The following is a 113,103-nucleotide window of genomic DNA, read 5'->3' on the forward strand; positions in this document are numbered from 1 at the left end:
TTAAAGGACTCCTGAGAAAATCGCCGAGCATGTGACGGCTCATTGGGGCCGTACAACCACGTTAGCGATACTCGAATGCCGCGCGAGAATGCCGGGGGTCTGATTGCGGCCCGCCTCGACGGGGGCGAGCCGCGGGGTTCAGCCGATCACCCGGAGAGCGGTGAGGCAGGCTGCCGCAGCCTCCCGGCCTTTGTTGTGCTCGTCATCGCGGCTGCGAAGGATCGCCTGCTCTTCGTCATAAGTGGTGAGGATGCCAAATGTCAGCGGCACCCCGGTCGCGAGGCTGGCCGTCATCAGGCCCATGCTCGCTGCATTGCTGATATATTCAAAATGGGCGGTGTCGCCTTTGATCACAGCGCCAAGACAGATCACGCCGTCATAGCCGTCACGCTGCGCCAGTTTCTGTGCGATCAGCGGAATCTCGAAGGCGCCGGGGGCTTCGATCACGGTGGCGGGGGCGTGTCCCGCCGCACGCAGGCAGCTTTGTGCGCCAGTCACCAGCCCCTCTGTGATCTCTGCATTGAACCGGCTTACGACGATGGCGAGGCGCGGTGCGTGCTCCATGGATTCTTGCATGGCTCAGGCCTCCGCACGGTTGCGATAGTCGACGATCTCGCGAATGGTCAGCGTCTCGAGGCCGTGCCTCTCCGCAAATTCTGCCAGATCGGCGCGACGGGCCATCTGCCCGTCATCGCGCATGATTTCACAGATAGCCGCACCAGGGGGCAGGCCCGCCAGCCGGACGAGATCAGAGGCCCCTTCGGTATGGCCATTGCGCGCCAGCACTCCGCCTTCTGCGGCGCGCAGTGGAAAGACATGACCGGGCGAGACGATCTGGTCCGGTTCCACCGTGGCCGAAGCCGCAAGCCGCATCGTATAGCTGCGATCCTGCGCCGAGATGCCGGTGGTGATACCGTCTCTCGCTTCGATCGAGACGGTGAAGGCGGTGGAGCGCCTCGCACGGTTTTGCGCGACCATCGGCTGCAGCCCGAGATGGTCCACCTGTGCACCCTCCAGCACCAGGCAGATCAGCCCGCGCCCATGGGTGGCCATGAAATTCACCGCCTCAGTGTCGGCGAATTGTGCCGCTATCACCAGATCGCCCTCGTTTTCGCGGTCTTCATCGTCGATCAGGACGATCATGCGTCCGGCCTGTAAGGCCGCGATTGCATTGTGCAGCGCGGCGTCGGTCGCCGGGGGCAACACCTGACGCGGGGCCGCCTCGATGTGTAGATGATGTGACATATCAATGATCCGTTTGCTCTTGAGAACGAGACAAACTCAAGGTCGCAGCACATCAACCTGACCCCCGCCAAGGACAGGCGGGTGGTGCGGCAATGCGATGCGTTCTCTCTCATCCGGACTATACCGTCGGCTCCGGAGTTGCACCGGATCTGCTGACCCCACCGTTAACGGCGGGCGCTCGCGGGCTTATGCGTGACCTTGCATTTACCGCCGGTGGGGAATTGCACCCCGCCCTGAGAACGTCTGCCCGGCAGACATTGCCGGACCCTTATAGTTTATTCCGACGAGGCCGCTATTTCAACAAAATCACCTGCGGCACCTTGGCACGGGGCGCTGATATTTCATGAAAACAAAGAAAAATCAGCTCAATACCACCGCCTCTGCCCGACAGTCGGTGAAGGCTGACAACAGATCCCTGAGACCCGCTTCGTCTTTGGTCAGGCAGGCCGCTGTCGCCAGCGCATCGGCCAGCGCGGCCGTCGGGGCTGAGATGGTGACACTGGCGAAAGGTGAGGCCACGGGCGCCCCGGTCCGGGGATCGAGGATATGGCCATCCTGCCCGGCGGCATCAAAGGCTGTGCCAAGCGGCGCCGAGGTCGCCAGCGCGCGCGCGGCCAGCGGGATCGTGTCATTGCGTCCGGGCGCCCGGATCGGCCAGGCGCTGCCATCAGGGCGCGAGCCAACCGCCCGGTGCTCGCCGGTATCAATCAGGATATGCGTCAGCCCCTCGGCCTCAAGCAGCATCGCCACCCGGTCGGCGACATAGCCCTGACCGATGCCGTTCAGTGTGATTGCCATGCCCCTGGACATGCTGATCCGTTCGGGCGACAGCTCTACCCGCTCCATGCCGGACAGCGCCAAAGCCGCGCGCCGCTCAAGGAGGCTGGGACAACGCCCTGCGACTGCCGTCTCGGCCCAGAGCGCCCATAAGGGTTGCAGCGTCACGTCGAACAACCCGCCGGTGGCATGGTGAACCGCATGGGCCCGGGCGAGGCAGTCGAGCAACTCGAAGGGCGGCGCCTCCAGCAGCGCCTCGCGGTTTAGACGCGAAAGCGCGCTGCCCTCGCGGTAAAGGCTGAGGATATTTTCCAGCCGTTCGATCTCGGCCAGACAGCGGGCGGTGATTGCTTCGGCATCGGGGTGGTCCAGCCGGATCGAGGCGCGGGCACCGAGCGCCTGGCCGGTCCAGTGCTGTGTGGGTCGTGCCACGAGCGCAGCGGGCAGGCTGGCGGCAACAGCGGAAATCGCGATGAAACGGCGGCGGGTCAGAGACATGGCGGTGCCTTCAATGTTCGTGGATGGCGCGGAGGCGGTCGGCGAAATCGTCTTCATCGCCACTCTGGTCGTGGGCTGTGCCGGTCGACATCTCGACCGGAGCAAGCACGGCCTCTTCCGGGATGGCGTCGAAGGTCATGACCTCGCCTCCTTCGGCTTTGGCAAAGGCCAGGGCCTCGTCGCGACTGGCGAAGGGCACGGCTTCCGGCGCGCCCATGCCGCCTTCGCGCGCCGATCCCAGCACGTAGAAGGCGGTCGCGGCGGGGATCCAGTTGCCTGTCCCCGGCACCTCCCAGCTGGCGCCCGGCGCACCCATGTCGTTGACGTAGATCGCCAGAATCGGCAGGCTTTGCTCGGGCATCCGTTGATAGGCCAGCGCATCGCGCACCTGGCTGAAGTAAAGCGGCACGCCGGGCAGGCCCTCAAGATGGATCTGCGCCTTGGGGCCTGGATGTTCCAGGAGGTTCATCTGGCAGAAATGGCCGAGCGTCTCTGCGGTCATCTCGACCGGGGTCAGGTCCTGTGCGGCCTCTTCCTTGCAGGCGCTGAGGGTGAGCGACAAGGCCAGCATGAGGGCGAGGCGGGTCATGGCGAGACCTTTCTGAAAGCGGCAATGGAAAGGAGGAGGGCGGCAATCGGCCAGAGCACCAGCGAGAGCGCCGAATGCCAGAGCGGGATCGAGGCCGCAGCCCCGCCCATGCCACCCGCCGCGCCGACCGAGGCCGAGGCTGCCAGGTTGAAGAGGCGGAATGCATCGGCGGGATTCGCGAGCAGCAGCGCCGGCAGTGCATCGGTGGCAAAACCCCCGCCTGCGCCCGAGACGACCAGCGCCAGCAGCCCGAGATCATAGAGCACCACGAGCGACAGCCAGAGCCCGATTGCGAGCCCCGCAGCACCCGACGGGCGGCGTGACAGCGACGACAGCACATAGCCCAGGCCGAGGAAGGTTGCGCCCAGCAACACCGAGGTCCAGATCAGCCGGATCAGCGAAGGCAGGCCCTGCGCGGCGCCCGGATCGCTCCAGAACGCAGCAAGGGCGGCAGCCCCATAACCGAGGCTGACCGCAATCCCAAGGATCACCACATGCGCCAGCAATTTGCCCGCAAGGATGCTGCCGCGTGATACCGGATAGGTCAGCAGCAAAGGCAGCGTGCCGCGCTCGACCTCGCCCGCGACCGCGTCGAAACTCATCAAAAGCGCCAGAAGTGGCACCAGATAGACCGCCAGCGAGGTCAGCGAGACCACGGTGACCGAGAGCCGGTCGATGCCCACATCGCCGGTGGGGGCCGCCCCGGCGGCGGTCAGAACCAGCGCGAAAAGCACCATCAGCCCGGTTGCAATCGCGACCCAGCGGTTGCGAAGCGCGATGCGAAACTCGATCCCGGCGGTGGAGAGGATGCGCCTCATTGACCGGTCCTCCGGCTGAAATGGGAATAGATATCTTCAAGGCTCGGGGGGGTGACGTCGAGATCGGCGATCCTCGGGCCAAAGCCGGTGATACGGGTCAGAAGGGCCAGCTTTTCGGTCTGGCGGCAGCTGATCTGGATCTGCCCGGAGGGCAGCAGATGCGCGCCGGACAGCGATTCCAGCAGGCTGCTTGTGTAGCCCTCGGCAGGGGTCAGGGTAAAGCTGACCGGCAGCTCCGCCTGCTGCCGCAGGGAGGGGAGGGTGCCCGCCGCCTCGATCCGGCCTTTGGCGAGGATCAGGATCTGGTCGGTGCGCGCCTCGACCTCGGTCAGCACATGGGAGGAAAGGAGGATCGACGCACCCTCCGCTGCCAGCCCGTCCAGCAACGCATAGAAATCACGGCGCGAGACCGGATCAAGGCCCGAGGTTGGCTCGTCCAGGACCAGAAGGCGCGGGTGCCCGATCAGAGTCTGCGCAAGGCCTACGCGCTGGCGCATCCCCTTGGAATACGTGCCGATCCGGCGCTTTGCCGCATCTTTCAGCCCGACGCGGGCAAGCAGATCCAGCGCCAGCGAGGGGCTCTCGCCGCGCAGATGCAGGTAGTGACGGGTCTGTTCCTCGCCGGTGAGCGCCGGGTGGAAGGCGGCGTTTTCCGGCAGATAGGCCACCTGCGCCCGTGAAAGGGCCGATCCGGGCGCGGTGCCGCAAACCGTGACCTCGCCCTCGGATGCCGGAATCAGGCCGAGGATGATCTTCATCATCGTCGATTTGCCGGCACCATTATGGCCCAGCAGGGCCACGCGCTGGCCGGGGGCCACGCTCAGCGAGACATCCGAGAGCGCCTCGACCGGGCCGAACCGTTTAGTGAGATGTGAGATCGTCAGGGTCGAGGTCATCATAATTTCCAGTGGTCCAGCGGCCTGCGGCAGCCTCCTCCATCGCGGCGATTTCAGGGAGGACGGGGATGGTCAGCGGCTGCATCAGGGGCGCGCTGTCGGTGACGCCACCGGGCATGGTGGCGGGAAAGCTCGACTGGCTCCAGCGGATCAGCTGTACCGCGGGCGAGCCGGTCAGAAGGGCGGCGGAAGGCGTGGACCACAGGATATGGTCCATCAGATCATTGGGGCGGTAGCTGGCATCGGCGATGCCGTCACCGTTCAGATCATAGGCGGGATGGTCGGACCAGAAATTGCCGCGCCCCTCATGGCTCCATTCCATGAAACGGGTGCCGACATATTTCACCTGGTTCTGATTGCCAATGAAAGCGTTTCCGGTCAGCACGTTACGTTCAGACCCGGCAGTGAAATGAATGCCGATGCCGCAGCCTTGAAAGCGGTTCGACCAGATCAGGTTCTTGTGGGCGTTATAGATAAACAGGCATTTTTTGGTGCCGCCCCGGATCAGGTTGCCGGTGACATCGGCATTGTTGGCGTAGTTCAGCATCAGCCCGTGTTCACGGTCGCCAAGGCTGAGATTGTTGAGGATTTTTGAGCGATCCGAGAACATGATGGCAAAGCCGAGATGGTTGCCGATCGAGATATTGCCGGAAACCTCGGTCCTTTGCGTATACATGAAATGCACTGCGAAACGCAGGTCACGCATGATGTTGTTGCGGTAGATGCTGCTGGCGCTGGCGTTGGAAAAGATGCCATCCCGGCCATAGCGGATCTCGTTGCCCTCCAGCAGTGTGCCGGGGCTGTTCCAGACATAGATGCCGTTGCCGCGTTCGTTCATGCGGTGGTTCTGGCGGCCGGTGATATGGTTGCCGATCACTTCGGCATCGCGCCCGCCATGCATGTCGATGCCGTGCATATTGTCGTAAAGCGTCAACCCGAGGATCTGCACCCGGTCGGCGCCTTTCAGGATCTTCACCCCGGCATCGAGGTCTTCATTCGCCGAACCGGAGCCGGTGACGGTGAAGCCTTTCAGCACCACATCAGCCGCCGAAATCGTGATCACCGTGCCCTGGCCGGTCCCATCCACCACCGCGCCACGCGGACCGGTGATCGTCAGCGTGCGGTCGATGGTGACGGGGCCAGGATAGGCCCCGTCGGTCAGGATCAGCACATCACCGGGGGCTGCACCCCCGATGGCGGCTGCCAGCCTGCCCGGCCCGGGCGCGACCTCGTGCTCTGCCGCGAGTGCGGGCAAAGCGAAAAGGGCGCTGAAGAGAAGGGCAAGCCAGCGCATCATGGTCAGCCCTTCTTCGGCTCGACGAACATCCGGCCGCGCATCTCCATATGGAGCGCGTGGCAGAACCACTGGCAATAATACCAGTAGACGCCCGGCATGGCCGCAACGAAGGTGACGGAGGCAGTTTGCTGCGGCCCCACCTCCATCGCCACGCCATGGTTGCCCATGGTGAAGCCGTGGGTCAGATCGTCGATCTCATCCATATTGGTGACGATCACCGTGACCTCATCGCCCTCCTGGACAGTGAACTCTTCCAGCGAGAAGGACGGCGCGACAGAGGACATATAGACCCGCACCTTGTTGCCGTCGCGGATCACGGTATCGCACCAGTCGTCAAGATCGATGCCATCGGCCTCGGCCTGTTTGCGGGTCTCGGCCCACATCGGGTCCTGGCGGTCCCAGACCGATTTGATCCCCGACATGATCGAGGGGTGGACGGCAATCGCGTCATGGGGTTCCGCGAAGGTCGGGCCGTCATGCACCAGCTTCATCTCATCGCCGGAGATGTCGATCAGCTGGTCATTCTCGGCTTTCAGCGGCCCCACATTGAGGAAACGGTCTTTCGAGAATTTGCACAGGCAGACCAGCCAGTCATTGGTGGCATCAAGCGTCTCACCCATCACGGTTTTCAGGTGACCGGGCTGATAATGCACATCCAGCTTGTGTTTGATCGGATTGACCTTTTCACCGGCATAGGCGCGGATGGCGTCTTCGATGTTCCACTTCACCACCTGGCTGTCGAGGAAGAGCGAGGTATAGGCATTGCCGCGCCCGTCAAAGGCGGTGTGCAGCGGGCCAAGACCCAGCTCCGGTTCTGCCACAACGGCGGAACGCGGCTCGGCATTTTCATAGAAGATCGCGTCGAATTTGGTGATATCCAGCACCGTGACCGTAGGCGACAGCTTACCCGCGACGCAGAGGTGCTTTTTATCAGGCGCCATATTGCAGCCATGCGGGTTATTGGCGATCGGGATATAGCGGGTGAATTGCGAATTGGCCTCTTTGCGGCCATCGACGACCTTCACGCCGTTGATTTCCTCGAACTGACCCGCCGCGATGGCTTTCTCGATCTCTTCGATATTGAAGATGACGACGTGATCCATCTCGGATTCGGTCATCTCGGCAAGGGTCATCCCCATTTCCGAGTTATACGAGGTCGAGAAGGCCCATTTGCCGGTGTAATCGGCATCGCAATTGTCGAGATTGCCCGAGACCTTGACCTGCCAGGCGACCTGCCATTCATCGGCATCGACAGCGGTGAAGATGTTCACATAGGTCGAGACATCCCGCATGGTCGAGCCATCATTGACCAGCGGCGCCTCGTCTTCGCCATTGCAGAACACATAGTTCGAGCGCGGCCATTTCTGCGGGCGCAGACCGTGGATCCCCTTGGCATTCGGGATCTCCAGGATGGCATCGGTCTTCATCACATCGCAGCGCACCCGGGCGACGCGGGTATTGGCCTTGTCATTCATAAAGAGAAAACGGCCGTCATATTTGCCTTCGGTGAAGGACATATGGACGTGGTGAAGATCGCCATTGTCATGGATCTTCTTGCCGTTGGCAGCGAGGTGTTTTTTGGTCTTCTCGCTCATGGTGCGCTGGTGGATATGCAGCGATTCATTGGTCTGGCCCCAGCCGGTGGCCGAACAGCGGTTGAAGACCGGCACCCGCATCAGCTCGCGCATCGACGGGATACCGAGGATGCGCAATTCGCCCGCCTGGCCCGAGGACCAGAAGCCGTAATAATCATCCAGCTGGCCCGGTGCGATGCTGCCATCCGCGCCCGCCGCCAGCGCCGCACCGGAGGTGGCAGCGGTCACCGCGCCAATACCGCCGAGGCCAAGCGCCAGCCGTCCCGGCAGCGATCCTGCCAGCGCCACAGAGCCTGCGGTCGCGCCAAAGAGCGAGCGGCGGCTGAGGCCTTTGGTGTCTTGCTTATCCATGATCGGGTTCCTTTCGATCAGACTTCAGAAGGGGTTGTGCGGGCGGCATTCGGGTGGCCGGCGGGCGGCCTCCCGAGTTTCGGCCCCAGATTGGGGGGCGAGCTTTCCGCGATTTTTTCCCGCCGTTTCAGTTTCTTGATGACGACAGGGCAGGTGGTTTCAGACTGGTAGAGCACCTGGCAATGAAGGCAGTTGATGCATTCATTCGGGTTGATCTCGCCAGTCGGGTGGATCGACTGCACCGGGCATTGCTTGGCGCAGGTCTGACAGGGGTTGCCGCATTCGTGGTAGCGCTTCAGCCAGTCGAACATCCTCAGCCGCGCCGGGATCGCCAGTGCTGCCCCCAGCGGGCAGAGATAGCGGCAGTAGAAACGCTCGACGAACAGCCCGGCGATCAGCAGCGCCGCCGCATAGGCCACGAAGGGCCAGGCGCGGACGAAGTTCAGGATGATCGCGGTCTTGAACGGCTCCACCTCGGCCAGATGTTCGGCCTGGTCGATGCTCATCAGCGACACCCCGAAGAGGCCGAGGAAGATCATGTATTTGATCGGCCAGAGGCGTTCATGCAGGCCCCAGGGCAGGGTCCATTGCGGGATGCGCAGCTTGCGCGCGATCTGGTTCGTCAGCTCCTGCAGCGCGCCAAAGGGGCAAAGCCAGCCGCAATAGGCGCCGCGCCCCCAGAACAGCAGCGAGGCGGCAACCGCAAACCACAGGATGAAGGTCAGCGGGCTGAGCAGAAACGCCTGCCAGCTGAAGCCGCTGACCAGGCTGCCAAACAGCGCCATCAGGTTCACGACGGACAGTTGCGCATTAGCATACCAGCCGAGGAAGAGCAGCGTGACGGTCAGGAAGCCCATGCGGAAGATGTAGAAGCGGCGCTCGTTGCGGACGGCGAAGCTCTGGAAGAAGAACACCCCCGTCAGAACCAGCAGCATCACACCCAGGACCGCGATTTCCAGCTTTGACGACAGCCAGATCCGTTTCCACAGGTCGGATTGCGCGCTCGCCTCGTCCTGATCGGCGATCTGGGCGACTTCGGGCGGGGGCGCAGGGGGCGCAAGGTTGCGCAGATATTGGGGCGGCAGCTGATAGCCCAGATCAAAGGTCTGGAACACCTTCTCGACCGGCCCGACTGCGCGCTGCACCAGCAGTTGGATGCGGAAGGGCTTCGTCGCATCAAAGCCCGAGGCAGCGGGGATGCGGAACAGGTCCATCTCGGCGAATTCCGGCGCGCCGTCCGCGGTGATCGCATTGATCCGCTTATGGTCACGGTCACGGAAGCGCACCGAAACATCGTCTTGGATCAGCACGATACGGTCAAAAATCCCGCCCCGCACATAGCCCGAACCCTTGAAGCTGTAGATCCCGCGCCCGACCACGGCGATGGCATGATCGCCCTCACCCAGCCAGTTTTTCAGGTTGGTCTCGGCGGCGTCCCCCAGCAGCGCCTCACCAATCGCGGGAACCGAGACCAGCGCGGTCTGCATCTCGATGAAAGTGGTGGCGGGGGCCTCGGTCATCGGACGTTCGGCTGCGCGCGGATCGGGGTTGGCGGCAAAGGCGGCGTTGATCTGGCCGACATCCAGCGACAGGCGGCGCAGGGTGCCGTCGCCCTCCATCACCGGCCAGTCAGCGGGCACCGGCGTATCGGGGTTGATCTCGAATTGCGGACCCTGCGCGGCGGCTTCCGGCGCAAGGCCGCCCAGCCCCAGCCCACGCGCCACTTTCAGGCCGGAGCGGATGATCGAATCGTCAATCACCATCACTGTGACAGTCGCGCCCGAGATGATCTCCACATCATGGCCGGTGCCGCCCGATTGCGCCTCGGCGACCAGATCGAGGCCGATATAGCCCTCGACCATGGTGCGGATTTTGGCCTCGGGAATGCCGATCAGCACGATCGGCTCGGAGTGCTTGACCAGCTTCAGCCCAGCGATTTTTGCGTCTTTGTCCAGCGCAACCAAGGTGTGGATCGGCTTGCCGGAATAGCCGGTGGTGCCCACAAAATCCGAGGTGACAAAGGCCCAGGCGATGGTCTCGCCGCCTTTCAGCACCGGCACCACCGCCAGGTCAGAGCGGGGCGGGCCGAAGGCGTCAGCGCCGGGGACCAGCTCGGCGGCGCTCTGCTCTGGCAGCAGTTTTTCAAGCACAGTCTGCGCGCGTGCCTGCCCTGTCAACAGCAGGAAACAGGCGATCAGCGCAAGGCAAAGGCGGGCTATCGGCAGGCGGGCGATCATGCGCTGGCTATCCGGTTGTGATGGGGGGGAGGTCCGCGCAAAGGCGGGGTCAGATAATCAGGACGCAGCGCGCCGAAGCTGTTGCGGGGCACAGCAGCGATGCGCTGCGCAGGCGTCAGCAAAGGCAGGCCAGCGATAAAGGCAGGCAGGACCGGTGCGGTGAACCCGCAGAGACCGCAATCCTGGCAGTCATGCGGCGCGGGATGCTCATTGCCCTCTGCATCAAGCCAGATGGTCACGGTCTGGTCATCATGGCAGATCTCGACCGCCATCAGCGGCCCGGCAAAGGGCATCGCAGCGTTTACCTGCGCAGACGCCATAAGGCCCATCACCACCAGAAGGGTGGTGGCTATGCGCAGGCAGAGAAGGGGCATCCGGAGGATCATGAGGCAGGGATAGGGGTCAGGCCGGGGCGCTTCTTTGCGCCAGGGCAAAGAAGCGGGACATTTCAGCGGGGGGCGTCCATCCCGGCGGTGCCCGCAAGGAAACCAGCCGCGAAAAGGGCGCCCGGCATCTGCTGGCGCAGGGTGTGCAGCAGTTCGCCGGGGGCGGTGTCGCCGTGAATTTCCTGATAGTAGGCGTTTATTATATCAGGGAAATTATTGATCTGCGGTGAGAGGCGCAGTGATGTTACACCGGCCTCGCGCAGCACCCCGATCTGGCTGGCGACAGTGGTATGGGCATGGCCCAGCGTCTGCACGCCGTTGATGGTCAGGAAGGCAGTGCCGTCCAGCGTCTGCACCTCGCGCCCGTCGGGATCGTCACCGCAGACAAACAGGCAGGCATCCTTGATCCGGTCATGCAGCCGCGCGTGATAGCAGCGCCCGGAGATCGCCAACGGCACGCGGCCATGTCCCCAGACCTCGATGGCGACCCCCGCCGCCTGACCCGCACGGGCGAGAGTCGCAACCGAGGCCAGTGGCAGCTCCGGCGGCAGGCAGATCCGAGTCGCCCCTTTTCGGGTCAGCCATTCCAGCGTGCCCTCATTATAGACATTCACCATCGGACCGACCTGGAAAGCCATGCCTTCCGGCAGGTGTTTCAGCGCGCCCAGATCGGCGATTTCAACCGGCAGGCCGGTCTCGAACAGGGCCTCGGTCTGTTTGCGCTCACGCTTCAGGGTGATCAGAGCCAGTGAGGACAGCGCTACCTCTTTGCCCGCCGCCAGCAGGGCCTCGACCGCGCCGGGGATCTCCTGCTGCCAGAAGGGCAGACGTTTCGAGCAGACCCATTCGCCGATCACCACCCGCCTCGCGGGGGTAAGGGCGAGGCGCTGATAGAAGTCGCGCACCTGTTCAGCGGTCCAGAAAAACGCGATGGGGCCGATGGTCAGGTCCATGCTCATCTCCAGGTCTTGGCATAGGCGCCGGTGGTGGCAGCCTGGCCTTCGGTGAGTTTCGCGAGCAGACCCGCAGGCATCGGCTGCCCGGCTTCGGCTGCCTCGACGGCGGCACGGAAAGCGCGCACCACCTGGGCCACATAGGCGCGGGATCGCTGCCGTCCCTCGATCTTCAGCGCGGTGACACCGGCCTTTTGCAGCTTGGGGATCAGCTCGGTCGCATCGAGGCTGACCGGATCCTCGAAGATATGGCCGGTCTGTGCGGGGCCGGTTTCCGTCGCAGGCGCGGTGAAACAGCCCTTGCAAAGCGTGGGATAGGGCAGGGCCGCGCCCTTCGGCGTGCGGTCGATCAAAAACCCGCCAAGCCGCGCCTCGCTGTGCCCTGCAACCGTCTCATAGGCGACATGGCTTGCGGGCGAGCAGACGCCGTTCATATTGGGCGAGAGTCCCGTGGCCCAGCTTGAGAGCGAACAGCGCCCCTCGGCCATGACGCACAACCCGCCAAAGACGAAAACCTCGGTCTCGATGTCGATTTCTTTGTTGATCGCGGTGATCTCATCGACGGTCAGCACGCGCGGCAGCACGACGCGGCGGATACCAAAGCTCTCGGCGTAAAAATTTATCGCGTCCGGATTGGCGGCGGCGGCCTGGACAGACAGATGCAACCGCAGGTCAGGATGGGTGTCGGCGGCATGGGCGATCAGGCCTGGATCGGCGAGGATCACCGCATGAACCCCCGCCTGATGCGCATCCGCCACCGCCCGGTGCCACAGCGCCTGCGCGCCCGCGCGGGGGAAGGTGTTGATCGCGACCAGCACCCTCGCACCCCGGGCGCGGGCATAGGCGACGCCCTCGGCCATCTCTTCGCGCGAGAAGTTCAGGCCGGGAAAATTGCGGGCATTGGTCTCATCGGCAAAGCCGCAATAGACGGTATGCGCGCCCGCATCGACCGCCGCCCGAAGCGCAGAGGGTGTGCCTGCGGGGCAGACGAGTTCCATCATCTCAGATCTCCTCACGCGAGAGGGCATAGCCGCTGGCGCGGGCCAGCCGGGCGGAAGTGCTGCGCAGCCAGCGGTCAAAGGGCGCCACGGTCGCGGTGGCGAGTTCCTCGGTCAGGTCCAGCTCGGCATCGTCCAGCGCATTGCGCAGCGCCAGAACGGCGGCGGTATCGCCGAAAATCTCCAGCGCGCCTGAGAAGAACAGCGCATCGCCATCCTCGCGCCCATGCAGCATGGCGAGGAAGGCCGCGATGCTGCCCGAGATCCCGGCATCATGCGGGGGCAGGTCGGCACGGCGGGCAAAGGCGGTGATGCGGCGCGGTTCCGGCTCCATCAGCAGGCGCACCGGCCCGTCGGTCACATCTATCAGGAAGCGCGCGCTCTGGCTCGGGCCAAGGCGGGTGAAGATTGCGGGATGGTGTAAAGCGATCCGGCGCAGAATTGCTGTCAGCGCCCGGCCAAGCGCGGGAGCGGCGAGCGGCGGCAAGGCGATACGCTGCAGAAGGCGCGGCAGGGGGGCGGCATGGGTCATGGCCCCGGGCTTCGCATGGAAAATCAGCGCGAGGCTTGACCATCGTCAAGACCGGTGCGGATTTTCCGGCGCATGGATCAGCTATGAACCAGGCCTTACCCATCACCCGCAGCCTGCCTGCCATCGCTGATTTGCGGGCCTTCCTCGCGCATTTTGAGGCGGCGGGCGATCTGGCGCGGGTGCGTGAAAAGGTTTCGATCCGCCATGAAATGACGGCGGTGCAGCTGGCCGCTTTGCGTCGTGGCGGGCCGGTGCTGCGGTTTGACTACCATGATGGCGGCGTCATTCCGGTTGTCTCGAACCTGTTCGGCACGCAAGCGCGGGTGGCGGCGGGCCTCGGGCTTTTGCCCGGCCAGGTGGCGGATTTCGGGGCGTTCCTTGCGCATCTGCGCAGCCCGGTGCCGCCTGGCGGCATCCGAGACGCGCTGGCGCAATGGCCGATGCTGCGCGCGGCGCTGTCAGCACGGCCAAAGATCCTGCGCCATGGCCCGGTGCTGGATGCCACGCTGCCCGATCTGACTGCGCTGCCGGTGCAGACGCCCTGGCCGGGGGATGCCGGGCCGCTGATCACCTGGCCTGTGGTGATGACCCGGCCCTTCGGGACGGAAGCCACTGACCTTGGACAATATAATCTCGGCGTCTACCGCTCCCAGGTGATCGGGCCCGACCGGCTGATCCTGCGCTGGCTTGCCCATCGTGGCGGGGCCGCGCATCACCGCACATGGGAGCGCGCCGGGCAGCCCATGCCGGTCGCCATCGCGCTTGGGGCCGATCCTGCGCTTTTGCTTTCAGCGGCGCTGCCGCTGCCCGAAACCGTCTCGGAGCTGGGATTTTCCGGTGTTCTCCGTGGTGCCAGAACCGATCTCGTTCCCTCGCGGTCGCTGCCCATGATGATCCCGGCCCGCTCTGAGATGGTGCTGGAGGGCTGGGTTCACCCGGGAGAGACCGCGCCCGAGGGGCCGTTTGGCGACCATACCGGCTATTACAATTCGGTCGAGGCCTTCCCGGTGATGCGGGTGACGCGGATCACCTGCCGCGAGACCCCGCTTTACCTTTCCACCGTCACTGGCCGCCCGCCGGATGAGCCATCCGTCATCGGCGAGGTGTTCAATGATCTGGCGCTGCCGCTGATCCGGGCGCAGATCCCTGAGGTACGGGATCTCTGGTTGCCGCCTGCCGCGTGCTCCTACCGCATGGCGGTGGTGAAGATCGACAAGCGTTACCCTGGCCAGGCGCGGCGGGTGATGATGGCGCTTTGGGGGATGCTGCCGCAGTTCAGCTACACGAAGCTGGTCGTGGTGGTGGATGGGGATCTGGACATCCGCAACTGGGATGACATCGCCTGGGCGCTGGCAACCCGGATGGACCCTGCTCGCGATGTGATGCTGATCGACCGCACGCCGATGGATTACCTCGACTTCGCCTCACCGCTGGAGGGGCTGGCGGGCAAGATCGGGATTGATGCGACCACCAAGATCGGGGTGGAGACTGCCCGCGAATGGGGCCAGGAAATGGCACTGGACCCGGCGCATGTGGCCCGGGCCGAGGCGATCCTTGCGGGGATCATGCCATGACGGGGGCGATGAGGGTTGTGCTGGGGGTTTCCGGCGCATCGGGCGCAGCGCTGGCGATGGATTGCGCGCGGGCCCTGATCCGCGCCGGGGTTGAGATTGATCTGGTCCTTTCCACCATGGCCGCGCGCACCTTGCTTGAGGAAATCGGGCCGGGGGCCGAAGCCGATCTGATGGCGCTCTCCACAAGGGTTCACCCGCTGCGCGACCTCGGCGCGGCGATTGCCTCGGGCTCTTACCCGGTTAAGGGCATGATCGTCGCGCCCTGTTCGATGCGCAGCCTCGCCGCGATCGCGCATGGCATGGACGACAACCTCCTGATCCGCGCGGCGGGGGTGCAGCTGAAAGAGCGGCGCCCTCTGATCCTTCTGACCCGTGAGGCGCCCCTGACTCTGGCGCATCTGAAGAACATGCAGGCCGCGACGGAAATGGGCGCGGTGATCCTGCCGCCGGTTCCTGCCTTTTACCTGCGCCCGGCCTCGCTGGCCGAAGTGACCGCTCAGATCGCCGCCCGCGCGGTCGACCTTTTACGCCTTGGCCCGCCGCTGGCGCAGGCCTGGACGCCTGACACCCCCTGAACCACACGGAGACAAACCATGAGCCTTGACCTTCTCGCCCCCGCAACCACCGTCCGCGACATCGCCGCGCAACTGCCCGGTGCCGCGCAGATCTTCCGCGATTCTGACATCAGCTTTTGCTGCGGCGGTGCGCTGACCCTGCCGCAGGCCGCTGAAAAGGCCGGGCTGGAGCTGGGCGGCCTGGTGGCGGACCTTCAGAACCTGATCACCCGCGCGGCGCAGGACGCGCCGCGTGAGACCCCGGATCTGATCGCCTATATCCTCAAACGCTATCATGAGACCCACCGTGAGGATCTGAACTTCCTCACCCAGCTTGCGAACCGGGTCGAGATGGTGCATGGCGACCATGAAGAGGCACCGCTCGGCCTGACCGAAACGCTGCTGGCGCTGCGCGACGATCTTGATGGCCATATGACCAAAGAGGAAACCGTGCTCTTCCCGGCCATGCTGAACGGGGCGGGCGCGATGCTCGCGGCCCCCATCGCGGTGATGCAGGAGGAACATGCCGCGACCAGCGATCTGTTGCGCAAGATTGAACATATCACCCATGGCCTGACCCTGCCCGAAGGCGCCTGCGGTTCCTGGACGGCGCTTTACACCGGGCTTCGGAAGCTTTGCGAGGAGGTGGTGGCCCATATCCATCTTGAGGAAACCGTGCTGTTCCCCCGCGCGCTGGCCGCCTGAGAACTCCGGTTTTCTTGACCGAAATCAATGGAAACGCCGCCCTTCTGAAGTAAGGGCGGCGGTGCAGCCCCCCTTTGGGCCGCCAAAACACCCCAGCCAGACGCCAGGTTTTCCCGACAACCAGCCCAGCCCCGGATGACGGGCGGGAAAGGAAAACCATGAGTATCAGATCCCTGCGTGGCAGCGCGGCCCTGCTTTTGTGCCTTGGCCTCACCGCAACCCCTGCTTTGGCCGAGGAAGAGCCGGTCAGTCTCGGAACCATCACCCTGACCGCGACCGGTCTGCCGGTAGAAGTGCTGAAAAGCCCGGCCTCGGTCAGCGTGATCGACGGCTCGGCGATCAGGAACACCGCGCCAGTCTCGGTGGCAAAGCTGATCAGCGATGTGCCGGGTCTGCAGGTCAGCGGCAACGGCATCGACCGCATCGCCATTCGCGGCGAAGGCGCGTCGCGCGTCGCGGTGCTGATCGACGGGCAGAAGCTGACCGATCATACCAATTACGGCCAGCCGCTGCTGATTGACCCCGGCTCGATCGAGCGGATCGAAGTGGTGCGCGGCTCTTCCTCGGTGATCTCGGGCAGCCAGGCGATTGGCGGCGTGGTCAATATCATCACGAAAAAGGGCGCAGCGAGGCCGTTTGAGCTGACGACCCAGGCAGGCTACATGTCGGCCACCGATGGCTATCGGCTTTCCGCCACCGCCTCGGGCACGGTTGAGGCAGGTGAAGGCGCGCTGGATTACCGGCTGACGCTGGGCCGGATGTCGCAGGATGATCGCAAATCGGCGGATGGCGTGGTCTCGCCCTCGGATACCTCGGACCGCACCGCCTCGGCACATCTGGGCTACCGGAGCGGCCAGCATTATTTCGGGCTGAAACTGCTCAGCTATGATCTTTCCGCCAATGTCTTTGCCGACAACCCCGATTTTCTTATCCAGATGCCCAAGCGTGACATGCGCCGGGTGGGGGTGTTTTATGAGGGTGAGAACCTCACCCCCTGGCTGCGCAAACTGAGCTTTGACGCCTATCGCCAGACGGTGGATCGCAGTTTCCGCAACGATATCACCATGTATCCCGCCGGCATCATGCATCTGCATGTGGAATCGACCTCGGAGGACGAGCAACTGACCTTCGGCGCCAATTTGCGGGCCGAGATGCAGTTCTCGGAAAACAGTCGCACCTATGTCGGGATCGAATTCACTGATGACAGCCTGACCACCGACAAATACTCCCGCACCACCGTGCGGTTTCGGGGCGCGCCTTTCCCGATCTCGGATGTGACAACGCTGCGCTACGATGAGGCGACGATCCGCACCACCTCGGTCTTTACCCAGCATGAGATCAGCCTGAATGACGCGCTGACTGCCACCTTCGGCGCGCGCTGGTATCATGTCGAGGCGAGCCATGATGTGGCAACCACCAATGGCGTGGCGCGCGCGGCGACCGGGAACCGCGACGATCAGGGGCTGGTCTCGGCAGGGCTGGTCTGGTATCCGGATGAGAGCCTGGCGCTGCGCGCGAATATCTCGCAGGGCTATATCTATCCGTCGCTCAGCCAGCTGTTCCTGAACACCACCGCAGGCGGCACAGCGATTGCGGGGAACCCCGACCTTGATCCGGAACGCGCCACGACATTCGAGATCGGTGCGCGTTACGATGCCGGGGGCGCGCTGATCGACGCGACTTTGTTCCACACCAGGGCGAAGGACTATATCGCCAGCGTCCAGACCGACCCGATGACACGGGCGCGGCAATATATGAACCTCGAAGAGGCGAAAAGCTGGGGGCTGGAGCTGCATGCCGAATATGCGCTGCCGGAGCTGGGCCTGACGCCCTATATCGCCGCCACCGCGCTGCGGCGTGAGATCACCTATGCCAACGGCTTCTCTACCCGCGATTCCGGGATGCCGGATCTGTCGGGCCGTGTCGGTCTGCGCAAGTCCTGGAGCCTGGGCGCGGCCGAGGGCGAATTCGACTTCTTCCTGCGTGCCGCCAGCGGCACGGTGATGCGCGGGGCGGACGGGCTGGTGGCTGCCCGCGATGCCAATGCGCTGAAAACCAATCGCAGCGCGGGGTTCGGCACACTGAACCTGCACACGACCGCCCAGTTCGACAACGGAATCGCGGTGGTGCTGGAGCTGAACAACCTGACCGACCGCAGCTATGAGGGATGGGATTACATGCCGGGCGAGGAACGCTCGGTGAACCTCTTCCTGACGAAAACCTTCTGAGGGCTGCCATGCTGATCGAGACACTTCTTGTGCTGACCCAAATCGGAGAGGGGGATCTGCGGGTGACGCTGTCGCCCGCCGCCGATGCGGTGGAATGCGAGGCAAACCGCGATGCGGTGGTGACGATCCTGACCGATGCCGGCCGACCGCCGCTGGTGGCGCTTTGCGGCCAGACCGGGCTGCGGCTGACGCCCTTCCTGCATGGCATCCGGCCCGAGGATGAGACCCATCGCTACCGGGTCAAGTTGCCCGAAAGCGGGGGATTTGTGGTGATGCCGCTGGCGGAAGGCGAGGGCTGCGCCCCCGGTACTGCGGCGGGGAGCGTCATCTATTGTGCCAGGTCTGCGCAATCGGTGGTGAAAGAGGATTGATCCTTCGCAGGGTCCGGGAACGCGGGAGGGAACTTTCCTTCCCGCGTTTTCTTTTGCCCCGGCCTGCCAAATTTGCGCCAGCGCAAAGAGGCGGCGGTCTGCATATTGTATGTATGGAAAGCCAAACGCCTACATATAGAATTCAACCGGGGGCAATATGCCAAACTCCACCCCAGATAACCGCAGTCCTTCAGAGACGAAGCGCAAAGAGGCAAGCTGGGTCGATGCGGTGGCCACGATCGATGAATATCTTGATCGGGCCGACTGGCGGGTGAATGCGAATGCCAATCAGGGCTATTCGCTGGGGGGGATGATCCTCAACAGCTCGGGCAAGATGGTCGCGAATTACTGGCTGTCGCAGGTCTATCCGGCGGCGGTGGGCGAGGCGCATCGCTCGGGCGATCTGCATATCCATGACCTCGACGTGCTCGCGGGCTACTGCGCCGGATGGTCCCTGCGTACGCTTTTGACCGAGGGGCTGAACGGGGTGCCCGGCAAGGTTGAGGCAGGGCCGCCAAAGCACCTCTCCAGCGCGGTCGGGCAGATCGTGAACTTCCTTGGCACGCTGCAAAACGAATGGGCGGGGGCGCAGGCGTTCAGCTCTTTCGACACCTATCTGGCGCCCTATGTGCGGATTGACGGCCTCGACTATGCCACCGTGCGCCAGTGCATCCAGGAGATGATCTACAACCTCAACGTGCCGTCGCGATGGGGCACGCAGACGCCCTTCACCAACCTGACCTTTGACTGGATCTGTCCCGAGGATCTGGCGGGCCAGACCCCGCTGATCGGCGGGGCAGAGGTGGATTTCACCTATGGCGAATTGCAGCCCGAAATGGACATGATTAACCGCGCCTATATGGAGGTGATGTCCGAGGGCGATGCGAAAGGCCGGGTCTTCACCTTCCCGATCCCGACCTACAACATCACAAAAGACTTCCCCTGGGAGAGCGAGAACGCCCGGCTTTTGTTCGAACTGACCGCGAAATACGGGCTGCCCTATTTCCAGAACTTCATCAATTCCGAGCTGGAGCCGCATATGGTCCGCTCGATGTGCTGCCGCTTGCAGCTGGATCTAAGCGAGCTCTTGAAACGCGGCAACGGGCTCTTTGGCAGTGCGGAACAGACCGGATCGCTGGGCGTGGTGACCATCAATTGCGCGCGCCTTGGTCATATCTATGCGGGCGATACCGATGGGTTATTCACGCGGCTTGATGAGCTGCTGGATCTGGGCCGTGACAGTCTGGAGATCAAACGCCAGGTGGTGCAGCGGCTGATCGACTCGGGTCTGCTGCCCTATACGAAACGCTATCTGGGCACGCTGAGGAACCATTTCTCGACGCTGGGCGTGAACGGGATCAATGAGATGATCCGCAATTTCACCGGCGATGCGCAGGATCTGACCACCCCTTGGGGCAACCGTTTCGCGCTGCGTCTGCTGGATCACATCCGCAAACGGATGACGGAATTCCAGGAGGCGACCGGCCATCTCTATAACCTGGAGGCCACGCCCGCCGAGGGCACCACCTACCGTTTCGCCCGTGAAGACCGCAAACGCTACCCCGGGATCCTGCAAGCCGGGAGCGAGGCCGAGCCTTATTACACCAATTCCAGCCAGCTGCCGGTCGGATTTACCGATGACCCGTTCGAGGCGCTGTCGCGCCAGGACAAGCTGCAATGCAAATATACCGGCGGCACCGTACTGCATCTCTACATGAACAGCCGGCTTTCCTCGGGCGATGCCTGCCGCAAGCTGGTGCAGCGCGCGCTGACGCATTTCCGGCTGCCCTATATCACCGTGACGCCGACCTTCTCGATCTGCCCTAAACACGGCTATCTGGCAGGCGAGCATGAGTTTTGCCCGAAATGCGATGCCGAGGCGCTGGCCGCCCGCGCTGCCTGAAACACCACCAGTCAGAAGGAAAATCTGATGTTTCACGACCGTTTGCTCACCGACCCCGCCCGCTTTGCCACGGAACGTCTGTCCGAAGAGCAGCGCCAGCGCTGCGAAGTCTGGACCCGCGTCATGGGCTATCACCGCCCTGTTTCCTCATTCAATACTGGCAAGAAAGGCGAATTCCACGAAAGGCTGCATTTCGAGGAAAGCCGTGCCGGGCTCTGACATCGGGACTGCTGCGAGCGGGGTTTGGGACAGGGGGCTGATCCGCATTGGCGGATTTGCTCCGGTCTCTTTCGCGGATTGGCCCGGCGAGATCTCGGCAGTGATCTTCTGCCAGGGCTGTCCATGGGATTGCGGTTATTGCCACAACCCGGATCTGATTCCGGCCAGAGCGCCCTCACGTTATGGCTGGGATCAGATCCTCGGCTTTCTGCGCCAAAGACGCGGTTTGCTGGATGGGGTGGTCTTTTCGGGCGGTGAGCCGCTTCTGCAAAAGCACCTTCCAGCCGCGATGGCTGCGGTCAAAGAGCTGGGATTTCGCCTGGGGTTGCATACCGGCGGCGCCTATCCGGCACGGTTCGGGCGTGTCCTGCCGCTGCTGGACTGGGTCGGCTTTGACATCAAGGCCGCGCCGCAGGATTACCCCGATCTGACCCATAGCCGCCGCAGTGGCGATGATGCGATGGAGAGTTTCAGGCTTTTGCGCCGAAGCGGGGTGCCCTTTGAAACCCGCACGACGCTGGACCCGTATTTCTTTACCCCGCCCCGCCTTTTTCGGCTGGAGCAGACCATTCGCGCGCTTGGACTGAATGACCACCGGATGCAGGACTATCGCGAGACCGGCACCCGTCCGCGCGCCGGTTGATCAGGAAATCTGCCGCTTCTCCAGCTTCCGCGCCAGCGTACGGCGATGCAGCCCGAGCCGCCGCGCGGTCTCGGTGATGTTGAAGCCGGTCTCGGCCAGCGTCTCATGGATACGCTCCCATTCAAGCGTCCGGATCGAGGTGGGGCGATGGCAAAGCGGCGTGGTGGTGACACCTTCGCCCATCTCGAACGCCCGTTCGATATCGTCGCTGTTGGCGGGTTTGGGCAGGTAATGGCAGGCGCCAAGTTTGATCGCCTCGACCGCCGTATTGATGCTGGCAAAGCCGGTCAGCACCACCACCCGCATATCCGCATCGTGCCGGTGCAGGTCGCGCACGCAATCAAGCCCGGAATGGCTTGGGCTGCCCGCCAGCTTCAGATCGACAATCGCGCGTGTCGGCTGCGCATCGGTCAGCGCAGAGGCCAGATCCTCATAGCGTGACAGATGCCGGACCGTATAACCGCGCCGCTCGAAGGACCGCTTCAGCGCGGTCGCCAGCGCGAGGTCATCCTCGATGATCAGCAGCTGTTCCATCGTCAGTCTCCGGTGATCGGGGGGAGGTCGAGGTGCATCACCGCCTCGGCCCCGCCATTGGATATGTTGCGCAGGGTCAGTGCGCCGCCAAAACGACGCGCCACATTCTGGCACAGAAAGAGGCCAAGCCCCGCACCCTCGCGCGGGCTGGTCGAATTCCAGGGGCGCCCCGGGGCTGCAAGGATTTCCGGCGCAAAGCCCGGCCCCCGGTCGGTGACCCGGAGCGTGATCTGATCGCCCTCAGCACCGATATGCAGCGCAACCGTGCCCGGGCCGGCGGTTTCGGCGTTTTCCAGCAGGTTGAAGAGAGCCTGGCGGAGCGAGTGATCCAGGATCGTCTCCTGCCCCGGCGCAAGGTCATTGCGGTAGTCCAGCGCGGTGCCGGGGTGATGACTGCGCCATTCCCGCACTACCTGGTCAAAGAACTGCGCCGGATCGCCACGCGCGGCCCCTTCGCTGCGCGCCGCACCAGAGGAGGCAAGGATCCCGGTGATGATATGCTTGCAGCGCTCCAACTGGGTGGAAACCTCGGCCAGTTCGTCCCCCAGATGCGGCGACTGCCGGATCGCAGGTTCCTGCGCCCAGTCACCCAGGATCACCGAGATCGTCGCCAGCGGCGAGCCCAGCTCATGCGCAGCGCCCGAGGCGAGAAGGCCGATATGCACGAGGTGGTCTTCCTCGGCACGCTGCATCCGCAGGGCGGTCAGGGCGGCGTCGCGCTCGCGCAGAGTGTCGCGGATCTGGGTGATTGCCTGGACCATCAGCCCCGCCGCCAGCAGGAAACAGATGAACATGCCCCAGAGATGCAGGTCGAGGAAATCGCTGCCGGTTCCGTGGCTGTGCGGCAGCTCCAGGGGCAGAAACACCCGGCTGAGGATCATCCAGGCGAGCGCACTGACGGCAGTCAGCAGCCAGGCGGCGATGGGGCCCACAAGCATCGCCCCAAGGATGATATGCAGCAGGAACAGAGAGATGAACGGGTTTGTCGTCCCCCCGGAGAGGCCCAGCTGCACCGCCAGTGCCAGCACATCCAGAGCCAAAAGCGCAAGGATGCCAGCATCGGTCACCGGGGTCTCACTCCGCGCGCGCCAGTGACAGGCGAGGTTCAGAAGGCATTGCGCCAGCAGGACCGCTGCCATCGGCAAAAGCGGCAGCTGCAGGTCAAAGCCGAAATGCAGGATGCTGATGGTCAGCGCCTGGCCCAGCACCGCAAGCCAGCGCAGCCGCACCAGCATCGCCAGTGTCTTGCGGGTCGCGCGGGTGCTGTGGAGATCAGTCATTCCTGGCCATTCGGGTCTGTGTCCTGCCCCTCACTGAGGGCATTTTCACACTGCTTCTTTGCGCCAGATCAGGCAAATTGTGAACCGGCAAAGAAAATACCCCCGACCACAGGGGGCGGGGGCAAGGTGTTTCCGGCGTCTGTTGCGGCGCGGCGGAACGACTGGCCGGGGAACCTGCTGGCCAGATCCTGGACGGGTCAGAACTTATAGCTGACCCCAAGGCTGACCGAGCGGCCCTGGCCATGCACCAGGGCCTCGGACCCATTGGCACCGCTGCGGAACTTGGCGCGGTCGACGCCGCCAAGCGGCAGCGCATAGTCACGGTCAAAGAGATTCTCGACGGCGAAATCCACCTGCACCGCGCCCGTCTGATAGCTGGAGCGCAGATTGACGAGGCCGTAGCCCGGGGTAGCAGCCTCCATCCGGTCATCGGCCACACGCGTCTTGCCCGAAGCCGCCTCCAGCTCGATCGCATTGGTCCAGTTGCCGGCGCGGTGGCCAAGGGCAATTTTCGCATTCAGCGGCATGATATTGTAGAGATTCTCGCCGGTGGTGCGGTCACGCCCGCGGGTGTAAGCGATCTGTCCGCTCAGGCTCCAGTCGCCATGCCACTCCCCAAGCGCCTTTGCACCCTCAAGGTTCAGGCTGAACATCTCGGCATCATGGTTGACGAAACGGTAGATCGCGCGCCGCCCCATCGAGGCCGTCCCGATCTGCTCGCCGGTGATGTAATCGTCAAAGCGGGAATATTGCGCGGAAGCCTTCAGGTGCCAGTCATCCTGGCCCGGATCATGCCATTCATAGCTGAGCGCGAGGGTATTGGCGGTTTCCGGCTTCAGATCCATATTGCCGACCCAGCCATGCAGATCGCCGAACCAGTTGGTCATCGAGGCCGCCATCGCCATCGAAGACCAGGTGTAGCGCTCATAAAGATTGGGCGAGCGGGTCTTGCGCGAGAAGCCGAATTCCAGCGCCTGACCGTCTGAGGGTGTAAAGCGCGCAGTCGCGGTCAGGTCGAGATTGTGGTCGCCGCGCTTGCGGTCGCGGGCGTTGAAGGCGTCGGCCTCGGCCTGGTACATCATCGAATAGCCGCGGACATCGCCGGCATCGGTGGTGACGCGCTCATAGCGCACCCCGAAAACCGTCTGCCACTGATCGTTCCACTGGGTCTCCAGTTCGGCAAAGACCGCAGCCCGGTCGCGCCTGCCATCATTGATGTTTAGATAGGTGTCCGGCCCCATCATCCCCACCATCATGCCGACCGGCGGCCACCAGTCATCCAGCCGGTAGCTGAGATACTCCGCGCCGAGACGCAGGCGGCTTTGCGCATCCAGATCTATCCCGGCATGCAGCGTCAGCCCCCGGTCACGGCCATCGGTCTCCATCGGCATGGTGCCGGATTTGTCGGCCAGCATATCCATCGAATGACGGACCTTGTTCTGGTAAAGCCGTGCCTCCATGTCGCCCCAGTCGAAGCTGCCCTTCCAGAAGGCATTCAGCGAGGTGCTGGAATTGTCCGTCATATCCATGGCCTGGTTCGGAAAGGCCTGGTAGGGGATGTTCTGCCAGCCATAGGCCAGCCCGACGGTATGATCGCCGAACCGCGCCGCCGCGCTGATCTTGTGGTTTCCCGCGCTGTATTCGGTGGATTTCACCTCGGCGCCACTGCCATCCGTGTAATTCCCGGCAGAACTGTGTGACCCGTCGTAAGACAGGCTGAACCGCTCTCCGCCGACCCGGAGCGCCGCCGCCGCACCGCGCACATCGCCGTTAGAGCGTCCGAAGGCCGAGAGCTGCCCCGAGAGTTTCGCCCCTTCGCCTGGTTCCGAAAACACCGGCTCTGGGCTGTTGACGCGGATGGTGCCCCCGATGCTGTCGCCACCCTCGGACACCGGGGTAAGGCCCGCGTAAAGCGCCAGATCCGCGATGGCGGTCGGCGCGATGTAGGACAAAGGCGGGTTCATGAAATTGCCGCAGGATGCCGTGATCTGCATCCCGTCTACCACCGTCTTCACCCGGTCCGAGGCAAAGCCATTCACCACGGGCAGCGCCGAAACCCCGCCCGCATTTTGCAGGGACACCCCGGTCATCCGGGTGAACAGCGTGGCACTGTCGCTGGTGGTGCTGACGACGCTCGCCAGCGGGGCCTCTCCGGCAGAGAGCGCCGCGCTGTTGCCGGGCAAATAGGCCTTCAGCAGGATCGTCCCCAGATGTTCGGCGTGATCCGCGTCGTCTGTACCCTGGCTTCGGGCTGGGCTGACCCCCATCACCACCAGGGCGACGATCGCGGTGGTGCCGAGCAGCAGCGGAAGGCGGCGGTGGGATGGGCGGAGAGGCTGGGACGGGCCGGGCACGGCGTATTCCTTCATGTCTGTGCCAGGGGCGGGCGAGACGCTGTCTCAGAGCTGACCCCCGGGCCTGATGGGCAAAATCCCCTGATGGGACTGCCTGGCGCCAAGGCTAGGACACACTCGCGGCGCGGCCCAACTGGACGAATTGTCCACCCCCCTCCTCCGGGCCAGGGGTCTGTCCGAACATCCGGTGGTTTCTTTGCGCTGGAACAAACTGGGCCACGCCCGGCTCTGCGATAGGAAAGGCGGGGTCACACCAGCCCCGAAGGGGGTATCCCTCACCCCCTTCCAGCCAGCGATCCCGCCAGCCGATCAAAACCCCCCGTGTCAGAGGCAGCTCTCTGGCCATGACAAGGATGATCGGATGTTTTCCTCTTCTGCGATCCCATTGCGCGTCAGCCTCGCGCTTCTGGCCGGCACATCGGCGCTGACCGCGCTGCCGGTTCTGGCGCAATCCGTTTCCCCCGGTGCGGTGATCGAGCTTGGCACCGTCTATCTTGAGGCCGACAATCCGGCGCGCGCGCGCCTTGCCGTGACACCCGGTGCGGTTGATCTGATCGCACTGCCAGAGACATCCGCCGCGCCGACGCTGGCCGATGCGCTTTCAGGCCAGCCCGGCATCATCGTGCAGGAGTTTTTCGGCGGCAATGATCAGCCGCGCATCCAGATCCGGGGCTCCGGCCAGCAGCAGAACCCGGCCGAGCGCGGGCTCCTGATCCTGAGCGACGGCATGCCGGTCAACCGCGCCGATGGTTCTTATGTTGTGGGCCTCGCCTCGCCCGGCACCGCCAATGGGATCGAGGTGTTCCGGGGTGCCAGCGCCAACCGTCTGGGGGCTGCGGTGCTGGGCGGCGCGCTGAACTTCACCTCCCCCTCGGGAGAGGAGGCGCCGGGCTTTGCGGGCGCCGTCAGCGCTGGCAGCTTCGGTCGCCGCGATGCGCGGTTGAGTTATGGGCTTGCGGGCGAAAACCACGCCGCCTGGGTCTTTGCCGAACACAGCGAGGCGGATGGCTTCCGCGACTATAACAGCTCTGAGCGCAACGCGGTGGGCGGCAATCTGACCTTCCGCAACGGTGCCGCCACGACGCGGCTTTTCTTCCGCCATACCGATCTGAAATTCGACGTCGCAGGCCCGCTGACCTGGGCCGCATTGCAAACCGACCCGACGCAAAACCACACCGGCCCGGTGGTGGTGGGCGGCGCTCCGACCAATCCCGGCCCGAATGTGCTGCGCGACCTGCCGCATCGTGAAACGAAACAGACGCTGCTTGGCGCGCGCACCACATGGGAGGCGGGCAACCAGATTTTCGATCTCGGCTTCAGCGCCTCAAAAACCGATGACAGCTTTGCCTTCCCGATCTCGGCGGGGTTCCGCGATACGGATGGCTATGACGCAACCCTGACCGCCCGCTACAGCCTGATGGGCGAGGGGGTGCTGCCTTTGTTCGAGGCCGGGCTGAACTGGTCGAAAGGCGCTTCTGATCGCTATTATGCCCATAATATCCGCGGCACACGTGGCGCGGCTTTCGGCAAGAACCGCCTGCGCGCGGAGACCGTCTCGCTTTACGCGGGTGGCAATATCGAGCTGGGGCAGTTCACTCTGTCACCCTCGGTCAGCTTCATCCATGCCAGCCGCGAAAATGCCGACCTCTGGGGCGCCGCGCCGCGCCCGACCGCAGGCTTCAGCCCGATGATTCCGGGCCAGCCGCTGCCGGGCGGTGCGATTTCGGTCGCCCCCACCGATTACGACCGCAGCTATTCCGGCTTTGCGCCCTCGCTCGCGCTGTCCTGGGCCCCGGCTGAGGATCAGTTCGCCTGGATCTCGCTGTCGCGCAGTTTTGAGCCGCCGACCCATGACGATCTTCTGGGCACTGTTGGTGGCACCCCGAATTCCGGCCCTGGCCGTCCCAACCCCGGCGCACCCTCGGCCGGGACCGCGATGTTCTCGACCCCTGATCTTGAGGCGCAAAGCGCCGTCACGCTTGAGATCGGCTGGCGCGGGCAGGCAGGCGCGATCCGCTGGGACGCGACCGCTTACCATGCAAGGCTGAAGAATGAGCTCCTGTCGCTGCGTGACACCTCCGGCGCGGCGCTCGCGGCGATGAACGCCGACCGCACCACGCATTCCGGGCTGGAACTCGGTCTCGGCACCGATCTGAGCGACAGCCTGAGCGCCCGTCTGGCCTGGACCTGGCAGGATTTCCGCTTCGACAATGACCCGGTGCGTGGCAACAACCGGCTGGCGGGCGCGCCCGAGCATGTGATCACGCTCGCGCTTGACTGGCAGGCGAGCGAGGCCTTCTCGCTGAACACCCGCATCCATTGGGTGCCTGGCAAGACCCCGGTCGACAATATGAACATGGTCTTCAACGGGTCATACGCGCTGGTCGATCTGGGCGCGGAATACCGCGTCAATGACCAGGCTGTGCTCTTCGCCGAGGTGAGCAATCTGTTCGATGAGACCTATGCCTCTTCGACCCTGGTTCTTGATCAGGCCTCGCCCCTACAGGCCGCGTTCATCCCTGGCACCGGACGAGCGGTCACCCTCGGCGCGAAGCTGAAATTCTGAAGCCACACACGGGTCCGGCATTGTCCGTGCCCCCCCTTTCCCGTCTGATCGAAGGTCAGGATCATGTCTCTCTCTCGCCGAACCCTTTTCACGCATGGCGCGGTGTTTCTGTCGGCCTTGGCTGCCCCCGGTATCCTGCGTGCGAAGCCCGCGCGGCTGGCGCTTTATGGACCGCCCGCCGGGCCGTCGATCACACTCGCCCATGCTGTGGCGGGCGACTTCCTGAAGGATCTGGCGGGTGAGGTCACGCTGACCACCTGGACCAATCCGGATGAGCTGCGCGCAGGCTTGACCTCGGGCGCGATGGATCTCTCGGTGGTGCCGGTTCAGGCCGCGGCCAATTTTTACAATCGCGGCCTGGGCCTCAGGCTGGTGAATGTGATGACCGACGGGTTGATGACGATCATGGCGCCGGAAGGCGTCAGCGGCATCGCCGCATTGAAAAGCAAGCGTCTGGCAGTGCCTTTCGTCAATGACACGCCCGATTTCATCCTGCGCGCGGTGCTGGCGCATCATGGGCTGGAGGATCAGGTGGAACAGGTGGCGGTCGGCAGCCCCATCGAGGCCGCGCAGCTCCTGCTGACAGGCCGCATCGACGCCGCGCTTTTGTCCGAACCCGCCTCAAGCGGGGTTGAGATCATGGGGGCGAAAGCGGGCAAGGCGTTTTCCCGCGCCGTGGATCTCCAGGCGGAATGGGGGGCGATCACCGGGCAGGGCGCGGTGATCCCGCAGGCCGGCCTTGCGGTGACAACGGCGTTCGCAGAGCGCAGCCCGGATCTCATCGCGCCCCTGCAGGCGGCGATGGAGCGCGCGGCAGCCTCGGTCAATGCCGCGCCGGAGGAGGCCGCGAAACATGCAGCAGCCGCGCTTTTGCTGCCCGCGCCGATCCTTGCCGCGTCAATCCCGCGCTCAAATCTCGTGGCGCGTCGCGCCAGTGAGGCACGGCCGCAGATCGAATCCATGCTGTCTTTGATGGCTGCGGCGGATGCGGCGATCATTGGCGGCAAACTGCCAGATGATGGATTCTATCTGATCTGAAACGATAAAACCGATGCTGAATGCCGTCACAGATCGCCTCTCCCGCCTTGGCCGTTTCCTCTGGTCGGCCTGGGCGGGGCTGGCGGGGCTCTGCCTGCTGGCAGCGCTCTGGCAGGCGGGGCATGAGACCTATGGCAGCTTCATCCTGCCCGCGCCGCTGGAGACAATGCAGGCTGCCCTCGACCTGATCCGGGACGGCGAGGCGCAGGAATTGCTGGCCCTGACCAGCCTGCGCGCCGCTCTGGGCTTCGCGCTGGCGGCTGTGATCGGCACGCTGGCCGGAGTGATCGCCGGCTATTCCCCCGCCATTTTGCGCATGGCGCGCCCGGTGCTGACGGTGGTGATCGGAGTGCCGCCGATTGCCTGGATCGTGCTGGCGATGATCTGGTTCGGGGCCTCGATGATGACGGTGGCGCTGACCATCGTGATCTCGGCCACGCCGGTCGTGTTCATGGGGGCGGTCGAGGGCGTTATCACCCGCGACCGTGGCCTTGATGCCATGGCCGAGGCCTTTGGTGCTGGCCCGATCCGCCGCTTTCTGCATATAGCCAGCCGCCAGATCGCCACGCATCTTCTGCCCGCGCTGGTGCTGGCGCTTGGCTCGGCTTTCAAGGTCGCGGTGATGGCCGAGCTGTTGTCGAATGCGGGCGGCGTCGGCGGCGCGCTGGCCCGGTCGCGCTCCATGCTGGATATTTCCGGCGCCATGGCCTGGGTTTTGCTGGCGGTGGCCGTGCTGGTCATCGCGGAATATGGCCTGCTGCGCCCGATCCAGGCCGAGCTGGAACGTGGTCGCGAAGCAGCCCGGCCCTGGGGGGTGAAGCGATGAACCTGCTGACGGTGCAAGGGCTGGGCCATTCTTATTTCGGCCGCAAAGTTCTGGATGGGATCGGTTTTTCGATAGGCACGGGCGAGGTGGTTTCGCTGGTCGGCCCCTCCGGGTCTGGCAAATCCACCATCGCCCATATCGCTGCCGGGCTGATCATGCCGCGCACGGGGCGCATCACGCGCGGCTACCGGCGTCATGCGATGGTCTTCCAGGAGCCGCGCCTTATGCCCTGGGCCACGGTTGCCGCCAATATTGCCTTCCCGCTGAAAATGGCCTGCCTGCCGCGCCGGGACCGCGCCGCGCAGGTGCTTGCTGCCGCGCTGGCCGCCGGGCTGGAACCCGAAGACCTGCCCAAATACCCGGTAGAGCTGTCCGGCGGCATGCGCCAGCGCTGCGCCATTGCGCGAGCCCTGGTGGCCGAGCCGGATTTCCTCTATTTCGACGAGCCCTTCACCGCGCTGGATGTCGCGCTTAAACGGCGGATGCAGGACCTGGTGATCGCCGCCTCGGCCCAGGCCCGGTTCAGCGCGCTTTTCATCACCCATGACCTGATGGAGGCCATCCGCATCAGCCACCGTATCCTGGTGCTGCACCCGACCGGACAGGGCATCGCGGGCGAGCGGATCCTCACCGGTGACCCGGCCACCCGCAGCGAAGCGTCGGTTTTCGCCAGCCGTGAAGCCTTCCTCACCGGTGACCCGCTCTTCGCCCATATCCATGATCTCGACGAAAGGCGGCGGCCATGACCCCGCGCACGGATCTGCCTTTGCACCGTATCCTCTCGGATGAGGGGTTTCGCATCTTTTTTCCGCTGGCGGCGCTGCATGCTGGCCTCTGGCCGATGATCTGGGTGCTGCTCTGGTCGTTCGATCTGCCTTTCGCGCGCGACTTGCCGCCCGGCATCTGGCATGGTTACGAGATGATCTTCGGGGCCTGGGGCGCGGCGCTGATCGGCTTTCTGACCACCGCCGCCCCGGAATGGAGCGACAGCAAGCGCTTGCGGGGCCGTATCTTGTGGTGGCTGGCCGCAAGCTGGGGCTTCGCGCGGATCGCGGGGCTGACTGGCGCGGATCTGCTGATCTGGCCTGCCGCGCTCGCCGATCTGATCTGGCTGGGGTTTCTGCCCTCATATCTGCTGGTGCTGTCGATCCGAATACGTACTGACCGGCTGTTGTCTTTCGCTGGCTGGGGTCTGGCGCTGGCGGGCCTCGGAATGTGGGCGCGGCTGCAAATGGCGATGGGTGATGTTGACGGGGCCATGCGCGCGCTGACGCTGGCTGGGCTGTTATTCGCCGGGCTTCTCGGCCTCGCGCTGGCGCGGATTACCGTGCCTGTGACCAATGAGGTGCTGGACCCCACGGGCCGCACCTCGCCTTTCCGCCCACATCCCGGGCGGCTGAACCTGGGTCCGGGTCTGGTTGCGCTGGCGGCTTTTTCCGATCTGGCGGGGGGGTCTGCTGCGGTAACCGGCTATCTCTGGATCGGGGCGGGGGCCGCCTTTATGGAACGCATGGCCGAGGGTTTCATCGGCAGGGCGGCGTTTCGGGCCGAGATCCTTGGCCTGATGGCAGCGGCAGGTTTCTCCGGCGCGGGAATGATCGCGCTCGGTGCCGCACGGCTGGGCGCATCCTGGCCGGAGGTGGCGGCGCTGCATCTCGTCGTGATGGGCGGCCTTGGCCTTGGAGTGCTGGCAGTTCTGGCAATTGCGGGGCGGTTCCATACCGGCCAGGGGCTGGGACTTTCGCGCCGCTCAAAGGCGGCATTCCTGCTGATATCGCTGGCCACGCTGTTGCGGGTCCTGCCCGAGATGGGCGTGATGCCCTGGCCGCCGGGGCCTTTGCACGGGATCGCGGCGCTGGCCTGGGCGGCCGGGTTCCTGTTCTGGCTCTGGGATTACTGGCCCGCGTTGCGCGATCCGGCCACGCTGGGGCAGTTGCACTGAACCCGCTCAGGCGGCCTCATCCAGCAGGTGCCGCACCCATTTCCCCGCCGCCCAGGCCGCGGGCACGCCAAGCGGCCCGGCCAGGGTCAGCGCCGTCACCGGCGCAAGCGCGGTGAAGCCGAAGGCCTGAAGCAGCAGCGCCAGCATGAAAAGATTGATCGCCACCGCTGCCGCCGCAAAGACGTAAAGCAGCGCCGCGAGTTTCCACACGCCCCACCCCGGCGCGGATCTTGTGGCGGTTTCCCCTGTCATCCTGGCCCCCTTCGCTCACGGCTTGCCGGTCTTTTGCCATGCACCAAACCCCGCATCCTTGACTTTGGTTAAGGAGAGACTCGCGCGGGAGGCGCAAGCCAGAGCCATCGCCAACAGCTCCGGGAGATCCTCGCCATGCGCGACGTCCTGACGAAGAGCATGGCCCGGAACATCTTTTATGGCGGGTCGCTGTTCTTCATCCTCATATTCATCGGCCTGTTCATTCATGGCCACTGGTACATCGTCAATGTCTCGACCGACCACGCGGGGATCACCGAATCCGTCGCGCGCGGCAAACATGTCTGGGAAAAAAAAGCCTGTGTGAACTGTCATTCGATCCTTGGGGAAGGCGCCTATTTCGCCCCCGAGGTCGGCAATGTCATGGCCCGCTGGGGCGTCGCAGACGATCCCGAAGCCGCGTTCGAGACCATGAAAGGCTGGATGGAAGCCCAGCCTTCGGGCGTCGAAGGCCGCCGCCAGATGCCGCAATTCAACCTCTCGGACGAAGACATCCGGGGGCTGACCGATTTCCTTCTGTGGACGGGCAGGATCAACACTCAGGGCTGGCCTCCGAATGATGCCGGTTAAGGAGCCAAGCAGATGAAGTACCAATCCCAAAAGATTGCGCTGGCCTATATCCTGGTCGCGCTGGCCCTTTTCGCCGTGCAGGTGACGATGGGCGTCGTGCTGGGCTATATCTATGTCCAGCCGAATTTCCTGGCCGAGGTGCTGCCCTTCTCGGTGGCGCGGATGCTGCACACCAATTCGCTGATCGTCTGGCTGCTGACCGGCTTCTTCGGTGCGGCCTACTTCCTGATCCCCGAAGAGGCCGAGCGCGAGATCCATTCCGTCAAAGCCGCATATATCCAGCTGGCCATTCTGGTCCTTGGCACGGCGGGCGTGGTCGTGACCTATCTCTTCAACCTCTTTGAGGGGAATTTCCTGCTGGGTCGTGAGGGGCGCGAGTTCCTCGAACAGCCCCGTTGGGTCAAGGCGGGCATCGTTGTCGCCGCGCTGATCTTCCTGTGGAATGTCACCATGACGGTCGCCAAAGGCCGCAAGACGGTGATCTCCTCGATCATGCTGATCGGCCTCTGGGGCCTGGCGCTTCTGTTCCTGTTTTCGTTCTATAACCCCGACAACCTCGCGCTCGACAAGCAATACTGGTGGAATGTCGTCCATCTCTGGGTCGAAGGCGTGTGGGAGCTGATCATGGCCTCCATCCTCGGCTTCCTGATGCTGAAGCTGACAGGCGTTGACCGTGAGGTCGTGGAGAAATGGCTCTATGTCATTGTGGCCACGGCGCTGTTCTCGGGTATCCTCGGCACCGGCCACCATTATTTCTGGATCGGGATGCCCGCCTACTGGCAATGGATCGGCTCGATCTTCTCCTCCTTCGAAGTGGTGCCCTTCTTCGCGATGATGGCCTTTGCCTTCGTGATGGTCTGGAAGGGCCGTCGCGATCACCCGAACAAGGCGGCACTGCTCTGGAGCCTCGGCTGCGCGGTTCTCGCCTTCTTCGGTGCCGGTGTCTGGGGTTTCCTGCACACGCTGCACGGGGTGAACTACTATACCCATGGCACCCAAGTGACGGCGGCGCACGGCCACCTTGCCTTCTACGGCGCCTATGTCTGCGTTAACCTTGCGCTCTTCACCTATGCGCTGCCGATCCTGAAACAGCGCGCCCCCTATAACCAGGTGCTGAACATGGTTGGCTTCTGGCTGATGTCGGCGGGGATGGTTTTCATGACCTTCGTGCTGACCTTCGCGGGCACCATCCAGACCCATCTGCAGCGCGTCATGGGCCAGTATTACATGGAGGTGCAGGACCAGATCGCGCTCTTCTACTGGATGCGGCTTGGCTCGGGCGTCGCGGTGGTGATCGGGGTCTATATCCTCCTCTACGCGCTGCTGGTGCCGCGCCGTCGCGAGATCATCGAACCCGGCCCCGTTATCAAACATGCTGCGGAGTGAACCCATGGACGGAACCTATGTGGGGGGGGCTCAGGCCCCCTTCTACCTGGCGCAGGGCGATGAATGCGATGTCTTCGCCGCCGCTTACGCCAACCGCCTGCCGCTTTTGCTGAAAGGCCCGACCGGCTGCGGTAAGACCCGGTTTGTTGCCCATATGGCGGCGCAACTGGGCAGGCCGCTCTACACGGTTGCCTGCCATGACGACCTCTCGGCAGCCGATCTGATCGGGCGCTATCTGCTCAAGGGTGGCGAGACGGTCTGGGTCGACGGCCCCCTGACCCGCGCCGTCCGCGAAGGTGCGATCTGCTATCTCGACGAAGTGGTCGAGGCGAGGAAAGACGTGGCGGTGGTCCTTCACCCTCTGACCGACGACCGCCGCATCCTGCCAATTGACCGTACGGGTGAGGAATTGCAGGCCGCTTCCGGCTTTATGCTGGTGGCAAGCTACAACCCCGGCTATCAGAACATCCTGAAAACGCTGAAGCCTTCGACAAGGCAGCGGTTCCTTTCGGTCGAATTCACCTTCCCGAAACCCGAGCACGAAATCCCTGTCGTGATGCGCGAAAGCGGCCTTGATGAGGGGCGCGTCTCGCTGCTGGTGCGGCTTGCGGGCAAGCTGCGCGGGTTGAAAGGCCAGGACCTGGAGGAAGGCGTCTCCACCCGCCTCGTGGTCTATGCCGCGACGCTGATCGCAGGCGGAATGGACCTCAACCGTGCCATCCGCGCCGCGATGATCGAGCCGCTGACCGATGACGCAGATACCCGCCGGGGCCTGATGGATCTGGTCGTGGCGGTGGCGGGCTGAGCCATGGCACATCTCGACATCACGCCCTGGGAACCTGAGGAAACCGTCGGCAAGATCTGGCACCGGCTGGCCGCCCCCATGGACCCGCCCGCCCGTTTCCCCGAGGCCGCAGTGCGGTTTGACGAGATGCGCGGTCGGATTGCGGTGTTGTTCCGGGGTCTCGGCGGCAACGTGGATGTCGAGATGAAGCCGGTGGCGGATGAAACGTCGCGCCACCGGATCTCATGGCGGCGCTGGCTGGCCTTTGATGCCGAGGCACTGCCCCGCGCCAGTTTCGACGGCGAGTCCCTGCGCCTGCCGAATGAGATCGCGGCCTTCCCTGACCGCGCCGATAATGAAGCTCTCTATCTCTGGCTGGCGGCAGCCTCGGCCCATGCGCCAGCGACCCTGCCGGAAACCGACCCGCTGCGCGCCGATCTGGCCAGGGTCCATGCGGGCGTTGCGATGACCCGCGCGACCCTGGCCGCAGCCCCGGGCTTGCGCAGCAGCCATGCCCGGCTTTGCGCGGCGCATCTGGCCTTGCGCCAGCGCCCCGGCCTGCGCGGCACCGAGTTGCATATCGAGACCCTGGTTCGCCATCTTCTGGGGGATCCCGCGGTTCCCGAACCCGATCTTTTGCACCATTACGCCGCCCCGCCCGCCCATTGGCAGGCGCCCAAAAACTACCGCCCCGCCCTTCCGGTGCCGCTCTGGCCTGATCTGCGGGCGCTCTCTCGCGGCAACCCGACCGAGATCGCCACCCTGCCGACCGAGGGCACCCCTGAGGAATCCGGCGACGGCACCGCCCGCAAGGCGCGCCGCATGAAGGCCGATCAGGTGGAGCGCAAAGACAGCCTGATCCTTTATAAATTCGAGGCCATGCTGACCTGGGCCGAGATGATGAACATCAATCGCCGTGTCGAGGACGACGATCTCGACACGGCGAAAAAGGCGGCGGAAGACCATGAGGAGGTAGTGCTTGGCCAACTCTCCAAGGCCCCGGCTACCAAGCTGAAACTGCATCTCGACCTCGCACCCGAAGATGTGGACCGCGAACGGATCGCCGGGGTCTCCACCTATCCCGAATGGGACGCGCGCAGCGCGGCCTATCTGCCAGATCACTGCCGCGTGCTCGCGGCAAAGACCGAAGCCGCGCCCGATTGGCAAGGCATCACGGACGAGGCCGCGCGCCGCCGCATCCGCGCGGTGAAACTCCAGTTCGAGGCGTTGCGCCCGGCGAAACTGATCCATCACGCGCAGCCCGATGGTGAGGATCTCGACCTTGACGCGGCCTTGCGCAGCTTCGCCGATCTGAGCGCGACCGGGCGCGGGTCTGACCGGATCTGGCAACAGTCGCGGCCCGAAAACCGCGATCTGGCGGTGTCGATCCTGATGGATGTCTCGCGTTCGACCGAAAGCGCCGTGACAGGTCGCGCGGTGATCGACATCGCGCGTGAGGCGCTGACGGCGCTGGCCTGGGGGCTCGACGCCTGCGGCGACCGTTTTGCGATCCAGGGGTTTTCATCCCTGAAACGCGACCTGGTCTGGATCCATGACTGCAAGTCCTTCGACGAGCCGATGGGGCAGGGGATCGAGGCCCGCATCCACGCTTTGCGCCCGGGCTTCTATACCCGCCTTGGCGCGGCGATCCGCCATGCCTCTCACGGTCTCACGAAAGAAGGCCGCTCCCGTCGGCTGATGATCGTGATCACCGACGGCAAGCCCAATGATCTCGACCATTACGAGGGGCGCCACGGTATCGAAGACAGCGCCATGGCCGTGCGTGAGGCGCGGCGCGCGGGACATGCGGTTTTCGGAATCACCATCGACCGCGACGCCCAGAGCTGGTTCCCGAGGATCTTTGGCCAGGGTGGTTTCCAAGTGATCCACGAACCCGACCGCTTGGTCACCGCGCTGCCCGAAATCTACCGCCAGTTGGTGCTGTGATGGCCGTGCGCTCTGAGATGACGGTCGATGACCTGCCGGGCGAGCTGATCCTGTGGATATTAATCGCGTCTGAACTGGCGGTGTTCATGGCCGGGATCTCGGTCATGGTGATCCTCGGTCTGATGGACCCTGCGGGGTTTGGGTCGGCGCAGGCACAGCTCGACGGGCGGATGGCGGCGCTGAACACGGTTGTGCTGGTGACTTCGGGCCTTTTTGCCGCGAGGGCAGAGCGGGCGGCGGCGCAGGGCCGGGTGCAGGCGGCGCGCAGGGGGCTTTTGCTGGCGGCCTTGGGTGGGGTGATCTTTCTGGTCGTGAAGGGGGTTGAGTATGCCCGCGACATTCAGGCCGGGATCAGCATCGACAGCCATCCGTTCTTTACCTTTTACTACCTTCTGAGCGGGTTTCACGCCGCGCATGTGATCGCCGGCGTCGCGGTTCTTTTGCTGGTGGCGATGCGCGCCCGGGCTGATGCCGTGCAGGCGGGCGCGATGTTCTGGCATATGGTCGATCTGGTCTGGGTGCTGATCCTGCCTGCGATCTGGCTGATCTGGTGAGTAGCATGGATGTTCTGACGAAAACCTGGGCCTTGCTGATCGCACTGACGCTGGCGACCGCCACGCTTGCCGGGATTGATGGCAAGCTGGCGGTGGCGGGGATTCTTATGCTGGCTTTCCTGAAGGCCCGGCTGATCCTTGGCCGTTTCCTGCATCTGAATGCGGCACCGGGCTGGCTGATGGGTTTCACACTGCCAATCGGGATCTGGCTTTTGCTGATCGGGGCGGGCTATGCGCTTGTCGTCAGATAGCGCGGCTCAGCGCACCCGACCCGTCATCATGCGCCAGCCCCTGCAACGCAGTGACCGAGGCAATCGCGGCGCTGGTCTGGTTCACCACCACGCCAAAGTCGCGCAGCCGGGCGAAGGCACGGCTGAGACTTTCGGGTTTCATCCCCAACCGCCCGGCAATCAGCGCCTTGTCGTAAGGCAGCGTGACGGTCGCGCTTTGGGCACCTTCTGGGCACAGTTCCAGCAGGAACTCCGCCACACGCTGCGCGCCGGAGCGCGCCTTAAGCTGCTCGATCTGCTCCACCAGCCCCTGCAGATGCAGGAAGGTCGCCGACAGAACCGAAATCGCAGTTTCGGGATGGGCGTGCAGCAGGTCAAGAAAGGCCTGGGCAGGAACCGCCAGCACCTCGGCCACCGTGGTGGCCTCGGCCGAGACCGGATAGGCGGCGCGGCGCAACGCGATCGGTTCGCCGAAACTCTGGCCCCTGGTCATCACGCCGACCACAGCCTCGGTGCCATTCGGCGCAATACGGTAGAGCTTCACCCAACCCTCGGTCACGATATGGATCGCATGCGCGGTATCGCCGTGATGAAACAACGCTTGCCCGCGCCGCAGCTTTTTGACATGCGCGCCGTCAAGCAGGCTTTGCGCAATCTCGGGCGGCAGGCTGGAAAACAGCCGCGACTGGCAGGCGATCCGGCGATGCAGCGGGGTCAAAGTCGGGCTCATGCGACAGGGCCTTTCAGGCAGGGAGACGGTGGATGGACTGGCTGAACTTTGCACTCGCACTGACGGTTTTCTTCGCGAGCCATGCGGTCCCGGCAATCCCGGCGGTAAAAGCCAGGGGAAAAGCGGCGCTCGGCCCGGCGGGCTATGCTGCGGTCTTTGGCACCCTGTCGCTGGTGGTCCTGATCTGGGTGATCATCGCGGCAGGCGAGGCCCCTTATGTAGAGGTCTGGCCGCAATACCCCTGGATGCGGTGGTCGGCGAATATCGTGATGCCGGTCGCGCTCCTGATTCTGACCCTCGCGGCCGGGCAGCCCAACCCGCTGAGTTTCGGGGGCCGCAAAGCCGGGTTTGACCCTGCGCGCCCTGGCATCGCGGGTTTTGCGCGCCATCCGCTTCTGTGGGCGCTGCTCCTGTGGTCGGCGGCGCATCTTCTGGTCAATGGCGATCTGGCGCATGTGATCCTTTTCGCGGCTTTCGCCATCTTCTGCCTTGCGGGGATGGGGATGCTCGACCGCCGCCGGATGCGGGAACTGGGCTCTGAGGAGTGGAGCCGCCTTGCCGCGCAGACATCAAACACTCCGCGAGCCTGGCGGCTGCGTTCTGCCATGAGCCTGCCGCGTCTTCTGGCCTTCACAGCAATATGGGCGGCAGTTCTTGCCGCCCATCCGCATGTCATCGGGGTGTCGCCGCTGCCCTGAACCCTGTCAGTGCAGAACTGTCACTGAACCTGAGCGATCTCTGCATCCATCCGCTCGCGTGCCTTTTTCGGCAGTTTGGCGGTTTTGGCGGCATCGAGATTGGTCGGAGCCTCGCCGACCTGGATCAGTGCAACCATCCCCATCGCGAAATGCGGCGTGCATTTGACGCCGTAAAGCCCGGCCTCGGTTACGGTCAGCGTATATTCCTCATTGATCTTGCTTTTGAACACCTCAACGCCCTCGGGCAGGATGTCCTTGATCGCTTCGACATTGTGGCTCTTGTCGGTCGGGATGAAGTGGATGGTATCGCCGGGTTCCGCCTTCACAAAGGCAGGCTCAAAAACCATGGTGCCCGCTTCACCCTTGTTCAGCATATGGACTTCGTGCTCGGCGGCAAAGCCTGCCCCTGCCAGCGCAAGAACGAAAGCGGGTGCGGCGAGAAGGGTGGCAAGTTTCATATCAGATCTCCGGTCATGCGGACCGGGGTTCCGATCCGTTGAGACCAGAACTAGGGGGATTCTGCCGCGCGCACTTTGCGATATCGCAAAGAGCAGGAAACATCTTTGCCGCGCCGCTTACTCTTCGGGATCAGCGATTTTCGCCAGCCCTTCGGCATCGGTAACGGTCAGCTTCTGGCGTCCGCCCTCGACCAGCCCGCGCCCCTCCCAGGCCGATAAAAGCCGCGAAACCGTATGCAGCGTGGTGCCGGTCATCTCGGCAATGTCCTGTCGGGTGATGGGAAAATCGATGCGGGTGCCTGCCTCTTCGATCCGGCCTGCCTTTTCGGCCAGCCGCAGGACTGCATGGGCCACACGCCGCTCAACCTCCTGGGTCGACATTTCGCGCAAGCGGGTATGGGCCTCGTCCAGACGCTGGCCGATGGTCTGCATTGCATTGATCGCAAGGCGGGGATTGTTCTCGACCACCGCGTCCCAGTCGGCCATCGGCCAGGATATCACCAGCGATTCCACCGCAGCCTTCGCGGTCCCGGGATAATCAGGCCGCGCCAGCGCACGGGCAAAGCCAAAGAGATCACCCGGATGCACCACCCGCACCATGACCTGCTGGCCGTCGGCCGTGACCTGGCTGACCTTCAGCCGCCCATGCAGGAGGAGGTAAAAGGCCACCGCTTCGCCGCCCTGCTCAAAGACGGTGTCGCCCTGCAAAATCCGCACCGGCGTCGCGCGCACCATCAGGCGTGCCAGCGCCGCCGACTCCATTTGCCGGAACAAGGGAAGATTTCGCACAAGAGAGATGTCGATCGCCACGCTTTGCGCTTTCACTCTGACCTTTCCCTTCGGTGCCGCAAAACGGGGCAGAAGCAAAGCATTGATATTCATCCTGGCCCAAATACTCCCGCCGGAGGAATCCCGGGCTGGGCCATAACCGGCTCAGTTGACCTCTCTCACCAAACGAAATCCCAGATTGGCCGGCGGCACGCCCACCGAGCAGCCGCCCGATTTAGGATCGCGGACAAAGTCGATGATTGCGGCGCGGTGCAGCCCTTCGGCGATGTAGATGCCGCAGCTTTCCGTCTCGCGCAGGATGTTGCCGCTTGCGTCGATATCGCCCCGGCGCAGGCAGGTCGAGGTCCATTCCCAGACTGCGCCACCGATATCATGCACGCCCAGCGAATTGACGTTCAGACTGCCGACAGGTCGTATCTCGCGGTCCAGAACGCGCGAGCGCGCCGATTCCACCTGATATTCCGCCAGCCAGCGCACGGCTGGGTTGGCGGGATCGCTTTCGACGTCAAGCGCATCATCGCGGAAGAGTTCCGCCGCCGCATGGGCCCATTCGATGTCCGAAGGCAACCGCCAGGTCTCGCCGGTCTGCTCAGAGAGCCAGGTGGCATAGGCCTGCGCATCAAACCAGTTCACCGCGGTGACCGGCAGATCAGGCCTGGCGGTGATCTGGCCAGGGGCCGCACACCCGCCTGACCCCACGCAATCCATCCAATCGCCATGGCTGACCGGGACGGCCATGATATCGACCGGAGCCGGGATCGAAACGACAACAAGCGGCGCATCCGCCGCGAGGCCATCCCTCTGCCAGTCGCCATCGATGCGATGTTCAAAGGGCGCTGGCTCCAGCCGCACCACCACTGGCGACAATGGCCTATCGGGCAAGTGTTCGCTGGCGGTACCGGGCAGCACAAGCTGCAATGTGCCTGCCAGAGCGGTCACGAGGCCCGAGAGGAATATGGTGCTGATTTGCATGGCAGAGCTCCCTCCAGAAAGCCCCGCTGCGCAATATCTGCGCAGCGGGTGGGGTCAGTTGCGGATCTGATCGGCCCGTGATCAGATTGGGCTGGGGGCCAGGACCTGCATCATCAGGTCGTCGTTCCAATCGCCCTCAACCACGATATGGGCGGCGGCGCCAAGCTCGAAAGCCTCGATCAGATTGTGGTTCACATAGGCGTAAACCCCGGGCTGCTCGAAAGTATAGACCATCAGGCCCGCAGTGCCGCCGGGGATGAACCAGGTCTCCAGACCACGCTCGGGCGGGTTGTTGAACTTGCCGGTCGCCCAGACATAATCGCCATGCCCGCCGATCAGGTGGGGCCGCGTGTCGCGGTTTGCCTGACCGTGGATGAAGGCGACTGTCTCGCCGACTTTCGCCGTCATCGCATGGTCGCCGGTCAGGGCACCCACCGCGCCGTTGAAGACCACATGGGTCGGGGTCAGCGTGCGCATGACGGCCAGCGTATCCTCATAGCTTTCGCCGGGGCTGTCATATTGCTTCCAGTTGCCGGCCTCGTCGCGCGGCACATAGAAGTCCTGCTCGCCGATGTAATAAACCTTGTCATATTTGACCGGCTCGCCGTCGCGGTCTTTCAGCCCGTCGCGCGGCAGCACCATGATCACGCCATTCATCCCCGAGACCACATGCCAGGCCACCATGCCCGGAGGGGCGCAGTGATAGACAAAGACGCCCGGTTTAGTGGCCTTCCAGCGCAGCACCGTCTTTTCGCCCGGGTTCACCTGGGTCAGTGCGCCGCCGCCAAGCGCCCCGGTCGAGCTGTGGAAGTCGATATTGTGCATCAGCTCATTGGTATCGGGGTTGAACAGCGTGAGTTCGACATAGTCGCCCTCATGCACCACCATCAGCGGGCCGGGCACCGTACCGTTGAAGGTCGAGGCCCAGTAGGTTGCGCCGCTGTCATCGAGGGTGATCTTCTTCTCGATGATGGTCATCTCGAATTCGACCACTTTCGGGCCGCCACTCGCCACCTGTTCATGCTCATGGACAAAAGGCGGATCGACCAGCTTCACCTTGACGCGCGGCAGGCTGGCGATATCGGCGTTCGCGGCCGGGGTCAGCACCTCTTTCGTCTCGGCAGCGGCTTGGCGGATCTGGGTCATCGCGCCTGCAATGGCGGCGCCTGCAAGGATGGTGCGGCGGCTTACGGGCAGGGTGGGCATGGCTGGTTCCTTTCGCTCATGTCACTGAATTGCTTCCGGTTCTGATCCGGTTGAGCCAATCATGCCCTGGTCTGACGCCCCCTTCGTTGAGCCGGATCAAATGCTTGGTGGTGAAATGGTTCGTTGCTTGCGGCAGCACAAAGAGCAGAGAGATTTCCGCTCTAGCTCTTGGGTAAATTGTCCTGCCCCCGAAAGTACCAGCCCATGAAAGACTCAAAACGCCCCCGTATTCCGCGCGGCCTGAAACAGGATGGAGCTGCTATCTGGTCATATGGTTTCCGGCCCTTCTTCCTCGGTGGCGCGGTCTGGGCGGTGCTGACCATGCTGCTCTGGATCCTTGCGCTCGCGCGGGGCCTGCCTTTGGGGGGCGATTTCGGCGCGCCGCTCTGGCACGCGCATGAGATGGTCTTCGGCTTTGCGCCTGCGGTGCTGGCGGGGTTCCTGCTGACCGCGATCCCGAACTGGACCGGCAGTCTGCCGGTCTCAGGCCGCCCGCTGATCGGGCTGGTGGCTTTGTGGCTTGGGGGGCGGATCGCGATGGCCGGCGCGGGTGTCACCGGCACGCTGCCTGCCTCATTGCTGGATGCGGCCTTCCTGCCGGTGTTTCTGGCCCTTTGCGCGCGCGAGATCATCCGGGGCCGCAAATGGAATGACCTGAAGGTGCTGGCCGGGGTCTTCGCCATCAGTCTTGGCAATCTGGGCTTTCACGTCGCGGTGCATCTGGGGGGCGATCCGCATCTGTGGCTGCGCGGAGCGGTGGCGGGCTATGTCGCGCTGGTTCTGATCATCGGTGGCCGCATCATCCCGAGCTTTACCCGCAACTGGCTGAATCAGCGGCGGGTGACGCTGTTGCCGGTGGCATATAACCGCTTTGACATGGGGGTGATTGTCTTTTCGGTCGGGGCACTGATGGCCTGGGTTTTCACGCCGGACGAGAGGCTGATCGCGGCTCCGGCGCTGATCGCGGCGGCGCTGAACATTGTGCGGCTCGCGCGCTGGAGCGGCGTGGCGGTCAGGGCGGAATGGCTGCTCATGGTGCTGCATCTCGCCTATGCTTTCGTGCCCCTTGGGCTGGCCTCTATAGCACTTGCCGCGCTCGGGGTGATCCAGCCGGTCTCGGCGCTGCATCTGCTGACGGTGGGGGTGATTGCCACGATGATGCTGGCGGTGATGACGCGGGCGACGCGGGGCCATACCGGCAGGCCGCTGGCAGCCACAGGCCTGACCATCGCCTCTTACCTGGGCCTTTTTGCGGCCGCACTGGCGCGACCATTGGCGGATCTGACCGGCTGGCCCGGCGTGATGGAGGCCTCGGGCGCGCTCTGGATCCTCGCCTTCAGCCTCTTCATCCTGGAATATGGCCCGATGCTGATCCGGGTCCGCAGGAAGCCACGCGGAGAGGCCTGATTGGCGCATGAGCAAAAAAGGGCAGCTTCTGCTGCCCTTTTGTTTCAGAATGCCAGAGGCTCCATCCGCTCCGGCGTCCAGGGCGGCTCCCAGCTTAGGCGGATTTCGGCGGCCTTGATCCCCGGCACCGCCAGCACCGCCGCTTCAACTCCCAAGCGCAGCATTTCGGTCAGAGGGCAGCCGCGCGTGGTGGTGGTCATCGTGACATGGGCAGAGGCTCCTGCGATGCGCGCCTCATAAATCATGCCCATCGCGATCAGATCGCGGCCGGTTTCGGGGTCGCAGACCCCGCGCAAAGCCTGTTCCAGCCCGGCGGCGATGTCAGTCATCCTTCGCTCCCGCCCGCACCATCAGCCGATAGCTCTGTCCGTCAGCCGCGTAATTCCCCGCCCATTCATGGCCGCGCTGCGCGAGTTCGGGAAACAGAAACATCGGCTCACGGTCGAGCAGCGCGAACAGGACCTGGCCGGGTTCGAGCGTGGTGACCTCCTCCAGAATGCGCACCATCGGCTCCGGCGGCTCCAGCCCGATCAGCTCCAGCACCAGCGCCGGGTCGGGCCAGAAACCGGCGCCCGGGGCCGAGCCGGGCGCCATGCCCAAATCGGCAGGTCCGCTGCCCTGCGGAGTGAAGGTCACTTCCCAGACGCCATCATCCCGCCGCCGGTCGGCACAGTCAAAGCCACGATTGGCCATGACATTGAACAAAGGCGCCGGCCGGAATGGCGCCAGCATCCTGAGCGCCTGGCCGGGCTGAAGCGCATCAATCGCCGCCATGATGGCGCCGAAAGGCTCTTCGCCCTGCGCAAGGATCGGGCGGACATCAAGCTCATAGGGAGGGGGCGTTGTCATATCTGGTTCTCTGCGGAGGGTGGGGATTTCAGGAAGGCGGGCAGAACAAGGGGCGGCAGGAGGCCCGGACGCTCGGGTGCGGGCAAATGCGAGAGGCTACGGATCGCCACCAGCTCGCACAGGATCTGCGTTGCGGCAATCAGCAGGCCGCAAAGCGCGAGACGAAAGCCCGCGTGAAAACCGGTTGCGAGCGAAAGCGTGCCGGTCCCGGCGGCGAGGCTCCAGATCGTCAGCGCGAGACCCGCGCGGCGCGGGTGGGTCAGGCTTTGCACGGTCGGAACCTTGCGCCGCCCGATCAGCGGCGCGAAAACCTGGATCCAGGTCAGAAAGGCGGTAATGCGGATCATCTGCGCAAGGGTCAGCGTCGACAGCCAGCCGACAAGCGCGGCGAAGACGGTGGCCCGGGCCAGCGCGCCTCCCTGCCAGACCGCCAAGGGCAAAAGAAGTACGGAAAGCGCGAGGAAGCCAAGCGCCATCCGGCTCCAGGACATGTTCAGCTCGGGGGTGGGGCGTCTGCGCGCGCGCCAGAGACGTCGGACATCATCGAGATAAATCCCACATCCCGCCAGCGAGATCCCGCAAACCCCGATCAGCAGGGGCGTCAGGCTGCCATCCAGCAGCAGCATCAGCAGCCCGGTCAGCATCAGCCCCGCCATCAGCGCCGCCAGTGCAAACACAGCGCGGCGCTGCCAGCTGGCCGCTTCGGGCGCCAGCAGGAACATGGCAAAGAGCTTGTAGCTGACCCCGATGGCGGCAAAGCTCAGAAAGCCGCCAATGCCGAACAGCATATGCAGGGGCAGTGCCTGGCTCAGATCGACGGCGAGGCGGCTGCCGGCAAGGGTCGAGACCATTGCGGCCCCGCTCAGCCACAGACCTGCTAGCCCCGCCAGCGCGACAAGCACCATCCTGACTTCTGGCAGGCGCAGGGTTTGCCGCGTGACCAGTGTGGCAAGGATCATCACCGCCAGCATCGCAAAGCTCAGGCCCAGGGCAACCGGCCCCAGCAGAAAGAGGGGCCGGGCGATCTCATACCCGTCAAGGCTGAGAAATCCGCCCGCCAGCGCCAGGGTGCCAAGCGATGAGGCAAGCAAAGCCGGGAGGGCAAGGCGCGAAAAGGCCAGCGGGCGCGCGGCCAGCACTGGCACGAATTGCACCAGCGCCCCCAGCATGACCTGCACCAGCCAGCCAAGCGCAAAGAGATGTACGATGGCAAGCGCCTCTGGCCGGTCAAAATCCTCAGGGCCGATACCCGCCGCCAGCGCCAGCACAAGCGCCAGCAAAAGGGCGATGATCGCGCTGCCGAACCAGCTCAGGGTCCAAGGTGAAAGCGATTTTCCCGGCATCCTCATCCCTCGGAAGGTATGCTGGTAACTTATAGTCTGGCACGCAACTTTCCTTGCGCTGGCTCAAACTGGGACAACCGCGCGCGCCTGATCCGTCTCCCGCCGACGAAAGATCTATTCGGGTGATCCTGCCGATCCCAGTTAAGACCGCTGCATCGACCAGGCCTGATGACTGTAAAATGCATGGATGCAGTTAATCCGGGTTGTGCCCGGTGATTGCTGTCGCCAAGCCGATTGTATAGCAGTCGGTGGGCCCCTGCTGGCCAGGCTCGCAGCACCGTCGCCCTCGTTTCCCAGGCGATAATGACTGGAATCCACTTTACAGTACGCGTTTGCGAATACATCCAGATGCACTTTGATCGCCAGCCCAGGGCAATCGCAGTCCGTTGGATAGGCCAACCCTGAGATTGTCTTACCCAGCCTGGTATTTTGCACGAATATTGCGTAGCAGTGGTGTGTCATCGGCCACCCGGCACTCTAATATTCCGCTTCTCGGGGGGTGATGCGAGTCGTTATCCGCAATTTTGACCGTTCAGCTACAATAAGACTTCGGCGCGCGCATCGTCGCGCGCGATCTGGATCGACGGACCGCAGAAATACAGATCCGCACCGCCATCATGAACAGATATAATTCCCTCGGCACCGCCGAGATCATAGCCCTTAGCTGAATATAGGACCGGATAGGTTAAGTTCGGCCGACAGGCGATTAGCGCACTTACGCCGCACGACAGATGCATGCTACCCTGGTGTGCCCGGTGGCGGCTCTCCAGCGGCTTGGCTTAGGAAGAAGGCCCGGAACTGAATAAGTATCCGATCAAGATGCACCTGCATTGCCCGCCTTGCCGCATCATGGTCCCCTGCCGCAATAGCTTCGCAGATGGCACGGTGTTCAAGGATTGATGTTTCGAGCGATTGCTGTGTAACTAGCTTGTTGCGCTCGGATGTCGGCATGAACGACTTGGGGAATAGCGAAATCTCGAAGACATCGAACATCTCTACGAAGGCGTGATTGTTGGTTGCCTTGCAAATGAGTTGATGGAACTGCCAATCGGCTGCCTCTACACCGCGATCCTCTTGGACTGCAAGGGCGAAGCCTTCTGCTGCACGCCAGAGCGCGGCCTCTTGGCTAAAGGAACGGCGAACTGCAGCCAAGCCGCATGCGTGCGTTTCGACAGCCACTCTCAACTCTAGGACATCCAAGGGGAAAGACTTGAACTGGAAGGCGGATTCCGCAGGATTTTGAGGTGTTTTAGCGCCGACAAATAGGCCCGCTCCGTGTCTGGCATCGATAAGGCCATCAGCACGCAGCGCCGCAACGGCCTCCCGGACGACGGTCCGGCTGACACCATACTCCAGCGCCATGTCCTTTTCGGTTGGCAGCCGGTCACCCACGTTGACACTGGGATCGGCGATGAACTGTCTGAGGGCCGCTTCGGTCTGAAACTTAAGTGTGCCCTTGCTCATGCTCAATCCACCGCTTGTTCTGCAATTTGTAGAACATCCCCGCAGACAAGGTCAAGGATATTACCCCATTTGTATGATGACAGGCCTAAGGTCAGACATCAATCGGCGCGCTAAGAGCTTGGATAATTAAAGAGGTGCTGTCCTATCCTGCCCACCCCGCGCATCACAGGCAGCATGCAGAAAACATCACCGGGAGTCTAGCGCATGAGGTGATCACTCGACCAGTCACCTCCCTGGCGAGATCATGTGATCAATCCGAAAAAAACGCCCGCGGTCGGGTCTGGACGCCCAAGCACTTCGCCACCGCAGGTCACCACTTAGCGCCAACATGGCACAATGGCGGGAGAGTTGCCTCCACTTAAGCGAGTTGATGACCGGCAAGCAGTTCGAGTGCCCGCACCAGCGCGGAATGATCCTCGTCCCGTTCCGCTGATCCAGCACAGGTCCCGAAGAGCTGCTGGCACAGCGCAGTCGCGGGCAGCGGCATACCGATGGATCTGCCGGCCGCCAATGCGAGGTCAAGATCCTTCTGATGCAATGAAATCCGGAAACCCGGGTCGAACCTGCGTACGATCATGCGCTCCCCATGCACCTCCAACACCCGTGAAGCAGCAAAACCGCCCATCAATGCCTCCCGCACCTTTGCCGGATCACATCCCGACTTGCTTGCGAATACCAGCGCTTCAGACACAGCCTGGATGTTCAATGCCACGATAATCTGGTTGGCGATTTTGCAGACCTGCCCGGCACCGTTATCCTCGCCCACGTGGGTGATGTTCCGTCCCATCAGGCTGAGCAGCGGTAAGGCTCGTTCGAAAGATCGGTTGGCTCCACCTGCCATGATGGTGAGGGATGCCGCTTTCGCACCAACCTCCCCACCGGAAACAGGCGCATCCAGGTAACTCAGACCAGCTGCCTTGACCCGGTCAGCGATCGCCTTGGTCGCCTGTGGGCTTATGGAGCTCATATCGATGATAAGCTGATCGGGCATCCCGGCATCCAGGACGCCTGCCTGGCCAAGGATCACCCTTTCGACGTCGGGCGTGTTTGGCAACATGGTGATTACCATGTCGCAAGACTTTGCGACATCGGCTGGACTGTCCAACACAATCAGCCCGCCATCGACCAGCGCTGCGGGTGGGGGCGACCGGTTGATGCTGGTGATGATTTCATGGCCGGCCTTCTGGAGGTGACTGGCCATGGGAGCGCCCATGATACCCAGACCGATAAAGCCAATTTTCATGGTAATGAGCCCTTTCTGGGTTCTGATGACGGGCGCTCTGATTTCGGACGGGCCCGATCAGGGGCGAGCGAAAATCCCGCCTTGAAGTCGGTTGACGATATCGTCGCGCTCAGGCGAAGGGTCGGCTGCCCGAATGTCCGAATACCAGGAATCCGCGGAATCCTTCGGACGATAGCCAAGATGTGCCGCCCATTGGTTGTTCCAAAAGCTGGCCGCGTTGTTCGAAGCTCCGTAGACAATGGTGTGCTTTACGCGCGGAACCGTCAGCGATCGCTCCACCAACTGCCACATATCGTCGAAGGAGAGCCAGGTGAGAAGATGGCGATGGGTGCTCGGTTTGGGCTCGCAGGAGCCGATGCGAACGGACACCGTCTCCAGGCCATATTTGTCCCAGTAAAGCTGAGCCAGGTTCTCCCCAAAGACCTTGGCTACACCGTAGTTTGAGTCGGGACGGGTAGGCGCTCGAGCGTCGATGACCTCAGTCTGTTCGTAGAACCCGATCGCATGGACCGAACTCGCAAACACAACACGCTTGACGCCTGCAAGCCGCGCCGCTTCATAAAGCCGCTGGAAGCCCAGGATATTGACCCGGTTGATGGATTCGAAATCTGCCTCTTTCGACAGCCCGCCGAAGTGGACGATTGCATCTACCCCTCGCACAAGCCCTGCGGCGACATCGGAGGCGCCCAGGTCCGCCTGAACCAATTCCTCATTAGCGGCCGGGTCCGTAATTTCGGAGATGTCGGTCGAGCGGAGCGTCTTGACCAAAGGCGCCAGACGCTTGCGAAGTTCTGTGCCGAGCAGGCCTGCAGCCCCGGTCAGGAGGATATTTTCATAGATCATGTAAACCTCATGTCTTGCGGAGGGGCGTGCTGGAGGGCACCCCCGTATTTGGATCAGGCGAGGAAGCGCTTCAGGCTGAAGGCGCTGAGGTCGATTTTGCTGGCGCCATCATGGATCACCTGCGCAACGCACTCACCGATGGCCATCGAATGTTTGAAGCCGTGCCCCGAGCAGGCAGAAACGACCATCACCCGGTCCATGGCGGGATGTTCATCAATGATGAACCCGTTGTCTGGAGTGTTGGTGTAGATGCAGGTGGCATTCTGAACCACATCCGGCTTCACGCCCGGCATGTTCGGCGCCACATGCCTGGCGTAGAACTCGTTGGATTCCCACATCTCGGCCTTCGGCGACATGTCATTGTGATCGAAATCAGGCGTATCGCGACTTGCGACGACCTTGAAGCCTTCTGCGGGATCGGTGACCGGGAACCCGGTGAAGTAATCTTCCAGCTTGTCCGTCACAAACCAGATGAAGACCGGCATGTTATCCGGGGCAAGCGGTGCGAAATCATCCGCATCAAACCAATGGATGGTCTGGCGGGTGACAGTGAGGAGTTCGGTGAACGGTGCTCCAAGAAGTTCGCGCGCCCATGCCCCCGCGGCGACGACCACGCGCTTGGCGTGGAGAGTGCCTTTAGAGGTTTCCACGATGACCGTCGCACCTTCCTGACGCAAGGCGGTGACCGTGGTGTCGGTCATCACTTCGGCCCCGGCAGCTCTCGCCCCTGCGATCTGAGCCTCGATCAGCGCCTCGGGCAGCATATACCCTGCATTGGGCTCCAGGTAGCCGCGGTCCGTGTCACGGATGGTGCTGAACTGCGGGTAGCGGACGCGAAGCTGATCCGCGTTCAGCACCTCATGCGCAATGCCGAAGCGCTCGGCCATGGCAATGCTGCTTTCCAGGAAGTCATCTGCGCCATGCAGCGGTGTCGCCCCATTCATCGGCGACCCAATCACGAGTGTCCCGGACTTCACTAGAAACTTTCGGCCAAACTCCTTTTCAAGATCTGTGAGAATCTGATGGGAGCGGACCGCCATCGGCACATAAGCGGGGCCTTCTCCAACCGCCTCTCGCGTGACCCTTGTGCCGCCATGGCTTGAGCCCTTATTATGCGGAGGCGCAAACCGATCAATGCCGATCACACGCTCCCCTCTTTTGGCCAACTGATACAGGCTCGCGGCGCCCATTGCGCCCAAACCGATGACGACGACGTCTATTTCAATGGCGGCGACTTGAGAGGTCATGGTGGGGCAGCTCACGAAAGTAAGGTTGATCGAGTGGCGCACTGGCGCCCGTGGAACACTGAGCAGAGACCGCATCTCGACGATACCGTCGGAACCCGGGAGCGGGGAAGCAATCATGAATCATCAAAGATACGATCTCTTGTGAGTGATCGTATCTTTAAAGCCGCCCTCGTCAAGCCTGATCTTCGCTCCACGGCGCGTTTCCTGTCTGCAACAGCCTGCGGTAGCGTGCCTGACTTCCACCAATGTGGGCCCGCATTGCGGCCGCCGCCGCCACGGCCGAGCCGCTTGCAATTGCTTCGCAAATCTCTAGGTGCTCATGGATTGAAGTCGCAAGATATTTGTTCATTATCAGATTATTAGGCTGCGCTTTCTGCAGCTTTCTGCGCGGCAAGATCGCCATCCCGACCCGATCAAAGAATTCAACAAAGGCTTCATTGTTCGAAGCTTCGGAAATGCTCCGATGGAAGGCCCAGTCGGCGAGGTCAGATGACTCCCCGGCGCGCAGGGCCCTCGCAAACTCTTCGGCCGACTGAAAAATACGCGCCTCCTGCGCCCAGGAGCGCCGCTCCGCAGCAAGGCTGGCCGCATAAATCTCAATCGACATTCGCAGCTCCAGCATGTCGATGAGTGGCGCGGTGAATGGCAGGCTGGGTGACTTCGCAATATCTTGATATTGCTCTTCTTTTTCAATGGAAAGGAACACGCCAACCCCATGTCGGACCTCCAGGATTCCATCGGCGCGCAAGCCCGCGATCGCCTCGCGGATCACGGTTCGGCTGACACCAAATTGCTCTGCGAGAACTTTTTCAGTGGGCAGCTTTTCGCCCGGCTCGAGCGCATCCACGTCGATCAACTGCAGCAGAGCCTGCTGAGCCTTCCGGGTGAGAGAGGTCTTCGATTCGGTAGCCAAACGGGGTCATCCTTTGTCTGCGCGATACTGCTTATACCGAAGAACCGCAGGAAAAGTAAGCTCAATGGGTGATTGGTCATAACTCAAAATGAAATATCTTGACTTAAGGTATGATCACTTGCATCGTAATTTCCGAAGATGCCGGCGACCGCTCAGTTGCCCGGCGCAGCGGATCAAAAATCGCCGGTCACAGGGCGGCGCAGAGCAAGGGATCACCAAGGGATATGGACAGCGGCAAGGTCAGGATCGGGGTCGATATCGGTGGCACGTTCACCGATGTGGCCATGGAGTATCAGGGAGCGATCGTCTCCACCAAGGTGCTCACCGACTACACGGCACCGGAAGCGGCAATCATCCGTGGCATCAATCAGGTCCTCGCCAAGGCTGGGATCGGCCTGGGTGAAGTCGACACTATCATTCATGGCACGACGCTGGCCACGAACGCATTGATCGAACGGCGCGGAGCGAAAACTGCGTTTATCACGACCGCCGGTTTCCGGGATGTGATCGAGATGCGGACCGAGAGCCGCTTCGAACTCTACGATCTCAATATCGTCATCCCGCCCGCGCTGATTGGCCGCCGTGACCGCTTCGTGGTCGAGGAGCGCATAAACGCCAAAGGTGATGTTCTGCTGGCTCTGGATCCGACCCAGCTCGAGCCACTGGCAGCTCAGATTGAGGCTGGCGGCTACGAGAGCATCGCTATCGGATTTATGCACTCCTATGTGAATGACGTGCATGAGCGCCAGGTAAGGGACTTCTTCGATGTTCGCCTGCCAGCTGTCATGATCTCGACCTCGGCGGAAGTCTCGCCTCAGATGCGGGAGTTCCAGCGTTTCAACACGGTTTGCGCGAACGCCTATGTAAAGCCGCTGATGGCCTCCTACCTCAACCGGCTGGTGGACCGCCTGCGCTCAGAGGGGGCGAAATGTCCCGTCTTCATGATCCATTCAGGCGGCGGCATTATCACGGTCGAGAGTGCGGCCGAGTTCCCGGTGCGTCTCCTTGAATCCGGTCCTGCCGGTGGTGCGATCTTCGCGGCCGATGTGGCCCGTCGACACGGAATCAATCAGGTTCTGTCCTATGACATGGGCGGCACCACCGCAAAAATCTGTCTGATCGAGAACGCGCTGCCCAAGACCGCAAAGACATTTGAGGTTGCCCGGACCACCCGGTTCAAGAAGGGAAGCGGGATGCCGATCTCGATCCCGGTGATCGAGATGGTTGAAATCGGGGCAGGGGGCGGATCGATCGCTTCCGTTGACAGCATGCGGCAGATCCGCGTCGGGCCACACAGTGCGGCCTCTGAGCCCGGCCCTGCGTGCTATGGTCTGGGAGGCGATAAGCCGACCGTGACCGATGCGGACCTGATCATGGGGCGCCTGGACCCTGATAACTTTGCTGGCGGCGCGATGAAACTCCACTCTGACCGCTCGACAGAAGCGCTACTGGCGGAAGTCGGCCGCAGCCTTGAGATGGACGACAAGACCACCGCCTTTGGTATCTGCGAGGTTGTCGACGAAAGCATGGCCAATGCCGCTCGCATGCACGCCGTCGAAAGCGGCAAGGAGTTGGCGGAATACAGCATGATCGCCTTCGGTGGCGCGGCTCCGCTGCATGCATCCCGACTGTGTGAGAAGCTTGCGATGCGCGATCTCTTGATCCCGCCGGGTGCCGGCGTAGGCTCCGCTATTGGCTTCCTCAAAGCGCCGGTCGCCTTTGAATCCGTGCGCAGCGCCTACGTCCGTTTTGGACGGTTCGATGCCGCCCGCGTCAACACGGTGCTTCAGGAGCTGCAGGATGAAGCGCGCCGCTTTGTTCTCGCCGCAGATCCCAATGCTACCATTGAAATGGAGTGCACCGCCTATGTCCGCTACGTGGGACAGGGCTGGGAAGTGCCGGTCACAGTGGCGATCCGCAGCTACACGGATGCTGATGGCGAAGCAATGCGCCAGGATTTCGAAGCGGCCTACGCCCAGTTCTTCGGGCGTCCGATTGATGGGCTCGACGGTGAGATCATCAGCTGGTCGCTCCGTGCCAGCGCACCGCAGGCATCTGCGGAATCCGTGACCCGGGTGGGCCGTCAGCGTGAAGCCGATGTGGCTGTGCGCCGTGACATCTTCGATCCGAAAGAGGGCCGTTATCTGCCCGCAGCAATTGTGGAGCGGGCCAGCCTGCAGCCCGGCGATTACGTCTCGGGGCCGGCTGCCATTGTCGAACGCGAAACCACAACCATCATCACGACCGCATATGAGGCGATCATGCAGGCTGACGGCTGCCTGCTGGTCACCCTGCGCGCCGCCTGAGGAACAAAGCCATGCAACAGAAGCACGATACCGTTTCGCAGATGCGGCTCCAGATCATGTGGAACCGACTGATTTCGATCGTCGAGGAGCAGGCGATCACTCTGGTCCGGACCGCGTTCAGCACCTCGGTGCGCGAGGCAAGTGACCTCTCTGCCGGCGTCTTCAACAAGGCAGGAGACATGGTTGCGCAAGCCGTCACCGGCACTCCGGGGCATGTGAATGCTATGGGTGAGGCGGTGGGCCACTTCATAAATGTCATCGGTCGGGAGAATATCCACCCGGGGGATGTCTATATCACCAACGATCCCTGGAAGGGCACAGGTCACCTTCATGACTTCACCGTGGTCAGCCCCGCGTTCCACAAGGAAGAGCTGGTCGGCTTCTTCGCCTGCACAGCGCATGTCGTCGACGTCGGCGGTCGCGGCTTTGGCCCGGATGCAAGCGAAGTCTACGAGGAGGGGATCTTCGTCCCGATCATGAAATTCGCGGACCGCGGCGTGGTGAATGCCATGCTGATCGACATCATGCGCAACAATGTGCGTGAATCGGATCAGGTCATCGGCGACCTCTATTCTTTGGCGGCCTGCAATGAGGTTGGCCAGCGGCGCCTTGTCGAAATGCTGGAAGAGTTCCAGTTGGCCGATATTGAAAACCTGTCGGAGTTCATCTTTGACAACTCCTATCGGGCGACAATCGAGCAGATCGCGAAACTGCCCAAAGGCGAATACACAAACACGATGCGCGTCGACGGCTATGGCGCGCCGGTGGATCTTGCCGTCAAACTCACTGTGAAGGATGAGGAGATCATCGCGGATTTCGCAGGAACGTCCGGCCCCAGCCCCTTGGGTATCAATGTTCCGCTGATCTACACCACCGCATACGCGGCATACGGGCTCAAGGTTTCCCTTGCGGCCGAAATACCGAACAACGCGGCTTCCCTGAAGCCTTTCAAAGTCGTTGCGCCGAAGGATTGCATCCTGAACGCTCAGCGTCCTGCGGCGGTTGCGGTGCGTCATGTCCTTGGCCATTTTGTTCCGGATACCATTCTGGGTGCGGTTCACAAGATGATGCCGGAGGTAGTGCCGGCAGAAGGCGCCGGTGCGCTCTGGAACATTCATCTCAGCGCGCGGCCGACCAATGGTCAGCAGGCAGACGGGATTGATCTGCACCGGTCCGAGATTCTGCTGTTCAACTCCGGCGGCAGCGGTGCGCGACCGGGTCTTGACGGGCTGAATGCGACGGCTTTCCCCAGCGGGGTTCACAGCATGTCGGTAGAGGCGACTGAGAATGTCGGCCCGATCGTGGTCTGGCGCAAGGAACTGCGCGAGGGCTCCGGCGGAGCGGGGCGGCAGCGGGGCGGCTTGGGTCAGGTGGTCGAGATTTCCACGGTCGAAGGGCATGAGTTCCACTTCAATGCCATGTTTGATAGGATCGACAATCCTGCGCGGGGCCGCGATGGCGGCGAGGACGGCCAGGCCGGCCGCGCCTATCTGGACGATGGCACTGCCCTGCAGGGTAAAGGACGCCAGTTCGTGCCCGAGGGGCGCCGGCTTGTCATCGAGTTGCCCGGTGGTGGCGGCTACGGCAAGCCCGAGGCCCGCACCGCCGAGGCCCATGCCAATGACCTTGCCGATCAGTATCTGAAGGCCTGAGCTATGACCGGCATCACCGACATCGCAACTGCGGATGGGCAATTCCGCCTTGAAATTGGTTTCCGTGGCGTGCCTCCGGGTGCAGAAGGACTGACCGCAGCGGACATCGCGCGCCAGGGCTGGACCCCGGCGGGCGGTAAGATGTCGCTGCCGCTCATCTCGGTCGATCTGGCCCAATATGAAAGAAACCGGCAGGCGCTGTTTGACACCTGTGTTCAATACGGCTGCCGGATCGCGCCCCATATCAAGACACCCATGTCTCCGGTTTTCGCAAAGGACATGATGGCTCATGGGGCATGGGGCATCTCCACCGCTGACCTACGGCAGGCCGGCGTCATGCTGGCTCATGGATTGCCACGGGTTCTGATCGCCAATCAGATCGGTGGAAAATCCGCCGTCCGCAGGCTTGCGGCCCTGGCCTCAGCACATCCCGAAGCCCGGATCGCGCTCTTTGTCGACAGCATCGACTTTGTCAATGATTTGGCTGGTGTCTGGGAGGGCGATGCAAGCCTTCCCGCCCTCGACTTGCTGATAGAGATTGGCATCGGGCGTGGTGGCGTGTCTACGACCTCTGCGGCGGATAGGTTGATAGCCTTCATCTCGGGCCTGGAAGACGATCGTATCCGACTGGTAGGCATCGCAGCCTATGAGGGAACGGCGAATGATCCGGACCCGACCGTCTTCGAGGCGAAGATGGATGATCTCTTCGCACGCACGGCCGACGCCTTGCGGCGTATGCGCGGGGCGGTGGGCGAAGGTCGGGAATTGATCGTTTCCGCAGGCGGATCCGGCCTATTCGACTACGTGATCGCCCGCCTTGTGCCGGTGGCACAAGGCGATGGGAACACAACCGTGCTTCTCCGGAGCGGCGCGGCCTATTTCAGCGACAATGGCAATATCCGTGACCGCCTGAAGGCCATGGCGGGACGTGATGTCCTGAATGCCGAGGCACGTGCCCGTATCGGGGCCGCATTTGAGCCTGCCCTGCGGCTTTGGGCCGAAGTCCTGACCGTGAATGGAGACGGCACTGCGATCTGTGGCCTTGGCCTGCGTGATGTTGCGCATGATCAGGGCCTGCCGGTGCCGCTTGCGGTCTGGCGAAACGGGGAATGCCTGGTCTCTTTGGAGGGCAACGCCAGGACCGTAAAGCTGAACGATCAGCATGCTTTCCTTGACGGTGGTGAGGCGCAGATCCGCACCGGTGATGTCATCGAGTTCGGCATTCGGCACCCCTGCACAACCCTGGACAAACACCAACTCATCTACGGGGTTGATCCCAGCCATCGGGTGGTCGCCGCGATCCGGACCTTCTTCGGCTGAGTAATGAATAAGGACAGCACAATGACCAAAACAGTCGCAGAACGTCTCCTTGAGAAGGGCATCAGCCTGCCGATCGTCGGCGTACCCACCGCCAATTATGTCCCGACCAAAGTAATTGGCTCGGTGATCTATGTTTCGGGCCAGATCCCACGACTGAATGGTGAGGTCAGGCACGTTGGCAAGGTTGGCGCAACGATCAGCCTCGAAGAGGCGCGCGATGCGGCGCGGATTTGCGCGCTGAGTGTGGTGGCTCAGCTCAAGCTGGCGCTGGACGGCGATCTGGAGCGCGTCCGGAATTGCATCCGTCTGCGGGGCTTCGTCAATGCGGTGCCGGATTATGATCGCCACGCGGAGGTGATCGACGCCGCTTCGGATATTTTTGTCGATGTGTTCGGCGAACGTGGGCGCCATGTCCGCACAGCGATGGGTGCCGGTTCCTTGCCGCGCAACGTCTCTGTGGAGATCGACGCGGAATTCGAGATCACGCCCTAAAAGCCGCAACACAAGAAAAAACAAGACAGGGAAGGCTGAAACAGCAATGGGATACCAGTTCGATTTCACGGTGATCTGGAAATCATGGCCTCTACTTTTGGAGGGTGCCCTGAACACGATGTATTACACCGTGGTTTCCATCCTCATCGCCATGGTGCTTGGCACGCTGGTCATGCTCGGCCGCAAGAGCAAGGTCGCGGTCATCCGGATACTGTCGCGGGTTTTCATCGAGTCTCTCCGCAACACGCCCTTCCTGGTGCAACTCTTCTTTGTTTACTTCGGGCTGCCATCACTCGGCATTAAACTCTCCATCGAGACGGCCGCGATTGCAGCCCTGTCGCTGAACACCGCCGCTTACATCGCCGAGGTGGTCCGTGGCGGGGTTGACGCTCTGCCCAAGGGGCAAATCGAGGCGGGTCGGGCCCTTGGCCTGAACGGCCGTCAGATCTTCTTCGATGTCGTTCTCAAACCTTCTTTGCGTGCGGTATATCCCGGTCTCTGCAGCCAGTTCATCCTGCTGCTTCTGATGACCAGCATCGTATCGTCGATCTCCGCGCCGGACCTGACCTATCAGGCGCTCTTCATCGAAAGCCGCTACTTCCGCAGCTTCGAAGCCTTCTTCACCGTCACCGCAATCTATCTGTTCCTGTCCGTCACGCTGTCTTCCCTACTGCGCGTCATCGGTCGGTTCTACTTTTCCTATCCCACCCGCTGAGGAGCCAGAGCATGATCAGGGAACTGAGCACCAACGATTTCTGGATCCTGGCACATGGGGTCAAGTGGACCCTCCTGTTGTCAATGATCGCCTTCATCGGCGGCGGACTTGTCGGGATGCTGATTGCACTCATGCGCACCGCAACTGCGCGTCTGCCGCGCGTCACTGCCTACCTTTACATCGAGCTGTTCCAGGGCACTCCAATGCTACTCCAGCTCTTCGTTGTCTACTATGGCCTCGCCCTGATGGGCCTGGATCTCAACGTCTGGATTGCGGCCTCAATTGGTCTGACCGCGCATGCGAGCGCCTTCCTCGGTGAGATCTGGCGGGGTGGCATCCAGGCGGTGCCGAAGGGGCAGGTCGAGGCGGCCCGCGCGCTTGGCATGGGTTACTGGTCACGCATGTATGACGTCGTGCTGCCCCAGGCCTTCAAAGTTTCGCTGCCCGCAACGGTGGGCTTCCTCGTCGGCCTTATCAAGGGCACCTCGCTCGTCTCGATCGTCGGCTTCGTCGAACTGACCCGTTCCGGCCAGATCATCTCGAACAACACCTTCCAGCCTCTGCTGGTCTTCGGGATCGTTGCCGCAATCTACTTCTGCATCTGCTTCCCGCTGTCCTGGCTGAGCGAAAAGCTCGAGGCGCGGATTGCCGCAGCAAGCTAACGCCTGGGCGTCCCGACGCGCCCTTGCGATCAAATAAGTCGACCCATCAACCAACGGAGAGAACCATGAAAACTCTGACCCGCCGTCTTTTCACCCTTGGCACCCTTGCCGGTGCATCCATGTTGGCCCTCGCAGCTGCCGCCCAGGCTGTCACGCTTGAGGAAATCAAGTCACGCGGAGTGATGAACATCGGCATCGTGACCGACCAGCCGCCCTTCAGCTTCATTGATGCTGCCGGGGCCAACAAGGGCTACGATATCGATCTGACCCAACTGATTGCGAAGGAGCTGGGCGTCGAGGTCAACTATGTTCAGGTGACCAGCGCCAACCGGATCTCGCAACTTCAGACCGGTCGCATCGACCTTCTGGCGATGCCGTTTGGGATCTTCCCGGATCGCGCCGAAGTGGTGCGCTATGTCGCGCCGCTCGCGCAGAACTTCGAAATCATCTACGGACCGAAAGACGTGGCACTTCTCGATGTGGCAGCTCTGACCGGCCACAGCGTCGGTGTCGAGCGCGGCAGCTCGATGGACACGAAGGTGACCGACAGCGCGCCCGAAGGAACCGTGGTTCAGCGGTATGATGATGCATCCTCGGCGGTGCAGTCCCTGCTTTCGGGTCAGGTTGAGTTCCTGGGGACGTTCAGCCACCAGTTCCTGGGCGTTGAGGCAGCGGCACCGGGTCGGTTTGATGCGAAGGTGACACTCGGCACATCCTATCTCGGTTATGTCGTTGCCAAGAACTCGGAAGAGCTCGCCGGCGACATCGCGGACGTGATCAAGGCAAAAATCGAAGACGGCACACTCGAAGGGCTCTACCAACAGCACTTCGGGACCGAATTCCCCTACAAGGAAATTCCGGCCGAACTCAATGGCGTCACCTTCGCCATCTCCGCTCAGTAACCCACTCGCCCCGGGGCGGATATCCCCGGGGCATCAATTCCGCATAGACCCCGCGGCCCGAGGAGATCCAAGGTGAGCAACAAGACAATTCGCATGACGGGCGTGAACAAGTGGTTCGGCCCCCTTCATGTTCTTCAGGACGTGAATCTTGAGGTTGCCGAAGGAGAACATATCGTTCTTTGCGGCCCTTCCGGTTCCGGAAAATCCACACTAATCCGCTGCATCAACCACCTGGAAGAGATCCAGAAGGGCAGCATCGTCGTGAACGGCACCGAATTGAACAGCAAGGGCACCAACGCCGATGAGATCCGTCGTGAGGTCGGCATGGTCTTCCAGCAGTTCAACCTTTTTCCGCACAAGACGGTGCTGGAGAACTGCATGCTCGCACCGCGCCGTGTGAAGGGCGTTTCGGAGGCAGAGGCCAGGGACACAGCAATGCGCTTCCTGGAGCGTGTTCGCATCGCCGAACAGGCTCATAAGTATCCGGCTCAGCTCTCGGGCGGCCAGCAGCAGCGCGTTGCCATTGCTCGGGCTCTGTGCATGGGTCCGAAGGTCATGCTGTTCGATGAGCCGACCTCGGCACTCGATCCGGAGATGGTCAAGGAAGTGCTTGATACCATGATCTCTCTTGCCGAGGAGAAGATCACAATGATCTGCGTGACCCACGAAATGGGCTTCGCCAAGGCGGTCGCACATCGTGTGATCTTCATGGATAAGGGGCAGATCGTTGAAAGCGCAAAGCCGACCGAGTTCTTCGGAAATCCGCAATACGAGCGGACCAAGGCATTTCTGGCGCAGATCCTGAATCACTGAAGATCCGAGCGGGTGAAAGCAGATGAGCCGGAAACTTCCATTTCCCGAGGTCTTGGCGCTTGTCACGACCAGGCTGGAGGCCGCAGGCATTCGTCGTGACCATGCCGTTGCAATGAGTGAGGTCATAGTCGCGGCGGAGGGTGATGAATGCCAATCGCACGGGTTCTACCGCATCGAGGGCTGCGTTGCGGCAGTTCAAAGTGGCAAGGTCCGGCCCCATGCGAATCCGAAGATCACCGGCCAGGACAGCGCCGTGGTGCGGGTGGATGCGGATCTTGGCTTTGCGCCCCTCGCTTTGCAGCTGGGGCGAGAGGCTCTGATTGAAACCACCCGCAAACATGGCATCGGGCTTCTGGCCATCCGCAACTGCTATCATTTCTCGGCCCTTTGGGCCGATATTGAGCCGGTGGTGGATGCTGGGCTTGTCGCCCTGGCCTTCACGCTCGGCCATCACTGCGTGGCATTGAGTGACGGTTTGCGACCAGCAATCGGAACCAACCCGATGGCCTTTGGTACGCCACTCGGACCCGGCGGCGGAAGCTTCATCTTCGACCAGTCGGTTAGCAGGGTCGCGCGTGGGGAAGTCGAGCTGCATCGCCTTAGCGACCGCGCTCTGCCTGATGGCTGGGCGATCGACTCTCAAGGCCAACCGACAAATGATCCTCAGGCGGCGCTTTCGGGTTCGCTTCAGGCCTTTGGGGGCCATAAGGGGGTGACTCTGGGGCTGATGATTGAGCTCCTTGCAGGCCCTCTTCTGGGAGACATGTCCAGTGCAGAGGCACTTGAGATCGATACCAGAGACGGCGGACCTTTACGTGGCGGATATCTGATGATCGCAATTAACCCGGAGGGCATGGTGCCCGGTGGCGGAAATCTTTCCGCCGCGGGTCGCTTCATTGCCGGTCTGACACGCGACAATCCGCAAAGCAGACTGCCCTCCGCGCGACGCAGGCGGGCCCGCATGCGTTCCATGAAAGAGGGTATACCTGTGCCAGACTACCTTCTGGCCTAACTGGCCTGGCGGACCGCCGCCACTGACGTGACTGCGATTTTTGAAATGTGGGGCAACCGGGGAAGCACGGGTATTGTCCGGCTTGTGGCATAAGTCTTACTAGGCCGGCATTCAGCAGTTGCAGCAAAATACTGGTGCGGGACGCATTTGCAGGACTCCCCGAACGGACCCTTTCTGTCGCCAAAAGGTATTTGGCGCGCCCCGGAATGCGGGGGCGCGCCGCAGGCAGGATCAGGCTTCGCCTTCGGGCAGCAGATCCAGCGGCAGGTTCTGGAAGCTGACCGGGCGCAGGAAGCGGCGGATCGACATGGTGCCGACCGAGGTCGCCCCGAAATTGGTCGAGGCCGGATAGGGCCCGCCATGCACCATGCTGTCCACGACTTCGACGCCGGTCGGGAAGCCGTTGACCAGCACGCGGCCTGCCTTGCGTTCCAGGACCGGCACCAGCTTGCGCGCAGTGTCGGTATCGGCCTGATCCATGTGGAGCGTCGCGGTCAGCTGACCCTCGAACCCTTTGGCCAGCCGGACCATATCCTCGGCCGAGGAGACGCGGACCACCAGACCCAGCGGGCCGAACACCTCTTCGGACAGGGCATGGTCTTCCAGGAACTGGTCGCCCGTGGTTTCATAGAGGTTCGGGTTGGCGACCCGGCCTTCGGAAACCGTCTCATGCACCGGTTTGACGGTGTTGCGGGTCTGGAAGCGGTGCTGCCCGTCGCGATAGGCCTTTGCAATGCCCTCGGTCAGCATCGGCTGTGCGCCGACCTTGGCCAGGCCTTCCTTGGTCGCCGCGATGAAGCGGTCAGCATCCGGGCCATTCACCACCACGGCAATGCCGGGATTGGTGCAGAACTGGCCCGCGCCCATGGTCAGCGATCCGGCCCAGCCGGCGCCAAGCGCCTCGGCCCGCGCCTTGGCGGCTTCGGGCAGCACGAACATCGGGTTGACCGAGCCCAGCTCGCCGAAGAAGGGGATCGGCTCGGGGCGCGCGGCGCACAGGTCGAACAATGCGCGGCCCCCGGCCAGCGAGCCGGTGAAGCCGACCGCCTTGATCAGCGGATGGGTGACAAGGCCGGTGCCGACATCACGGCGCCCGCCCTGGATCAGGCTGAACACGCCCGGATGCACGCCGCATTTCTGGATGGCGGCATGCACCGCCTCGGCGATGATCTCACCGGTGCCGGGATGGGCGGAATGGCCCTTCACCACCACCGGGCAACCAGCGGCCAATGCGGCGGCGGTGTCGCCGCCCGCGGTCGAGAAGGCCAGCGGGAAGTTCGAGGCACCAAAGACCGCAACCGGGCCGATCGGGCGCTGCACCAGCCGGATTTCCGGGCGCGGTGCGGGCTGGCGGTCGGGCAGGGCGGCGTCAAAGCGGCGATCCAGATAATCGCCCTGACGGATATGGTTGGCAAAGAGGCGCAGCTGGCCGGTGGTGCGGCCACGCTCGCCCTGCAGGCGGGCGGTGGGCAGGCCGGTTTCCGAGGCGCCGATCTCGGTGATCGCCTCGGCGCGGGCCTCGATCTCATCGGCGATGGTGTCAAGGAAGGTGGCGCGCTCTTCGCGCGAGGAATAGCCATAGGACCAGAAGGCGTCTTCGGCGGCCTCGGCGGCCTTGTTCACCAGATCGACCGTGCCGACCGAGAAGGAATGCACCGGGCCATGGGCGGGTGCATTGTTGAACTGCGCCTCGGTGCGGATCCATTCACCGGCGATAAGGTTTCTTCCGTGAGGATTAAAGGTCATGCCATGTCTTTCAGATGATGTTGTTGCTGATCCTAAGCAGTTACAGCTACTGGAGGTCCTGGGCACTCTTGTGCAGCCCCCATGCCGCAGAGATTCCTCTGTAGTATGATATGTATCTATTTGTATTATTACATCAAGGTGAATCCTCTCCAGTCCGCGTTGGTCCCCGTGTTTCCGAAGCCCTATACTTGATCAAATACGAGCGCCAATGCGGATGGTCTCATGGCCAGACCAGCAGCAGCGTTATGACAGCTAGTCGATATATAACATAATGTTACATACTATATTTGACGCCTGTAGCGCTCCGAACCTCGTCGAGATTCAGGCGCGGGAACTTCTTGTGTTCTCGAGATGTGATATTATCTAATCTGCATATTGATCATACAACTGGTTGACCCATGCGAAGATTCATGATGTGAGTTCGTCACAGCCCATCATAAGGAGGAATGCTGCCATGACCCCAAACGAGCTCAAGGCCAAACTCGGCTCCGGCCTGTTATCCTTCCCGGTGACCGCCTTCGACGCCGAGGGCGCATTTGCCGAAGAGCCCTACCGCGCCCATGTCGAATGGCTGGCAGGCTTTAACGCGCCGGTGCTGTTCTCGGCGGGTGGCACTGGCGAATTCTTCTCGCTGTCGCCGCAGGAGATCCCGGGCATCGTCAAGGCGGCCAAGGATGTGTCGGGCGAGACCGCCATCGTTTCGGGCTGCGGCTATGGCACCGAAATGGCGATCGAGATCGCGCAATCGGTGGAAAAGATCGGCGCCGACGGCATCCTGCTCTTGCCGCATTACCTGATCGACGCGCCGCAGGAAGGCCTTTTCCAGCACGTCAAGAAGATCTGCCAATCGGTCGATTTCGGCGTCATGGTCTATAACCGCGACAATGCCGTGCTGCAGGCCGATACACTGGCCCGTCTGTGCGATGCCTGCCCCAACCTGATCGGCTTCAAGGATGGCACCGGCGATATCGGTTTGGTGCGCCAGATCACCGCCAAGATGGGCGACCGGCTGATGTATCTGGGCGGCATGCCCACCGCCGAACTGTTCGCCGAGGCCTATTTGGGTGCCGGCTTCACCACCTATTCCAGCGCGGTGTTCAACTTCGTGCCGGGTCTGGCGAATGAATTCTACGCATCCTTGCGCGGCGGTGACCGGGCCAATTGCGAAAAGATCCTGAACGACTTCTTCTATCCGTTCATGGAAATCCGCAGTCGCGCCAAGGGCTATGCCGTCTCGGCCGTCAAGGCCGGTGTGCGCCTGCAAGGGTTCGATGCCGGTCCGGTGCGCTCGCCGCTGACGGACTTGACGGCGAAGGACGAGGCGGATCTCGCGGCACTCATAGCCCTCTGGAAGCGCTGAGATAACTCGAGGGCCGGGAGGACGCCTCCCGGCCACTCTATGCTTGCTCGCGATCCAGCCCTTACATGGCGACATGGGCCTTTGGGCTCCGCCGCATGAGTTTATATTGCCCCTGACATCAAGAGTTAGGCCCAGCTGCAAGAGGCTGGTGTGGTTACGTCATGGTGGCTGCATACGGCCGGCTGGACCTCGTTCAACCCGGACGGAATTGATCTGGCACCTGCGAAGTGACGCGCCTGGTCGCTATCGGCTTTAACTGGATCGTGAGGTCGGACTGGTCCCCGCCTCAGGGCGAGGAGCGGCTGCTCGCTCACAATGATCATATCTTTTATATCTATTCTTTTAGTGTTGCCTTCAGCGCGCGGAATTTTTCCTTGACTCGCGCATGCAGGCTGCCAATCATAAGATATGATCTATACTCAGAATCCGAAACCATAGGTCATACTAACACTGATCATTGGCGACCCTTGAAAGGGCGCATACGATGACAGCTAATGTTTGGGTGTGGCCGCATCCCAGACGAGTTCAACTGCTCGCTTCGCAAGAGTGGACACGGCAAAACGCAGCGTCTGACAGCTGCGAACAGAACGAAAATCAACATCAACAGGGAACCATGATGCTCAACATCATCAGAAAAATTTCTGCCAGTGTCCGCTCTGTCGGTTTGGCGACCAGCACGATCTCGGTGTTCGCAGCAATGATCGCCGGTTCGGCATCAGCAGTGACGCTGGAGGAAATTCAGGCGCGGGGCGTCATGAATATCGGAATCTACACCGATCAGCCGCCGTTCAGCTTCATTGACAGTGCCGGTGCCAATCAAGGTTACGACATTGACCTCACAGCGGCCCTGGCAGAGAGATTCGGTGTCCGGATTAATTATGTTTCCGTAACCAGCGCAAACCGGATCTCACAGTTGCAGACGGGGAAAGTGGACCTCCTGGCTATGCCCTTCGGCGTATTCCCGGATCGGGCCACCGCGGTCAAGTATATCGCGCCCTATGCATCCATCCTGGCGAACGTCTATGGCCCGGTCGATGATCCGCTGACCGAAATGAGTCAGTTGTCTGGCCGCTCGATTGCGCTGGAGCGCGGCAGTTCGATGGACACGGATGTTACGGAACTGGCCCCGCCTGACACGGTCCTCCTCCGTTTCGACGACGCCTCCGCCGCAGTGCAGGCCCTTCTTTCTGGCCAGGCCGAATTCTTCGGCTCGTTCAATCCGCAGTTTATGGGCGTCGAGGCCGCTGCCCCCGGCATATACGAGGCGAAGATTCAGGTGGATGTGTCCTACCTGAGCTACGTTGTGGCGCCGGACTCTGAGGAACTTGCCGTGACGATCGGTGAGAACATCAAGGGGCTGGTCGAAGATGGCACGATGGAAACGCTCTATCAGAAGTATTTCAAGACGGCCTTCCCGTTCCCGGTTCTTCCAAAGGAATTGAAGGGCGTGGCCTTCGCCGTGTCATCGGAATGATCTGAACAGTACTTCGATTCATCGACCTGCGTGGCGGCAAATCAACGCCGCCACGCCTTCCTGGCAACAACCCAGAATTCATGCCGGCACGAACATCTCCGCCCGGGCGGGATGCCCCCTTGCCAGAACAATGGAGTAGACCTTTGCTCGTCACCGGAAAAAGTGCCGTCTATCTGATGATTGCGGATCCTGTCCATCACACGAAGTCACCCGGGCTTTTCAATAGCCTGTTTGAGATGGAAGCGCTGGACGCCATTATGGTTCCTGTGAGCTTCCCGGTCGGGCAGTTTGATCGGGTTTGGGCCGGCTTCGAGGCGATGAGCAATTTGAAGGGGATGATCGTCAGCGTTCCGTTCAAGAAGCTCGTCTTCGACGCCTGCCAACATTCCAACGTGCGCGCAGCCAGGGTGAAGTCCGCAAATGCGGTCCTTCGCCAGCCGGATGGCTCCTTCCTGTGCGACAACTTTGACGGCGCGGGCTTTGTCCTGGGGATGCAGAGAACCGGGCATGAAATTCGTGGCAGAAAAGCCCTGCTGATTGGGGCCGGCGGCGCCGGATCGTCACTGGCCTACTGTCTCGCCGAAGAGGGCGCCAGTGAGCTGACGATCACTGATGTGGATACAGCCAAGGTGGAAGAGCTTGCAGCACTTGTTGAGGCCGCCTTCCCGGCCTGCAAGGTGCGTGCAGGACTGGCTGACCCAAGAGGTCACGAGCTCATCGTCAATGCAACGCCGATGGGCCTGCGGACTGACGATCCTACACCTCTCGACCTGGATCACCTCGACGCGTCGATGACGGTTGTCGATATCATTATGGAGCCACGGGAGACGCCGCTTCTCGAGCGGGCAATCGCTCTGGGCTGCAAGGTTCAATACGGCAAACACATGATGGAGTGTCAGATGGATCTGCTGGCCGAATTCCTTAATGTCCGGGAGGCCGGAGTATGACCGTGGCACAGGGGCGGCGCGTCGGCGTCGTGACGGGCGGCACAAGCGGTATCGGCTGGTCGGTTGCCGAACGACTGGCTCGCGAGGGCGTTTCGGTTGTAGTAACCGGCCGAGATGTCGCACGCGGGGAGGAGGTTGTAGACCTGATCCGGAGCCAGGGCGGCACTGCGGAGTTCGTCGCTTCTGAGGTGAGCGATATCTCATCGATGGATAACCTGGCCGCTGAAACTGTGACCCGGCTCGGGGTTCCAAGCATTCTGGTGAATGCGGCCGGCATTCTCCAGAGCGGCAAAAAAGTTCTGGACCAGGATGCCGGTGAGAATGCGCGCCTCTGGGATGTGAACTACAACGGCACTCTCTATGCCTGCCAGATATTCGGGCGCCTGATGCGCGACCAAGGTCGGGGCAGCATTGTCAACATCGGCTCGCTCGCCAGCCTCGCACCGCTTTCACTTCCGGCCTACACTCCAGGAAAGGCTGCAGTCTGGTCGCTGACGCAGATACTCGCAGCCGAGCTAGGACCTTACGGTGTCAGAGTGAATGCGGTGGCGCCGGGCTACACACTTTCAGATGGGCTGAAAGCCAAGATCGAGCAGGGTCTGCGGAACCCGGAAGAAATCAAGAAGACGACTGCCCTGGGCAAGTTCGTTCTGCCGGAAGATATTGCGGCTGCGATCTGGTTCCTGTCTTCAGATCAGTCCGCCTCAATCACGGGGACCATACTGCCTGTGGATGCAGGGTGGTTGGTGCATGCACCCTATGCCTCCTACCTGCGTGGGAATCCAGTCAAATAGCTCTGAGGCAAAAGGTACTGCTCATTGGAATTTGCGGTCAGAGTTCACTAGTGGCAGCAGAGGTTGAGGGCGGGTGAGCATTTCGGGGCGCAACACGGCATCAAGCTGCTCTTTCGGCATTAGCCCACGCTCAAGCACCAGTTCGTAGACGCCACGCCCGCTGTGATGCGCTTCAAGCGCAATCTCGGTGGCGTTTTGGTAGCCGATGTAGGGGTTGAGTGCGGTGACGATGCCGATCGATTGCTCCACCATCCCGCGCAACCTATCCCGGTTTGCCGTGATGCCTTTGACACAATGAACCTCAAGCGTTCGGCACGCCGCCGTTAAATGTGCAATGGAACCTGGGTCGTAGAGCAGAGGGACCGCTGCGTTGCGCTTGAATGACCGCTTTCCCGTGTTCGCTGCAGATGCCACGCTGCACTGCCGTCAGGCGGCTCTCCGCCCCTATGGGCGGTTTGATGCGCAGTTGGGTATGTTGTGCTGTCGGCAGTGCGTCAGCCTATGGAAATTCTTCACCAAGCAAGTTGCTTCGGGGGCATGGCATCCTGAACACTCGGCCGACGTATTCTGGTATCATGCTTTCTCAGCTAAGATGTCCGGAGGAATAAACGCTGTGACGGGCGGATAGTTAAAGACTGGCCCTGAAATCTCGACCAGACAGGTCTGCGCCGCGCAGCCCTGTGACAGCGGCGAGGCGGCGATATCGAGCGTCAGGACATTCGGATTGCCGTGCTTTTCAAGCCCGTCCTCTGCCCGCCCGTCATACCAGGCGCCGGTAGAAATCCGCGCCACGCCGGGCAGCAGGTCGTCCGTCGGAACGGCGGCGGCAAGGCAACGGCCACGCGCATTGAAGACCTCGACAATATCGCCCGCCGAGATCCCCCGCACCGCCGCATCGGCCGGGTTCAGATAGACCGGCTCGCGGCCGCTGATCTTGCCGCGCGCGGAATGCACGCTCGGGTCCAGCTGGCTGTGCAGCTTGCGCGCGGGCTGATCAGACAGCAGATGCAGCGGATAGCGCTGCGCCTTAGGCGCGCCCAGCCACTCCACCGGTTCGCGCCAGACCGGGTGCGGCGTGAAACCGGGCAGCGCGTAACCCTCGATCCGGTCGCTGCTGATCTCGAACCTGCCAGTCGGTGTGGTGAGGGGATGCGCCCCGGGATCCTCGCGGAACCGCGAGAACATGGTCTGGCTTTTGGCGGCAAATTCCAGATCAACGAGGCCCTCTTCCCAGAAGCTGTCGAAATCGGGCAAAGGCACCTCACGGGCAGCCCATTTCTCGCGGCAATCTTCCCACATATGGCGCAGCCATTGCATCTCGTCGCGCCCTTCGGTGAAGCGCTCGCCGATCGAGAGCCGCTCGGCCAGACCCGAGAAGATGTCATAATCGTCGCGCGCGCCCTCGAACCGATCCGTCACCTTGCGCATGGCGACGAAATAGCCCTCCTGCGTGGCATAGCCGATATCGTTGCGCTCCAGCGCGGTGGTCACGGGCAAGACCACATCGGCGAAGCGGGCAGTCGCCGTCCAGTAGGGTTCATGCACGACGATGCTGGCCGGTTTCTGCCAGGCGCGGATCAGGCGGTTCAGATCCTGATGATGGTGGAAGGGATTGCCGCCTGCCCAATAGATCATGTGGATATCGGGATAGGTCAGGTGCCGCCCGGAATGGGTAAACGGCGCTCCGGGGTTCAGCAGCATATCCGCGATGCGGGCGCAGGGGATATAGGCCTCGACCGGATTGCGGAACTGATCGAGCGAGGGACCGGACAGCCTGCGGTGACGCGACCCCATCGTGTTTGCAGGCCCATAGCCCACACCAAAGCCGCCGCCTGGCAAGCCGATCTGGCCCAGCATCGCCGCCAGCGTCACCAGCATCCAGAATGGCTGCTCGCCGTGATGCGCGCGTTGCAGCGACCATTGGATATTGAGCATGGTGCGGGTGCCAGCCATCTCACGCGCCAAAGCCGTGATGCGCTCCGCCGGAACACCGCAGATTGCGGCGGCCCAGTCCGGGCTTTTCGGCACCCCGTCGCTTTCGCCGATCAGATAGGAGGCGAAACGATCATATCCCACGGTGTAGCGATCAAGGAAGGCGCGGTCATGCAGCCCGTCGGCCTGAAGCTGCCAGGCCAGCCCCAGCATTAGCGCGGTGTCGGTATGGGGCGGGATCGCCAGCCATTCGACCTCGGTCCCGGTGTCGAGATTGTCGCGGCACGGGCCCACATTGACAAAGCGCGTGCCAGCGCGGCCCATTTCCTGCAATCCGACATGCACACGGTGCTTGCCGGCAAGGCCTGGTGAGGATTGCGAATTCTTGCGCGGCACACCGCCGAAGGTCACGAAAAGGCGGGTTTCTTCGGCCATCACATCCCAGGAGGTGTGATCCGCCATCAGATCCGCCATCGTGCCTGCGATCAGCGGCATGATCACATGCGCCGCGCCCAGCGAATAGCTCTCGGTATGGCGTACATACCCACCCGCCGCGTTCAGAAAACGGTGGATCTGACTTTGTGCATGGTTGAACCGCCCCGCCGAGGCCCAGCCGTAAGAGCCACCGAAAATCGCCTCATTGCCATGGGTCTTGCGCACCCGGTCCACCTCGGCGGCGACCAGATCCAGTGCCTTGTCCCAGCTGACCTCGACAAAGGGCTCGCGCCCGCGCAGATGCGGCGCGGCGCCCGGCCCGTGCTCCAGCCAGCTTTTGCGCACTGAAGGCTGGCGCACCCTGCATTTCAGCAGGCCTGGGTCTAGCTGATGCAGCCCGATTTCCGACGGGTCGGGGTCGCCCTTCAGCGGCTGGATCGCCGGATTTCCGGCGCTGTCCGGGCTGATCTCATAGATGCCCCAATGCGATGCGGTGTAGCGTGCCATGCGTTCCTCGGTGCCGGTCAGGCGATGTTGGTGTGACGATGGGCTTGGAGTTCAGTGATCCGTCAGGTCTTCGATGAAAAGCTCCGCGCAGATCAGCACGGGATTAAGGTTGCGCGCCGGGCGACCGCTCAGCAAACGCCCCTGTGCGTCAATCAGGATCATGGTCACATCGGCGCGCGGGGTGCCATTGGTGTTCGTGATCTGACCTTCCGTGATCAGAAGCTCGGTGGGGATTTCCTCTACCGCCGTGCCATCCTCGAAGACGACGCCCACCGTGCTGCCGATGCCACTGAGGATGCGGCCTTGTCGGATGCCATGGTGCAGGGCGATCCGCTCAATCGCGGTGAGAAAATCTTCATTCGGGCGGATATGCGCGGTGATGAAGCGACCCTGCTCTGCGGTGGAGCCGGTGGCGAAGGGTCTGAACAGGGTGAACCGGGTTTCCGGGTCAAATTCAGCCCGCATCACAGCCGCGCCGGTTCCGGTCAGTTCGGCCTCGAGCGGTTCGGCCAGGGTCGTGTCGAGCGGCAGGATATGGCCGCCGCACAACGCCCCCGCCGCATCCCGCCACAGGGCGTGGCAATGCAGAAACGGTCCACCATCGCGGAAACCAAAGGTTGCAGTGGCGAATTCCAGCGTGAAGCCTTCGGCGGGCGCATAGGTGTCGCTGTAATAGGCGACATGCTCGGGCGTGCGGGCATAAGTCGGCATCACATAGCGCACCGGATCCAGCCGTGCGCCGCTCAGGGTGATTGCACCCGCCTTGATGCCGAGTTCTGCCGCTGCCGCGCCGACTGCGGCCGCCAAGCTCTGGCCCGGGACCAGCAGGACTTTGGCCCGGATCAGCGACCCGGCATAGCTCTCGATCCGCGCGCCTCCAGACGGCCCTGCATGGGTCAGCCGCCGCGCCAGCGCCTCGGGCAACAGTCCCTCATCGCTCAGTTGCATTCTCATCTCCTCCCTGGTCAGTCCCCCCTCCTCCGGGCGACTGGCCGTTCCCGCTCAGCCTCGCATCGCAGAGGCCCCCATCGTGGCAAAGGCGGCTTCGAGCTTCCTCGCCTCGGCCTGCAAAAGTTTGACAATCTGCGGCTGGCGCGCCTCGCCCAGCCGGTTTTCCATCGCCCCGATCGACAAGGCGCCCAGCACCTCGCCCTGCATCCCGCGCACCGCCACGCTGATCGCCCATGCGGCGGAATGGAAAATCCCGCGATTGATCGCCCAGCCCCGTCGGCGCGTCTCGGCAATCAGATCCCGCAGGAGGGGTTCGGTCAGCATTGGATAATGGTCGCGGTAAATCTCAAGATTGCCGGCGATGATCGCATCGGTCTCGGCCGGGGGCAGAGCGGCCAGAATAGCGATGCCATGCGCCGCCACGCCCAGAGGATGCTGCTGACCCACGTTCAGCACATGCGAGCGGAAGGGATGCACCCCCTCGACCCGACGCAGGCAGATCGAATTCATCCCCTGGCGCAGCGAGAAGAAGGCGGTATCCTCGCTGCCTTCAGCCAGACGGCGCACCGCCGCATCGGCCATGGGATAGCGCCCGAACCGCTCTGCCGCGATCACCCCGAAGACATAGGCCGAGACCCCCAGGAAGTAGCGCCGCGAGCTTTCCTCCTGCTCGACCAGCCCCGCACGGATCAGCGCGACCAGCAGCCTGCGGGTCGTCGCCTGGTTGAGGCCGCTTTGCGTGACGATCTGCGCCAGACTGGCGCCCGCCCCCTGCGCTTCGGCCACAAGGCCCAGCACTTTCGTGGCGCGGTCAATCGCCTGACTTCCGGTGGATTCGGCAGGATTTTTCATGTCTTCCCCGAGGGATACGAACTATATACTCCACATTATGAAGTATAATAAAATATAACACCATGTTTTTCAATATTTATTTTTATAACTGGGTCATTGATGGAATATATTACTCCATGTTATGAATTTACACCGTCTATCGCCAGCAGATGCGGAGGGGCACCTGGCACGCAGCAAAAATGGACGGATCGCGACATCTCGCATTTTCCGCTGGGAGGAAATCATGCCTAAATCTAGCCGTCGCCAGTTTCTGGCGACCACCGGCGGCGTTATGCTTGCCGCTCCCTTCATCATGTCGGGCCGCGCCAATGCGGCGGAGTTCAACTACAAGTTCGCCCATAACTTCCCGCTGGGCCACCCGCTTGCCAATCGCGTTCAGGAAGGCTGCGACCGCATTGCCGAACAATCCGATGGCCGCGTCCAGATCGCCGTTTTCCCCAGCAACCAGCTTGGTTCGGACACCGATACGCTGAACCAGCTGCGCTCGGGCGCGGTGGAGTTCTTTACCCTGTCGGGCATCATCCTGTCGGCCCTTGTGCCGGTCGCGGCGATCAACGGGGTCGGCTTTGCCTTTGCCGATCACGACAAGGTCTGGGAGGCGATGGACGGCGAGGTTGGCGCCGCGGTCCGCAAGGCGATTGCCGATGCCCGCCTCTATGCGCTGCCGCGCATGTTCGACAATGGCTTCCGTCAGATCACCACCTCGACCAAAGCGATCGAGACGCCGGATGATCTGAAGGGCCTGAAAATCCGCGTGCCGGTCAGCCCGCTCTGGACCTCGATGTTCCAGGCCCTTGGCACCGCGCCCGCGAGCATCAACTGGAACGAGACCTATACCGCACTGCAGACCGGCGTCGTCGATGCACAGGAAAACCCGCTTTCGACCATCGATGTCGGCAAACTTTATGAAGTGCAAAGCCATTGCTCACTGACCAACCATATGTGGGACGGCTTCTGGCTCCTGTCGAATGCGCGGTCCTGGGGGGCGCTGCCCGAAGATCTGCAACAGATCGTCGAGACCAATTTCAGCCAGTCCGCCATGGATGAGCGCGCCGACCTTTCCGTGCTGAACGCCAATCTGCGCACCAGTCTTGAGGAACATGGCCTCGCCTTCAACCAGCCCGACCCGGCGCCCATCCGCGAGGTTCTGCGCAGTGCCGGATTCTACAACGAATGGCATGGCAAATTCGGCGATGAAGCCTGGGGTGCGCTGGAAAATGTCGTCGGCCAGCTGACCTGATCAGCAGCCGGCTATCACAGGCCTGATACCGGCTCAAAGGCCGGATGAGACCGGGCCGGGGCATGGCGCCCCGGGCCCACCTGTCCCTTTTTGACCGGGATACGGGGAGGAAAGAATGACTGCAACAGATCAGAATACCGCCGAAGTAATCGCCAGCATGAGCGAGGACATCCGGGCCGGATCACCCCTGATGCGACCCATCGAGATCGTCGCATCGCTGCTGCTTGTTACCGTTGTCGGGCTTTTGTTCGGCGGTGTGGTCTCGCGCTATGTCTTTGCCTATCCGGTGATCTGGATCGAAGAAGCGGCCTCGATCAGTTTTCTGTGGCTCGCGATGCTGGGATCAGCCATTGCGCTGGATCGCAATGAACATCTGCGCCTGACCATCATGCTGAAAAAGCTGACGCCCGTCTGGCGCGACCGGCTTGAGGCGACCTCGCTGGTCGCCGTTGCGGCCTTCCTGATCGCCCTGCTGCCCTCGGCCATCGAATACGCGATGGAGGAGTGGTATATCACCTCGGCTGCGCTGCATATTCCGAACACCTGGCGCGTTTCGGCGATTCCCTTCGGCTTCCTGCTGATGACGCTGCTGGTGCTGCAATATCTGCTGCGCAATCATCGGCTGGCCGATATCGGCTTTGGCATCGCCATTGTGGTTGGCATCGGGGCCGCGATGTGGCTGGCCAGCCCGGTCCTGATCTCGATGGGCGCGGGATCCTTGCTGATCTTCCTCTTGCTGCTGGTGCCGGCCTGCCTGCTCGGCGGGGTTCCGATTGCCTTTTGCTTCGGCCTTGGCACGCTGACCTATCTGCTCTTTGGCAGCCATGTGCCGGTCTATGTGATGATGGGCCGTATGGATGAGGGCATGTCCTCGATCATCCTTCTGTCGGTGCCGATCTTCGTGCTCTTGGGCTGCGTGCTGGATGCGACCGGGATGGGCAAGGCCATCGTCGACTTCCTCGGCTCGCTGATCGGCCATGTGAAAGCTGGCATGTCTTATGTGCTGCTGGGATCCTTGTTCATCGTCTCCGGCATTTCCGGCTCGAAGGTCTCGGATATGGCGACCGTCGCCCCGGCGCTGTTCCCGGAAATGAAGCGGCGCGGCAACAAACCGCCCGAGATGATCGCTCTGCTGGCCACCGGAGCCGCGATGGCCGATACCGTGCCGCCCTCAATCGTGCTGATCGTGCTGGGCTCGGTCGCCGGTGTCTCTATCGCGGGGCTGTTCACCAGCGGTATTGTGGTCGCCGCCGTGCTGCTGGCCGTGCTGATCGGTCTGGCCCGCTGGAAGGCCCGCCATGAGATCACCGGCAGCTTCCGCCGCGCGCCTTTTGCGATGATGATGAAGCTTCTGGTGATCGCCGCCCCGGCGCTGGTGCTGCCGTTCCTGATCCGCTCCTCCGTGGCCAGCGGCATCGCCACCGCGACCGAGGTTTCGACCATCGCCGTCCTCTATGCCATGGCCATCGGCATGGTGCTTTATGGTGGCATCAGCTGGAAGAAGTTCTGCGATATGCTGCTGGAAACGGCGGCACTGACCGGGGCGATCCTGATGATCCTTGGCACCGCGCTGGCGATGGCCTGGGTGATCACGCAGGCCGGTGTGGCGCAGTCGCTGGCACAGATGATGCAGTCGCTGCCCGGTGGCTGGATCGGGTTCATGCTGGTCACTATCGTGATCTTCCTGATCCTCGGCTGTGTGCTGGAAGGTCTGCCCGCCATCGTGCTCATGGCGCCGCTGATGTTCCCCATCGCCCGCAGCCTTGGTATCCATGACATCCATTATGCGATGGTGGTCGTGGTCGCGATGAATATCGGCCTGATGGCGCCGCCCATCGGGGTCGGCTTCTACCTCGCCTGCAAGATCGGTGACGTGCCGCCGGATGAGGCCTTCCGCGCAATCTGGCCCTATATTTTCGCGCTGATCGGCGGGCTTCTGGTGATCGCGGCGGTTCCGGCCATTTCCATCGGGTTCCTGTGATGAGCGCAGATTTCCCCCAGGCAGGTACGCGCTTCACCGGCAAACATGTCCTCGTCTTCGGGGCCGGTGCCTCGGGTGAGGGCTGGAGCAACGGCAAGGCCGCCGCCTTCGCCTATGGCCGCGAAGGCGCGCAGGTGGTCTGCATCGACCTGTCATCTGAGGCCGCCGAAGCCACCGCCACTGCCATCCGCGAGGCCGGCGGCGAGGCGTTGGCCCTGACAGCCGATGTGACCGACAGCGCTTCGGTCAAAGCGGCGGTTGACCAGGCGGTCGCGGCTTACGGCCCGCCCGCAGTCCTGCATAATAATGTCGGCGTCACCCATATGGGTGGCCCGGTCGAGCTGAGCGAAAATGACTTCGAGGCCTCGGTCGCGCTGAATCTTGGCTCGGTCTATCGCACCAGCAAAGCGGTGATCCCGCATTTCGTGACCGCAGGGCGCGGGGTGATCATCAACATCTCGTCGCTGGCGGCGATCCGGTGGTCGGGTTACCCCTATTTTGCCTATTACGCCACCAAAGCGGCGGTCAATCAGGCCACCGTGGCGCTGGCGATGCAATATGCCCGCCAGGGCATCCGCGCCAATTGCGTGCTGCCCGGTGCCATCGACACGCCGCTGATCTACCGCCAGATCGCCGGGCAATATGCCTCGGTCGAAGAGATGCAGGCCGCCCGCGCCCGCATGGTGCCGCTTGGCCGCATGGGCACCGCCTGGGACATTGCCGAGGCCGCGCTCTTTCTGGCCTCGGATCAGGCGCAATTCATCACCGGGGTCTGCCTGCCCGTCGATGGCGGACAGAGCTGCGCCATGCAGCCCCTGCGCTGACGGCAGCCCCCCTTTCCATTCCGCCCCTCACCTTAGGCGGGCACAGACGATCTGAAGAGGAACCGATGTCACAAAGCAAAAGACTGCACAATTCCGATCTGGCCGAGCGCGCCTACCGCGTGCGCCGCAACGCGCTGATCATGGCCGAGGTGCAGGGCCAGGGCTATATCGCACAGGCTCTTGGCGTCTCGGATGTGCTCGCCGTCACCTATCTGCACGCCATGACCCACCGCCCCGAACAGCCCGAATGGGAAGATCGCGACCGCTTTCTCCTCTCGGTCGGCCATTACGGCATCGCACATTACGCCATTCTGACCGAAGCCGGCTACCTGCCAGAAGAAGAACTGGTGACTTACGGCATGGATGACAGCCGCCTGCCGATGTCGGGCATGTATCATTACACCCCCGGCGCCGAGATGTCGGGCGGATCGATCGGCCTTGGTCTGCCGATGGCGGTGGGCATGGGGCTTGGCCTCAAGCGCAAGGAAAACCCGGCTTTCGTCTATGCCTTCATGGGCGATGGCGAGCTGGCCGAGGGCCCGACCTGGGAAGCGGCGATTTCCGCCGCGCATTACAAGCTCGACAACATCATCGCGATTGTCGATTTCAACCGCATCCAGGCCGATGGCCCCTCGATGTCGGTCATGTCGACCGAGCCGCTGATCGAGAAATTCCAGGCCTTCGGCTTCCATGTCCAGCGGGTGAACGGCAATGACCTGACGGCGCTGGTCGAGGCCTTCGATACCGCGCGCAACCATACCGGCGCGCAGCCGCGCATCATCATCTGCGACACCAAACTGGGCAGCGGGGTCGATTTCCTCGAAAACCGCGAGAAAAGCCACTTCGTCCGGATGGATGGCGATGAATGGAAACGTGCCCATGCGGCGCTGGATGCCTGGAGGGCAGCATGAACGTCCCGACCAACAAAGCCCCGGTTGCCGCCGCAACCATCATGTCCTCTTCGGTGGATGAGGGCTATCCGACCCGCATGGCCCCCTTCGGTCACAAGCTGGTGGAACTGGCCCGCCATCGCCCCGAGATTCTGGGCATGAGCGCGGATCTGGCGAAATATACCGATATCCATATCTTCGCCCAGGCCTATCCCGACCGCTTTTACCAGATGGGCATGTCGGAGCAGCTGATGGCGACCGCAGCGGGCGGGCTGGCGAAAGAGGGCTTCATCCCCTTCGCCACCACCTATGCGACCTTCGCCGCCCGTCGTTGCTATGACTTCATCAGCCAGGGCGTGGCCGAACAGGATGCCAACGTCAAATTCATCGGCGGCCTGCCGGGTCTGACCACGGGCTATGGCCCCAGCCACCAGGCGACCGATGACCTCGCGATCTTCCGCGCCATGCCGAACCTGACGGTGATCGACCCCTGCGACGCGGTGGATGTCGAACAGATGACCGAGGCCGTTGCCGATCACAAAGGCCCGGTCTATATGCGCATCCTGCGCGGCGCGGTGCCGGTGGTGCTGGACGAATACAATTACCGCTTCCAGATCGGCAAAGCGGCGCTGTTGCGCGGCGGGCGCGATGTGCTGGTGATCTCGACCGGGTTCATGACGATGCGGGCGCTGGACGCGGCCAAGGATCTGCAAAAGGACAGCGTCGATGTGGCGGTGCTGCATGTGCCGACGCTGAAACCGCTGGACGAGGTCGCGATCATCCGCGAGGCGCAGCGCCCGGGCCGTCTGGTCGTGGTGGCCGAAAACCATTCCGAGATCGGTGGTCTGGGTGAGGCGGTTGCGGGCTGCCTGATGCGCGCGGGTGTGCATCCCGCAGGTTTCCGCCAGATCGCGCTGCCCGATGCCTTCCTTGACGCGGGCAGCCTGCCGGTCCTGCAGGATCGCTACGGCATCTCGCGCCGCGTGATGGGTGACAGCATCCGGCGCTGGCTCTGATGCGGATCCGCTTTCCCGCTTGCCTTGCGAAGCCCCCGGCTGCGAAGGCTTGTCGGGGAAGAGGAGGCTGAACCATGTCCGCACAGATCATCGGCTGGGCGCATACGCGCTTTGGCAAAAGCGAGGCCCCCGACACCACCGCCCTGATGGCGGAGGTGATCGGACCGGCTTTGCACCATGCCGGGATCGGCGCAGAGGATGTCGACGGCATCTTCTGCGGTGTGTGGAACAACGGCTTCCAGGCGCAGGATTTTCAGGCGGCGCTGGTCGGCATGGCTTACCCTGCGCTGGCGCAGGTGCCTGCGGTGCGGCTGGAAAACGCCTGCGCTACGGGATCGGCGGCGCTGTTCGCCGCGCTCGACTTCATCGCGGCCGGGCGCGGGCGTATTGCGCTTGTTCTGGGTGCCGAAAAGATGACAGCCATCTCCGGCACCCGCGCCGGGGATATCCTGCTCGCTGCGTCCTGGATGCGGGAAGAGGCTGGCCCTGCCGGGTTTGCGGGCGTGTTTTCCCGGATCACACAAGAGTATTTCCACCGCAACGGCGATCACAGCAGCGAGATGGCAATGATCGCCGCCAAGAACCACCACAACGCGATGGCCAACCCCCTGGCGCATCTGCACAAAGATCCCGGCATCGCGTTCTGCGACACGGTGTCGGACCTGAACCCGCTGGTCGCCGCGCCCCTGCGCCGCAGCGACTGCGCGCCGCTCTCGGACGGGGCGGCGGCGCTGGTGATCGCAGACGCCAGGACCGCCGCCACCATGCAGCGCGCCATCGGTTTTCGCGCCCGTGTCCAGGCCAATGACGTTCTGGCTTTGTCGCAGCGTGATCCCATTGCCTTTGACGGCCCGCGCTGCGCCTGGGCTGAGGCGCTGAAAACCTCCGGGCTGACGGCAGTCACTGACCTCGATCTGGTCGAGACCCATGACTGTTTCACCATCGCCGAGATGATCCAATACGAGGCGATGGGCCTGACCCCGCCCGGCCAGGGCTGGACCGCGATCCGCGAAGGCCGGGTGCTGATGGGGGCCGAACTGCCGATCAATCCCTCGGGCGGGCTGAAGGCGCGCGGCCATCCGATCGGGGCCACCGGGATTTCGATGCAGGTGATGGCGGCGCAGCAACTCATGGGCGAGGCGGGCGGCATGCAGGTGCCAGGCGCCGCCCTGGCCGGGGTGATGAACATGGGGGGCGCCGCCGTCGCCAGCTATGTCTCGGTGCTGGAGCGCGTGAAATGAGCGTGACCCTCGCCAGCGAAAGGGTGATGAACCTTGCCGAATTCCTCAGCCAGACAAGCCGCCGTGACCCGGGCGGCCTGGCGCTGGCCTGGGGCGATCTTCGCCTGACATGGGCCGCCCTCGACGCGCGTGTCTCGGCGCTGGCGCTGCATCTGGCGCGCGATCACGGGGTGCAGCCCGGCGACCGCCTGCTGGTGCAATCCCCGAACTGCAACCAGCTTTTCGAGCTGATGTTCGCCTGTTTTCGCCTCGGCGCGGTCTATGTTCCGGTGAACTTCCGCCTGATGCCGCAGGATGTGGCAAAGCTTGCGCAAAGCTCGGGCGCGGTGGGCTTTGTCCATCACAGCGATTTCGCAGACCATGCCGCCGCCTGCCGCGAGGCTTCTGCGGCCCTGCGGTTCTGCTCTGACATCAGGAACCTCGAAGCCGGGATCGCGCAGCACCAGCATCAGCCCTGCCGCAATGCGCCGGTGCTGCGCGACACGCCATGCTGGCTCTTTTATACCTCGGGCACCACCGGACTGCCCAAAGGGGCGATCCTGACCCATGGCCAGATGGCCTTTGTGATCAACAACCATCTTTGCGATCTGATGCCGGGCCTTCGGCATGGAGAGACCGCGCTGGTGGTCGCCCCCCTCAGCCACGGGGCGGGGGTACATCATCTGGCGATGGTGGCGCGGGGCGTGACCTCGGTACTGTCTGACAGCCCGCGCTTTGATGCGGCAGAGATCTGGCGGCTGATCGAAGACTGGCGTGTCGTCACCATGTTCACCGTGCCGACCATCCTGAAGATGATTGTCGAGGCCGACCCCGACCGCGCCTTTGACAGCAGCACGCTGCGTTTCGTGATCTATGCCGGCGCGCCCATGTACCGCGCCGACCAGATCCGCGCGCTCAACCGCCTGGGGCCGGTGCTGGTGCAGTATTACGGCCTCGGCGAAGTCACCGGCGCGATCACCGTGCTGCCGCCGCATCTCCATTCCACCGGCCCCGATTTCCGCATCGGCACCTGCGGCCTGCCCCGCACCGGCATGCTGATCGAGGTGCAGGATGCCTCGGGCCAGGCGCTGCCACCGGGTGAGACCGGCGAGATCTGCGTGATCGGCCCGGCGGTGGTCGCGGGCTATCACGACAACCCCGCCGCCACCGACGCAGCCTTCCGGGACGGATGGTTCCGCACCGGCGACCTGGGTCATATGGATGCCGAGGGCTATCTTTACCTGACAGACCGCGCCTCAGATATGTTCATTTCGGGCGGCTCCAACATCTATCCGCGCGAGATCGAGGAAAAGATCCTCGCCCTGGATCATGTCGCGGAATGCGCGGTTCTGGGCGTCCCGGATGCGCGATGGGGCGAGGCGGGCTTTGCCATCGTGGTACTGCGCCCCGGCGTGGCACCGGATGAGGCGGGCTTACGCTCCGCCCTCGCCGCCAGCCTCGCCAGTTACAAACTCCCCCGCCATATCCGGTTCTTCGAGGCTTTGCCCAAGACCGGCTATGGCAAGATTTCCAAAAAAGACCTGCGGCAGGAGCTGCGGCGACGCGGGTTCCTGCCCGAAGATCAGTGAAAGGAATGCCCATGCAGGGAAAAGTTGTCATCGTGACCGGGGGCGCATCCGGCATTGGGCGCGCCGTGGTGGACCGCCTTTGCGCCGAGGGCGCGGTGGCTGCCGTCTTTGACCTGCCCGGCGCAGCGATGGACGCATTGGCCGCCGAAGGCCTGAGTGGGGTCGAGATCTTCCCCCTCGACATCACGGATGAGGTCGCGGTCACAGCGGCAGCGGCTGATCTGCGGCAGCGTCACGGCGCCGTCGATGGCGTCGTGAATTCTGCCGGGATCGCGACCGTCTGCCCCGCGATGGAAGTCGACACTCAGACCTTCCGCCGTATCCTCGATGTCAATGTGATCGGCTGTTTCATCGTCACCCGCGCGGCTGTGGCGCAGATGGAGGGCGAGGGGGCAGTGGTCAATATCGCCTCGGTTTCTGGTATTCGCGGCAATCAAGGGCGGATGGCCTATGGTGCCTCGAAAGGCGCGGTGATCATGATGGGCAATTCTCTCTCGGTCGAACTGGCCCCACTGGGGGTTCGTGTCAACACGGTTGCACCGGGGCCGGTCGATACGCCGATGGTCGTCGCACATCACTCGCAGGAGATGCGGGAAGGCTGGCTCAATGCGCTGTCGATAAAGCGCTACGCTTTGCCCGAAGAGATCGCCGAGGCGACGCTCTTCCTGCTTGATGGCCGCAAGTCCGGCTTCGTCACCGGACATACGCTTGCTGTCGACGGGGGGTTCTTGTCGCGTGGAACAGTTAATCCATAAGGGTTCCCTACGGACTGTCTGAAACAAATCGGATATTCACTGATTGGCACCACTGCGGCGGCGCCGCCTCAAGAAGGCGTATGGAGGTATGCCAGGTTACGCGCTGCAGATCGTACTTAAGCGAACTTTTAAGGCGGTGATCTCGCCGCAGTCCCTCAGAACTGTTTGATCCCACGGTTTGATGGTGCGATCCTTTCTTTGGAAGGGAAGGAGCTCTATGGGACAAGTTCGTCACGGCAGCGCCACGACCATGCACGCTGTCAGAGCAGCAATACAGCGATCGCAGGCTTCGCTCTCGGAACTGAGCCGGTCGCTGGGGGGTCAGTCCCAAGGCCGTTGCGAACTGGCGCAAGCGCGCGAGGGTCGAGGATATGAAGACTCTTCGACCGTGAGGGGCTCGACCTCGACAGATCGACCCTGGCCGACTGTGTCGGCAAGTCCACTGCTTTTCTTGAACCCCTCGCTGACGCCATCGGCCGCCATGGCCTGTCGGCCGAGGCGATCTTCGCCGACGACACGCCCGTGAGCATGCTTGCCCCCAGCACCGGCAAGACCCAGACGGCACGGCTCTGGACCTACGCCCGCGACGAACGACCGTGGGGCGGGCAGGCTCCACCGACCGCAAGGGACAGCACCGCAAGGATCATTTCGCCCGATACCGTGGCTGGATGCACCTCGACTGTTATGCCGGGTTCGAGGATCTCTATCGGAGCGGAGCGATCCGCGAGGTCGCCTGCATGGCCCACGTCAGGCGCAAGTTCGTCGACATCCGCCGATTCCAAGGCTCCGCCATCGCGGAAGAGGCTATCGGTCGGATCGTCCAACTCTATGCCGTCGAGAAGGATGCCAGAGGGTCACCACCGGATGTTATCGCCGCACTTCCCAAGTCCCATGCAGCGCCCGTCTTCGAAGATCTCGAGCGATGGCTGGCGATGCAACTCACCATGATCTCGGGCAAATCCCCTCTCGCGGCTGCCATCCGTTTCGGACCAGCATCTAGATCAGGCCGGCCGTTTCATGCTGGTCGTGAACTAGGGCGTGTTAACACTACCTTGTGACTGGCATTTGTGTTATCTATTTGAAATGAATGATATAAGCGAAGCGCAATACGATTTGATCCGGCCTTATCTGCCTGTGCAGCGCGGGAATGTGCGGATCAGCAACCTGACGATGATCTATGCAGTGCTCTATATCGCCGAGAACGGCTGCAAGTGGCGGGCTTTGCCTCCCCGGTTCGGAAACTGGCACACGATCTACACCCGCCTGCGCCGTTGGGCGGAGGCGGGCGTGCTTGACCGGCTGTTCGCGGCTTTGCAGGAACATCGGCTGATCCGGATCCGGGTCGAATGCCTCGGCCTTGACAGCACCTCCGTCAAAGTTCACCCGGACGGGACCGGGGCGCCCAAAAAAAGGGGCCGCAAGCCATCGGAAAATCTCGCGGAGGATGGAATACCAAGGTTCATCTGGTTGCCGCGGATGCTCGAACAGCCCTGACATTCAGCCTTTCCGGCGGTCAGGCGCATGATGCACCGGAGGGGCGGGCCTTGCTTCAGCGCTGGAAAAGACCATTCTCCGGCGTGCCTATGCTTATGGATCGCGCCTATGAGGGCGAAGAGACCCGCCAGCTTGTTCTTGACCTGGGCTTCGAGCCTGTCGTGCCGCCAAAAACGAACCGCAAGGCGCCGTGGGACTATGACCGCGACCTCTACAAGCGCCGCAACGAGGTGGAGCGGCTGTTTCGAAGGCTCAAGGGGTTTCGCCGCATTTTCTCACGCTTCGAGAAGCTCGACATCATGTTCAGGGCCTTCCTGAACTTCGTCCTCATCGTCGATATGCTCAAGTGTTAACACGCCCTAGCGGAAAAATGGAGCGATGCCGATACTGGTGGGCTAGCGGAGCGCTCTAATCCGTAGCAATCGGAGTTCGTCTGACAAACACCTCAAGGGCATTTTGCCACAGATCGTTAAGTTATGCTTATGCTTAGACTGAGGTTATTTCACTATTTTGAAATGATCCTGTTTGCTAACCTTACGGCAATGGAAACTAGAGGGCGCCCAACGTTGGTGTCACTACAAAAAAAATGAAAGGGAGATGATGCGTAATTTTCACAAGGTCGCACTGACGGCTGTTGCCGTACTTACTTCCACTCCTGCTTTTGCTGGCGTGCTTGACGATGTGCTTGCCCGGGGCATCCTGAACTGCGGGACCGACAACACGGCACCTGGTTTTGGCTACCTGAATACCACAACGGGCGCGATGGAGGGTCTCGATGTCGATTTCTGCCGCGCTGTGGCAGCGGCGGTTCTGGGCGACGCCACCAAGGTCAACTATGTCACTGTGACCGACAAGAGCCGCTTCACAGCGGTCCAATCCGGACAGGTGGACGTGGTCTTCGCCCATACCACACTAAAACCAGCCCGTGAATCTGCTATCACGGTCGACTTCTTGCCCATCATGTTCTGGGATGGCACCGGCGTGATGGTGAAGACTGCTTCCGGCGTCGAGAGCATTGACGATCTGAATGGTGCCAACCTTTGTACGACGCAGGGTTCCGCAACTGAGACGACTATCGCCAATATCATCACGGCAAACGGGTGGAAGAACCAGGTTCTGACCTATGAAAATCTGGAGAAGCTCTTCGGCGCGCTGACCAGCGGGAGATGCGACGCGATGTTCACCGACAAGTCGGCACTTGCAGCATGGCGAGGTAATTCCGCTGTGCCTGAGGATCTGACAATCCTGCCGGAAATCGTCGAAAAATCTCCCTTCGCCGGCTTTGTTGCCGCCAATGATAGTCGTTGGCGCAATGCCCTGCGCTGGATCTCATATGGCGTTGTTCAAGCCGAAGAATGGGGAATAAACTCAACCAATACCGAAGAGAAGAAAGCCGCTGCGGAACCCGCAATTCGCAAGTTTCTTGGTGTCGAAGGAACAACCGGAGCGGACCTCGGCATCCCGGCCGACTTCATGGCGCAAGTGATCACTCAGGTCGGCAATTATGGTGAGATTTACGAGCGCAATCTGGGGCCTGACACCATCGTCGCCATTGATCGCAAGGGGACATTGAACGCGCTTTGGACCGACGGCGGCGCAATTATCTCTCCGCTCTGGGACTGAGCCAATGCTGGGGTGCGGGCAAGGACCCGCACCCCAAATCTCTGTCAGCGCATCATAGCGCCATTGGTAGTGGAAGTTCCCCCCCCCTTTTTGACTTCAGTTTGTGAGGCGCGAATGACCGTATTCACACCCTATCGCCTGCGCCGCTTACGGCGGAGCGCGACCCAGATTGCCGTGATCGGCATCGCAGTAGGCTTGCTTGCCGTGGTTGGTCTGACGGTGCGAAACGGTTTTGCGGCACGTGGCGTCGACTTCAGCTTCGCGTTCCTGCTGGCCCCTGCCGGGTTTGAAATCTCGGAAGGCAAGACCCTGACCGCCGATGGTTTCGCGTCCTTCGCCTCGGCGATGACCAACACTCAAGCTCTTGTCGCAGGGCTGAGCAACACGATAAAGGTGGCAATCACGGCGATTGCGCTTTCGACCGTTATCGGCGTGATGCTGGGCGTCAGTCGCCTGTCGACCAACTGGCTTATCCGAAAGCTTGCCTTCGGAGCGATCGAGTTCCTGCGCAATACGCCGCTTCTGATCCAGTTGACCTTCTGGTATGTGGCAGTTGTGCTGAAACTGCCGGGCATTCGCGAGGCACAACAGTTCTGGGGGGCGGTGATCAGCCAGCAGGGGATATGGCTGCCCAGGCCCATGCTGTCCGACGGGCCAGGACTTTGGATCGCATTCCTCGCAGTCCTGATCGGGTTGGCTGCATTGTTTCCCGCTTTTCGGGCGTGGCGGGCATGGGCGGGGGGCATGGCGGTGGTGCTCTTCATGGTGGCCATTCTGGTCGGGTTCCGTATCTTCTTTGACTACCCTGAGGTCGGACGGTTTCGCGCGGAGGGCGGCTTTGCCATCAGCCCCGAGTTTACGGCCCTTCTCATTGCCATGACGGTGAACAGCGCGGCCTACATCGGCGAGATTGTCCGTGGCGCAATCGAGGCACTGCCCCGCGGCCAGTGGGAAGCGGCCGAGGCCATCGGGCTTTCCCGCCGTCATGTACTGGGGGATGTTGTGCTGCCGCAGGTGCTACGGGTAGTGATGCCGTCATTCGGAAATCAGTACATCAGCCTGACCAAGAACACATCTCTGGGAATCGCTATCGGCTTCCCAGACCTCTTCAACGTTTACGGCACTGTTTCCAACCAGACCGGGCGCAGCCTTGAGGGCGTCATTCTGGCTATGGGAATTTACCTTGTCCTGAGTTGGATCATCAGCCTCGCCGTCAACCTGGTAAACCGCCGACTGAAAATCCCAGGAGTGCGCTAATGACGAACTTTCGCAATCTACCGCGCTGGCTGCACGTCAACTTGTTCGCCAAGCCATTCGATACCGTGCTGACGCTGATCGTAGTGCCGCTTCTTTGCTGGGCTGTCGCCAGCCTGCTCCACTGGGTGATTGTCGTTGCCGACTGGTCTGTAGTGATTGGAAGCCTCAAGGTATTGATGACCGGCCTTTTTCCGGCTGAGAAAATGTGGCTGGTCTGGATCGCCGCTTCGCTGATCGCGGGTTTGATTGGCTTAGCGAGTTCGGTGACCATGCCCTTCGGGCGAGCAGCGGCGTTTTGTGGTATGCTGGCAGTGGCTGCAACTCTTGTGGCGGCGGCATGGACGCCCTCGGTCGCGCCGCAGGCAGCGCTGGTGATCGCGACCGTTTTCTGCGTTTGGGCCATTGGTCATCGCAGCGAGACTTTGCGAGACAATCTAACCGGGATTGCCTTTGGTGTGCTTATTACGGTGCTTTTGGTTCTGTCGCCTGCCGGGCCTTCGACATGGGGCGGCCTGCTCCTCTCGGTGGTGCTGACGCTGACGGCGGCTCTTCTGACAATTCCGCTGGGGGTCTTCCTGGCCTTTGGCCGGCAAAGCAAGGTTGCCAGTCTCAGCGCTCTTTGCACCGGCTACATCGAAGTGATGCGATCCGTTCCCCTGATCCTTGTGGTATACTGCATCTGGATCGCTTTCCCCCTGGCGCTGCCACAGTTTCCAGTGCCCGATGTCGTACGCGGCCTGATCGGGTTTACACTGTTCTACTCTGCCTATGCGGCCGAGTTCATCCGCACGGGCCTGCAGGCCGTGGCAAGGGGCCAGACCGAAGCTGCACAATCGCTGGGCCTGTCGGACACCGATATCAAACGCATCGTCATCCTGCCGCAGGCCCTCCGCGTTGCTGTGCCTGGGCTGGTGGGGAATATCCTAGATATCTTCAACTACGCGCCGCTGGTTTTCATCATCGGACTGACCGACTTTCTGCGAGCGGGACAGATGATCCTCGCCAACCCAGAGAACAGTGGCCGCACGTATGAAATCTACGTCTTCCTCTTCTTCGTTTATTTCGTAGTGGGAAGCGTCATCACTTTCCAGGCCAGACGGCTTGAACAGAAACTCAGCAAAGGCGCGCGCAAATGACGGGATCACAGGGCGACAACATTGTTCAAATCACGGGCCTCAACAAATACTACGGCAGTTTTCACGTTCTGAAGGATGTTGATCTCACGGTAGCCCGTGGGGAGGTTCTTGTCATCGTCGGGGCGTCCGGCTCGGGGAAATCGACACTGATCCGATGTGTCAACGGGCTGGAAGAATATCAGTCCGGTGCGCTCGAAGTGGATGGCTTTCTGATGCCGCGCGCGGAAGATCGCGAGTTCGGAGAAGTGAAAGGCTTGCGCGAAATCCGCAAAGGCGTGGGAATGGTGTTCCAGCAATTCAACCTGTTTCCCCATCTGACTGTCCTGCAGAACATCACGCTTGGGCCAATGCGGGTGCGCGGAAAATCCCGTGCTGAGGCCGATATCCAAGCGATGCAACTGCTTGACCGGGTCGGGCTGAAGGATCAGGCACAAAAATACCCGGGTGCGCTTTCCGGTGGTCAGCAGCAGCGTGTTGCGATCGCGCGGTCGCTCGCGATGGAGCCGCATCTGATGCTGTTTGACGAGCCAACTTCAGCCCTTGACCCGGAGATGGTTGGTGAGGTGCTGGACGTCATGCGAGAGCTTGCCAAGGAGGGCATGACCATGATGATCGTCACACATGAGATGGGCTTTGCCCGGGAAGTCAGCGATCGCGTGATCTACGTCGATCAGGGCAGTATCACAGAAAGCGGCACGCCTGAGCAGTTCTTCGACAATCCACAGAATGAACGCACCCGCACTTTCCTGGCACGTGTGCTCAGGCACTAGCTTAGCTCCGAGCCTGCCTCGAAATCTCATTGATGAAGGCCTGAATTGCGGGGCTGCGCTCTTCACTCTTGCGAAACGCCACAGAAATGTGGCGACGAATTTCCGGGTGCAGACGACAGACCCACACATCCTCCAGATCGTGGCTGGCCCGCAGGCCGGGCAGGAACGCAATCGCGCATCCCTCACGGATCATTGCGACGGAAACCTCGAACCCTTTGCTTCGGGCGATGATGTTGGGCGTGAAGCCGGCCCTTTGGCATAGCTCGATCAACAGGCGGGTATAGGCAATGGATGCAGTGTCATTGATCCAGTCTTCCTCACGGAGTTCTTCCAGCGTGACCGAGGCCCGGCCCGCCATCGGATGATCCTGAGCGACCATGACATTGAAGACATCTTCAATAAGTGGAAGTACTGCGATGGTCGGTTCGAGAAGGCCAGGAGGCACATTCAGATCATCGATCAGCGCCACATCGGTTTGCCAGCTGCGCAGCGCCGTCAGTGCTTCCTCGGGCTCCATCTCGTCGAACTGAACGGCCAGCCGCCCGTGAGACTGGCGCAACGCGTGGATTGTACGCGGCATCAGTGCCGCAGCTACAGATGGAAATGCGGCGACACGCAACTCACCAGCCACAACCATTTTCAGCTCTGCGATGTCCGTCCGCGCTGACTCCAGTTCCGCGAAAATCCGGTTGGCACGCTCCACAAGTTGTCGACCAGCGATGGTAAGTTCCACGCCACGACCGCGACGCTCGATCAGTTCAATACCTGCCTCCTGTTCCAGAAGGGAAACCTGTTGCGACACGGCAGAGGGTGAGACGCAGAGCGCCTCTGCCACCGCCGCCATCGTCTTGCGAACCGAGAGTTCCCTTAGTGCGCGAAGCCGTCCAAGGTCCAATCAAGCCTCCAATAGATCAGTTCTGCTAATCTGTTACGGAAGAACTATTAACTTTTTATGCATCTATGAAAAGCGTAATCTTGGCTGAAGGACGCAAAAGGGTGCTGATCATGACAACCTCCTACTTCAACGCGCATCTTGCTGAACGCGACGCGCTGATCTTCGCTGCGCTTGACGGCGAAAAGAAGCGCCAGCAGAGCCAGATTGAACTCATCGCATCGGAAAATACCGTCAGCCAGGCAACGCTTGACGCACTGGGTTCTGTGATCACCAACAAATCCGTGGAAGGCTACCCAGGCCGACGCTTCCATGGCGGCGCAGATTTTGCTGACGTGGTCGAACAGGCAGTAATTGATCGGGCAAAAGAATTGTTCGGCGTGGCGTTCGTGAATGCTCAGCCACATTCGGGCACTCAAGCCAACCAGGCAGTGTTTTTTGCAGTGCTCAAACCCGGCGATACGGTCCTGAGCCTCGACCTGGCGGCTGGCGGCCACTTGAGCCACGGTGCAAAGCCGAACCAGTCCGGGCGCTGGTTCAACATTGTTCCCTACGGCGTTGATCGCGAGAGCGGGCGGATCAACTATGACAATGTTGAGCAATTGGCCCTGGAGCACCAGCCCAAGCTTCTGATCGCGGGCGGCTCTTCCTATCCGCGTGCAATCGATTTTGCACGGATGCGGCAAATTGCCGATAAGGTGGGAGCGATCTTCCTTGTGGATATGGCACATTTTGCGGGGTTGGTCGCAGCCGGAGTGCATACTTCGCCGGTCGGGCATGCGGATATCGTTACCTGCACCACGACCAAAACCTTGCGCGGAGCACGTGGCGGCTTGATCCTGACCAACCGCGAGGACCTCTACAAAAAAATTCAGTCAGCCGTTTTCCCGGGCGTGCAGGGCTCCGCACATCTCGCTACCATCGCTGGTAAAGCGGTTTGCTTGGGGGAGGCGCTGACGGATGAATTCAAGACCTATGGCGCCAATGTCAAGCTTAACGCGCAACTCCTGGCCGAGGTGCTGCAACGCCGTGGCGTTGGAATCGTCAGCGGGGGCACCGACAGCCATCTGGTTCTGGTCGATGTCTCTTCAAAAGGTCTGACGGGTCAGCAGGCACAGGATATCTTGGGCGCGGTCAACATCACGTCCAACAAAAACCCGATACCCTTTGACAGCGCTAAGCCGTCCGAGTGGAAAGGCCTGCGACTCGGCTCCTCTGCCGGTACCACCCGAGGCTTCGGCAAAGGCGAATTCGAGATCATTGGCAATCTGATTGCGGATCTTTTCGAAGCAGCCACCGGGACTGAAGAGGAACGGAAGGGAGTCGAAGATCGCGCGCGCAAGACTGTCGCAGATCTTTGTGCGACGTTCCCGATTTACGCCTGATCTGGAGTATCGAGCGGGCGAGGTGCCCGCTCGAATCCCCCGCGGAGGAGCCATGCCTGTCTTTCTTCCCGATAATCCTGCCAAGGATGACCTGTTGGCTGGTATCCCAACATTGTGGCTCAATCCGCACTTGAAACACAATGACATTGCTGACCCGGGACAGCGGCATCGGTCATCTCAGGTTGCTGACGCCGAAGCTAATTGGCGCCGCCTGGCGCCATTGCTGCAGCTTCTCTTTCCTGAGCTGGAAAGCACGGGTGGGTTGATTCAGTCGGCGTTGATCGAGGCTGAAAAGCTGCGTGATGCGCTTGGCTACCGTGGCCCCGACTATGGCCGGATCTTTGTCAAGGCCGATAACGACCTGCCGGTGGCTGGTTCAATCAAGGCACGCGGCGGGGTCTTTGAAGTCTTCATGTTCGCCGAGCAGTTGGCCCGGGAGAAGGGCATTCTGACACCGGAGGACAGCATCACGGCGCTGGCCCAGGAAGAGGCGCGAACTCTGTTCGGGCATTACACCATCGCCGTTGGGAGTACGGGAAATCTTGGCCTCAGCGTTGGTATTGCCGCCCGGTCGCTGGGGTTCAAGGCGGTTGTACATATGTCGGCTGACGCCAAGCAGTGGAAGGTGGACCGGTTGACCCGACTTGGCGTCAAGGTTGTGCGTCACAAGGCCGACTATACCACTGCGGTCGAGCAGGCGCGCAGCGACGCCGAGGCCGACCCATCAATCTATTTCGTCGATGACGAATGCTCTGAGCTTCTGTTCTTCGGGTACAGCGCTGCAGCGAAGGAACTCGCCGGGCAATTGGCTGCAGCCGGGGTGACTGTTGATGCAGACCACCCTCTGTTTGTGTACCTGCCCTGCGGGATCGGGGGTGCCCCGGGTGGCGTAACCTATGGGCTGAAGGCGATTTTCGGCGACAATGTGCATTGCTTTTTTGTCGAGCCGGTTCAGTCGCCCTGCGCAATGGTTCATATGATGAGCGACTCGGACGAGCTGGTTTCTGTCTATGATGCAGGCCTGACCAATCGCACAGAGGCAGACGGAATGGCGGTTGCGCGCATGTCCGCCTTTGTTGCCGAAGCGATGAGGCCGATCCTGGCTGGTATCTTTACTGTCGCGGACGACGACCTGTTTCGTTGGCTTTGGCAGGCGCAAGACAGTCAAGGCATTCGATTGGAGCCTTCGGCCACCGCCAGTTTCGCCGGGCCAGGCTTTATCGTTGCCGGTGACCAGGGTCGGACCTTTCTGGCCGAGCAGGGGCTGGCAGCCAGGGTCGCGCAGGCTGCGCATGTGCTCTGGACCACCGGCGGAGCTTTCGTGCCACAGGATCAATATGCCAGGTTTCTGGAACGTGGCGCCGCAATTGCGGAAGCCTCGGCCAGAAACCCGGTGTCTGCTAATGGCGAGTGATTGAAAGCGCGTCTCGCGCCCCGTTCCCGGTGACTGCAATTTCAACGCTGCGAGTACATGAACAGGAGATCTACAATGCAAAAGGCATTCGAGGCCGCATTGATTGACGGTAAGTCTCTTGCCGCCAGCCTAGTTGAACGGATTGCTGGCGATGTGGCTGTGATCAAGGCAGAAACCGGGCAGACGCCAGGCTTGGCCGTGGTTCTGGTTGGCGAAGACCCGGCGAGCGCGGTCTATGTCAAATCCAAGCATCGCCAGACAGAGGCGGCTGGCATGCGATCCTTTGTTCATCGCTTGCCGGTCGATACCACACAGGACGCGCTTATGTCGCTCCTTGACCAGCTGAACGCCGATCCGGCGGTAAATGGTATTCTGGTGCAACTGCCGCTTCCTCCACATCTGGAGGCGGCTGAGGTGATCAATGCCATCAATCCCGCCAAGGATGTGGACGGTTTCCACATCTCGAACGCCGGACTTCTGGCGACGGGGCAAGAGGCGCTGGTGCCCTGTACGCCGCTTGGCTGCACGATGCTGCTCAAGGACCGACTAAGCGATCTGTCAGGACTGAATGCGCTGGTGATCGGCAAGTCGAACATCGTCGGAAAGCCGATGGCCCAATTGCTGATGGCGGAAAACTGCACTGTGACAGTGGCTCATTCTCGCACCCGCAACCTACCCGAACTATGCCGCACTGCTGATATTCTTGTGGTCGCTGTAGGCCGCCCGGAAATGGTGCGGGGCGACTGGATCAAGCCCGGTGCCACTGTGATCGACGTCGGCATCAACCGGGTCGAGGGAAAGGGCAAGCCCCGTATCGTCGGCGATGTGGCCTTTGCCGAAGCGGGCCACGCCGCTGCCATAACCCCGGTGCCGGGTGGGGTAGGTCCGATGACCATCGCCTGCCTTCTGGCCAACACTGTCACTGCCTTTCGCCGCCAAAATAAACCAAACACAACCAGGTTCGCTGCCGAATAGGATTTCTTTGCCATGAATCGTTCATCCAACCGCTTTGCTCTCCGCGTGACCTGCTCAGCAATACTCGGTGTCACCGCCGACATCGCATCTTTTCTGGCCTTGAACGGATGCAACATTCAAGACAGCGCCCAGTTTGAAGATGACAGCGCAGGCCTGTATTTCAGCCGCATCAGCTTCCGTTCCGAGGAGGGCCGGACATTAGAGGAGCTTCGTGAGAGTTTTCAGCCGTTGGTCGAAAAATTCAGCATGGATCACGAATTTTTTGACGAGGGGCAGAAGCGCAAAGTCATACTGATGGTGTCGCGCTTCGGGCACTGCCTGAATGATCTTCTCTACCGCTGGCGCATTGGCGCACTGCCTATCGATATCGTCGGAGTGATCTCCAACCACACCGACTACCAGAAAGTTGTCGTTAATCACGACATTCCCTTCCATTGCATCAAGGTCACCAAAGAGAACAAGCCACAGGCCGAGGCCGAGCAGATGCGGATCGTACGCGAAGCCGGCGCCGAACTTGTTGTTCTCGCGCGCTATATGCAGGTGCTTTCGGATGAAATGTGCCGTGAAATGTCCGGGCGGATCATCAACATCCACCATTCCTTTCTGCCCAGCTTCAAGGGTGCCAATCCATATAAGCAGGCTTATGAGCGCGGTGTGAAGATAATTGGCGCCACTTCACACTATGTGACCGCTGACCTCGACGAGGGCCCAATTATTGAGCAAGATACCACTGCCGTGAGCCACGCTCAATCGCCGGAGGATTACGTCAGTTTGGGTCGCGACGTGGAAAGCCAGGTTCTGGCACGCGCAATCCACGCCCATGTGCATGGCCGCGTCTTCATCAACGGAAACAAGACCATCGTCTTTCCTCCTTCTCCTGGGTCGTATGTGTCCGAGAGGATGGGTTGAGCCATGCTTTCCATCACGGAAATCAGAACGACTGCAGTCCAGGCTCTAAGAAAGGGCGGCCTGTCTTTGGCGCATGCAGAAACGCAATTGGATTTGCTGCTGGATGCCGAGATGCGCGGCGTCCCTTCGCATGGGCTGCTCCGCCTGCCCCGCGTGATCGAGCGCGTGGCGAATGGGGCTACCGATCCGGAGGCGCGCGGCGCGCAAACGTGGCGCGGTCATGCGCTTCTGGACGTGGACGGTCAGCATGGGCTTGGCCCGGTCGTGGCGCTGTCGGCGCTGGAGACCGCGAAGGAGCGTGTCGCCGAAACCGGGTCCTGCGTCGTGGCGATCCGCAATTGTGACCATCTGGGGATGCTGGCCTACTATGCCGAAAGGCTTGCGCGCGAGGGCAAGGTCCTTCTGGGGCTGACCGTTTCAGAGGCGCTGGTTCACCCTTATGGCGGGCGCCATGCGATGATTGGGACCAACCCGATCACCATCGGTGTCCCGGCCGAACCATTGCCCTTCGTCTTCGATATGGCGACCAGCCTGGTATCGATGGGCAAGATCCATGACCATGCGCATCGCGGCGTGCCGATCCCGGAAGGCTGGGCGCTGGACGCCGAGGGCAATCCGACAACCGACCCGAATGCCGCCAAGCTGGGCTCCATCGCGCCCTTTGGCGGCGCCAAGGGATACGGTCTTGGGCTGGCCTTCGAGGTGCTGGTCTCGGCGCTGACCGGATCGGCGATTGGCACAGCGGTCAAGGGCACGCTGGATTCCACCGAGCCCTGCAACAAAGGCGATCTTTTTGTAGTGATGGAGCCCGCTCCGAGCTTCATGGCGCTGGTCTCAGGCTTCCTTGAAGATCTGCGCCAATCGACCCCGGCTGATCCGGCCTCTCCGGTACGCATCCCCGGCGACCGTGCCACCCACACGCGTGAAAAGGCGGGGCGTGATGGGCTGCATGTCGCAACCGAAGTCTGGCAGCGCATTCGGGCGCTTTCGTAACGATACAGAATGCTCTGCCGAACAGGGCAAGAGGAGGAACTTCATGCGGTTTAATTATGGTGTCACCCGGGCTCCGCAGCGCCTGGTTTTCGGCCCCGGCCAACGCGCGGCACTTGGCCGGCTTGCACGTGACCTGGGAACCCGCGCGCTAATCTGCACCGATGAGCGCCTCGGCGGCCTGCCGCTGCTGGGCGAGTTGGTGGCGGATCTTCAGGCCCATGGCGTGACGGTCGAGGTCTTTGCCGAAACCCAGGCGGAGCTGCCGCTGGACGGCATCACCACCTGCGCCGCGCGTTACAAGGATTTCGCACCCGACATGGTGATCGGCTTCGGCGGCGGCAGCTGCCTTGATCTTGCGAAGCTGGTCAGCCTGCTGCTGTCCTTCCCCGGCCCGCTGTCGGAATACTATGGCGAGTTCAAGATCCCCGGCCCGGTGCGCCCCGTTATCGCGATCCCGACCACCGCTGGGACGGGTTCCGAGGCCACTCCGGTCGCGGTTCTGGCCGATCCGGACCGCGTCATGAAGGTGGGCATCTCCTCGCCCGAACTGATCCCCCACACCTCTATCTGCGATCCCGAACTGACTGTTACCTGTCCCAGGGGACTGACCGCGATCTCGGGCGCCGATGCACTGGCCCATGCGATCGAGGGCTTTGCCGCCGTCAGCCGCGTGGCCACCGCCGATCTGGCCACCAGCCGGGTCTTCGTGGGCAAGAACACCCTGTCAGATGTCTATGCGCTGCGCGCTATCAAGCTGATCTTCGATCACCTTGAAGCGGCGGTGAACCAGCCCGAGGACATTACTGCACGTTCCGCCGTCATGCTGGGTTCCACCCTTGCCGGGCTTGCCTTTGGCACCGCAGGCACGGCCGCCGCCCATGCTATCCAATATCCGATCGGCGCGGAAACCCACACGGCACACGGCCTGGGGGTCGGTATCCTTCTGCCCTTTACCATGCGCTTCAACGCGCAGACTGCTGCCGGTGACTATGCCGAGATCGCGCGCGAGATCGGCGTAGCCACGGCGACAGACGACGATGCCAGCGCGGCCGAGGCGCTGATCACGGCGCTTTCGGCGCTGTTCGCGCGCATCGGTATGCCCGCCACGCTGGACAAGATCGGCGTGACCCCGGCCAGCCTGGACAACATCGCCACCCTGTCGATGAACGCTGCCCGCCTGATCGAGAACAACCCCCGCACCCTGTCGCCGCAGGCGATCCGCGAGATCCTTGACGCCGCTATGGGGCAGGCATGATACATCCGAGGACCATGACATGACCACTGAAACCACCTGGCCCACCGACCTCTTCATCGCCGGCAAATGGCGCGCCGGCACCCGCCCGACGCGGATCGACGTGACCAACCCCTCCGACGGCTCGGTCCTGGGTTCCGTCGCCGACGCCTCGCCCGAGGATGCAATTGCCGCCGTTGACGCTGCCGCCGAAGCCGCCGCCGACTGGGCCTCGACCCCGCCCCGCAAGCGGGGTGAGATCCTGCGCCGCTGCTGGGAGCTGATGACCCGCGATGCCGAGGCGCTGGCGCGTCTGATCTCGCTGGAGAACGGCAAGGCGCTGAAGGACGCGCGCGGCGAAGTCGCCTATGCGGCCGAGTTCTTCCGCTGGTTCGCCGAAGAGGCCGTCCGCGGCCATGGGGATCTGGGCGTAGCCCCCTCGGGCGCGAACCGCATCCTCGTGCAATACCAGCCCATCGGCGTTTCGCTGCTGATCACGCCCTGGAACTTCCCCGCAGCGATGGCGACGCGCAAGATTGCGCCTGCGCTGGCTGCCGGCTGCACCTGCGTGCTGAAACCCGCGACCGAAACCCCGCTGACGGCCTATGCCGTGGCTGCGATCCTGGCGGAAGCCGGGGTGCCGGACGGCGTGGTGAATGTGCTGACCACCTCGGCCACCGGGCAAGTGGTCAACGCGATGCTGGAAGACCCGCGTGTGCGCAAGCTGTCCTTCACCGGCTCGACCGAGGTGGGTCGCGTCCTCCTGCGCAAGGCAGCGGATCAGGTCATCCACTGCTCGATGGAGTTGGGAGGCAATGCGCCCTTTGTGGTCTTCGATGATGCCGATCTGGATGCCGCGATCGAGGGCGCGATGGTCGCCAAGATGCGCAATGGCGGCGAGGCCTGCACGGCCGCGAACCGGATCTACGTCCAGCGCGGCGTTGTGGCCGACTTCACCCGCCGCCTGACCGAGCGCATGGCCTCGCTGAAGATCGGCCCCGGCGCCGAGGACTCCACCGATCTAGGCCCGCTGGTCAATGTGGGCGCCGTCAGGAAGGTCGGTGCGCTGGTGGATGACGCCGTGGCCAAGGGCGCGCGCATCACCTGCGGCGGCAAGGCGATCGAGGGCGATGGTTACTACTACCCCGCCACCGTTCTCGCCGATGTGCCCGACACCGCCGACCTCGCCCGTGAAGAGATCTTTGGGCCGGTTGCCCCGATCTACACCTTCGACACCGAGGAAGAGGTGATCCGCCGCGCCAATGACACCGAGTACGGCCTGGTCGCCTATGTCTACACCCGGGACCTGGCTCGCGGCTTGCGCGTATCGGAAAAGCTGGAGGCTGGGATGCTGGCGCTGAACCGCGGCCTCGTCTCGGACCCGGCGGCACCCTTCGGTGGGGTCAAGCAAAGCGGTCTGGGCCGTGAGGGCGCGCATCACGGGATGCTCGAATTCATGGAAGCGAAGTATATCGCGACCACTTGGTAAACTACAGGTCGAATGGGTATCGGGATGAGATATGACGTCTTGGTCGTTGGTGCCGGCATTGTCGGCGTCTCTATTGCATTGCACTTGCAGGCAGCGGGACGCTCTGTCGTCTTGATCGATAAAACCGGGGCTGCAGGAACCGGCACCAGCTACGGAAACGCTGGCCTCGTCGAGCGTGCAAGTCTCATCCCTTACAGCTTCCCGCGGTCGCTTTCCGAGATCTTCAGGTATGCCCTGAATAGCTCTGCTGATGCGCGCTATCACGCCAGCTTCCTGCCCCGAATTGCTCCGTTTCTATTTTCTTACTGGCGCCATTCTTCTCCGGCCCGATTGGCGCAGGCAACTCGGGACCTTCTGCCGTTGTTCGAGTCCAGTGTGAGCGAGCATGATGAGTTCCTGAAAGATTCGCCGGCGGCTGCGGCCCTGTTCTCCCGTAAGGGTTGGATAAAGGCATTTAAGGACCACAGGGGGCTTGCGTCGGCGGTGACGGATGCCAAAGCACTTGCTGATCATGGTTTGAACTGGGACGTCCTGGACGTCAAAGGGCTTGCGGAGGCTGAACCCCATATTACTCAAATGGTGGGCGCAATTCATTGGCGAGATCCGATCACGACGGCGGATCCCGGAGCAGTGACAGCCGCTTATGCCGATCTGTTCATTGCGCGCGGCGGGAAACTTGTCGAAGGTGACGCTTCAACGCTGCGACTTGAGGGCAGATACTGGGAGGTCTTGGCGGACAGACAAATCATCAAGGCTGGAGAAGCTGTTGTCGCGGCCGGTCCCTGGAGTGTTGAAATCTTGCGGGAATTGGGACATTCGTTCCCGATGGCTGTCAAGCGTGGCTACCATATGCACTACACGCCAGAGGCAGGCGCCTTTCTAAATCATCCGATCCTTGACGCGACAACCGGATATGTTCTGGCGCCGATGAAGAACGGCATAAGGTTGACTACCGGTGTAGAAATCGCGCCACGCGATGCAAAACCTACTCCGGTACAGATCGATCTCGCCGAGATTGCGGCACGCCGGATTTTCCCGCTGGGCAGAAGAGTCGAGGCAGAACCCTGGATGGGTTTTCGTCCCGTGTTTTCTGATATGAGGCCCGCCATTGGCCAGATCTTGAGCAACCGCGGGCTCTGGGTCGCGTTTGGCCACGGACATCATGGTTTTACACTCGGCCCAGCGACTGGTCGGCTCTTAGCGGAAATGATGTGTGGAAAGCAGCCGTTTATGGATCCTACACCCTACTCTCCCAATAGGTTTCGGGGTAAGCGTGGCCTTACATGAAGTACAATTGCTGTGACCCTAGGTGCTCATCCAACTGAAACCAGAGTCGGCGGTTGACCTTCGCGCGGTTGCGCAGAGGGAGCAAAGGGCGATGTGCGCAGTTGTGCAGGTTCGCGAAGGTGATCTCCCATTGCGGTGAGTTGGGCGGCAAAGACCGCCGGGGCCTGATAGCCGAGGGCAGAATGGGGCGGCTTGGTGTTGTAGGTGTTGGTCCCGCGACCTCCGGCGATTGCCCGCTTGCCCCGCATTGCGCCACTGTCGTGCGGGATGGGAGCAAGGCCGGTCATCGCCGCAGCTTCACCGGATGTCATCCGCCCGAGTTCCGGCATTTCCGCGATCAGCACGGCCGCAGAGACGGGGCCAATCCCGGGGATGGACAGCAGAAGCCTTGCCTTTGCCGCCGAGGTTTCCTCCTGCCCGATGACACCTTTGATCGTAACGGCCCGATTGGGACCGCCTTCTGATCCTGGTCTCAGATCTTAGGTGTTCAGTCCCGGTATCTGGTGGATCGGATTTAGGATGAATCGATCTGGCTCTGATGTCCAGATTTTGCAGATGTATTCGTAGGGCGTGAGGCCGCCGAGGGTCTTGAGTCTGCGCGCGAAGTTGTAGGCTGCCACGAAGTCCGTCAGATGTGCTCGCAGCTGGTCATGGCTGTCGTAATGGAAGCGCTTGACGGTCGCGTCCTTGATGGTTCGGTTCATCCGTTCGACCTGGCCATTGGTCCAGGGATGGTTGGGCTTGGTCAGCCGGTGCTCAATCCCGTTTGCCTCACAAATCATGTCGAAGCGCATCGGCCGGGAATAGATGGTGTTCCGGTTCCGAGGCTGCTCTGCGAACTGAATGCCCCTCGCCATTGTCTCTCGGACCAATGGCGTTCCAATGGCTCGATCGGTGAGAATGGTGTGAACCTGGTAGGGCACGGCTTCGAGCATGTGCTGAAGGAATTCCCAGGCTGTCTTTCTGTCGGCCTTGTCGACGAGCTGGGTCACGGCGAACTTGCTCGTGCGGTCGATGCCGACGAACAAATATAGTTTGCCTTCAGCGGTCTGCACCTCAGCGATGTCGATGTGGAAGAAGCCGATCGGGTAGCGTTTGAACTTCGACCGCTTCGGCTTATCGCCCTCCATATCAGGCAGGCGCGAGATGCCGTGGCGCTGCAGGCAGCGGTGCAGCGCGGATCGGGTCAGATGAGGAATAGTTGGCTGCAGGGCGTAAAGGCAGTCATCCAATGGCAGCAGTGTATGGCGCCGGAATGCTACGACCATTGCTTCTTCCGCCTCGGTTAGGACAGTGGATCGTGGCTCCGAAGGCCCCGTCTTCATATCCTCGACGGTCGCCCGCTTGCGCCACTTCGCAACGGTCTTGGGATTGATGCCCAGCTCACGGCTCAACTGCGCGAGCGAAGCTTGCGATCGCTGTATTGCTGCTCTGACGGCGTGCGTGGTCGTGGCGCTGCCATGACGAATTTGTCCCATAGGGCGTCCTTCCATTCCAGAGAAAGGATCGCACCATCAAACCGTGGGATCAAACACCTAAGCGCGTGCCTTGTTCAGGATCGCCGGAAAAGCCCCGGCCGCTTTATACTAGCTCTGCCAACAGGGAGAATTGAGTTGCCAGAAATTTCGACCCCATCCGAATGGTCAGGCGAGATTGGCAGAGCAAGAAGCAGAGCGAAAGTTCACGAAGGCGAAGACGCGACACTACAGGGAGTGTAAATCGTATTAACGCTATGGTTGTGCTTGCAAGTGATGCCCTGACCCCATCATATATCTCTCACCTAGCAATGTGATTCTTACTCGCCGATACGCGGTGGTTTCAACAAGATGCAAGGCAGGGGTTGCGGAACTCCGGTCAGTATTGCCTGCCACCGGTATCACCACATATTTCAGATGTGGCTTTCCTGCTCCCCGAACCAGAAAAGCATGAGAGAGGTCTTATGATTCCTGCACCCGTTTGCAGAGCTGAGTTCGTTCAGCATCTTGTTCGTAGCCGCGTCGTCATTGTTAGGAAGCAGCGGCTTGGCAAAGAGCGTCCACTGACGATTTTATCGTTTAAAGACAATGGCAGTCTGTGCGTTTTGTCGTCTCGCACTGACGAGCCGACGTGTTTCAGATCCGAGGAGGATCTCTTACGCCTTATCACTGATCTTGGGCTTTCTTCGATAAAGCTGCCGGTGCGCGGCCGCCAGGCGGTGACTTACATTTCGAGCGTGCAACGCGACTCGTTGATGAGCGAAGTCACATGATGACCAAAGCAATACAAATTGCACCGGCAGGCCCAGCCGAGCAGAACCTCTGCTATCACCATGATATGCACTTCTTAGCACGATGGCACCCACACTTGCATATTCCTCCCAGATTCTGGATGATGCACCTATCAATGGCAAAGATCTGGCCGAATGCCTGTTGCTCCGCTGCGCAGACCTCGTGTCAGAGATTGCTTCCAGCAGGGTGGGCAAATGCGCGAGAAGTCGGTAACGCCGCTTTTTGTTTTCGAACGGGGCATGGCTGCAGAGATCGAGGCCGGCGGCCAGGTTGAGCTTATTGCCAGAGGGCCCAAGGGGTCCAAGGCAGTGGAGGGCTGGTACATCATGCTGTCGAAGTCTGGCGGCGGGGGAATGCTGGTCATGAACAGCAATGAGGCAACGATAAAGTTTTTGAAGACGATTGCGGGTGTTTTCAAACTGTTAGAGCGTCTGCCTGCCCGTGAGGTGAAGGTGCCCCTGGAGGGTCAGGTGGAGTCAGAAGCAGAGCTCCTCGCTCTGCATGTTGCCCGAAACTCAGCCACTATCGGAGATTCTGCTTCGGCCAACTGAAGCCCAGGCACTGACGCTAAATCAGCTCATGACACGCCCGGCAGTCCTCTGCCGGGCGTTTTCGTTGCGGCCTGAAGTTTCCGAGTCTTTTAGTATGATTTGATATTGTATCGTGGATATAGATGATTATCGTGCACATGCGACTTATGATTCGCATGCATTACCATTTTGAGGTAACTCCATGAAACTCTCCCGTTTTCTGGTGGCCGCTTCGGCCGCCCTGTTTCCTGCTGCCGCAATGGCGGCGGGATCTTCAACCGGTGTAGAAGCCGGCTTCTCCGGGATCACGACTACCCTGACCACTCTGCTGACCGGCGCCGGTGGTTATCTCGTCCTGATCGTTTCGATCATCATCGCTGCCGTGACCCTGATGGCGACCGGCCGCTGGACCTATGTGATCACCGCTGTCGCCGTGTCGCTGTTCCTTGGCTACGGCGTGTCGATCGTCAGCTCCATCGGTGGCGTCACCGCGACCATCGACATGGTCGAAGCGGCTCCGACCGCAATCCAGATCGAAGCCGCAGCGCTCTGATCCTCCAGCCGCACGGCATCACCCGTGCGGCTTTTCCATTTTCATCTGTCTGCGCTGGAGGGTCAGATGCAGGAGAAGGTTGTTCGTATCGAACAGCGTTTGCAGGAACAGTCGCGCATCCTGCTTTTCCCGATTGATGAGGGTCTGGCCCTCCTTGCGCCCGCCGGGGTTGGCGTTGGCCTGCAGGCCGCCGTGCCTGGCATTATTCTCGGTATCGTCAGCTATATCGTCTGGAAACGCCTGAAGGGCGATGGAGGGCTAGAGCGCATGCTCGCCCTTCTTTACTGGTATCTCCCCCGAGAAATCAGCCCGATCAAGTCCTGGCCGGATAGCTCCGTCACCATGTGGAGGGGCTAAGCCCATGAATTTTGATAGTCTGTCGCGGAAAATGAAAGCCGCGCAACGGGCGAGGAATGGCCTTGCTGTCGTGCTTGCGGTCTCGATCACGGCCAACCTTCTGCTGAGCTACCGCATCAGTCAGGAGAACACGCAGGTCGTGCTGATCCCCTCAAAGGTCAGTGACGGTATGGTGGCGCGTGGCGGGGCCGATATTCGTTACATCGAAGCGCTGAGCCTCGATGCGGTCTATGCGATGTATACGGTCAGCCCCGGCACCATCCGTTACGGGCGCGATGTGATCGAACGGATTGCGGCGGCACAGGACCGGGCACGGCTGCTCGATTCCTACGACGACATTGCCGAAGACATCCGCCTGCGCCGGATCAGTACGGTCTTCCGCCCCGAAAAGATCGAGCACAACCTCGCACGGCTTCAGATCACGGTTGAGGGCACTCTCGCGACCTATCTGGACACGACCGAGGTCAGCAACACGCGCCGCCGGATCCTGCTGACCTTCGTGGAAGAAGGCTCGTCGATCCGGCTTTCCCGCATGGAACTTCAGGAGATCAAGGAATGATGCGCTTTGCCCTCGCGGCGCTCGTGACCGTGGGCCTTGCGCTTCCGGCATTGTCCGAGCAGAAGCTGACCGCCCGTCAGAATGGCACGGTCAAAATCGCGGCCTCGCCCACGGAAGTGACCCGGATCAGCATTGCCGAGGATCGGGTGCGGCGGATCATCAAGGACCAGTCTCAGTTTCAGGAAATGAACGATGAGACCACGGGCGATGTGTTCCTGCGCTATGCGGGGGCGCAGGACAAACTCACTCCCGAGACGGGCTATATCCTGACCGAGAAAGGGGCAACGATCAGCTATGAGCTGACGCCCCGGCAGGGCCTTGGTGCGGAATCTGTGGTGATCACCATCAATGGCGTGCCCGACAGTCCGGGTGTCGCCGCACCACGCAGCTCGGCCGGTGGCGCAGCACCTGCCTTTGAACTGGCAGTTGGTGAAGGTGGCGGGGGGTATTCCTCCAGCCTCGTCGCTTTCACCCGTGCCGCGATTGACAAACATATCGCGGGCAGGGCCCCGCCTTCGCGGTCGCATGGCAGCTCTGTCGCCACCGAAAGCGCCAGTGGCATGCGGGCACGGGTTCTGGTCGCAGCTGGTGGCAAGACGGGCCGCTATGTCCGCCCGCAGGATTTCTACGGGTCGAAGGTGCTGGCGGTCTGGGTGCAGCGCAACAGTCTGGGTCCGAACGAACGAGCCTGGGTCATTGTCGTGGAGAAACGCTGATGAGCGAGGCCCGGAAAAAACAGCAATGGATGATCTTCGGCGTCATTGGGGGCGTCCTGCTTCTGATCATCATCGTTCTCGGTCAGGTGATGAACTCGCGGCAGGCGGCGTTCCAGGGCACGGGCGGTCCCAACACTGTTGATGAGACAATCATCGCGGACCGGACCTCTCAGGCCAGCCCGGAAATCACATGGGTGCGCCAGAGCCGGGAAGAAATCTCCCGCCTCAGCACAACGGTCACGGAGCTGACGGAAGCGGTCAAAACCCTGACCGAGAACCAGAAAAAAGAGATCGAAGAGATCCGCTCTGAATATGACAGCGCGATCATCGCGCAACAGGCAGAAATCAACGCCATGCGCGAAGGCGGCGCAGGGACAGGGCAGGCGATCCCGCCCGGCGCGGTTGTCGGCCAGAATGGCGAAAATTACGGGCAGGAATTTATCGCCGGGGCAGGGGGCAAGTCGCCGGCGCCGGGTCGGCCTGCAGGTGCCGCAGCGGGCGCTGGCGGTCCGGCCGTCAATTCGTTCGGCACCGGGTTCAGCGTGGACTTCAATCTCCAGCCGCTGCCGGAGCCGCCAGCGGAAGTGATCGAGGAAAGCTCGTCCAATGTGCGCGATCTGCGCTCTTACATCCCGGCGGGCAGCTATGCCTCGGCTGTGGTGATCAGCGGGGTCGATGCATCAACGGGTGTGGTCAGCCGCGATAATCCGGTGCCCGTGCTGGTTCGGGTGACCGGCCCGGCTGTTACGGCGGCGGGCGGATCTGGTGCAGGGCGGCGGATCAATATCACCGGCTGTACGGTGCTTGGCTCGGCCATGGGGGATCTTTCTTCAGAGCGGGTCTATGTGCGCCTGACCACGCTGACCTGCATCGGCAAGGGCAATCAGGTCATTGAGACGCCGGTTGCGGGCCTTCTGGCCGGATCGGGCAAGGCCGGAGTGCGCGGTCATGTGGTCAGCCGTGAAGGCAATCTCGCGGGGAAGGCTGCGCTGGCAGGCGCGCTTGGCGGCTTTGCGGATGCGGTGTCGTCGGCGGCGTCTATCGCAGGCTCGAATGATGGAGCAGAAACCGTTGGATCGGTTCTGAGTGGGGCTGGCGCGGGCATGGTCGGCGGCGCGGCAGGCAATGCCGCTGACCGTCTGGCTGAGTATTACATCAAGCGCGCTGAGCAATATCAGCCGGTGGTCTCGCTCTATGCCGGGACCGATGTCGAAGTTGTATTCATGGAAGGGGTGTCACTCAAATGACGACCGCAACCCAAAAGGGGGCGGTCAGCGCCCTGTTCACCCTCTCTATGCTGCTTGCCGGGTGCGGCGGCAGCACCACGGAAAAAGACTTCCTTTGCCCGGTGGTCAGCGGCGGTTCACCCTGTTCGACGATTTCCAGTGCGGATACCGGCGGCGGCGGGACGCAGGTCAGCCCGGTGCAGGAGCGGTTCTCCGATACGCTTGGCAAGGAAATGTCGCAGACCCCGCTCGGGATCGGCAGCGGCAAAGCGGGCAGCGCGTCCGGGGCTCCGCTCAACGCGATGCCGGATGGCGGCATGGCCTATGCGGCCAATCAGTATCGAGTGCCGGAACAGGTGGGCACGCTCTGGGTCGCGCCGCATCAGGATGCTGAGGGGCTGCTGCATGAGGCAACCTTCGTTCACTTCGTGGTCCAGGAGCCCCGTTGGGCATCGGGGAGGCCGTAATGAACGCGTTCACCTCGTTCATGAAAGGCCTCTTCGACGATCCCGACTGGACGGAAGATGAGCCGGAAGCGCTGGCAAATAATGTGGTGGCAGAGCTGCTGCCCTACCGGGTCTATGACCCGGAAAGCGAGCTTTACTATAACGAAAACTCCACCGGCTTTATCATCGAGGTCAATCCGGTGGTTGGCTCGGATGAGGTCGCGGGCAACCTGCAGTCGGTGATCAATTCGAATGCGCCGAACACTGCCACGGTTCAGTTCATCAACTGGACCTCGCCGGACATCGACGCGCAGCTGATCGCATGGGCGCGGCACCGCTTCTCGGGCGACGAGCTCGTGCGCGAAATGGCGGAGAACCGGCTGAAGCACTTGCGGTCTTCCCGCTATGGCAATGACAAGGTGGTCAAGGCGCTGCCGCATCATCGCCGGGTGTTTGTCGCCTGCTGGCTCGATGGCGATGCCGATCTGGGCAAACAGAAAGACCTGCGCAACTTCCGCCGCGCGCTCTACAGCGTCTTTGGCGGCGAGAGCCATGTGCGCCATATCGGACCGGCCGAGTTCCTGAAACTCTTAGGCGAAATTCTCCATTGCCGGGGGATCACCGGCCTGTCGCAGCTGGAATACAGTGAGGAAGAGGCGCTGAACCATCAGCTTCCCGGCGCGGGCCTTCAGGTGCGCCGCTCAGGGATCGGGCTGATGGGGGAGCCTGCCATAGCGGTCGCCAGTGCCTCGGTGCGCCGCTACCCGAAGCAATGGCAGTTCGTGCTTGGGATGCTCCTGAACGGGGTGCCGGAGCGGATATCGGAGCGGCCTTCCGGTCCGGTACTTGCCAGCTTCACCATGCGGGTGCGCTCGAAAGCTGATGCCACCGGCTTCCTGATGAAAAAGCGCGCCGGTCTTCAGCACACGGCCTCTACGCAATTTGCGAAATTCGCGGGCAATCTGACCGAGAAAATGGCCGAGTTCGACGGGCTGAATGATGCGGTAGAGCTTGGCGAAAAGCTGCTGGATACCACCTTCGTGGTCTCGGCCTATGCGCTCGGCGGCACCGAGGAAGCCCGTCACGCCCTGGCCGATATGGCGAAGATCTACCGTTATGCTGGTCTGGTGCTGGAAAACGATACCTTCGTCCAGCTGCCGATCTTCCTCTCGGCGCTGCCCTTCACGGTCCACGGCAAGCGCATGGAGGATCTGAAGAAGCTCCAGCGCATGAAAATCCTCAAAGCCGAAGCGGCGGCGGCGCTGGCGCCGGTGCATGGCGAATGGACCGGATCGGGCACGGGCCGGGGCGTGCTGCTCCTTGGCCGACAAGGCCAGATCATGGACTGGGACAATTTCCAGTCCGAGGGCAACTATAACGTTTCGGTCGTCGGCAAGTCCGGGGCCGGGAAGTCAGTGTTCATGCAGGAGCTGGTCACCTCGATCTATGCCGCAGGCGGCAAGGTCGTGGTGATCGACGATGGCTACAGCTTCAAAACCACTGTCGATATTCTGGGCGGCAGCTTCGTGGTTTTCGATGGCTCACGGAAAATCCGGCTCAACCCGTTCTCGATGCTCTCGGTCGAAGACATGAAGAGCGACGAATACCGCAGCGAGGCGGTCGAGCTGGTGACCCGGATCATCGCGTCGATGGCCGCGCTCGGTGACGGCAAGCAGAGCCGGGTCGAAGACCTCGAAGAGGGGTTCATCAGCCGGATCGTGGCCGAAGTCTGGGATGAGAAAGGGGCAGAGGGCGAGGTTACGGATGTCTGGGAGCGGCTGAGTGCGGTTTCCAAAGAGGACCAGCGACTGGCCGATGTGGTCGTGAAGCTGGAGGCTTTCGCGAAGCACGGCCCCTATGGCTCGTATTTCTCGGGGCCTGCCAATCTCCGCCTCGACAGCGATTTTACGGTTTTCGAACTTTCGGACATCAAGGGTCAGAGGGTTCTGCAGGATGTGGTTTTGCAGATCATCATGTTCCTCGGCACGGAGCTGATGTTCAAAACGAGCCGGGCGATCCCGGTGGCGATCCTGATCGACGAAGCCTGGGATCTGCTGCAGTCCCATGCCACGGCGAAGTTCATCGAGGGTGTGGTGCGCCGCGCCAGGAAATACACCGGCGCGCTGATCACCGGCACACAGTCGATTGACGACTATTACCAGAATGTCGCGGCCACTGTCTGTCTGCAGAACAGCGACTGGACGGTGTTCCTCGCGCAAAAGCCCGAGACGATTGACCGGCTGGTGGCGGACAACCGGCTCTCGGTCTCTCCCCATATCGCGGGCCAGCTGAAATCGCTGCAATCAGTGAAGGGCAACTTCTCCGAAATGGGGGTCAAGGGACCGAATGGCTGGTTCTTCGGCCGCCTGCTGCTCGATCCCTACAGCCTCGCGGTCTATTCCTCGAAAGGCTCGACGGTTGAGAAAATCAACCGCCTGAAAGAGCAGGGCTACAGCACTGCCGAGGCGATCCAGATTCTTGTGCAGGAAGGTGGCGTGGAGTGATCAGCCGGGACGCTCTCAAGCGGCCCGGCCAGACGGCGCAAGTGGAGGGCACTTGGGCGGAGCGCGCCCGGGCCACCATCAATGCCGTTGATCAGGGCCTGCCGCCTGACGCCACACTACAACAGCGGATCCTGGCGGTGGATGCGGCTTATCCGTTCATCCGCCGGGCGCATTACCCCTATCAGGTCTGGTGCCGGGTGCGGCGCAACTACCTCTCAAAGTTTGGCTATGTGCCGCAAAACGCGGCGAGAGGACCACTTCTGAGGATCATGGAAGGAAAGTCCCGATGAAACTGGACCAGTTGATCGGTCACACCATGACGGCGCTGATCAGCATCAGTGCCACCCTTGGCATCGTGATCATGACGCAGCCCGTGGGCCTTCCCACCGGGATTGTCACCATCGACGCCAGCGAGGCGGTTCTGCGCTTCATCCAGTCAGGCGGGCGCAACATGCCGGATGCGGATTATGAGGTTGAGGCGCTGAAGTATCAGGCGCAGCTCGAAGCCGCGATTGATGATTTTGCTGCGAAGAATGCGGTGATCGTGGTCAATGGCGCCGCAGTCCTCGCCGGTGCGCCCGACATTACCGATCTGGTGGCAAGTCAGGCCATGAAGGCGATCTCTGCCAGCGGGGGCGCACCATGACGATCCGCACTGTTGTGCGCTGGAGCTTCATGATCGGGGGCACGCTCTTTGCAGCGGCCAGCTTCTGGGGCCTGAACGCGCTGCGCATCAATCTCAATGCCTCAGGGTCGATGCCGGACCATGCCTATGTGATGTGGACCTGGCCGCAGGCCAAATGGCGCGGCATGGTGATCGCGGCGGAGCCGCCCGAGGCCTATGCCAGCCAGTTCGAAGGTCTCTATTTTACCAAGCGTATTGTCGGCATTCCCGGTGACCTGATCGAACATCGGGGCGATCAGGTCTGTATCGCGGCCGAATGCTTCCCGCTGGCGATGAAGAACGGCCAGCCCTTCGCGCCGCCTTTGGCAGAGGGCGTGATCCCGGACGGCTTCTATGCCGCCTTCGGCACCTCCGCGGATTCCCTCGACAGCCGCTATGTGACCATCGGGCTTTTTTCCGAAGAGCGGATCCTCGCGACCGGCTTCGGCACCAATCTTATCCCTCACTGGACGGAGCTGAAGCAATGGGCAGATGCGCGCGGTCAGTGATCATCCTGGGACTGGCGGCAGCTTCATATACTGCAGGCCAGTCTCCGGTGATCGCGAAAAACTTCGGGGCCTATGGCACGGTGTTCCCGGTCACAGAGCCGGACTTCCTTGAGGAGATCCTGTCGCGGTTCCGGGTGATGGAAGAGAATGGCGGCCTCGCGCAGATGGAGCGCGATATGCAGGACCGCACCCGCGAATATCTCGAACGGCCAACGGTCGCGAACCTGCTGCCCCCGGCCGAGGAATACCGCGCTTTCTACTTTGATCCCGCAATCACGGTGGAACGCGATCTGGCCGATCAGAATGGTACGGTTTTCATGAAAGCCGGGTCACGGATCAATCCGCTGGATTACTCGGCCTATGACAAGCGCATCGTGGTGATCGACGGCGATGCTGAGGATCAGGTGGCCTTCGCGCTCGAAGAGGGTGACGAGCTGGACACGCTGATGGTGATCGCGAAGGGCGCACCGCTCGATCTGATGCGTAAGCACGGGCGGCGCTTCTGGTTCGACCAGGACGGAGTGATCGTCGGACGGTTTGAGATCGAGCGCCTGCCCACGGTGATAACCCGGGCAGGGGAAATCCTGCTGATTGAAGAAATTCCGGTCAGGGAGGGCGCGCAATGAGACGATTTTGCATGAGCCTGTCACTGGTCCTCAGCTTCACGGTGATTGCCTCGGAAGTCTGGGCCAAATGCAATGCCCGCTTCCTCAATCCGATCACGGAAGTCTGTTGGGACTGCATCTTCCCGATCTCGATTGGCGCGATCCGCGTTCTCAACAACCGGCCCGACACCTCCAACCCGACTTTGCCGGTCTGCATCTGTCCGGGCGTGCCGCCCCGGATCGGGCTGGCGATTGGTCTTTGGGAACCGGCACGGCTGACAGATGTGGCAAATGAGGCGGGCTGCTTCGTCAATATGGGCTTCAAGGCCGATCTTGGCCTCTTCTCCATCGGAAAATCCTCGGTCAGCAGCTCTGACGGGGATCAGACCGGCAGCAAGTGGCAGGTCCACTACTATTACTATCCGCTGATCAGCTGGCTCGGGACGGTGGTCGATGGCCTCTGCCTTGAGAACACCACCTTCGACATCGCCTATATCAGCGAGTTTGATCCGCTCTGGCAGGACCCGGAGCTGAACACCATCGTCAACCCGGAAGCGATCCTCTTCGCCAACCCGGTCGCACAGGCCGCCTGCGCTACGGATTGCGTGGCGGCCTCCAGTGGCCGGCTGCCGGTAGACAGCCTGTTCTGGTGCAATGGGTGTCAGGGCGGAATGTATCCGATCACCGGGGACAGCAATGCCCATTACGGGGGCATTCAGGCTTCGCAGACCGTGACTGCGAAAATGATCGCGCGCCAGCACCGGCTTGGTCTTGCCCGCACCACCTCGTCCAGCAGTTCGGCGCTTTGCACACCGAATGTCTCGCCGATCATCAAGAAATCGCAATACCGCCTGCAGGTGACGCGCCCGCGCGCCGCGACCAGCGGCCGCTATGCCTGCGGCCCGCTCGGCGCCTCGACGCAGTTCACCGATTCAATGCGGGAATTTCCATATAAAGGGGAGAGCTTCGGATGGCTCATGTGGCGGAAACGAAACTGCTGCGCGCTCTGATCCGGGGGATGGGCGCTGCAGCATGTGCCTTCGGTCCGGCCGCAATCCCTGCATGGGCTGAGGATGAGCCCCCGGTGCAATTCGCACCGGGGGCGACCGGAGCGATCTCGGCCCCTCTGGTTGACATCGTGCGCGATGCGGAGCGGCGCGGCGATGCGCTGGCGGAACAGCTGACGATCCAGCAGCCGCAAGAAGGTGTGGAAATCACCGATCTGGAGGGCATTCGCACCCGCGCCCTGAGCGATCCGCGCGTGAAGCGGCTCCTTGGCGTGGCAGCGGAAGAAGGCGCGGACACGGAGAACGGCGAAAAATATGCCGCAACTCAGGCGATCCTCTTTGCCAGCTTCTCGATGCCACCAGAGTCTCTGCGCCAGATGATGCAGGAGGCAACCGCACATGGCGCAACCATCGTGTTCCGGGGCTTCGTCAACAATTCGGTCTATGACACGCGCGAGAAGCTGGAAGAGGTGTTCGGCCTCGATGAAGTGGGTGAGGCCTTCGCCATCGACCCGACCCTGTTCCGCCGCTTCGACATTCAGGCTGTGCCTGTTCTCGTGGTTCTGGGCGAAGAGCTTGGGGTATGCGACACCCCGGCCTGCGAAGGGGATTTGCCGCCGATCCATGACCGTCTGGCCGGAAACATCCCGCTCGATACGGCCCTGAAACTCATCGCGGCCGGGAACGGCGATGCCTCGCATGTCGCGCGCGCGATGATCGAGGCGAAGCAATGATGCGCCGCGCCCTCATCATCACCACCGCGCTGATCGGTATTGCGCAACCGGCCTTCGCGCAGGAGGCGGATTTTGACCCGACTGCGCGTGCCAAAGCTGCCGGCGGCGCTGCCGCGCTCGGGTCTGGGTCGCCGGTCTTCAGCATGGAGTCCGTCACAGAAAATGTGACCCCCTATGAGGGCAGCAACACCCCGGAAACCTCGATCAACAACGGCAATATTGAATCGAGGGTGAATGAGGTCATCTCTGGCAGCAGCGATGCCGCACGGGCCTATCAGGGGTCTATGGACAGCATCACCCTGCGCCCGTCCTATGATCTCAGCACAGATCATATCGGCGTCACGGTGGCCGATCAGGCTACTATCAGCGCCGAAGATATTGCCGGGCGGTATTTCACCAGCACAACCAATGCTGACCCGGCCTGCAACTTCACGGATTTCAACGTGCTGGAGCCGTTCGAGCGTTTTTGTGACGTGCATTCCAACATCCGCGAAGAAACCTGCACCATCGACCGGATCGTTGAAGTGGACCGCCGCGACACCTGGCGCTGCGACCTGACCACCGACGACATTACCGTCAGATGCACACCGGGCCAGGACGGCACCTGTGCCGTCGAAGATCTTCCCGAGGGTAACCCGGAAAGCCAGTGCACCTTCCTCGAAGAGCGGTGCGTGGCCTGGGAAAATGCTCTCATCCGCGAGCCAGCGATCGGAGAATTGTTCAACGCCGTGCCAGCAGAGCAATCGACTTGGTTCAACGACGGAATCTTCCTGATCATCTGGTTCCAGGGGGTCAATGTCGCCACGGTCGGAGAGGAGTTAGTTGATCTGGAAGCCCCTGAATACCTCGCGGCGGACGGATGCACTTATTTCCGGGGTGACGGGCACGCACAATGGATCGGGGGCGTTTACCGCACATGTCCTGGTCAGGGCATCTGCCGCGAGTTTGAGCGTGATTACAGCTGCCAGACCAATGACCAATGCGCCTCCCTGGCTGCGAACGCCTCCTGCGAGCGCACAGAGCAGACCTGCCTGACCACCGGGCCGAACGGCTGCGAGCTGGATCGCTCGACCTACAGCTGTTTCAACGATCTGACGAACCACGCGCCGGCCGCGCTGATCGACTCCCGTATCGAGCGGATCGAAGACCGGCTTGTGAACTCCTGTGATCCCTCGCCTGCGGAAAAAGGCTGCATCGCCGGCGAATCCGTCTGTGCAGTGGGTCAGGAAGTCCGCACGGTGATGGGCTTCCCGGTCTCGCGCGACTGCTGGCAATATAGCCAGAGCTTCACCTGTCTTGCAGAAGGCATGGACAGCTACACCGATTGCGGCCCGTTCCAGCAGGACGCTTCCTGCGAAGTGATCGGCCAGAC

At 62.1% G+C, this 113,103-nt stretch carries 106 protein-coding genes, 3 pseudogenes and 1 riboswitch (1 of these 110 only partly in view); of the genes and pseudogenes, 71 read left to right on the plus strand and 38 right to left on the minus strand.

Annotated elements, in window-relative coordinates:
* Positions 1-138 precede the first annotated feature (138 nt).
* The 13 genes from ribH to ubiT form a co-directional block, all read right to left on the minus strand.
* On the minus strand, positions 139-576 hold the full coding sequence (ribH, locus tag M3484_RS15805) for a 6,7-dimethyl-8-ribityllumazine synthase (RefSeq protein ID WP_249497750.1): 438 nt from the start codon (positions 574-576) through the stop codon (positions 139-141).
* 3 nt (positions 577-579) lie between these two features.
* The gene (gene ribB / locus M3484_RS15810) at positions 580-1,245 is read right to left on the minus strand and encodes a 3,4-dihydroxy-2-butanone-4-phosphate synthase (protein WP_249497757.1); all 666 of its coding nucleotides are present in this window, start codon (positions 1,243-1,245) and stop codon (positions 580-582) included.
* 97 nt (positions 1,246-1,342) lie between these two features.
* Positions 1,343-1,490, minus strand: a riboswitch (FMN riboswitch).
* 115 nt (positions 1,491-1,605) lie between these two features.
* Positions 1,606-2,520 (minus strand): FAD:protein FMN transferase, encoded by a 915-nt coding sequence (locus tag M3484_RS15815; protein WP_249497759.1) that lies wholly within the window; start codon positions 2,518-2,520, stop codon positions 1,606-1,608.
* Positions 2,521-2,530: 10 nt separating this feature from the next.
* On the minus strand, positions 2,531-3,109 hold the full coding sequence (locus M3484_RS15820; protein ID WP_249497761.1) for a nitrous oxide reductase accessory protein NosL: 579 nt from the start codon (positions 3,107-3,109) through the stop codon (positions 2,531-2,533).
* Complete coding sequence (locus tag M3484_RS15825; RefSeq protein ID WP_249497763.1) at positions 3,106-3,927, minus strand: ABC transporter permease; 822 nt, start codon at positions 3,925-3,927, stop codon at positions 3,106-3,108. The genes M3484_RS15820 and M3484_RS15825 overlap by 4 nt, the downstream gene beginning before the upstream one ends.
* Positions 3,924-4,823, minus strand: a complete 900-nt coding sequence (locus M3484_RS15830) for an ABC transporter ATP-binding protein (RefSeq protein WP_249497765.1) — start codon at positions 4,821-4,823, stop codon at positions 3,924-3,926. The genes M3484_RS15825 and M3484_RS15830 overlap by 4 nt, the downstream gene beginning before the upstream one ends.
* On the minus strand, positions 4,789-6,120 hold the full coding sequence (locus M3484_RS15835; protein ID WP_249497767.1) for a nitrous oxide reductase family maturation protein NosD: 1,332 nt from the start codon (positions 6,118-6,120) through the stop codon (positions 4,789-4,791). The genes M3484_RS15830 and M3484_RS15835 overlap by 35 nt, the downstream gene beginning before the upstream one ends.
* 2 nt (positions 6,121-6,122) lie before the next feature.
* On the minus strand, positions 6,123-8,066 hold the full coding sequence (nosZ, locus tag M3484_RS15840; protein WP_249497769.1) for a TAT-dependent nitrous-oxide reductase: 1,944 nt from the start codon (positions 8,064-8,066) through the stop codon (positions 6,123-6,125).
* Between the two features lie 17 nt (positions 8,067-8,083).
* On the minus strand, positions 8,084-10,303 hold the full coding sequence (locus M3484_RS15845; protein ID WP_249497771.1) for a NosR/NirI family protein: 2,220 nt from the start codon (positions 10,301-10,303) through the stop codon (positions 8,084-8,086).
* Positions 10,300-10,677, minus strand: coding sequence for a DUF2946 family protein (locus M3484_RS15850; protein ID WP_249497773.1), 378 nt, complete (start codon positions 10,675-10,677; stop codon positions 10,300-10,302). The genes M3484_RS15845 and M3484_RS15850 overlap by 4 nt, the downstream gene beginning before the upstream one ends.
* Before the next feature lie 74 nt (positions 10,678-10,751).
* A complete protein-coding gene (gene ubiV / locus M3484_RS15855; protein ID WP_249497775.1) occupies positions 10,752-11,642 on the minus strand; it encodes a ubiquinone anaerobic biosynthesis protein UbiV in 891 nt (296 codons plus the stop codon).
* 2 nt (positions 11,643-11,644) lie between these two features.
* A complete protein-coding gene (ubiU, locus tag M3484_RS15860) occupies positions 11,645-12,643 on the minus strand; it encodes a ubiquinone anaerobic biosynthesis protein UbiU (RefSeq protein ID WP_249497777.1) in 999 nt (332 codons plus the stop codon).
* A gap of 1 nt (position 12,644) precedes the next feature.
* Positions 12,645-13,172, minus strand: a complete 528-nt coding sequence (ubiT, locus tag M3484_RS15865; protein ID WP_249497779.1) for a ubiquinone anaerobic biosynthesis accessory factor UbiT — start codon at positions 13,170-13,172, stop codon at positions 12,645-12,647.
* An 83-nt stretch (positions 13,173-13,255) separates the two neighbouring features.
* On the opposite strand from ubiT, the gene M3484_RS15870 reads away from it, so the two are divergent.
* The 7 genes and pseudogenes from M3484_RS15870 (at position 13,256) to M3484_RS15905 (ending at position 21,369) form a co-directional block, all read left to right on the plus strand.
* Positions 13,256-14,746, plus strand: coding sequence for a UbiD family decarboxylase (locus M3484_RS15870; protein WP_249497781.1), 1,491 nt, complete (start codon positions 13,256-13,258; stop codon positions 14,744-14,746).
* Positions 14,743-15,321, plus strand: coding sequence for a UbiX family flavin prenyltransferase (locus M3484_RS15875; RefSeq protein WP_249497784.1), 579 nt, complete (start codon positions 14,743-14,745; stop codon positions 15,319-15,321). The genes M3484_RS15870 and M3484_RS15875 overlap by 4 nt, the downstream gene beginning before the upstream one ends.
* A gap of 18 nt (positions 15,322-15,339) precedes the next feature.
* Complete coding sequence (gene ric, locus M3484_RS15880) at positions 15,340-16,005, plus strand: iron-sulfur cluster repair di-iron protein (RefSeq protein ID WP_249497792.1); 666 nt, start codon at positions 15,340-15,342, stop codon at positions 16,003-16,005.
* Between the two features lie 158 nt (positions 16,006-16,163).
* Positions 16,164-18,233 carry a TonB-dependent receptor gene (locus M3484_RS15885; RefSeq protein WP_249497794.1) on the plus strand — a complete coding sequence of 690 codons (2,070 nt, stop codon included), beginning with the start codon at positions 16,164-16,166 and terminating at the stop codon, positions 18,231-18,233.
* A gap of 8 nt (positions 18,234-18,241) precedes the next feature.
* Entirely contained in the window at positions 18,242-18,604 is a 363-nt protein-coding gene (locus tag M3484_RS15890; protein ID WP_249497802.1) for a hypothetical protein, read from the plus strand.
* A 157-nt stretch (positions 18,605-18,761) separates the two neighbouring features.
* Positions 18,762-20,717, plus strand: a pseudogene (locus tag M3484_RS15895) (ribonucleoside triphosphate reductase); the annotation flags it as partial.
* Positions 20,713-21,369 (plus strand): anaerobic ribonucleoside-triphosphate reductase activating protein, encoded by a 657-nt coding sequence (locus M3484_RS15905; RefSeq protein ID WP_249497804.1) that lies wholly within the window; start codon positions 20,713-20,715, stop codon positions 21,367-21,369. The pseudogene M3484_RS15895 and the gene M3484_RS15905, both read left to right, overlap by 5 nt.
* Here the strand turns inward: M3484_RS15905 and M3484_RS15910 are convergent, their stop codons facing one another.
* The 3 genes from M3484_RS15910 to M3484_RS15920 form a co-directional block, all read right to left on the minus strand.
* A complete protein-coding gene (locus M3484_RS15910) occupies positions 21,370-21,903 on the minus strand; it encodes a response regulator transcription factor (protein WP_249497805.1) in 534 nt (177 codons plus the stop codon).
* A 2-nt stretch (positions 21,904-21,905) separates the two neighbouring features.
* Positions 21,906-23,183, minus strand: coding sequence for a sensor histidine kinase (locus tag M3484_RS15915; RefSeq protein WP_249497807.1), 1,278 nt, complete (start codon positions 23,181-23,183; stop codon positions 21,906-21,908).
* A 197-nt stretch (positions 23,184-23,380) separates the two neighbouring features.
* Positions 23,381-25,537 (minus strand): TonB-dependent receptor, encoded by a 2,157-nt coding sequence (locus M3484_RS15920; protein ID WP_249497809.1) that lies wholly within the window; start codon positions 25,535-25,537, stop codon positions 23,381-23,383.
* Between the two features lie 361 nt (positions 25,538-25,898).
* Here M3484_RS15920 and M3484_RS15925 point away from each other — a divergent pair, with 361 nt between their 5' ends.
* From M3484_RS15925 to M3484_RS15945, 5 genes are all read left to right on the plus strand, one after another.
* On the plus strand, positions 25,899-28,103 hold the full coding sequence (locus tag M3484_RS15925; RefSeq protein WP_249497811.1) for a TonB-dependent receptor family protein: 2,205 nt from the start codon (positions 25,899-25,901) through the stop codon (positions 28,101-28,103).
* 63 nt (positions 28,104-28,166) lie between these two features.
* A complete protein-coding gene (locus M3484_RS15930) occupies positions 28,167-29,141 on the plus strand; it encodes an ABC transporter substrate-binding protein (RefSeq protein ID WP_249497814.1) in 975 nt (324 codons plus the stop codon).
* A gap of 13 nt (positions 29,142-29,154) precedes the next feature.
* Positions 29,155-29,967, plus strand: coding sequence for an ABC transporter permease (locus M3484_RS15935; RefSeq protein WP_249497816.1), 813 nt, complete (start codon positions 29,155-29,157; stop codon positions 29,965-29,967).
* A complete protein-coding gene (locus tag M3484_RS15940; protein WP_249497818.1) occupies positions 29,964-30,713 on the plus strand; it encodes an ABC transporter ATP-binding protein in 750 nt (249 codons plus the stop codon). Before M3484_RS15935 ends, M3484_RS15940 begins: the two co-directional genes overlap by 4 nt.
* Positions 30,710-31,909 carry an NnrS family protein gene (locus M3484_RS15945; protein ID WP_249497820.1) on the plus strand — a complete coding sequence of 400 codons (1,200 nt, stop codon included), beginning with the start codon at positions 30,710-30,712 and terminating at the stop codon, positions 31,907-31,909. Before M3484_RS15940 ends, M3484_RS15945 begins: the two co-directional genes overlap by 4 nt.
* 6 nt (positions 31,910-31,915) lie before the next feature.
* On the opposite strand, the gene M3484_RS15950 is transcribed toward M3484_RS15945, so the two are convergent.
* Positions 31,916-32,161, minus strand: coding sequence for a hypothetical protein (locus M3484_RS15950; RefSeq protein WP_249497823.1), 246 nt, complete (start codon positions 32,159-32,161; stop codon positions 31,916-31,918).
* 135 nt (positions 32,162-32,296) lie between these two features.
* On the opposite strand from M3484_RS15950, the gene M3484_RS15955 reads away from it, so the two are divergent.
* Genes M3484_RS15955 through M3484_RS15980 form a run of 6 tightly spaced genes read left to right on the plus strand, consistent with a single transcriptional unit; the run spans position 32,297 to position 37,671 of the window.
* The gene (locus M3484_RS15955; protein ID WP_249497840.1) at positions 32,297-32,749 is read left to right on the plus strand and encodes a c-type cytochrome; all 453 of its coding nucleotides are present in this window, start codon (positions 32,297-32,299) and stop codon (positions 32,747-32,749) included.
* 12 nt (positions 32,750-32,761) lie between these two features.
* On the plus strand, positions 32,762-34,135 hold the full coding sequence (locus M3484_RS15960) for a cbb3-type cytochrome c oxidase subunit I (RefSeq protein WP_249497842.1): 1,374 nt from the start codon (positions 32,762-32,764) through the stop codon (positions 34,133-34,135).
* Positions 34,136-34,139: 4 nt separating this feature from the next.
* Complete coding sequence (locus M3484_RS15965; RefSeq protein WP_249497844.1) at positions 34,140-34,940, plus strand: CbbQ/NirQ/NorQ/GpvN family protein; 801 nt, start codon at positions 34,140-34,142, stop codon at positions 34,938-34,940.
* 3 nt (positions 34,941-34,943) lie between these two features.
* Positions 34,944-36,866: a nitric oxide reductase activation protein NorD gene (locus M3484_RS15970; protein ID WP_249497846.1), complete on the plus strand. Its 1,923-nt coding sequence runs from the start codon at positions 34,944-34,946 to the stop codon at positions 36,864-36,866.
* Entirely contained in the window at positions 36,866-37,420 is a 555-nt protein-coding gene (locus tag M3484_RS15975; protein ID WP_249497854.1) for a cytochrome c oxidase subunit 3, read from the plus strand. The genes M3484_RS15970 and M3484_RS15975 overlap by 1 nt, the downstream gene beginning before the upstream one ends.
* Before the next feature lie 5 nt (positions 37,421-37,425).
* A complete protein-coding gene (locus M3484_RS15980; RefSeq protein WP_249497856.1) occupies positions 37,426-37,671 on the plus strand; it encodes a cytochrome C oxidase subunit IV family protein in 246 nt (81 codons plus the stop codon).
* On the opposite strand, the gene M3484_RS15985 is transcribed toward M3484_RS15980, so the two are convergent.
* Positions 37,664-38,380, minus strand: coding sequence for a Crp/Fnr family transcriptional regulator (locus tag M3484_RS15985; RefSeq protein ID WP_249497858.1), 717 nt, complete (start codon positions 38,378-38,380; stop codon positions 37,664-37,666). The genes M3484_RS15980 and M3484_RS15985 overlap by 8 nt on opposite strands.
* Positions 38,381-38,412: 32 nt before the next feature.
* On the opposite strand from M3484_RS15985, the gene M3484_RS15990 reads away from it, so the two are divergent.
* Complete coding sequence (locus tag M3484_RS15990) at positions 38,413-39,078, plus strand: NnrU family protein (RefSeq protein WP_249497860.1); 666 nt, start codon at positions 38,413-38,415, stop codon at positions 39,076-39,078.
* A gap of 20 nt (positions 39,079-39,098) precedes the next feature.
* Here M3484_RS15990 and M3484_RS15995 read toward each other — a convergent pair whose 3' ends face one another.
* The 4 genes from M3484_RS15995 to nirK form a co-directional block, all read right to left on the minus strand.
* Positions 39,099-39,536 carry a pseudoazurin gene (locus M3484_RS15995; RefSeq protein ID WP_249497868.1) on the minus strand — a complete coding sequence of 146 codons (438 nt, stop codon included), beginning with the start codon at positions 39,534-39,536 and terminating at the stop codon, positions 39,099-39,101.
* A 117-nt stretch (positions 39,537-39,653) separates the two neighbouring features.
* On the minus strand, positions 39,654-40,361 hold the full coding sequence (locus tag M3484_RS16000; protein ID WP_249497870.1) for a Crp/Fnr family transcriptional regulator: 708 nt from the start codon (positions 40,359-40,361) through the stop codon (positions 39,654-39,656).
* 108 nt (positions 40,362-40,469) lie between these two features.
* Positions 40,470-41,297 carry an SUMF1/EgtB/PvdO family nonheme iron enzyme gene (locus M3484_RS16005; protein WP_249497872.1) on the minus strand — a complete coding sequence of 276 codons (828 nt, stop codon included), beginning with the start codon at positions 41,295-41,297 and terminating at the stop codon, positions 40,470-40,472.
* 81 nt (positions 41,298-41,378) lie between these two features.
* Positions 41,379-42,443 (minus strand): copper-containing nitrite reductase, encoded by a 1,065-nt coding sequence (gene nirK / locus M3484_RS16010; RefSeq protein WP_249498216.1) that lies wholly within the window; start codon positions 42,441-42,443, stop codon positions 41,379-41,381.
* A 264-nt stretch (positions 42,444-42,707) separates the two neighbouring features.
* Between nirK and M3484_RS16015 the strand changes: the two genes are divergently transcribed.
* A complete protein-coding gene (locus M3484_RS16015) occupies positions 42,708-43,910 on the plus strand; it encodes an NnrS family protein (protein WP_249497874.1) in 1,203 nt (400 codons plus the stop codon).
* Between the two features lie 44 nt (positions 43,911-43,954).
* On the opposite strand, the gene M3484_RS16020 is transcribed toward M3484_RS16015, so the two are convergent.
* Genes M3484_RS16020 through M3484_RS16030 form a run of 3 tightly spaced genes read right to left on the minus strand, consistent with a single transcriptional unit; the run spans position 43,955 to position 46,102 of the window.
* Complete coding sequence (locus M3484_RS16020; RefSeq protein WP_249497876.1) at positions 43,955-44,239, minus strand: metal-sulfur cluster assembly factor; 285 nt, start codon at positions 44,237-44,239, stop codon at positions 43,955-43,957.
* Positions 44,232-44,759, minus strand: a complete 528-nt coding sequence (locus M3484_RS16025) for a DUF2249 domain-containing protein (protein ID WP_249497884.1) — start codon at positions 44,757-44,759, stop codon at positions 44,232-44,234. The genes M3484_RS16020 and M3484_RS16025 overlap by 8 nt, the downstream gene beginning before the upstream one ends.
* Positions 44,756-46,102: a hypothetical protein gene (locus M3484_RS16030; RefSeq protein ID WP_249497886.1), complete on the minus strand. Its 1,347-nt coding sequence runs from the start codon at positions 46,100-46,102 to the stop codon at positions 44,756-44,758. Before M3484_RS16030 ends, M3484_RS16025 begins: the two co-directional genes overlap by 4 nt.
* 548 nt (positions 46,103-46,650) lie before the next feature.
* Between M3484_RS16030 and M3484_RS16035 the strand changes: the two are divergent.
* Positions 46,651-46,770: pseudogene (locus tag M3484_RS16035) on the plus strand (IS5/IS1182 family transposase); the annotation flags it as partial.
* 70 nt (positions 46,771-46,840) lie between these two features.
* On the opposite strand, the gene M3484_RS16040 reads toward M3484_RS16035, so the two are convergent.
* The 5 genes from M3484_RS16040 to M3484_RS16060 all read right to left on the minus strand — a co-directional run bounded on the left by M3484_RS16040 (position 46,841) and on the right by M3484_RS16060 (position 51,812).
* Positions 46,841-47,566, minus strand: a complete 726-nt coding sequence (locus M3484_RS16040; RefSeq protein ID WP_249497892.1) for a FadR/GntR family transcriptional regulator — start codon at positions 47,564-47,566, stop codon at positions 46,841-46,843.
* A gap of 358 nt (positions 47,567-47,924) precedes the next feature.
* On the minus strand, positions 47,925-48,809 hold the full coding sequence (locus M3484_RS16045) for a 2-hydroxy-3-oxopropionate reductase (RefSeq protein WP_249497900.1): 885 nt from the start codon (positions 48,807-48,809) through the stop codon (positions 47,925-47,927).
* A 57-nt stretch (positions 48,810-48,866) separates the two neighbouring features.
* Positions 48,867-49,652: an NAD-dependent epimerase/dehydratase family protein gene (locus tag M3484_RS16050; protein WP_249497902.1), complete on the minus strand. Its 786-nt coding sequence runs from the start codon at positions 49,650-49,652 to the stop codon at positions 48,867-48,869.
* Between the two features lie 53 nt (positions 49,653-49,705).
* Positions 49,706-50,899, minus strand: coding sequence for an N-methyl-L-tryptophan oxidase (solA, locus tag M3484_RS16055; protein ID WP_249497905.1), 1,194 nt, complete (start codon positions 50,897-50,899; stop codon positions 49,706-49,708).
* A 172-nt stretch (positions 50,900-51,071) separates the two neighbouring features.
* Entirely contained in the window at positions 51,072-51,812 is a 741-nt protein-coding gene (locus M3484_RS16060) for a FadR/GntR family transcriptional regulator (RefSeq protein ID WP_249497908.1), read from the minus strand.
* Between the two features lie 110 nt (positions 51,813-51,922).
* On the opposite strand from M3484_RS16060, the gene M3484_RS16065 reads away from it, so the two are divergent.
* The 9 genes from M3484_RS16065 (at position 51,923) to M3484_RS16105 (ending at position 61,686) form a co-directional block, all read left to right on the plus strand.
* Positions 51,923-54,118 carry a hydantoinase/oxoprolinase family protein gene (locus M3484_RS16065; RefSeq protein WP_249497910.1) on the plus strand — a complete coding sequence of 732 codons (2,196 nt, stop codon included), beginning with the start codon at positions 51,923-51,925 and terminating at the stop codon, positions 54,116-54,118.
* Positions 54,119-54,129: 11 nt separating this feature from the next.
* Positions 54,130-55,770, plus strand: a complete 1,641-nt coding sequence (locus M3484_RS16070) for a hydantoinase B/oxoprolinase family protein (protein WP_249497912.1) — start codon at positions 54,130-54,132, stop codon at positions 55,768-55,770.
* A 3-nt stretch (positions 55,771-55,773) separates the two neighbouring features.
* On the plus strand, positions 55,774-57,090 hold the full coding sequence (locus tag M3484_RS16075) for an alanine racemase (protein WP_249497913.1): 1,317 nt from the start codon (positions 55,774-55,776) through the stop codon (positions 57,088-57,090).
* A 21-nt stretch (positions 57,091-57,111) separates the two neighbouring features.
* Positions 57,112-57,582, plus strand: a complete 471-nt coding sequence (locus M3484_RS16080; RefSeq protein ID WP_249497922.1) for a RidA family protein — start codon at positions 57,112-57,114, stop codon at positions 57,580-57,582.
* Between the two features lie 46 nt (positions 57,583-57,628).
* Positions 57,629-58,297 (plus strand): amino acid ABC transporter permease, encoded by a 669-nt coding sequence (locus M3484_RS16085; protein ID WP_249497924.1) that lies wholly within the window; start codon positions 57,629-57,631, stop codon positions 58,295-58,297.
* 11 nt (positions 58,298-58,308) lie between these two features.
* Positions 58,309-58,959, plus strand: coding sequence for an amino acid ABC transporter permease (locus M3484_RS16090; protein ID WP_249497926.1), 651 nt, complete (start codon positions 58,309-58,311; stop codon positions 58,957-58,959).
* 65 nt (positions 58,960-59,024) lie between these two features.
* Positions 59,025-59,861 carry a transporter substrate-binding domain-containing protein gene (locus M3484_RS16095; RefSeq protein ID WP_249497928.1) on the plus strand — a complete coding sequence of 279 codons (837 nt, stop codon included), beginning with the start codon at positions 59,025-59,027 and terminating at the stop codon, positions 59,859-59,861.
* A 93-nt stretch (positions 59,862-59,954) separates the two neighbouring features.
* Positions 59,955-60,674, plus strand: coding sequence for an amino acid ABC transporter ATP-binding protein (locus M3484_RS16100; protein WP_249498219.1), 720 nt, complete (start codon positions 59,955-59,957; stop codon positions 60,672-60,674).
* Positions 60,675-60,696: 22 nt separating this feature from the next.
* Positions 60,697-61,686 carry an Ldh family oxidoreductase gene (locus M3484_RS16105; protein WP_249497930.1) on the plus strand — a complete coding sequence of 330 codons (990 nt, stop codon included), beginning with the start codon at positions 60,697-60,699 and terminating at the stop codon, positions 61,684-61,686.
* A gap of 231 nt (positions 61,687-61,917) precedes the next feature.
* Here M3484_RS16105 and M3484_RS16110 read toward each other — a convergent pair whose 3' ends face one another.
* Positions 61,918-63,432, minus strand: a complete 1,515-nt coding sequence (locus M3484_RS16110) for an aldehyde dehydrogenase (NADP(+)) (protein ID WP_249497938.1) — start codon at positions 63,430-63,432, stop codon at positions 61,918-61,920.
* Between the two features lie 454 nt (positions 63,433-63,886).
* Between M3484_RS16110 and kdgD the strand changes: the two genes are divergently transcribed.
* From kdgD to M3484_RS16130, 4 genes are all read left to right on the plus strand, one after another.
* Positions 63,887-64,792, plus strand: coding sequence for a 5-dehydro-4-deoxyglucarate dehydratase (gene kdgD, locus M3484_RS16115; RefSeq protein ID WP_249497948.1), 906 nt, complete (start codon positions 63,887-63,889; stop codon positions 64,790-64,792).
* 616 nt (positions 64,793-65,408) lie between these two features.
* Positions 65,409-66,266, plus strand: a complete 858-nt coding sequence (locus M3484_RS16120) for a transporter substrate-binding domain-containing protein (protein WP_249497950.1) — start codon at positions 65,409-65,411, stop codon at positions 66,264-66,266.
* Between the two features lie 143 nt (positions 66,267-66,409).
* Positions 66,410-67,213, plus strand: a complete 804-nt coding sequence (locus M3484_RS16125; protein WP_249497952.1) for a shikimate dehydrogenase family protein — start codon at positions 66,410-66,412, stop codon at positions 67,211-67,213.
* The gene (locus M3484_RS16130; RefSeq protein ID WP_249497954.1) at positions 67,210-68,007 is read left to right on the plus strand and encodes an SDR family NAD(P)-dependent oxidoreductase; all 798 of its coding nucleotides are present in this window, start codon (positions 67,210-67,212) and stop codon (positions 68,005-68,007) included. Before M3484_RS16125 ends, M3484_RS16130 begins: the two co-directional genes overlap by 4 nt.
* A 21-nt stretch (positions 68,008-68,028) precedes the next feature.
* Here M3484_RS16130 and M3484_RS16135 read toward each other — a convergent pair whose 3' ends face one another.
* The 4 genes from M3484_RS16135 to M3484_RS16150 all read right to left on the minus strand — a co-directional run bounded on the left by M3484_RS16135 (position 68,029) and on the right by M3484_RS16150 (position 72,684).
* Complete coding sequence (locus M3484_RS16135; RefSeq protein WP_502942472.1) at positions 68,029-68,259, minus strand: hypothetical protein; 231 nt, start codon at positions 68,257-68,259, stop codon at positions 68,029-68,031.
* 321 nt (positions 68,260-68,580) lie between these two features.
* Positions 68,581-70,881, minus strand: coding sequence for a molybdopterin guanine dinucleotide-containing S/N-oxide reductase (locus M3484_RS16140; protein ID WP_249497962.1), 2,301 nt, complete (start codon positions 70,879-70,881; stop codon positions 68,581-68,583).
* Between the two features lie 51 nt (positions 70,882-70,932).
* Entirely contained in the window at positions 70,933-71,829 is an 897-nt protein-coding gene (locus M3484_RS16145; RefSeq protein ID WP_249497964.1) for a PCC domain-containing protein, read from the minus strand.
* Between the two features lie 54 nt (positions 71,830-71,883).
* Complete coding sequence (locus M3484_RS16150) at positions 71,884-72,684, minus strand: IclR family transcriptional regulator (protein ID WP_249497971.1); 801 nt, start codon at positions 72,682-72,684, stop codon at positions 71,884-71,886.
* A 223-nt stretch (positions 72,685-72,907) separates the two neighbouring features.
* Here M3484_RS16150 and M3484_RS16155 point away from each other — a divergent pair, with 223 nt between their 5' ends.
* The 14 genes and pseudogenes from M3484_RS16155 to M3484_RS16220 all read left to right on the plus strand — a co-directional run bounded on the left by M3484_RS16155 (position 72,908) and on the right by M3484_RS16220 (position 88,479).
* Positions 72,908-73,924 carry a TRAP transporter substrate-binding protein gene (locus M3484_RS16155; protein WP_249497973.1) on the plus strand — a complete coding sequence of 339 codons (1,017 nt, stop codon included), beginning with the start codon at positions 72,908-72,910 and terminating at the stop codon, positions 73,922-73,924.
* A 115-nt stretch (positions 73,925-74,039) separates the two neighbouring features.
* Positions 74,040-75,905, plus strand: coding sequence for a TRAP transporter large permease (locus tag M3484_RS16160; protein ID WP_249497975.1), 1,866 nt, complete (start codon positions 74,040-74,042; stop codon positions 75,903-75,905).
* Positions 75,905-76,729 carry an SDR family NAD(P)-dependent oxidoreductase gene (locus M3484_RS16165; RefSeq protein WP_249497983.1) on the plus strand — a complete coding sequence of 275 codons (825 nt, stop codon included), beginning with the start codon at positions 75,905-75,907 and terminating at the stop codon, positions 76,727-76,729. Before M3484_RS16160 ends, M3484_RS16165 begins: the two co-directional genes overlap by 1 nt.
* A 65-nt stretch (positions 76,730-76,794) precedes the next feature.
* Positions 76,795-77,640 (plus strand): transketolase, encoded by an 846-nt coding sequence (locus M3484_RS16170; protein WP_249497985.1) that lies wholly within the window; start codon positions 76,795-76,797, stop codon positions 77,638-77,640.
* On the plus strand, positions 77,637-78,635 hold the full coding sequence (locus M3484_RS16175) for a transketolase family protein (RefSeq protein ID WP_249497987.1): 999 nt from the start codon (positions 77,637-77,639) through the stop codon (positions 78,633-78,635). Before M3484_RS16170 ends, M3484_RS16175 begins: the two co-directional genes overlap by 4 nt.
* A gap of 74 nt (positions 78,636-78,709) precedes the next feature.
* The gene (locus M3484_RS16180; protein ID WP_249497989.1) at positions 78,710-79,876 is read left to right on the plus strand and encodes an acetyl-CoA acetyltransferase; all 1,167 of its coding nucleotides are present in this window, start codon (positions 78,710-78,712) and stop codon (positions 79,874-79,876) included.
* Entirely contained in the window at positions 79,873-81,444 is a 1,572-nt protein-coding gene (locus M3484_RS16185) for an acyl-CoA synthetase (protein WP_249497996.1), read from the plus strand. Before M3484_RS16180 ends, M3484_RS16185 begins: the two co-directional genes overlap by 4 nt.
* Before the next feature lie 11 nt (positions 81,445-81,455).
* Entirely contained in the window at positions 81,456-82,199 is a 744-nt protein-coding gene (locus M3484_RS16190; RefSeq protein ID WP_249497998.1) for an SDR family NAD(P)-dependent oxidoreductase, read from the plus strand.
* Between the two features lie 417 nt (positions 82,200-82,616).
* Positions 82,617-83,257, plus strand: a pseudogene (locus M3484_RS16195) (IS66 family transposase).
* Between the two features lie 25 nt (positions 83,258-83,282).
* Positions 83,283-84,046 (plus strand): IS5 family transposase gene (locus tag M3484_RS16200; protein ID WP_249498008.1). Its coding sequence is split into 2 segments (ribosomal slippage): positions 83,283-83,610 and positions 83,610-84,046, totalling 765 coding nucleotides; the frame shifts between segments, so codons are not numbered across the junction.
* Positions 84,047-84,290: 244 nt separating this feature from the next.
* Positions 84,291-85,316 carry a transporter substrate-binding domain-containing protein gene (locus M3484_RS16205; protein WP_249498010.1) on the plus strand — a complete coding sequence of 342 codons (1,026 nt, stop codon included), beginning with the start codon at positions 84,291-84,293 and terminating at the stop codon, positions 85,314-85,316.
* A 114-nt stretch (positions 85,317-85,430) separates the two neighbouring features.
* A complete protein-coding gene (locus tag M3484_RS16210; protein ID WP_249498017.1) occupies positions 85,431-86,573 on the plus strand; it encodes an ABC transporter permease subunit in 1,143 nt (380 codons plus the stop codon).
* Positions 86,573-87,709 carry an amino acid ABC transporter permease gene (locus M3484_RS16215; RefSeq protein WP_249498019.1) on the plus strand — a complete coding sequence of 379 codons (1,137 nt, stop codon included), beginning with the start codon at positions 86,573-86,575 and terminating at the stop codon, positions 87,707-87,709. Before M3484_RS16210 ends, M3484_RS16215 begins: the two co-directional genes overlap by 1 nt.
* Positions 87,706-88,479, plus strand: a complete 774-nt coding sequence (locus M3484_RS16220) for an amino acid ABC transporter ATP-binding protein (protein ID WP_283258468.1) — start codon at positions 87,706-87,708, stop codon at positions 88,477-88,479. Before M3484_RS16215 ends, M3484_RS16220 begins: the two co-directional genes overlap by 4 nt.
* A gap of 1 nt (position 88,480) precedes the next feature.
* Here M3484_RS16220 and M3484_RS16225 read toward each other — a convergent pair whose 3' ends face one another.
* The gene (locus tag M3484_RS16225) at positions 88,481-89,374 is read right to left on the minus strand and encodes a LysR family transcriptional regulator (protein WP_249498021.1); all 894 of its coding nucleotides are present in this window, start codon (positions 89,372-89,374) and stop codon (positions 88,481-88,483) included.
* A 110-nt stretch (positions 89,375-89,484) separates the two neighbouring features.
* On the opposite strand from M3484_RS16225, the gene glyA reads away from it, so the two are divergent.
* From glyA to M3484_RS16265, 8 genes are all read left to right on the plus strand, one after another.
* Positions 89,485-90,756: a serine hydroxymethyltransferase gene (glyA, locus tag M3484_RS16230; protein ID WP_249498223.1), complete on the plus strand. Its 1,272-nt coding sequence runs from the start codon at positions 89,485-89,487 to the stop codon at positions 90,754-90,756.
* A gap of 52 nt (positions 90,757-90,808) precedes the next feature.
* Positions 90,809-92,170, plus strand: coding sequence for a D-serine ammonia-lyase (gene dsdA, locus M3484_RS16235; protein ID WP_249498023.1), 1,362 nt, complete (start codon positions 90,809-90,811; stop codon positions 92,168-92,170).
* A gap of 75 nt (positions 92,171-92,245) precedes the next feature.
* The gene (gene folD, locus M3484_RS16240; protein ID WP_249498025.1) at positions 92,246-93,145 is read left to right on the plus strand and encodes a bifunctional methylenetetrahydrofolate dehydrogenase/methenyltetrahydrofolate cyclohydrolase FolD; all 900 of its coding nucleotides are present in this window, start codon (positions 92,246-92,248) and stop codon (positions 93,143-93,145) included.
* 12 nt (positions 93,146-93,157) lie between these two features.
* A complete protein-coding gene (gene purU / locus M3484_RS16245; protein WP_249498027.1) occupies positions 93,158-94,054 on the plus strand; it encodes a formyltetrahydrofolate deformylase in 897 nt (298 codons plus the stop codon).
* Between the two features lie 3 nt (positions 94,055-94,057).
* Positions 94,058-95,047, plus strand: coding sequence for an Ldh family oxidoreductase (locus tag M3484_RS16250; RefSeq protein WP_249498029.1), 990 nt, complete (start codon positions 94,058-94,060; stop codon positions 95,045-95,047).
* Between the two features lie 43 nt (positions 95,048-95,090).
* The gene (locus M3484_RS16255) at positions 95,091-96,302 is read left to right on the plus strand and encodes an iron-containing alcohol dehydrogenase (RefSeq protein ID WP_249498031.1); all 1,212 of its coding nucleotides are present in this window, start codon (positions 95,091-95,093) and stop codon (positions 96,300-96,302) included.
* Positions 96,303-96,321: 19 nt separating this feature from the next.
* Positions 96,322-97,767: an NAD-dependent succinate-semialdehyde dehydrogenase gene (locus tag M3484_RS16260; RefSeq protein ID WP_249498038.1), complete on the plus strand. Its 1,446-nt coding sequence runs from the start codon at positions 96,322-96,324 to the stop codon at positions 97,765-97,767.
* Positions 97,768-97,791: 24 nt separating this feature from the next.
* Complete coding sequence (locus M3484_RS16265) at positions 97,792-99,054, plus strand: NAD(P)/FAD-dependent oxidoreductase (protein ID WP_249498055.1); 1,263 nt, start codon at positions 97,792-97,794, stop codon at positions 99,052-99,054.
* Between the two features lie 26 nt (positions 99,055-99,080).
* Here the strand turns inward: M3484_RS16265 and M3484_RS24040 are convergent, their stop codons facing one another.
* Together M3484_RS24040 and M3484_RS16270 are read right to left on the minus strand one after the other, a co-directional pair.
* Entirely contained in the window at positions 99,081-99,530 is a 450-nt protein-coding gene (locus M3484_RS24040; protein WP_502942476.1) for a transposase, read from the minus strand.
* A 3-nt stretch (positions 99,531-99,533) separates the two neighbouring features.
* Entirely contained in the window at positions 99,534-100,532 is a 999-nt protein-coding gene (locus M3484_RS16270) for an IS481 family transposase (RefSeq protein ID WP_249498058.1), read from the minus strand.
* A 983-nt stretch (positions 100,533-101,515) separates the two neighbouring features.
* Between M3484_RS16270 and M3484_RS16275 the strand changes: the two genes are divergently transcribed.
* The 15 genes from M3484_RS16275 to traN form a co-directional block, all read left to right on the plus strand.
* Positions 101,516-101,872 carry a hypothetical protein gene (locus M3484_RS16275; RefSeq protein ID WP_249498060.1) on the plus strand — a complete coding sequence of 119 codons (357 nt, stop codon included), beginning with the start codon at positions 101,516-101,518 and terminating at the stop codon, positions 101,870-101,872.
* Positions 101,873-102,053: 181 nt separating this feature from the next.
* Complete coding sequence (locus M3484_RS16280; RefSeq protein ID WP_249498062.1) at positions 102,054-102,404, plus strand: hypothetical protein; 351 nt, start codon at positions 102,054-102,056, stop codon at positions 102,402-102,404.
* A gap of 66 nt (positions 102,405-102,470) precedes the next feature.
* Positions 102,471-102,761 (plus strand): type IV conjugative transfer system protein TraL, encoded by a 291-nt coding sequence (gene traL / locus M3484_RS16285; RefSeq protein WP_249498063.1) that lies wholly within the window; start codon positions 102,471-102,473, stop codon positions 102,759-102,761.
* Between the two features lie 4 nt (positions 102,762-102,765).
* Positions 102,766-103,320, plus strand: a complete 555-nt coding sequence (locus tag M3484_RS16290) for a type IV conjugative transfer system protein TraE (protein ID WP_249498065.1) — start codon at positions 102,766-102,768, stop codon at positions 103,318-103,320.
* Complete coding sequence (locus M3484_RS16295; RefSeq protein WP_249498067.1) at positions 103,317-104,036, plus strand: TraK domain-containing protein; 720 nt, start codon at positions 103,317-103,319, stop codon at positions 104,034-104,036. Before M3484_RS16290 ends, M3484_RS16295 begins: the two co-directional genes overlap by 4 nt.
* Positions 104,036-105,283 carry a TraB/VirB10 family protein gene (locus M3484_RS16300; protein ID WP_249498068.1) on the plus strand — a complete coding sequence of 416 codons (1,248 nt, stop codon included), beginning with the start codon at positions 104,036-104,038 and terminating at the stop codon, positions 105,281-105,283. The genes M3484_RS16295 and M3484_RS16300 overlap by 1 nt, the downstream gene beginning before the upstream one ends.
* Entirely contained in the window at positions 105,280-105,729 is a 450-nt protein-coding gene (locus tag M3484_RS16305) for a TraV family lipoprotein (protein ID WP_249498071.1), read from the plus strand. Before M3484_RS16300 ends, M3484_RS16305 begins: the two co-directional genes overlap by 4 nt.
* Entirely contained in the window at positions 105,729-108,212 is a 2,484-nt protein-coding gene (locus tag M3484_RS16310; RefSeq protein ID WP_249498073.1) for a TraC family protein, read from the plus strand. Before M3484_RS16305 ends, M3484_RS16310 begins: the two co-directional genes overlap by 1 nt.
* Positions 108,209-108,502 carry a hypothetical protein gene (locus M3484_RS16315; RefSeq protein WP_249498086.1) on the plus strand — a complete coding sequence of 98 codons (294 nt, stop codon included), beginning with the start codon at positions 108,209-108,211 and terminating at the stop codon, positions 108,500-108,502. The genes M3484_RS16310 and M3484_RS16315 overlap by 4 nt, the downstream gene beginning before the upstream one ends.
* The gene (locus tag M3484_RS16320; RefSeq protein WP_249498101.1) at positions 108,499-108,858 is read left to right on the plus strand and encodes a TrbI F-type domain-containing protein; all 360 of its coding nucleotides are present in this window, start codon (positions 108,499-108,501) and stop codon (positions 108,856-108,858) included. Before M3484_RS16315 ends, M3484_RS16320 begins: the two co-directional genes overlap by 4 nt.
* On the plus strand, positions 108,855-109,385 hold the full coding sequence (locus M3484_RS16325) for a S26 family signal peptidase (protein ID WP_249498103.1): 531 nt from the start codon (positions 108,855-108,857) through the stop codon (positions 109,383-109,385). Before M3484_RS16320 ends, M3484_RS16325 begins: the two co-directional genes overlap by 4 nt.
* Positions 109,386-109,432: 47 nt before the next feature.
* Positions 109,433-110,011 (plus strand): hypothetical protein, encoded by a 579-nt coding sequence (locus M3484_RS16330; RefSeq protein ID WP_249498105.1) that lies wholly within the window; start codon positions 109,433-109,435, stop codon positions 110,009-110,011.
* Positions 110,012-110,022: 11 nt separating this feature from the next.
* Entirely contained in the window at positions 110,023-111,000 is a 978-nt protein-coding gene (gene traU, locus M3484_RS16335) for a conjugal transfer pilus assembly protein TraU (protein ID WP_249498107.1), read from the plus strand.
* A gap of 74 nt (positions 111,001-111,074) precedes the next feature.
* Positions 111,075-111,731: a type-F conjugative transfer system pilin assembly protein TrbC gene (trbC, locus tag M3484_RS16340; protein ID WP_249498116.1), complete on the plus strand. Its 657-nt coding sequence runs from the start codon at positions 111,075-111,077 to the stop codon at positions 111,729-111,731.
* Positions 111,731-113,103 carry the 5' portion of a conjugal transfer protein TraN gene (gene traN / locus M3484_RS16345; protein ID WP_249498118.1) on the plus strand. 736 nt of this gene lie beyond the right edge of the window, so only the first 1,373 of its 2,109 coding nucleotides appear in the window; the start codon lies at positions 111,731-111,733; its stop codon lies off the right edge, out of view. Before trbC ends, traN begins: the two co-directional genes overlap by 1 nt.

The sequence above is a fragment of the Pseudomonas sp. GX19020 genome (genome assembly GCF_023371075.1).
GTDB lineage: Bacteria > Pseudomonadota > Alphaproteobacteria > Rhodobacterales > Rhodobacteraceae > Pseudogemmobacter.

What these genes read in the sequence shown, in the direction of transcription:
- M3484_RS16020 (WP_249497876.1), bottom strand. Translation starts at nt 44,239, where the DNA reads ATGACTGACATCGCCGCCGGGCTGGAACAGGCTTTGCGCGGGGTCTGC.
- M3484_RS16275 (WP_249498060.1), top strand. Translation starts at nt 101,516, where the DNA reads ATGCGCGAGAAGTCGGTAACGCCGCTTTTTGTTTTCGAACGGGGCATG.
- ubiU (WP_249497777.1), bottom strand. Translation starts at nt 12,643, where the DNA reads ATGATGGAACTCGTCTGCCCCGCAGGCACACCCTCTGCGCTTCGGGCG.
- M3484_RS15815 (WP_249497759.1), bottom strand. Translation starts at nt 2,520, where the DNA reads ATGTCTCTGACCCGCCGCCGTTTCATCGCGATTTCCGCTGTTGCCGCC.
- M3484_RS16135 (WP_502942472.1), bottom strand. Translation starts at nt 68,259, where the DNA reads ATGGTGGAGCAATCGATCGGCATCGTCACCGCACTCAACCCCTACATC.
- M3484_RS15980 (WP_249497856.1), top strand. Translation starts at nt 37,426, where the DNA reads ATGGATGTTCTGACGAAAACCTGGGCCTTGCTGATCGCACTGACGCTG.
- M3484_RS15990 (WP_249497860.1), top strand. Translation starts at nt 38,413, where the DNA reads ATGGACTGGCTGAACTTTGCACTCGCACTGACGGTTTTCTTCGCGAGC.
- nirK (WP_249498216.1), bottom strand. Translation starts at nt 42,443, where the DNA reads ATGACCCAGATCCGCCAAGCCGCTGCCGAGACGAAAGAGGTGCTGACC.
- M3484_RS16110 (WP_249497938.1), bottom strand. Translation starts at nt 63,432, where the DNA reads ATGACCTTTAATCCTCACGGAAGAAACCTTATCGCCGGTGAATGGATC.
- M3484_RS15910 (WP_249497805.1), bottom strand. Translation starts at nt 21,903, where the DNA reads ATGGAACAGCTGCTGATCATCGAGGATGACCTCGCGCTGGCGACCGCG.
- M3484_RS16075 (WP_249497913.1), top strand. Translation starts at nt 55,774, where the DNA reads ATGACCGGCATCACCGACATCGCAACTGCGGATGGGCAATTCCGCCTT.
- M3484_RS15995 (WP_249497868.1), bottom strand. Translation starts at nt 39,536, where the DNA reads ATGAAACTTGCCACCCTTCTCGCCGCACCCGCTTTCGTTCTTGCGCTG.
- M3484_RS15870 (WP_249497781.1), top strand. Translation starts at nt 13,256, where the DNA reads ATGAACCAGGCCTTACCCATCACCCGCAGCCTGCCTGCCATCGCTGAT.
- M3484_RS16220 (WP_283258468.1), top strand. Translation starts at nt 87,706, where the DNA reads ATGACGGGATCACAGGGCGACAACATTGTTCAAATCACGGGCCTCAAC.
- M3484_RS16015 (WP_249497874.1), top strand. Translation starts at nt 42,708, where the DNA reads ATGAAAGACTCAAAACGCCCCCGTATTCCGCGCGGCCTGAAACAGGAT.
- M3484_RS16155 (WP_249497973.1), top strand. Translation starts at nt 72,908, where the DNA reads ATGCCTAAATCTAGCCGTCGCCAGTTTCTGGCGACCACCGGCGGCGTT.
- ubiT (WP_249497779.1), bottom strand. Translation starts at nt 13,172, where the DNA reads ATGACCCATGCCGCCCCCCTGCCGCGCCTTCTGCAGCGTATCGCCTTG.
- M3484_RS16180 (WP_249497989.1), top strand. Translation starts at nt 78,710, where the DNA reads ATGTCCGCACAGATCATCGGCTGGGCGCATACGCGCTTTGGCAAAAGC.
- M3484_RS16270 (WP_249498058.1), bottom strand. Translation starts at nt 100,532, where the DNA reads ATGGGACAAATTCGTCATGGCAGCGCCACGACCACGCACGCCGTCAGA.
- glyA (WP_249498223.1), top strand. Translation starts at nt 89,485, where the DNA reads ATGACAACCTCCTACTTCAACGCGCATCTTGCTGAACGCGACGCGCTG.
- M3484_RS16290 (WP_249498065.1), top strand. Translation starts at nt 102,766, where the DNA reads ATGAATTTTGATAGTCTGTCGCGGAAAATGAAAGCCGCGCAACGGGCG.
- M3484_RS16040 (WP_249497892.1), bottom strand. Translation starts at nt 47,566, where the DNA reads ATGAGCAAGGGCACACTTAAGTTTCAGACCGAAGCGGCCCTCAGACAG.
- M3484_RS16185 (WP_249497996.1), top strand. Translation starts at nt 79,873, where the DNA reads ATGAGCGTGACCCTCGCCAGCGAAAGGGTGATGAACCTTGCCGAATTC.
- M3484_RS16105 (WP_249497930.1), top strand. Translation starts at nt 60,697, where the DNA reads ATGAGCCGGAAACTTCCATTTCCCGAGGTCTTGGCGCTTGTCACGACC.
- solA (WP_249497905.1), bottom strand. Translation starts at nt 50,899, where the DNA reads ATGACCTCTCAAGTCGCCGCCATTGAAATAGACGTCGTCGTCATCGGT.
- M3484_RS16045 (WP_249497900.1), bottom strand. Translation starts at nt 48,809, where the DNA reads ATGAAAATTGGCTTTATCGGTCTGGGTATCATGGGCGCTCCCATGGCC.
- M3484_RS15925 (WP_249497811.1), top strand. Translation starts at nt 25,899, where the DNA reads ATGTTTTCCTCTTCTGCGATCCCATTGCGCGTCAGCCTCGCGCTTCTG.
- M3484_RS16065 (WP_249497910.1), top strand. Translation starts at nt 51,923, where the DNA reads ATGATCACTTGCATCGTAATTTCCGAAGATGCCGGCGACCGCTCAGTT.
- M3484_RS16130 (WP_249497954.1), top strand. Translation starts at nt 67,210, where the DNA reads ATGACCGTGGCACAGGGGCGGCGCGTCGGCGTCGTGACGGGCGGCACA.
- M3484_RS16325 (WP_249498103.1), top strand. Translation starts at nt 108,855, where the DNA reads ATGACGATCCGCACTGTTGTGCGCTGGAGCTTCATGATCGGGGGCACG.
- M3484_RS16005 (WP_249497872.1), bottom strand. Translation starts at nt 41,297, where the DNA reads ATGCAAATCAGCACCATATTCCTCTCGGGCCTCGTGACCGCTCTGGCA.
- M3484_RS16150 (WP_249497971.1), bottom strand. Translation starts at nt 72,684, where the DNA reads ATGAAAAATCCTGCCGAATCCACCGGAAGTCAGGCGATTGACCGCGCC.
- M3484_RS16025 (WP_249497884.1), bottom strand. Translation starts at nt 44,759, where the DNA reads ATGACAACGCCCCCTCCCTATGAGCTTGATGTCCGCCCGATCCTTGCG.
- M3484_RS16165 (WP_249497983.1), top strand. Translation starts at nt 75,905, where the DNA reads ATGAGCGCAGATTTCCCCCAGGCAGGTACGCGCTTCACCGGCAAACAT.
- M3484_RS16300 (WP_249498068.1), top strand. Translation starts at nt 104,036, where the DNA reads ATGAGCGAGGCCCGGAAAAAACAGCAATGGATGATCTTCGGCGTCATT.
- M3484_RS16205 (WP_249498010.1), top strand. Translation starts at nt 84,291, where the DNA reads ATGATGCGTAATTTTCACAAGGTCGCACTGACGGCTGTTGCCGTACTT.
- M3484_RS16160 (WP_249497975.1), top strand. Translation starts at nt 74,040, where the DNA reads ATGACTGCAACAGATCAGAATACCGCCGAAGTAATCGCCAGCATGAGC.
- M3484_RS15915 (WP_249497807.1), bottom strand. Translation starts at nt 23,183, where the DNA reads ATGACTGATCTCCACAGCACCCGCGCGACCCGCAAGACACTGGCGATG.
- M3484_RS16280 (WP_249498062.1), top strand. Translation starts at nt 102,054, where the DNA reads ATGAAACTCTCCCGTTTTCTGGTGGCCGCTTCGGCCGCCCTGTTTCCT.
- M3484_RS16120 (WP_249497950.1), top strand. Translation starts at nt 65,409, where the DNA reads ATGCTCAACATCATCAGAAAAATTTCTGCCAGTGTCCGCTCTGTCGGT.
- M3484_RS16175 (WP_249497987.1), top strand. Translation starts at nt 77,637, where the DNA reads ATGAACGTCCCGACCAACAAAGCCCCGGTTGCCGCCGCAACCATCATG.
- M3484_RS16030 (WP_249497886.1), bottom strand. Translation starts at nt 46,102, where the DNA reads ATGCCGGGAAAATCGCTTTCACCTTGGACCCTGAGCTGGTTCGGCAGC.
- M3484_RS16215 (WP_249498019.1), top strand. Translation starts at nt 86,573, where the DNA reads ATGACGAACTTTCGCAATCTACCGCGCTGGCTGCACGTCAACTTGTTC.
- M3484_RS16260 (WP_249498038.1), top strand. Translation starts at nt 96,322, where the DNA reads ATGACCACTGAAACCACCTGGCCCACCGACCTCTTCATCGCCGGCAAA.
- M3484_RS16190 (WP_249497998.1), top strand. Translation starts at nt 81,456, where the DNA reads ATGCAGGGAAAAGTTGTCATCGTGACCGGGGGCGCATCCGGCATTGGG.
- ribH (WP_249497750.1), bottom strand. Translation starts at nt 576, where the DNA reads ATGCAAGAATCCATGGAGCACGCACCGCGCCTCGCCATCGTCGTAAGC.
- traU (WP_249498107.1), top strand. Translation starts at nt 110,023, where the DNA reads ATGAGCCTGTCACTGGTCCTCAGCTTCACGGTGATTGCCTCGGAAGTC.
- M3484_RS15875 (WP_249497784.1), top strand. Translation starts at nt 14,743, where the DNA reads ATGACGGGGGCGATGAGGGTTGTGCTGGGGGTTTCCGGCGCATCGGGC.
- M3484_RS16080 (WP_249497922.1), top strand. Translation starts at nt 57,112, where the DNA reads ATGACCAAAACAGTCGCAGAACGTCTCCTTGAGAAGGGCATCAGCCTG.
- M3484_RS16265 (WP_249498055.1), top strand. Translation starts at nt 97,792, where the DNA reads ATGAGATATGACGTCTTGGTCGTTGGTGCCGGCATTGTCGGCGTCTCT.
- folD (WP_249498025.1), top strand. Translation starts at nt 92,246, where the DNA reads ATGCAAAAGGCATTCGAGGCCGCATTGATTGACGGTAAGTCTCTTGCC.
- M3484_RS16170 (WP_249497985.1), top strand. Translation starts at nt 76,795, where the DNA reads ATGTCACAAAGCAAAAGACTGCACAATTCCGATCTGGCCGAGCGCGCC.
- M3484_RS15930 (WP_249497814.1), top strand. Translation starts at nt 28,167, where the DNA reads ATGTCTCTCTCTCGCCGAACCCTTTTCACGCATGGCGCGGTGTTTCTG.
- M3484_RS16250 (WP_249498029.1), top strand. Translation starts at nt 94,058, where the DNA reads ATGCTTTCCATCACGGAAATCAGAACGACTGCAGTCCAGGCTCTAAGA.
- M3484_RS15965 (WP_249497844.1), top strand. Translation starts at nt 34,140, where the DNA reads ATGGACGGAACCTATGTGGGGGGGGCTCAGGCCCCCTTCTACCTGGCG.
- M3484_RS15935 (WP_249497816.1), top strand. Translation starts at nt 29,155, where the DNA reads ATGCTGAATGCCGTCACAGATCGCCTCTCCCGCCTTGGCCGTTTCCTC.
- M3484_RS16210 (WP_249498017.1), top strand. Translation starts at nt 85,431, where the DNA reads ATGACCGTATTCACACCCTATCGCCTGCGCCGCTTACGGCGGAGCGCG.
- M3484_RS15845 (WP_249497771.1), bottom strand. Translation starts at nt 10,303, where the DNA reads ATGATCGCCCGCCTGCCGATAGCCCGCCTTTGCCTTGCGCTGATCGCC.
- M3484_RS16305 (WP_249498071.1), top strand. Translation starts at nt 105,280, where the DNA reads ATGACGACCGCAACCCAAAAGGGGGCGGTCAGCGCCCTGTTCACCCTC.
- M3484_RS16295 (WP_249498067.1), top strand. Translation starts at nt 103,317, where the DNA reads ATGATGCGCTTTGCCCTCGCGGCGCTCGTGACCGTGGGCCTTGCGCTT.
- traL (WP_249498063.1), top strand. Translation starts at nt 102,471, where the DNA reads ATGCAGGAGAAGGTTGTTCGTATCGAACAGCGTTTGCAGGAACAGTCG.
- M3484_RS16050 (WP_249497902.1), bottom strand. Translation starts at nt 49,652, where the DNA reads ATGATCTATGAAAATATCCTCCTGACCGGGGCTGCAGGCCTGCTCGGC.
- M3484_RS16100 (WP_249498219.1), top strand. Translation starts at nt 59,955, where the DNA reads ATGACGGGCGTGAACAAGTGGTTCGGCCCCCTTCATGTTCTTCAGGAC.
- M3484_RS15825 (WP_249497763.1), bottom strand. Translation starts at nt 3,927, where the DNA reads ATGAGGCGCATCCTCTCCACCGCCGGGATCGAGTTTCGCATCGCGCTT.
- dsdA (WP_249498023.1), top strand. Translation starts at nt 90,809, where the DNA reads ATGCCTGTCTTTCTTCCCGATAATCCTGCCAAGGATGACCTGTTGGCT.
- M3484_RS15955 (WP_249497840.1), top strand. Translation starts at nt 32,297, where the DNA reads ATGCGCGACGTCCTGACGAAGAGCATGGCCCGGAACATCTTTTATGGC.
- M3484_RS15885 (WP_249497794.1), top strand. Translation starts at nt 16,164, where the DNA reads ATGAGTATCAGATCCCTGCGTGGCAGCGCGGCCCTGCTTTTGTGCCTT.
- M3484_RS15820 (WP_249497761.1), bottom strand. Translation starts at nt 3,109, where the DNA reads ATGACCCGCCTCGCCCTCATGCTGGCCTTGTCGCTCACCCTCAGCGCC.
- M3484_RS15945 (WP_249497820.1), top strand. Translation starts at nt 30,710, where the DNA reads ATGACCCCGCGCACGGATCTGCCTTTGCACCGTATCCTCTCGGATGAG.
- M3484_RS16140 (WP_249497962.1), bottom strand. Translation starts at nt 70,881, where the DNA reads ATGGCACGCTACACCGCATCGCATTGGGGCATCTATGAGATCAGCCCG.
- M3484_RS15970 (WP_249497846.1), top strand. Translation starts at nt 34,944, where the DNA reads ATGGCACATCTCGACATCACGCCCTGGGAACCTGAGGAAACCGTCGGC.
- M3484_RS16310 (WP_249498073.1), top strand. Translation starts at nt 105,729, where the DNA reads ATGAACGCGTTCACCTCGTTCATGAAAGGCCTCTTCGACGATCCCGAC.
- M3484_RS16095 (WP_249497928.1), top strand. Translation starts at nt 59,025, where the DNA reads ATGAAAACTCTGACCCGCCGTCTTTTCACCCTTGGCACCCTTGCCGGT.
- M3484_RS16090 (WP_249497926.1), top strand. Translation starts at nt 58,309, where the DNA reads ATGATCAGGGAACTGAGCACCAACGATTTCTGGATCCTGGCACATGGG.
- ribB (WP_249497757.1), bottom strand. Translation starts at nt 1,245, where the DNA reads ATGTCACATCATCTACACATCGAGGCGGCCCCGCGTCAGGTGTTGCCC.
- M3484_RS16320 (WP_249498101.1), top strand. Translation starts at nt 108,499, where the DNA reads ATGAAACTGGACCAGTTGATCGGTCACACCATGACGGCGCTGATCAGC.
- M3484_RS16145 (WP_249497964.1), bottom strand. Translation starts at nt 71,829, where the DNA reads ATGCAACTGAGCGATGAGGGACTGTTGCCCGAGGCGCTGGCGCGGCGG.
- M3484_RS15985 (WP_249497858.1), bottom strand. Translation starts at nt 38,380, where the DNA reads ATGAGCCCGACTTTGACCCCGCTGCATCGCCGGATCGCCTGCCAGTCG.
- M3484_RS15835 (WP_249497767.1), bottom strand. Translation starts at nt 6,120, where the DNA reads ATGATGCGCTGGCTTGCCCTTCTCTTCAGCGCCCTTTTCGCTTTGCCC.
- M3484_RS15975 (WP_249497854.1), top strand. Translation starts at nt 36,866, where the DNA reads ATGGCCGTGCGCTCTGAGATGACGGTCGATGACCTGCCGGGCGAGCTG.
- M3484_RS15940 (WP_249497818.1), top strand. Translation starts at nt 29,964, where the DNA reads ATGAACCTGCTGACGGTGCAAGGGCTGGGCCATTCTTATTTCGGCCGC.
- ubiV (WP_249497775.1), bottom strand. Translation starts at nt 11,642, where the DNA reads ATGGACCTGACCATCGGCCCCATCGCGTTTTTCTGGACCGCTGAACAG.
- M3484_RS16070 (WP_249497912.1), top strand. Translation starts at nt 54,130, where the DNA reads ATGCAACAGAAGCACGATACCGTTTCGCAGATGCGGCTCCAGATCATG.
- M3484_RS16085 (WP_249497924.1), top strand. Translation starts at nt 57,629, where the DNA reads ATGGGATACCAGTTCGATTTCACGGTGATCTGGAAATCATGGCCTCTA.
- M3484_RS15890 (WP_249497802.1), top strand. Translation starts at nt 18,242, where the DNA reads ATGCTGATCGAGACACTTCTTGTGCTGACCCAAATCGGAGAGGGGGAT.
- ric (WP_249497792.1), top strand. Translation starts at nt 15,340, where the DNA reads ATGAGCCTTGACCTTCTCGCCCCCGCAACCACCGTCCGCGACATCGCC.
- M3484_RS15830 (WP_249497765.1), bottom strand. Translation starts at nt 4,823, where the DNA reads ATGACCTCGACCCTGACGATCTCACATCTCACTAAACGGTTCGGCCCG.
- kdgD (WP_249497948.1), top strand. Translation starts at nt 63,887, where the DNA reads ATGACCCCAAACGAGCTCAAGGCCAAACTCGGCTCCGGCCTGTTATCC.
- M3484_RS15950 (WP_249497823.1), bottom strand. Translation starts at nt 32,161, where the DNA reads ATGACAGGGGAAACCGCCACAAGATCCGCGCCGGGGTGGGGCGTGTGG.
- nosZ (WP_249497769.1), bottom strand. Translation starts at nt 8,066, where the DNA reads ATGGATAAGCAAGACACCAAAGGCCTCAGCCGCCGCTCGCTCTTTGGC.
- M3484_RS15850 (WP_249497773.1), bottom strand. Translation starts at nt 10,677, where the DNA reads ATGCCCCTTCTCTGCCTGCGCATAGCCACCACCCTTCTGGTGGTGATG.
- M3484_RS16255 (WP_249498031.1), top strand. Translation starts at nt 95,091, where the DNA reads ATGCGGTTTAATTATGGTGTCACCCGGGCTCCGCAGCGCCTGGTTTTC.
- purU (WP_249498027.1), top strand. Translation starts at nt 93,158, where the DNA reads ATGAATCGTTCATCCAACCGCTTTGCTCTCCGCGTGACCTGCTCAGCA.
- M3484_RS15960 (WP_249497842.1), top strand. Translation starts at nt 32,762, where the DNA reads ATGAAGTACCAATCCCAAAAGATTGCGCTGGCCTATATCCTGGTCGCG.